This window comes from Bacillus sp. FSL W7-1360, from assembly GCF_038592975.1.
In the GTDB taxonomy this organism is placed as follows: domain Bacteria; phylum Bacillota; class Bacilli; order Bacillales; family Bacillaceae_D; genus Shouchella; species Shouchella lonarensis.
In genome coordinates this window covers 634,045-749,387 of sequence record NZ_CP151950.1, presented here as the reverse complement: position 1 = coordinate 749,387, position 115,343 = coordinate 634,045, and the positions used below count along the sequence as shown (strand labels likewise).

Annotated in this window: 107 protein-coding genes and 1 other annotated feature (2 of these 108 only partly in view); of the genes, 12 read left to right on the top strand and 95 right to left on the bottom strand. The window is 42.9% G+C overall.

The features are described 5' to 3' along the window. The 3 genes in view from NSQ26_RS03710 to NSQ26_RS03700 are tightly spaced (at most 45 nt apart) and all read right to left on the bottom strand, a layout consistent with a single transcriptional unit that may run on beyond the window. Positions 1-577 carry the 5' portion of a DegV family protein gene (locus tag NSQ26_RS03710; protein WP_499719193.1) on the bottom strand. Its footprint begins 281 nt before the window's first position, so the window shows 577 of its 858 coding nt (coding positions 1-577); it begins with the start codon at positions 575-577; its stop codon lies off the left edge, out of view. A 45-nt stretch (positions 578-622) separates the two neighbouring features. Next, positions 623-2,311, bottom strand: a complete 1,689-nt coding sequence (locus NSQ26_RS03705; protein WP_437182638.1) for a DAK2 domain-containing protein — start codon at positions 2,309-2,311, stop codon at positions 623-625. Between the two features lie 16 nt (positions 2,312-2,327). Further along, a complete protein-coding gene (locus tag NSQ26_RS03700; protein WP_090776063.1) occupies positions 2,328-2,690 on the bottom strand; it encodes an Asp23/Gls24 family envelope stress response protein in 363 nt (120 codons plus the stop codon). 249 nt (positions 2,691-2,939) lie between these two features. On the opposite strand from NSQ26_RS03700, the gene rpmB reads away from it, so the two are divergent. Beyond that, the gene (rpmB, locus tag NSQ26_RS03695; protein ID WP_090776062.1) at positions 2,940-3,134 is read left to right on the top strand and encodes a 50S ribosomal protein L28; all 195 of its coding nucleotides are present in this window, start codon (positions 2,940-2,942) and stop codon (positions 3,132-3,134) included. 45 nt (positions 3,135-3,179) lie between these two features. On the opposite strand, the gene spoVM is transcribed toward rpmB, so the two are convergent. The 27 genes from spoVM to NSQ26_RS03560 form a co-directional block, all read right to left on the bottom strand. Further along, on the bottom strand, positions 3,180-3,260 hold the full coding sequence (spoVM, locus tag NSQ26_RS03690) for a stage V sporulation protein SpoVM (protein WP_090776061.1): 81 nt from the start codon (positions 3,258-3,260) through the stop codon (positions 3,180-3,182). Positions 3,261-3,463: 203 nt separating this feature from the next. Then, positions 3,464-4,108, bottom strand: coding sequence for a ribulose-phosphate 3-epimerase (rpe, locus tag NSQ26_RS03685; RefSeq protein ID WP_499719191.1), 645 nt, complete (start codon positions 4,106-4,108; stop codon positions 3,464-3,466). Next, positions 4,105-4,992, bottom strand: coding sequence for a ribosome small subunit-dependent GTPase A (rsgA, locus tag NSQ26_RS03680; RefSeq protein ID WP_499719189.1), 888 nt, complete (start codon positions 4,990-4,992; stop codon positions 4,105-4,107). The genes rpe and rsgA overlap by 4 nt, the downstream gene beginning before the upstream one ends. Before the next feature lie 20 nt (positions 4,993-5,012). Continuing rightward, positions 5,013-7,052: a Stk1 family PASTA domain-containing Ser/Thr kinase gene (gene pknB / locus NSQ26_RS03675; protein WP_499719188.1), complete on the bottom strand. Its 2,040-nt coding sequence runs from the start codon at positions 7,050-7,052 to the stop codon at positions 5,013-5,015. Continuing rightward, positions 7,049-7,816 (bottom strand): Stp1/IreP family PP2C-type Ser/Thr phosphatase, encoded by a 768-nt coding sequence (locus tag NSQ26_RS03670; RefSeq protein ID WP_499719186.1) that lies wholly within the window; start codon positions 7,814-7,816, stop codon positions 7,049-7,051. Before NSQ26_RS03670 ends, pknB begins: the two co-directional genes overlap by 4 nt. A gap of 11 nt (positions 7,817-7,827) precedes the next feature. After that, on the bottom strand, positions 7,828-8,901 hold the full coding sequence (gene rlmN, locus NSQ26_RS03665) for a dual-specificity RNA methyltransferase RlmN (protein WP_141769881.1): 1,074 nt from the start codon (positions 8,899-8,901) through the stop codon (positions 7,828-7,830). Continuing rightward, positions 8,898-10,238 carry a 16S rRNA (cytosine(967)-C(5))-methyltransferase RsmB gene (rsmB, locus tag NSQ26_RS03660; RefSeq protein WP_499719185.1) on the bottom strand — a complete coding sequence of 447 codons (1,341 nt, stop codon included), beginning with the start codon at positions 10,236-10,238 and terminating at the stop codon, positions 8,898-8,900. The genes rlmN and rsmB overlap by 4 nt, the downstream gene beginning before the upstream one ends. Further along, positions 10,231-11,172 (bottom strand): methionyl-tRNA formyltransferase, encoded by a 942-nt coding sequence (gene fmt, locus NSQ26_RS03655; RefSeq protein WP_499719183.1) that lies wholly within the window; start codon positions 11,170-11,172, stop codon positions 10,231-10,233. Before fmt ends, rsmB begins: the two co-directional genes overlap by 8 nt. A gap of 13 nt (positions 11,173-11,185) precedes the next feature. After that, the gene (priA, locus tag NSQ26_RS03650; RefSeq protein ID WP_499719182.1) at positions 11,186-13,591 is read right to left on the bottom strand and encodes a primosomal protein N'; all 2,406 of its coding nucleotides are present in this window, start codon (positions 13,589-13,591) and stop codon (positions 11,186-11,188) included. Then, positions 13,588-14,799, bottom strand: a complete 1,212-nt coding sequence (gene coaBC / locus NSQ26_RS03645) for a bifunctional phosphopantothenoylcysteine decarboxylase/phosphopantothenate--cysteine ligase CoaBC (RefSeq protein WP_499719180.1) — start codon at positions 14,797-14,799, stop codon at positions 13,588-13,590. Before coaBC ends, priA begins: the two co-directional genes overlap by 4 nt. Positions 14,800-14,910: 111 nt before the next feature. Next, positions 14,911-15,138: a DNA-directed RNA polymerase subunit omega gene (gene rpoZ, locus NSQ26_RS03640; RefSeq protein WP_499719179.1), complete on the bottom strand. Its 228-nt coding sequence runs from the start codon at positions 15,136-15,138 to the stop codon at positions 14,911-14,913. A gap of 60 nt (positions 15,139-15,198) precedes the next feature. Beyond that, positions 15,199-15,789 (bottom strand): guanylate kinase, encoded by a 591-nt coding sequence (gene gmk, locus NSQ26_RS03635; RefSeq protein WP_499719178.1) that lies wholly within the window; start codon positions 15,787-15,789, stop codon positions 15,199-15,201. A 19-nt stretch (positions 15,790-15,808) separates the two neighbouring features. Beyond that, on the bottom strand, positions 15,809-16,072 hold the full coding sequence (gene remA / locus NSQ26_RS03630) for an extracellular matrix/biofilm regulator RemA (protein WP_090776174.1): 264 nt from the start codon (positions 16,070-16,072) through the stop codon (positions 15,809-15,811). A gap of 232 nt (positions 16,073-16,304) precedes the next feature. After that, complete coding sequence (gene crcB, locus NSQ26_RS03625) at positions 16,305-16,682, bottom strand: fluoride efflux transporter CrcB (protein WP_499719176.1); 378 nt, start codon at positions 16,680-16,682, stop codon at positions 16,305-16,307. Beyond that, positions 16,679-17,068, bottom strand: coding sequence for a fluoride efflux transporter CrcB (gene crcB / locus NSQ26_RS03620; RefSeq protein ID WP_499719174.1), 390 nt, complete (start codon positions 17,066-17,068; stop codon positions 16,679-16,681). The genes crcB (NSQ26_RS03625) and crcB (NSQ26_RS03620) overlap by 4 nt, the downstream gene beginning before the upstream one ends. A gap of 100 nt (positions 17,069-17,168) precedes the next feature. Continuing rightward, positions 17,169-18,311, bottom strand: a complete 1,143-nt coding sequence (locus NSQ26_RS03615; RefSeq protein ID WP_499719172.1) for a DegT/DnrJ/EryC1/StrS family aminotransferase — start codon at positions 18,309-18,311, stop codon at positions 17,169-17,171. Between the two features lie 13 nt (positions 18,312-18,324). Continuing rightward, positions 18,325-18,954, bottom strand: coding sequence for an acetyltransferase (locus NSQ26_RS03610; RefSeq protein WP_499719171.1), 630 nt, complete (start codon positions 18,952-18,954; stop codon positions 18,325-18,327). Between the two features lie 20 nt (positions 18,955-18,974). Then, the gene (locus NSQ26_RS03605) at positions 18,975-20,747 is read right to left on the bottom strand and encodes a polysaccharide biosynthesis protein (RefSeq protein WP_499719170.1); all 1,773 of its coding nucleotides are present in this window, start codon (positions 20,745-20,747) and stop codon (positions 18,975-18,977) included. Positions 20,748-20,797: 50 nt separating this feature from the next. Then, positions 20,798-21,745, bottom strand: coding sequence for a glycosyltransferase family protein (locus tag NSQ26_RS03600; RefSeq protein WP_499719169.1), 948 nt, complete (start codon positions 21,743-21,745; stop codon positions 20,798-20,800). A gap of 38 nt (positions 21,746-21,783) precedes the next feature. Next, positions 21,784-22,815 (bottom strand): glycosyltransferase, encoded by a 1,032-nt coding sequence (locus tag NSQ26_RS03595; protein ID WP_499719168.1) that lies wholly within the window; start codon positions 22,813-22,815, stop codon positions 21,784-21,786. 15 nt (positions 22,816-22,830) lie between these two features. Then, positions 22,831-23,871 carry a glycosyltransferase family protein gene (locus NSQ26_RS03590; protein WP_499719167.1) on the bottom strand — a complete coding sequence of 347 codons (1,041 nt, stop codon included), beginning with the start codon at positions 23,869-23,871 and terminating at the stop codon, positions 22,831-22,833. 72 nt (positions 23,872-23,943) lie between these two features. Beyond that, entirely contained in the window at positions 23,944-24,888 is a 945-nt protein-coding gene (locus tag NSQ26_RS03585; protein WP_499719165.1) for a glycosyltransferase, read from the bottom strand. Between the two features lie 10 nt (positions 24,889-24,898). Further along, positions 24,899-25,993, bottom strand: a complete 1,095-nt coding sequence (locus NSQ26_RS03580; RefSeq protein WP_090776041.1) for a DegT/DnrJ/EryC1/StrS family aminotransferase — start codon at positions 25,991-25,993, stop codon at positions 24,899-24,901. Next, positions 25,990-26,529, bottom strand: coding sequence for an acyltransferase (locus NSQ26_RS03575; protein ID WP_090776040.1), 540 nt, complete (start codon positions 26,527-26,529; stop codon positions 25,990-25,992). The genes NSQ26_RS03580 and NSQ26_RS03575 overlap by 4 nt, the downstream gene beginning before the upstream one ends. Before the next feature lie 19 nt (positions 26,530-26,548). Beyond that, positions 26,549-27,523, bottom strand: coding sequence for an NAD-dependent epimerase/dehydratase family protein (locus tag NSQ26_RS03570; protein ID WP_499719162.1), 975 nt, complete (start codon positions 27,521-27,523; stop codon positions 26,549-26,551). A gap of 31 nt (positions 27,524-27,554) precedes the next feature. Continuing rightward, positions 27,555-28,673 (bottom strand): glycosyltransferase family protein, encoded by a 1,119-nt coding sequence (locus NSQ26_RS03565; RefSeq protein ID WP_499719160.1) that lies wholly within the window; start codon positions 28,671-28,673, stop codon positions 27,555-27,557. 96 nt (positions 28,674-28,769) lie between these two features. Continuing rightward, entirely contained in the window at positions 28,770-31,439 is a 2,670-nt protein-coding gene (locus tag NSQ26_RS03560) for a calcium-translocating P-type ATPase, SERCA-type (protein ID WP_499719159.1), read from the bottom strand. A 136-nt stretch (positions 31,440-31,575) separates the two neighbouring features. Here NSQ26_RS03560 and NSQ26_RS03555 point away from each other — a divergent pair, with 136 nt between their 5' ends. Beyond that, the gene (locus NSQ26_RS03555) at positions 31,576-33,282 is read left to right on the top strand and encodes an Rqc2 family fibronectin-binding protein (RefSeq protein ID WP_499719158.1); all 1,707 of its coding nucleotides are present in this window, start codon (positions 31,576-31,578) and stop codon (positions 33,280-33,282) included. A gap of 113 nt (positions 33,283-33,395) precedes the next feature. Here NSQ26_RS03555 and NSQ26_RS03550 read toward each other — a convergent pair whose 3' ends face one another. The 31 genes from NSQ26_RS03550 to NSQ26_RS03400 all read right to left on the bottom strand — a co-directional run bounded on the left by NSQ26_RS03550 (position 33,396) and on the right by NSQ26_RS03400 (position 67,943). Next, complete coding sequence (locus NSQ26_RS03550) at positions 33,396-35,252, bottom strand: glycosyltransferase family protein (RefSeq protein WP_499719157.1); 1,857 nt, start codon at positions 35,250-35,252, stop codon at positions 33,396-33,398. A 64-nt stretch (positions 35,253-35,316) separates the two neighbouring features. Next, the gene (locus NSQ26_RS03545) at positions 35,317-36,342 is read right to left on the bottom strand and encodes a glycosyltransferase family protein (RefSeq protein ID WP_499719155.1); all 1,026 of its coding nucleotides are present in this window, start codon (positions 36,340-36,342) and stop codon (positions 35,317-35,319) included. 49 nt (positions 36,343-36,391) lie between these two features. Next, a complete protein-coding gene (locus NSQ26_RS03540) occupies positions 36,392-38,245 on the bottom strand; it encodes a glycosyltransferase (RefSeq protein WP_499719154.1) in 1,854 nt (617 codons plus the stop codon). A 93-nt stretch (positions 38,246-38,338) separates the two neighbouring features. Next, on the bottom strand, positions 38,339-38,995 hold the full coding sequence (locus NSQ26_RS03535) for a class I SAM-dependent methyltransferase (protein WP_499719153.1): 657 nt from the start codon (positions 38,993-38,995) through the stop codon (positions 38,339-38,341). A 62-nt stretch (positions 38,996-39,057) separates the two neighbouring features. Continuing rightward, a complete protein-coding gene (gene pyrE / locus NSQ26_RS03530) occupies positions 39,058-39,687 on the bottom strand; it encodes an orotate phosphoribosyltransferase (RefSeq protein ID WP_499719151.1) in 630 nt (209 codons plus the stop codon). Further along, positions 39,680-40,411, bottom strand: coding sequence for an orotidine-5'-phosphate decarboxylase (pyrF, locus tag NSQ26_RS03525; RefSeq protein WP_499719150.1), 732 nt, complete (start codon positions 40,409-40,411; stop codon positions 39,680-39,682). Before pyrF ends, pyrE begins: the two co-directional genes overlap by 8 nt. Further along, a complete protein-coding gene (locus NSQ26_RS03520; protein WP_090776029.1) occupies positions 40,408-41,322 on the bottom strand; it encodes a dihydroorotate dehydrogenase in 915 nt (304 codons plus the stop codon). The genes pyrF and NSQ26_RS03520 overlap by 4 nt, the downstream gene beginning before the upstream one ends. Next, entirely contained in the window at positions 41,319-42,095 is a 777-nt protein-coding gene (locus tag NSQ26_RS03515; RefSeq protein ID WP_499719148.1) for a dihydroorotate dehydrogenase electron transfer subunit, read from the bottom strand. Before NSQ26_RS03515 ends, NSQ26_RS03520 begins: the two co-directional genes overlap by 4 nt. A 29-nt stretch (positions 42,096-42,124) precedes the next feature. After that, positions 42,125-45,331 (bottom strand): carbamoyl-phosphate synthase large subunit, encoded by a 3,207-nt coding sequence (carB, locus tag NSQ26_RS03510; protein WP_499719147.1) that lies wholly within the window; start codon positions 45,329-45,331, stop codon positions 42,125-42,127. Continuing rightward, positions 45,310-46,428 (bottom strand): glutamine-hydrolyzing carbamoyl-phosphate synthase small subunit, encoded by a 1,119-nt coding sequence (carA, locus tag NSQ26_RS03505; RefSeq protein ID WP_499719146.1) that lies wholly within the window; start codon positions 46,426-46,428, stop codon positions 45,310-45,312. The genes carB and carA overlap by 22 nt, the downstream gene beginning before the upstream one ends. Further along, the gene (pyrC, locus tag NSQ26_RS03500) at positions 46,421-47,698 is read right to left on the bottom strand and encodes a dihydroorotase (RefSeq protein WP_499719145.1); all 1,278 of its coding nucleotides are present in this window, start codon (positions 47,696-47,698) and stop codon (positions 46,421-46,423) included. The genes carA and pyrC overlap by 8 nt, the downstream gene beginning before the upstream one ends. Positions 47,699-47,716: 18 nt before the next feature. Continuing rightward, positions 47,717-48,610 carry an aspartate carbamoyltransferase catalytic subunit gene (locus tag NSQ26_RS03495; RefSeq protein WP_090776024.1) on the bottom strand — a complete coding sequence of 298 codons (894 nt, stop codon included), beginning with the start codon at positions 48,608-48,610 and terminating at the stop codon, positions 47,717-47,719. A 9-nt stretch (positions 48,611-48,619) separates the two neighbouring features. Then, on the bottom strand, positions 48,620-49,936 hold the full coding sequence (locus NSQ26_RS03490; protein WP_090776023.1) for a solute carrier family 23 protein: 1,317 nt from the start codon (positions 49,934-49,936) through the stop codon (positions 48,620-48,622). Positions 49,937-50,066: 130 nt separating this feature from the next. Further along, a complete protein-coding gene (gene pyrR / locus NSQ26_RS03485) occupies positions 50,067-50,597 on the bottom strand; it encodes a bifunctional pyr operon transcriptional regulator/uracil phosphoribosyltransferase PyrR (protein ID WP_090776022.1) in 531 nt (176 codons plus the stop codon). A gap of 182 nt (positions 50,598-50,779) precedes the next feature. Then, positions 50,780-51,691 (bottom strand): RluA family pseudouridine synthase, encoded by a 912-nt coding sequence (locus NSQ26_RS03480; RefSeq protein WP_499719144.1) that lies wholly within the window; start codon positions 51,689-51,691, stop codon positions 50,780-50,782. Continuing rightward, on the bottom strand, positions 51,688-52,146 hold the full coding sequence (gene lspA, locus NSQ26_RS03475; RefSeq protein ID WP_090776020.1) for a signal peptidase II: 459 nt from the start codon (positions 52,144-52,146) through the stop codon (positions 51,688-51,690). The genes NSQ26_RS03480 and lspA overlap by 4 nt, the downstream gene beginning before the upstream one ends. 101 nt (positions 52,147-52,247) lie before the next feature. Continuing rightward, positions 52,248-52,808: a TraR/DksA C4-type zinc finger protein gene (locus tag NSQ26_RS03470; protein ID WP_245701198.1), complete on the bottom strand. Its 561-nt coding sequence runs from the start codon at positions 52,806-52,808 to the stop codon at positions 52,248-52,250. Positions 52,809-53,035: 227 nt separating this feature from the next. Next, positions 53,036-54,916 carry a bifunctional 2',3'-cyclic-nucleotide 2'-phosphodiesterase/3'-nucleotidase gene (locus NSQ26_RS03465; protein ID WP_499719143.1) on the bottom strand — a complete coding sequence of 627 codons (1,881 nt, stop codon included), beginning with the start codon at positions 54,914-54,916 and terminating at the stop codon, positions 53,036-53,038. Positions 54,917-55,252: 336 nt separating this feature from the next. Then, positions 55,253-58,021, bottom strand: coding sequence for an isoleucine--tRNA ligase (gene ileS, locus NSQ26_RS03460; RefSeq protein ID WP_499719142.1), 2,769 nt, complete (start codon positions 58,019-58,021; stop codon positions 55,253-55,255). Positions 58,022-58,072: 51 nt separating this feature from the next. Continuing rightward, positions 58,073-58,299 (bottom strand) — a binding site (T-box leader). Positions 58,300-58,349: 50 nt separating this feature from the next. After that, positions 58,350-58,856: a DivIVA domain-containing protein gene (locus tag NSQ26_RS03455; RefSeq protein ID WP_090775993.1), complete on the bottom strand. Its 507-nt coding sequence runs from the start codon at positions 58,854-58,856 to the stop codon at positions 58,350-58,352. 140 nt (positions 58,857-58,996) lie between these two features. Then, positions 58,997-59,731, bottom strand: coding sequence for a YlmH family RNA-binding protein (locus NSQ26_RS03450; RefSeq protein ID WP_245701193.1), 735 nt, complete (start codon positions 59,729-59,731; stop codon positions 58,997-58,999). Positions 59,732-59,776: 45 nt separating this feature from the next. Beyond that, complete coding sequence (locus tag NSQ26_RS03445; protein ID WP_437182635.1) at positions 59,777-60,058, bottom strand: YggT family protein; 282 nt, start codon at positions 60,056-60,058, stop codon at positions 59,777-59,779. A 22-nt stretch (positions 60,059-60,080) separates the two neighbouring features. Further along, positions 60,081-60,515, bottom strand: a complete 435-nt coding sequence (locus NSQ26_RS03440; RefSeq protein WP_499719141.1) for a cell division protein SepF — start codon at positions 60,513-60,515, stop codon at positions 60,081-60,083. Positions 60,516-60,536: 21 nt separating this feature from the next. Continuing rightward, a complete protein-coding gene (locus NSQ26_RS03435; RefSeq protein WP_499719140.1) occupies positions 60,537-61,208 on the bottom strand; it encodes a YggS family pyridoxal phosphate-dependent enzyme in 672 nt (223 codons plus the stop codon). Positions 61,209-61,242: 34 nt separating this feature from the next. Continuing rightward, on the bottom strand, positions 61,243-62,058 hold the full coding sequence (pgeF, locus tag NSQ26_RS03430; RefSeq protein WP_090775990.1) for a peptidoglycan editing factor PgeF: 816 nt from the start codon (positions 62,056-62,058) through the stop codon (positions 61,243-61,245). Positions 62,059-62,309: 251 nt separating this feature from the next. Then, positions 62,310-63,095 (bottom strand): RNA polymerase sporulation sigma factor SigG, encoded by a 786-nt coding sequence (sigG, locus tag NSQ26_RS03425; protein ID WP_090775989.1) that lies wholly within the window; start codon positions 63,093-63,095, stop codon positions 62,310-62,312. 148 nt (positions 63,096-63,243) lie between these two features. Continuing rightward, positions 63,244-63,957 (bottom strand): RNA polymerase sporulation sigma factor SigE, encoded by a 714-nt coding sequence (sigE, locus tag NSQ26_RS03420; RefSeq protein ID WP_090775988.1) that lies wholly within the window; start codon positions 63,955-63,957, stop codon positions 63,244-63,246. Positions 63,958-63,977: 20 nt separating this feature from the next. Further along, entirely contained in the window at positions 63,978-64,880 is a 903-nt protein-coding gene (spoIIGA, locus tag NSQ26_RS03415; RefSeq protein WP_090775987.1) for a sigma-E processing peptidase SpoIIGA, read from the bottom strand. A 232-nt stretch (positions 64,881-65,112) separates the two neighbouring features. Further along, positions 65,113-65,814, bottom strand: a complete 702-nt coding sequence (locus tag NSQ26_RS03410) for a DapH/DapD/GlmU-related protein (protein ID WP_499719139.1) — start codon at positions 65,812-65,814, stop codon at positions 65,113-65,115. After that, positions 65,807-66,895, bottom strand: coding sequence for a Gfo/Idh/MocA family protein (locus tag NSQ26_RS03405; RefSeq protein WP_499719138.1), 1,089 nt, complete (start codon positions 66,893-66,895; stop codon positions 65,807-65,809). Before NSQ26_RS03405 ends, NSQ26_RS03410 begins: the two co-directional genes overlap by 8 nt. A gap of 46 nt (positions 66,896-66,941) precedes the next feature. Then, on the bottom strand, positions 66,942-67,943 hold the full coding sequence (locus NSQ26_RS03400) for a glycosyltransferase family 2 protein (RefSeq protein ID WP_499719137.1): 1,002 nt from the start codon (positions 67,941-67,943) through the stop codon (positions 66,942-66,944). A 167-nt stretch (positions 67,944-68,110) separates the two neighbouring features. Between NSQ26_RS03400 and NSQ26_RS03395 the strand changes: the two genes are divergently transcribed. After that, positions 68,111-69,211 (top strand): DegT/DnrJ/EryC1/StrS family aminotransferase, encoded by a 1,101-nt coding sequence (locus tag NSQ26_RS03395; protein ID WP_499719136.1) that lies wholly within the window; start codon positions 68,111-68,113, stop codon positions 69,209-69,211. Positions 69,212-69,283: 72 nt separating this feature from the next. On the opposite strand, the gene ftsZ is transcribed toward NSQ26_RS03395, so the two are convergent. The 16 genes from ftsZ to NSQ26_RS03315 form a co-directional block, all read right to left on the bottom strand. Then, a complete protein-coding gene (gene ftsZ / locus NSQ26_RS03390; protein WP_090775982.1) occupies positions 69,284-70,420 on the bottom strand; it encodes a cell division protein FtsZ in 1,137 nt (378 codons plus the stop codon). 38 nt (positions 70,421-70,458) lie between these two features. After that, a complete protein-coding gene (gene ftsA / locus NSQ26_RS03385; RefSeq protein WP_090775981.1) occupies positions 70,459-71,733 on the bottom strand; it encodes a cell division protein FtsA in 1,275 nt (424 codons plus the stop codon). A 218-nt stretch (positions 71,734-71,951) separates the two neighbouring features. Beyond that, positions 71,952-72,824, bottom strand: coding sequence for a cell division protein FtsQ/DivIB (locus NSQ26_RS03380; RefSeq protein WP_499719135.1), 873 nt, complete (start codon positions 72,822-72,824; stop codon positions 71,952-71,954). 44 nt (positions 72,825-72,868) lie between these two features. Beyond that, entirely contained in the window at positions 72,869-73,966 is a 1,098-nt protein-coding gene (gene spoVE / locus NSQ26_RS03375; RefSeq protein ID WP_090775979.1) for a stage V sporulation protein E, read from the bottom strand. A gap of 88 nt (positions 73,967-74,054) precedes the next feature. Then, on the bottom strand, positions 74,055-75,437 hold the full coding sequence (gene murD / locus NSQ26_RS03370) for a UDP-N-acetylmuramoyl-L-alanine--D-glutamate ligase (protein ID WP_499719134.1): 1,383 nt from the start codon (positions 75,435-75,437) through the stop codon (positions 74,055-74,057). Next, on the bottom strand, positions 75,434-76,408 hold the full coding sequence (mraY, locus tag NSQ26_RS03365) for a phospho-N-acetylmuramoyl-pentapeptide-transferase (protein WP_090775977.1): 975 nt from the start codon (positions 76,406-76,408) through the stop codon (positions 75,434-75,436). The genes murD and mraY overlap by 4 nt, the downstream gene beginning before the upstream one ends. Position 76,409: 1 nt before the next feature. Further along, a complete protein-coding gene (locus tag NSQ26_RS03360) occupies positions 76,410-77,771 on the bottom strand; it encodes a UDP-N-acetylmuramoyl-tripeptide--D-alanyl-D-alanine ligase (RefSeq protein ID WP_499719133.1) in 1,362 nt (453 codons plus the stop codon). Further along, positions 77,768-79,237: a UDP-N-acetylmuramoyl-L-alanyl-D-glutamate--2,6-diaminopimelate ligase gene (locus tag NSQ26_RS03355; RefSeq protein WP_499719132.1), complete on the bottom strand. Its 1,470-nt coding sequence runs from the start codon at positions 79,235-79,237 to the stop codon at positions 77,768-77,770. Before NSQ26_RS03355 ends, NSQ26_RS03360 begins: the two co-directional genes overlap by 4 nt. 143 nt (positions 79,238-79,380) lie before the next feature. Continuing rightward, positions 79,381-81,315 carry a stage V sporulation protein D gene (locus NSQ26_RS03350; protein WP_499719131.1) on the bottom strand — a complete coding sequence of 645 codons (1,935 nt, stop codon included), beginning with the start codon at positions 81,313-81,315 and terminating at the stop codon, positions 79,381-79,383. A gap of 172 nt (positions 81,316-81,487) precedes the next feature. Then, positions 81,488-82,621 (bottom strand): glycosyltransferase, encoded by a 1,134-nt coding sequence (locus NSQ26_RS03345; protein WP_499719130.1) that lies wholly within the window; start codon positions 82,619-82,621, stop codon positions 81,488-81,490. A 228-nt stretch (positions 82,622-82,849) separates the two neighbouring features. Next, positions 82,850-84,979, bottom strand: coding sequence for a penicillin-binding transpeptidase domain-containing protein (locus tag NSQ26_RS03340; protein WP_499719129.1), 2,130 nt, complete (start codon positions 84,977-84,979; stop codon positions 82,850-82,852). Between the two features lie 25 nt (positions 84,980-85,004). After that, entirely contained in the window at positions 85,005-85,340 is a 336-nt protein-coding gene (ftsL2, locus tag NSQ26_RS03335; RefSeq protein WP_090775972.1) for a cell division protein FtsL, read from the bottom strand. 16 nt (positions 85,341-85,356) lie between these two features. Then, positions 85,357-86,289, bottom strand: coding sequence for a 16S rRNA (cytosine(1402)-N(4))-methyltransferase RsmH (rsmH, locus tag NSQ26_RS03330; RefSeq protein ID WP_499719128.1), 933 nt, complete (start codon positions 86,287-86,289; stop codon positions 85,357-85,359). A 41-nt stretch (positions 86,290-86,330) separates the two neighbouring features. Next, a complete protein-coding gene (gene mraZ, locus NSQ26_RS03325) occupies positions 86,331-86,762 on the bottom strand; it encodes a division/cell wall cluster transcriptional repressor MraZ (protein WP_090775970.1) in 432 nt (143 codons plus the stop codon). 130 nt (positions 86,763-86,892) lie between these two features. Continuing rightward, positions 86,893-88,515 (bottom strand): bacillithiol biosynthesis cysteine-adding enzyme BshC, encoded by a 1,623-nt coding sequence (gene bshC / locus NSQ26_RS03320; RefSeq protein ID WP_499719127.1) that lies wholly within the window; start codon positions 88,513-88,515, stop codon positions 86,893-86,895. Positions 88,516-88,605: 90 nt separating this feature from the next. Further along, the gene (locus NSQ26_RS03315; RefSeq protein WP_141769877.1) at positions 88,606-89,532 is read right to left on the bottom strand and encodes a 2-dehydropantoate 2-reductase; all 927 of its coding nucleotides are present in this window, start codon (positions 89,530-89,532) and stop codon (positions 88,606-88,608) included. An 80-nt stretch (positions 89,533-89,612) separates the two neighbouring features. Between NSQ26_RS03315 and NSQ26_RS03310 the strand changes: the two genes are divergently transcribed. Further along, entirely contained in the window at positions 89,613-90,098 is a 486-nt protein-coding gene (locus tag NSQ26_RS03310; protein WP_090775967.1) for an N-acetyltransferase, read from the top strand. 74 nt (positions 90,099-90,172) lie between these two features. Here NSQ26_RS03310 and NSQ26_RS03305 read toward each other — a convergent pair whose 3' ends face one another. The 3 genes from NSQ26_RS03305 to NSQ26_RS03295 form a co-directional block, all read right to left on the bottom strand. Further along, positions 90,173-90,733: an RsfA family transcriptional regulator gene (locus NSQ26_RS03305; RefSeq protein WP_090775966.1), complete on the bottom strand. Its 561-nt coding sequence runs from the start codon at positions 90,731-90,733 to the stop codon at positions 90,173-90,175. A 180-nt stretch (positions 90,734-90,913) separates the two neighbouring features. After that, the gene (gene rpmF / locus NSQ26_RS03300) at positions 90,914-91,087 is read right to left on the bottom strand and encodes a 50S ribosomal protein L32 (protein WP_090775965.1); all 174 of its coding nucleotides are present in this window, start codon (positions 91,085-91,087) and stop codon (positions 90,914-90,916) included. 39 nt (positions 91,088-91,126) lie between these two features. Then, positions 91,127-91,645 (bottom strand): YceD family protein, encoded by a 519-nt coding sequence (locus tag NSQ26_RS03295; protein WP_499719126.1) that lies wholly within the window; start codon positions 91,643-91,645, stop codon positions 91,127-91,129. Between the two features lie 175 nt (positions 91,646-91,820). Between NSQ26_RS03295 and NSQ26_RS03290 the strand changes: the two genes are divergently transcribed. Continuing rightward, complete coding sequence (locus NSQ26_RS03290; protein ID WP_499719125.1) at positions 91,821-93,044, top strand: nucleotidyltransferase; 1,224 nt, start codon at positions 91,821-91,823, stop codon at positions 93,042-93,044. A 26-nt stretch (positions 93,045-93,070) separates the two neighbouring features. On the opposite strand, the gene NSQ26_RS03285 is transcribed toward NSQ26_RS03290, so the two are convergent. Both NSQ26_RS03285 and NSQ26_RS03280 read right to left on the bottom strand, forming a co-directional pair. After that, a complete protein-coding gene (locus tag NSQ26_RS03285; RefSeq protein WP_499719124.1) occupies positions 93,071-94,135 on the bottom strand; it encodes a SepM family pheromone-processing serine protease in 1,065 nt (354 codons plus the stop codon). 2 nt (positions 94,136-94,137) lie between these two features. Then, complete coding sequence (locus tag NSQ26_RS03280; protein ID WP_090775961.1) at positions 94,138-94,917, bottom strand: patatin-like phospholipase family protein; 780 nt, start codon at positions 94,915-94,917, stop codon at positions 94,138-94,140. Positions 94,918-95,128: 211 nt separating this feature from the next. On the opposite strand from NSQ26_RS03280, the gene spoVV reads away from it, so the two are divergent. Further along, positions 95,129-96,343, top strand: coding sequence for a dipicolinic acid transporter SpoVV (gene spoVV / locus NSQ26_RS03275; protein WP_499719123.1), 1,215 nt, complete (start codon positions 95,129-95,131; stop codon positions 96,341-96,343). Here the strand turns inward: spoVV and coaD are convergent. From coaD to NSQ26_RS03245, 6 genes are all read right to left on the bottom strand, one after another. Continuing rightward, on the bottom strand, positions 96,340-96,819 hold the full coding sequence (coaD, locus tag NSQ26_RS03270) for a pantetheine-phosphate adenylyltransferase (RefSeq protein WP_499719122.1): 480 nt from the start codon (positions 96,817-96,819) through the stop codon (positions 96,340-96,342). The genes spoVV and coaD overlap by 4 nt on opposite strands. Then, positions 96,788-97,375, bottom strand: a complete 588-nt coding sequence (gene rsmD / locus NSQ26_RS03265) for a 16S rRNA (guanine(966)-N(2))-methyltransferase RsmD (RefSeq protein ID WP_499719121.1) — start codon at positions 97,373-97,375, stop codon at positions 96,788-96,790. Before rsmD ends, coaD begins: the two co-directional genes overlap by 32 nt. 262 nt (positions 97,376-97,637) lie before the next feature. After that, positions 97,638-97,916 (bottom strand): YlbG family protein, encoded by a 279-nt coding sequence (locus NSQ26_RS03260; RefSeq protein WP_176763873.1) that lies wholly within the window; start codon positions 97,914-97,916, stop codon positions 97,638-97,640. Between the two features lie 111 nt (positions 97,917-98,027). Next, positions 98,028-98,468, bottom strand: a complete 441-nt coding sequence (locus NSQ26_RS03255) for a YlbF/YmcA family competence regulator (RefSeq protein ID WP_090775958.1) — start codon at positions 98,466-98,468, stop codon at positions 98,028-98,030. Between the two features lie 75 nt (positions 98,469-98,543). Beyond that, complete coding sequence (locus NSQ26_RS03250; RefSeq protein ID WP_090775957.1) at positions 98,544-98,810, bottom strand: YlbE-like family protein; 267 nt, start codon at positions 98,808-98,810, stop codon at positions 98,544-98,546. A 12-nt stretch (positions 98,811-98,822) separates the two neighbouring features. After that, entirely contained in the window at positions 98,823-99,272 is a 450-nt protein-coding gene (locus tag NSQ26_RS03245) for a YlbD family protein (RefSeq protein WP_090775956.1), read from the bottom strand. Between the two features lie 162 nt (positions 99,273-99,434). Between NSQ26_RS03245 and NSQ26_RS03240 the strand changes: the two genes are divergently transcribed. Further along, on the top strand, positions 99,435-99,995 hold the full coding sequence (locus tag NSQ26_RS03240; RefSeq protein ID WP_499719120.1) for a PaaI family thioesterase: 561 nt from the start codon (positions 99,435-99,437) through the stop codon (positions 99,993-99,995). Between the two features lie 187 nt (positions 99,996-100,182). Then, positions 100,183-100,545: a YugN family protein gene (locus NSQ26_RS03235; RefSeq protein ID WP_090775955.1), complete on the top strand. Its 363-nt coding sequence runs from the start codon at positions 100,183-100,185 to the stop codon at positions 100,543-100,545. A gap of 42 nt (positions 100,546-100,587) precedes the next feature. Here the strand turns inward: NSQ26_RS03235 and NSQ26_RS03230 are convergent, their stop codons facing one another. Further along, positions 100,588-101,064: a TcaA NTF2-like domain-containing protein gene (locus tag NSQ26_RS03230; protein ID WP_090775954.1), complete on the bottom strand. Its 477-nt coding sequence runs from the start codon at positions 101,062-101,064 to the stop codon at positions 100,588-100,590. Positions 101,065-101,114: 50 nt separating this feature from the next. Next, complete coding sequence (locus NSQ26_RS03225) at positions 101,115-101,660, bottom strand: DUF420 domain-containing protein (RefSeq protein ID WP_499719119.1); 546 nt, start codon at positions 101,658-101,660, stop codon at positions 101,115-101,117. 197 nt (positions 101,661-101,857) lie between these two features. On the opposite strand from NSQ26_RS03225, the gene NSQ26_RS03220 reads away from it, so the two are divergent. Genes NSQ26_RS03220 through NSQ26_RS03210 form a run of 3 tightly spaced genes read left to right on the top strand, consistent with a single transcriptional unit; the run spans position 101,858 to position 106,695 of the window. Then, positions 101,858-104,197 carry a glycosyltransferase gene (locus NSQ26_RS03220; RefSeq protein WP_499719118.1) on the top strand — a complete coding sequence of 780 codons (2,340 nt, stop codon included), beginning with the start codon at positions 101,858-101,860 and terminating at the stop codon, positions 104,195-104,197. A gap of 27 nt (positions 104,198-104,224) precedes the next feature. Continuing rightward, positions 104,225-105,433, top strand: coding sequence for a class I SAM-dependent methyltransferase (locus NSQ26_RS03215; protein ID WP_499719117.1), 1,209 nt, complete (start codon positions 104,225-104,227; stop codon positions 105,431-105,433). Between the two features lie 59 nt (positions 105,434-105,492). Continuing rightward, the gene (locus NSQ26_RS03210; RefSeq protein ID WP_499719116.1) at positions 105,493-106,695 is read left to right on the top strand and encodes a class I SAM-dependent methyltransferase; all 1,203 of its coding nucleotides are present in this window, start codon (positions 105,493-105,495) and stop codon (positions 106,693-106,695) included. Positions 106,696-106,768: 73 nt separating this feature from the next. On the opposite strand, the gene NSQ26_RS03205 is transcribed toward NSQ26_RS03210, so the two are convergent. The 4 genes from NSQ26_RS03205 to coxB are packed head-to-tail and all read right to left on the bottom strand — an operon-like array spanning position 106,769 to position 110,678. Beyond that, positions 106,769-107,116 carry a cytochrome C oxidase subunit IV family protein gene (locus NSQ26_RS03205; protein WP_090775949.1) on the bottom strand — a complete coding sequence of 116 codons (348 nt, stop codon included), beginning with the start codon at positions 107,114-107,116 and terminating at the stop codon, positions 106,769-106,771. Between the two features lies 1 nt (position 107,117). Next, positions 107,118-107,741: a cytochrome (ubi)quinol oxidase subunit III gene (locus NSQ26_RS03200; protein ID WP_499719115.1), complete on the bottom strand. Its 624-nt coding sequence runs from the start codon at positions 107,739-107,741 to the stop codon at positions 107,118-107,120. Further along, the gene (ctaD, locus tag NSQ26_RS03195; RefSeq protein WP_090776010.1) at positions 107,741-109,582 is read right to left on the bottom strand and encodes a cytochrome c oxidase subunit I; all 1,842 of its coding nucleotides are present in this window, start codon (positions 109,580-109,582) and stop codon (positions 107,741-107,743) included. The genes NSQ26_RS03200 and ctaD overlap by 1 nt, the downstream gene beginning before the upstream one ends. A 52-nt stretch (positions 109,583-109,634) precedes the next feature. Continuing rightward, positions 109,635-110,678, bottom strand: a complete 1,044-nt coding sequence (gene coxB, locus NSQ26_RS03190; protein WP_499719114.1) for a cytochrome c oxidase subunit II — start codon at positions 110,676-110,678, stop codon at positions 109,635-109,637. Between the two features lie 293 nt (positions 110,679-110,971). Here coxB and NSQ26_RS03185 point away from each other — a divergent pair, with 293 nt between their 5' ends. After that, positions 110,972-111,883, top strand: coding sequence for a COX15/CtaA family protein (locus NSQ26_RS03185; RefSeq protein ID WP_499719971.1), 912 nt, complete (start codon positions 110,972-110,974; stop codon positions 111,881-111,883). A 247-nt stretch (positions 111,884-112,130) separates the two neighbouring features. On the opposite strand, the gene pyc is transcribed toward NSQ26_RS03185, so the two are convergent. Beyond that, positions 112,131-115,343, bottom strand: partial view of a pyruvate carboxylase gene (gene pyc / locus NSQ26_RS03180; RefSeq protein ID WP_499719113.1) — the 3' portion only. It continues 240 nt past the right edge of the window; the window shows 3,213 of its 3,453 coding nt (coding positions 241-3,453); the start codon falls outside the window, past its right edge; it ends in the stop codon at positions 112,131-112,133.

Genomic DNA, 115,343 nt, shown 5'->3' with positions numbered 1-115,343 from the left:
ATAAAATCGGTTTCATTTTTAATAAAGAACCTAGAAGTGCTGCTGCTTTACCGATTCGACCATTTTTTTGCAGAAATTCCAACGTATCAACCATAAAGTATACCGTTGCATCGTGAAGCATTTCATCTAGCCGCGCGAGACACGCCTCATTGCTTTCTCCTGCTGCCGCTCGCTTCGCTACTTCTACCACAATCAAACCAATTGCATACGATGCCCGCTTCGTATCGCATACATGCACATCGATCTCGCCAGCAACCTCTTTTTTTGCAATCGTCGCTGCCTGCACTGTGCCGCTCATCTTTGAAGACAGATGTAGTGAAATAATATGATCCGCCCCATCTTCTTTTAAAGAACGATATAAATCCTCAAATTGCTGTGGCGAAGGTTGCGATGTCCGTGGCATCACGTCACTGTCCGTTAGTTTTGCGTAAAAATCATTTGCGAGCAACGTTACGCCATCTTCGTATTGTTCCTCACCAAAATGAACATTCAACGGAATGACCGTAATCCCGTATTGATCAATCAATTCCTTTGGAATGTCAGCTGTACTATCTGTCACAATTTTTATTGTTCCCATTGGATTCCCCTCCTTTACCAAACACAGGTCACAAATGCCATTTTGTTATTCCACAGAAAAGATATACGAGTAAAGTGGTTGTCCACCTTCAACAACATCCATTTCCACTTCAGGGAATGTCTCTTCAACAAATGCGACAATTGCTTCTGTGTCTTCTGTCTTCGCGTCAGCACCGGAAATCACTGTTAACATCTCGCTATCGTCATCAATCATTGCCAGCAACAACGATTTGGTGCTCGTCATTAACGCTTTGCTTGATGAGACGATCTTTTTATTAAAAATCCCCATGAAATCGCCTTTTTCGATCTTTTGCTCGTCAATATAAGTGTCACGAACTGCATACGTTAATTCTCCTGTTTTGACTTCTGCAAGTGCTGCTTTCATCCCTTCAGCATTTTCTGCAAGGGTTTTCGCAGGATTAAAAGCGAGCAACGCTGCCAAGCCTTGTGGGACCGTTTTCGTGGGCACCACAGCAACGTCTACATCGGACATTTCAGCAGCTTGCTCAGCAGCCATGACGATATTCCCATTGTTCGGTAACACGAGTACGTGATGGGCATGGGCACGCTTGATCGCTTCGACAATATCCTCCGTACTTGGATTCATCGTTTGTCCACCGGCGATCACCTCACTTGCACCCAAACCTTTAAACAACTTTTCAATCCCTTCTCCCATGGAGACAGTCACAATGGCAAGCTCTGCCAATGGTTTTTGTTCTGGTTGATGCGTTGGCGCCGCATGATCCTCTGTCCCACGCGAGACAAGGTTCTCGTGTTGGGCACGCATGTTTTCAATTTTCACCTGCACTAACGGTCCGTACGATTGTGCTGCAGTGATCACTTCACCTGGATACTCCGCGTGAATATGCACTTTCAATAGATCATCATCGGAAACAACGAGCAAAGAATCACCGATTTTGCTCAACTCGGTCCGAAAAGCTTCTTCGTCATATGGAGAACTAGTGAGCTTTTCTTCATCAAACTTCACCATCACTTCTGTGCAATAACCAAATTCAATCTCTTCTGTGGCAATATGACTATGCGCATTTTGCATATGATGATGCTCGATTTTAATTAAATCACTCATATCTGGCTCACTCACTGTCATTTCTGTCCGTTCGCCTGTGAGCGCTTGTAAAAAACCACCGTAAATATAGACAAGTCCTTGTCCACCAGAATCAACAACACCTACTTCTTTCAAAACAGGTAGCAGTTCCGGTGTTCTCTTTAAGGACTTCTCTGCTGCTTGAATGAGCGACTTCATAAATGGGACAAACGCGGTCTCTTTTTTAGCGACTTGCTGTGCATGTTTTGCGGTATCTTTTGCAACGGTCAAAATCGTTCCTTCAACTGGTTTCATGACCGCTTGATATGCTGTTTGGACACCTGCATCAATCGCCTCGGCAAACTGCTTTGTTGTCAATTCTTCGCTACCCTTTACGGACTGTGAAAATCCACGAAATAACTGTGACAAAATGACACCAGAATTGCCACGTGCGCCCATAAGCAACCCTTTAGCAAACGCACCTGCAACACTTCCGACATCTGCTTTCATATGCATTTGCACTTCTTTGACACCTGATGTCATCGTTAAGTTCATATTTGTTCCGGTATCTCCATCAGGCACTGGAAAAACATTTAATGAATCAACCACATCTACACGATCCGCTAGAGACTTCCCCCCTTCAACAAACATCAATGCAAGCGCCTTGCCATCTAACTTCCTAGTCACAATACTGCCCCCTTCATTCCTATAGGTTCGTTACCCGAACCCCTTGTACGAAAATGTTGACCGAATCAACAGTAAGACCAATCATTTTTTCAAGGTTATACTTCACCTTTGTCTGCACATTATGTGCCACCTCGGAAATTTTCGTACCATAACTAACAATGATGTACATATCGATGTGGAGTTCATCTCCTTCTTCTCGTATAATCACCCCACGTCGAAAATTCTCTTTTCCAAGCAAATCACTTAAACCATCTTTAATTTGCTTTTGCGAAGCCATTCCTACGATACCGTAACAATCGGTTGCTGCACCTCCAGCAATCGTCGCAATCACATCGTGTGCAACATCTACGTTACCAAGCGCTGTTTTTAATTCAATCGTCATGGTTTGTCCTCCTTAAGGTATCATAAAATGCACATACGTATTGTCATTTTACTATACTGTCATTTATTTTACAAAGGCATTTTTCTATCCTTTCCATATCGAGCACTACAAAACATGGCAGATAGTCACAAAAATCGGGATAAAACCAGATGAGACGCATCTTTTTTTATCATTGCTTTCTTACGGCGCATGTGCTAAGATGTTTGAGTGACTGAAGTCTGGAAACAGATGATGAAGGAGGTGGCTCACATGGCCCGTGAATGTTATCTTACAGGACGTACATCACGTTCAGGCAACAAGCGCTCACATGCGATGAATAAAACAAAGCGTCGTTGGGGTGTGAACGTACAAAAAGTCCGTATTTTAGTTGATGGTAAGCCTAAACGTGTATACGTTTCTGCTCGTGCATTAAAAAAACTTGGTAAAAATATTGAGCGCGTATAAATTGCGCAAAAATCACCGTGAAAATCGCTCACGGTGATTTTTGTCTCATCCTTTTTTAAATGAGCCGAGCATGACCCGCACGAACCCCCCTAAAAATTTAGGCAACTTGATCGTGTAGAATTTCATAGCTCCTCCTCCTCAAGCAAAACTGACACGCCTAAAGCTTTTTGATGCGAGTACACGCTTATAAAAACGAACACCACGCCTTTATGATCAAAGGTGCAGTCCCTCGACGTGTCCACCCATTATTACTAACTAGCGTATGCGCAAGAAAAGAAAAAGAGACCTGTTTTCCGTAACATTTGGTCTCTCCATATTATTGTCCACTTTTAACCCCGAATGTGCCGAATCGCTTTTGCCCAATCGCTCGTTTTTAGGATCGCTGACCCTGCCACAAGTACATCTGCACCTGCCTCACGACAAAGACGACCTGTGTCTACATCGACACCACCATCAACTTGAATCTCAACTTTTAATTGATGCTCATCAATGAATTGACGTAATCTCGCAATATTTTTTAATGTAGATGAAATAAACGTTTGCCCACCGTATCCAGGATTCACCGTCATTTGTAGCACGAGGTCTACTTCTGATAATACTGGCTCCACAAGCGCCGCTGGTGTCGCTGGGTTTAACACAACCCCTGCCTTCATTCCTGCATCCTTAATCGCCGTAATTGTTCGATGTAAGTGCACTTCCGCTTCTACATGTACACTCAGTAAGTCAGCACCCGCTTGCTGAAATGCAGCAATTTGATTGCTTGGTTTCTCGACCATTAAATGCACATCAATCGGCAACGACGTCAATGGACGGATCGCTTCAACCATTTGTGCACCGAATGTAATCGGCGGCACAAAATGCCCATCCATGACATCCACATGAATCCAATCCGCACCCGCCTTCTCTAAAGATGTCACACACTCGCCCATACGTGAAAAGTCTGCTGCTAAAATTGAAGGTGCAATTTTTGTCATCGTGAATATCTCCTTTTCTGCTTACGAATCTCTTCTAAAAATTGTAGATAGTGCTTATAACGCGTCTCGGCAATCTCATCATTCGCCACTGCTTGTTTCACCGCACAAGCCGGTTCTTTGTCATGTAAACAACCATGATATTTACAGCCATCCATACGGGATACAAATTCTGGAAAGTAAAACCGCACATCCTCAACTGCAACCGCTGTAAAGTCAAGAGAGCTAAATCCTGGTGTATCAGCAATCCATCCAGAAAATAGCGGCAACAATTCCACATGCCTTGTCGTATGGCGACCGCGTCCTAAGTGGGTAGAGATTTTGTTCGTTTCTAATTGTAACGACGGTGAGAGGACGTTTAGTAACGACGATTTGCCTACCCCAGATTGCCCTGCCAACACGGAAATACGGTTCGCTAAATAAGGACATAAATCATTGACTGCAACACGATCTTTTGCCGATGTGAACAATACTTGATAGCCGATTTCTCGATACACTTCCATCTGCTCTGCAATATGTTTACGCGCGGATGGTTCCAACAAGTCTATCTTCGTCACAACAATGAGTGTATCAATCTCCTGTATCGCTATGTGAATGAGCAATTTATCTAACAAAAATAACTGCAAATCTGGTTCACGCGCCGAAAAAACGAGTATCGCTTGGTCAATGTTGGCAATCGGGGGACGGCTCAACTCGTTTTTACGTGCTTCAAGCGCCATAATATAACCTTCTGTTTCATTTTCGGCTTCGTATATCACTTGATCCCCAACAAGTGGGGTTTGCTTCTTTTCTCGAAACAAACCGCGCGCCCGACATTGGACATACCTCTCGCCATCTTGAACATAATAGAACCCGGCTAATGCTTTTACAATGACACCGCTAGCCATATTGTTTCCCCCATATTTCTCTATTCTTTGTACTCTCGTACGACCGATTGTCTCGCCAACTCACCATCAATATATACAGCAAACGAGCCTTTGTAGCTTGGGCTCACACGTAGCGGAATTTCAAACGTTTTTGTCTCATCTATCGTTTCTTCCACAACCACTTTCTCATCCCCTTGTGACGTTGCATCTTGACTGACAATACGAACGTCAAATGTGCGCCCTTCTGACCGATGTGCTTCAGACACTTCAACGGTTTGCTTCACTAAATAAACCATGCTTGGTTCAGCATCATCGCCCGCCTCACCAGGATTTTCACGCTCAGGCGCCTCTGCCTCGTCTTTCGGCAAATTCGGTTGGTCACTGTTGCTTGATTCCTTTCCAGTTGAAAAAACAACATTGACATTATCACCTTTTTGTAACGTACTTCTTGGATCAGGTGATTGTCTAATCACCCCTCCTGCCGCCACACGATCATCTGGTTCATGCGTGAAACGCCCCCGTAACCCAACATCATCCAAATACTTTTGTACATCTTCTTCTGACCAACCTGTTAAGTCATCTAAACGAACAGCGGTTGGGACGCTATATGTGAGAACAATCGTTGTTTCTGCTGGGATTACTTTTGTTCCCGGCGCTGGATTTTGTGATAGCACTGTATTCTCTTTTTGGTCGTCATACTCTTGTGCAATTGTCTCGACCTTCATCCCTAACTGTTCAATTAAGCGGGTTGCTTGAGACACGCTCAAATCTTTATAGTCATCAAGAGACAGCTCATCTTGTGGGGCACTAACAAACAATGTGACTGTCGATCCTTCTTTTACTAACCGATCAGCAACTGGATTTTGTTTCACCACATGGTTAGGCTCGACCTCATCACTTGCCATATACTCACTTTCTACTTTCAACTTTAACGACTCAAGCTTCTCAGTTGCTTCTTCTAACGGCATATTGGTAACGTCTGCTACCCGAACTTCTCCTACTGCTAACAACGATGGGAGGACAGTCAGTGCCAAAATGAATGCCGTGAATACTAAAGCAAGTAATCCAGCAACAATCCACGGCCACTTGCGGCGCTTCTTTTTTGTTTTTTTGCCGGATGACGTTTTTTCTGATTCACCACCTGACGTTACTTCTCTTGCTGCTTCATCTTTTTGATCCTCTGTCACAACCGGTAACACACGCGTAGCCTGATCATCTTTGTCAGTTGACGGCTCATTAGCATAGCTCATGATTGGCGCAACGTCAGGCGATAATGCCACGTCACAAGCAGCAATCATTTCTGTCGCTGAATGATAGCGTTGATCAGGATCTTTACTTGTTGCTTTTTGAATCATTTTCTCAACGCTTTGTGGAATTGTTGGCACAAGCTCTCGCACAGAAGGTAACTCGTTTTGCAAATGTTTAATGGCAATCGACACGGCCGTGTCACCCGAAAAAGGAATTTCCCCTGTCACCATTTCAAATAAAACAATACCAAGAGAATACAAATCCGATCGGCATGTAATATGGCCCCCACGTGCTTGTTCCGGTGATAAATAATGGACCGAGCCCATCACAGCATTTGTATGCGTAATTGTCGCAGAATCAATCGCCCGCGCAATCCCGAAGTCTGTCACTTTTGCAATCCCATCTTCACTGATCAAAATATTTTGCGGCTTCACGTCTCGATGAACAATTTGCATCGTATGAGCGTGGTGGATTCCTTGCAACATTTGTTTAAAGTAATCAAGGGCAACGGGAATTGGCAGCGGTCCCTCCTCCGCAATGACTTGCTTGAGTGTCCGGCCTTTCACATATTCCATCACGATATAATATAAATGGTCTTCTTCACCAACGTCATACACATTGACAACATTAGGATGGGCCAAGCTTGTCGCCGCTTCCGCTTCACGTCGAAAACGACGGATGAATTGCTCATCCTCAGAAAATTGGGGCTGTAACACTTTCACCGCGACGTGACGATCTAAAATGACGTCCAGCGCCATATACACATTCGCCATGCCACCGCCGCCAATATTTTCTAAAACAACATAACGTCCACCAATTCGTTCACCAATCATGACGAATCACCTGTATTTTCCCGCTCTTCATAACGAACGAGGGCAAGAGAAATATTGTCCTCACCACCACGTTCATTTGCGCGTGCAATCAGTGCAGCTGCAATATCAGATAAATGACTTGTGCGGGCACGCTCAAGCGCCTCTTGTAGTTCTAATTGGGTCACTTTATTGGATAGCCCATCTGAGCACAACAGTAATAGCAATACACCATCGGTTGTTAATGTAAAACAATCCACATCGACATCTGTATCCGTTCCTAATGCTCGGAGAATCACATGCCTGCGAGGGTGGTGATCTGCCTCTTCAACTGAAATTTGCCCACTTCGAACGAGTTCAGCTACAAGTGAATGGTCATTCGTTTGTTGCATAAGCCCTTCTGTTCGATAAACATAGGCACGGCTATCACCGACATGAGCAATCGTAATATAATCATTGGTGCAGACAGCTGCAATCGCCGTTGTTCCCATCCCTTCACAGTCAGGGTGTGCTTTTGCATAATCTAAAATTGTTTGGTTTGCTGCAGAAAACTGGGCTGTTAACCATGCTTCTACTTCAGCTGCAGGTAAAGGCGCTTCTATTTGCTGCCATGCTTCATCTAATGTTTCAATCATCAATCGACTGGCTACATCACCAGCAGCATGCCCCCCCATCCCATCAGCCACAACCGCAAGTACACCTGCATCCGTTGTAAAAATACCGCCGTTATCTTCATTATGTGTCCGCACTTGACCAACATCTGTCAAAAACGCTGTACCCTCAATCACAATCGCTCACCTCATTTACTCGTTTCTTCCTTACGTTCCTTCGCCCGTAACTGCCCGCAAGCAGCATCAATATCATGACCTTGCTCACGACGAATGGTCACATTCACCCCCCGTGCCTTTAGCGCCTTTTCAAAAGCAAAAATTTGCTCTCGTGGCGTTCGTACATAATCACGCTCAACAACATCATTTACCGGGATTAAGTTGACATGGCATTTGATGCCTTCAATTAATGTTGCCAATTCTTCTGCATGTTCTTTTTGGTCATTTACACCACCAAATAGCCCGTATTCGAACGAAACCCGTCGACCCGTCTTTTCAACATAATAACGAATGGCTTCCATCAACTTTTCTACTGGCCATGCCCTATTAATCGGCATGAGTTTGCCGCGAATGTCATTATTAGGCGCGTGTAAAGAAACCGCAAAATTAATTTGTAAACCCTCATCAGCAAATTTATAAATTTTAGGGACAACACCGCTCGTTGACACTGTAATATGGCGCGCGCCGATGTTTAAACCTTTTTCATGGTTCACTGTCCGTAAAAAAGGCATGAGCGCGTCGTAATTGTCAAACGGTTCACCAATGCCCATGATGACAATGGAAGAGACGCGTTTCTCGTCTTCATCTAATGCCCGTTGCGCTTCAACTACTTGGGCAGTGATTTCACCTGCTTGTAAATGACGCTTTAATCCCCCGAGCGTTGACGCACAAAACGTACAACCTAACCGACAACCAACTTGCGTCGTCACACAGACACTATAACCGTAGTCATGCTTCATCAATACAGTTTCAATTGAATAGCCATCATGTAACTCAAATAAAAATTTGATCGTTCCATCTTGTGATACTTGCTTCATAATCGTTTTTAACGTAACAAACATAAAGGTATTCGACAACTTTTCTCGTAATCCTTTAGAAAGATTGGTCATCTCGGCAAAAGATTGCACGCGCTTCACGTATAGCCAATCAAAAATTTGACCCGCACGAAAAGCAGGCTCGTTTTGCGCTTGTAACCAGTCCTTTAACTGTGCAAATTCTAGTGACTGAATTGCCACCTCTTCTTGTTGCTTCGCTTTACTCATCATATACTCCTCGTTAAGCATGTCATAAAAAATCCATCAGTACCAAAGTCTTGCGGCAAAATCGTCAGCCCGAGTGGCGTACAACGTCCCTTTTCCTGCAATACTGCCGGCAATCGCTCCTTCATCGTCTCATCGACTTTAAACCCCGGGTGGTCAGATAAAAATTTGGCCACGACTGCTTCATTTTCTTCTTGTTCAATCGTGCATGTACTGTATACAAGCTTTCCCCCAGGGGCTAACGCCAGCGCAGCAGCACGGAGTATTTCTTGCTGTACAGTGGCAATCGCTTTTACATCCGCTTCTTGCTTCCGGAAACGAATGTCGGGTTTCCGTCTAATGACGCCAAAACCAGTACACGGGGCATCTATTAAAATCCGGTCATACAATGGCTCGCTCTTCATCTCTCGCGCATCTTGCGCCACTGGATATACGTTTTTAAGCCCGAGTCGTGCTGCTTGTTCAGCAATCAACTTGACTTTATGAGGATGCAAATCGTATGCATCGACCGTGCCTGTCCCATTTAACTGCTCAGCAATATGTGTCGTTTTCCCGCCGGGAGCTGCACATGTATCAAGCACACGCATATTCGGACCGATATCTAACAAATGGGTCACAAGCATGGCACTCTCATCTTGCGCTGTAAATAACCCTTTCTGATATGACTGCGTAGAAAATGGCTGCCCTGAAGTCATTTCAAGCGCTTCAGGCAATAAGCGCCCGTGCACAGCCGTCACCCCTTCTGACGCAAGAGATGCGATTACTTCGTCTGCATTTGTCTTACATACATTGACACGCACCGTCACACGCGGCGGTTTGTTGTTTGCCTCTGCCATGTTTACCGCTGTATCAAATCCATATTGCGCCACCCACCTAGCGAGCAGCCACTTCGGATGACTCGTTTCAATCGCTGCTTTTTCAAGTGGATCAGCAATTGTTTGCACGGACGGTACACCTTGACGCTGAACAGAACGAAGCACACCATTGACAAACCCACGAATGCCCTTATGCCCACGTTTCCCAGCAATCGTCACCGCTTCATGGATAATGGCGCGGTCCGGCACGCGGTCTAAATACACCATTTGATAAACCGACAAGTGCAGAAGCAACCGCACCCATTCCTCCAGCTTCTTACTCTTCTTTAAAAAAGGGGCCAAATAATAGTCAAGCGTCATACGTCTCGCCATCGTTCCATAAACAATTTCCGTCAACAAACGGCTATCTCGTCCACTCAACCGTTGTTTTTTCAACATATCGTTTAATGACAAGTGGCTAAACGCTTCGTCCTGTGCTACTTTTAATAAAACGTCTAGTGCTGCTTCCCTTACAGTCAGTTTACCCATCTTCTCCACCTAAGTACGCACCTTTCGTTAAACCGTGGTTGCTTTGTAAAAATTGCTGCACTGCCATCGCCTTTTTCCCTTCAGGCTGAACCATCGTCAATCGCAGTGTTGTGTGCTCTCCGCAAGCAACGTCAATGCCTGTTGCATCGATCTGCACGATCTCTCCTGGACGACTTCCTTCAGGCGGCGCTTCTCCTACTTGTGACGCCCAAATTTTCATGCGCTTCCCAGCCACTGTTGTATATGCAACCGGCCACGGTCTCATCCCACGCACTTGATTGGCTAAAGCGGTCGCATCCTTCGACCAATTGATTCTTTCTTGCTCGCGCCGAATATTTGGCGCAAATGTCGCTTGCGCGTGATCTTGTGGCTGGCGATTGACCGTGCCTGCTTCAATCTTACCCATCGTCTCCAGCAATAGATCTGCGCCAAGTACGCTTAGTTTATTGTGCATACTTTCCACATCATCATCCATCTCAATTGGTATCGCTCGCTGTGACAACATATCACCTGCATCAAGCGTTTCTGTCATATACATAATCGTAATGCCGGTTTCCTGTTCTCCATCAATAATGGCTTGGTGAATTGGCGCACCACCACGGTATTTCGGTAGTAATGACGCATGTACGTTAATACAGCCATAACGAGGCGCGTCCAATACCGCCTTAGGGACAATTTGACCATACGCAGCGGTCACAATTAAATCCGGTTCCAGTTGTAAAATCGCCTCATAGTCCGTGCGAATGCGCGCTGGTTGTAGAACAGGAATTTCATGCGCCCGTGCAGCCAACTTCACCGGAGGCGGGGTTAATTGCCGCTTCCGACCAACTGGTCGATCCGGCTGTGTCACGACCGCACATACATCAAACTGATCCACTAACCTTTCTAAAATAGGCACCGAAAAGGCCGGTGTTCCCATAAATATGATCTTCATACGATCCAACCCCTTACATAAAAAAGTACGGACACACATCCATACTTACTTGCAATTTTTTATTCGTTCGCTGCTGTCCGTAATGACGCATTAGTTCAAAGAGCGTCTTTTGTAGCTTCGGTTCTCGTTTATATTTTAGCACGCATTGATAACGATATCTATCTTTGATCCGGGCGATCGGTGAAACAACAGGACCGAGTACAACCGTTTCTCGTGCCAGTTTATCTGTTAAGTGCCGTTTAATGTTTTGCGCTGTTTGAATGACAGATGGTAGCGTCGTATCTGAGATCGTGATCAGTGCCATATGATAGTAAGGTGGGTATCCGCCTTGTTTCCGTGCACGCATCTCTGTTGCAAAGAATGCCTCATAATCATGCTGCTGTACAAGCGTAATACTATAGTGTGCTGGTGTATACGTTTGAACCACCACTTCTCCTGGACGTACATCTCGTCCCGCCCGTCCAGCCACTTGCGCAAGTAATTGGAATGTACGCTCACTACTACGAAAATCAGGTAAATGCAGCATTGTATCTGCAGACAACACACCAACAAGTGTAATATGAGGAAAATCAAGCCCTTTGGCTATCATTTGTGTCCCAAGCAAAATATCCGCTTCTCCCGCTCCGAAAGCGTCAAGCAACCGTTTATGTGACCCTTTTTTGCGCGTCGTGTCTACATCCATCCGCATCACCCGTGCCTCTGGTAACACACGCGCAAGCTCTTCTTCTACTTTCTGTGTGCCAGAACCGAAAAAACGAATGTGCGTACTGTTACATTCGCAACATACTGTTGGCGCTTTTGTTTGGTCACCACAGTAATGACATTTTAGCGCATGACCAAGACGATGATACGTATAAGAAATATCGCAATGTGTGCAACTAGCGACATAACCACAATCTCTACACATGACAAAAGTCGCATACCCTCGTCGGTTTAAAAACAACACACTTTGCTCACCTTTTGCTAATCGGTCTTTTAACGCGTCCATCAATGCTTGTGAAAACATCGAACGATTGCCCATCCGTAACTCTTCACGCATATCCACAATATGCACATCCGGCAACGGACGACCACCAACCCGTTCTTGCAGAGAGAGCAACGTATAGACACCTTTTTTTGCACGCGCATACGACTCCAATGAGGGCGTCGCACTTCCTAAAATGACAGGCGCATTATGATGCACCCCTCGCCAGATTGCAACATCTCGTGTATGATAACGCGGATTCTCTTCTTGCTTATAGCTCATCTCATGCTCCTCATCAATGATGATGAGCCCGAGGCGTGAGAATGGCGCAAATACCGCCGAGCGTGCACCAACAACGACTCTCACTTCACCTTGATGAATTTTACGCCATTCATCATATTTCTCTCCCGTTGACAAGCCAGAATGTAAAATCGCGACCAAATCGCCAAAACGCGCCTTAAAACGCTCGACCATTTGCGGGGTCAAGACGATTTCTGGTACAAGCATGATCGCTTCTTCTCCCTTATCCAATACGAGCGCAATGGCTTGCAAATAAATCTCTGTCTTACCACTACCGGTCACACCATGTAGCAGCATCACTTCATGACAGTCAGATACGATCGCTGTTTGTACAGTGTCCATCACTTGTTGTTGCGCAGCGGTCAATGGCAGTGGTTCACTCCGCTCAACGACCGTTGATCCAAGCGGATCACGATACACTTCCATTTCTTCTTCATATAAAATTCCTTGTTTTAAAAGTGGTGTCAACACAGATCGCGTCGTCCCCACTTGCTCGAGCACCACTGTTGTTGGCATCGTTTTTTCCGCGGTAGCGACATACGTAAGAAGTGCTCGCTGCTTCTTTGCCTTCGCTGAAAGCAATGACAGTTGCTCATCAAGATTGCCTGCCACACGCTGCAGCTGGCGAACGGTTCGCTTCTTTCCTTTCTCTTGCACATCGTAATCAATAGAAACGATTCCTGATACCAGCGCTGCTTGCACCGTAGCAGCATCGCGCTTCAATACAGGTTGTACATCTTTCCACGGCACAGCGCACTGCTTGACAAATAACGGCTGTAATGATGGTGGAAGCTCATGTCGTTCTACATGACACGTCAATAATTGCGTCACTTTCGCCTTTAATGCTGCCGGTAACATCGCCGCAAGTGCTGTCGCGGTAAAACAAATCGTTTCTGCAGCCAACCATTGACTGAGCGCTAATAACTCTTCTGTCAGCACCGGCACTGGGTCGCGCACTTCAATGAGTGCGCGCAAATTCGATTGCTCACTTTCCTGTACTACAGCCATTAAAAATCCTTGCACAGCACGGCGCCCAAAAGGGACAATGACACGGACACCCGGTTTCGCAACGACTTTCCATTCTAATGGAATCGTGTAATCATATAACTGATCTGTTTGAGCTGTTGGCACGTCCACAATGACTTTTGCGATCACGAGCGGGCACACCTTTTTTCGTAAGCTTCAACCTCGTCAAACACATGGCGAGCGACTTCGGCTTTCGTTTGTTTTTCATAGTGGTGGCAATGATCATCTTTCGTATAAATTGACACGATGTTTGTATCGACATCAAATCCAGCACCTTCAGCCGTAATGTCGTTTGCCACGATGATATCTAAATTTTTGCGCGCAAGCTTCTCCCTTGCATGACGTTCCACCTGTTCCGACTCTGCGGCAAAACCGACCAATAATTGTCCGTGTTTCTTTTCCCCGAGCGTTCGCAAAATGTCTGCTGTTGGTGCAAGCGCCAACGTCCAATCTTCGTCCGCCTTCTTTTTTCGCTTTTGTTCGTATACATGCATCGGGCGATAATCTGAAACCGCTGCTGATTTCACGACGACATCCGCATCATCATAACGAGCGAGCACTGCCTCATACATATCTGCTGAAGTCTTCACTGAGACAACCTCCACACCGACAGGGATAGCCTCTACTGTCGGTCCAGAAATTAACGTCACGTGAGCACCACGATTACGCGCTTCGCGTGCAAGTGCATACCCCATCTTCCCTGACGAATCATTGCTTAAATAACGTACCGGGTCAATCGCCTCGCGTGTTGGACCAGCAGTCACAACGACGCGCTTATTAGCAAGGGCTGTATTCGGTGTCGCATGCATCTGAATATATTCTAGCAACTGCGGCACTTCAGGCATCCGTCCTTTTCCTGTCCAGCCGCACGCCAAAAAGCCCGCATCTGGTTCAATCACCTCGTACCCATAAGTAACCAAACGTGCAAGGTTTGCTTGCACACTCGGATGATCAAACATGTTAACATTCATTGCTGGTGCCAACACAACAGGTGCTTTTGTCGCTAACACTGTCGTTGTCAACATGTTATCTGCCATACCGTGAGCAAGTTTGGCGATCGTATTTGCGCTCGCCGGTGCCAAAAAAATAAGATCGGCGCGATCTGCCAAATCAATGTGCGTAATTTTTTCTACGTTTGGTTCGTCAAATGTGTCAATGTGCACATGGTTATGTGAGATTGCTTGGAATGTGAGCGGCGTCACAAATTTTGTTGCCGATGCTGTCATCATGACATGTACATCCGCACCAGCTTGCGTCAATTGGCTGACGAGCGCCGCCGATTTAAAAGCAGCAATGCCCCCACATACCCCAACAACAATGACCTTATTCTCTACCATCCTGTTCCCCCCCTACACACGCCAAAAAATGAAAAAAGCGCCTCCACCGACTCGCTCGCGCATGATTCCTCATAGCAAAAGCGCGCACCGGCGAAGACAGCTCCTAAAACATTATTTGCTCTTTTCTAACACGGCAGCTGGCGGCGTTTTTTTTGTTAATTGATCATGTACAACTTCTTCTAACGCCATGCCAACGAACTTACTAGACCGCGCGACTTTCACAAGCGGCGCGCGTGACGTATCTTCTTTCATTTCTCGCGCACGACGCGCTGATACCGTCACCAATGAATATTTCGAATCCAACTTTTCAAGTAAATTATCAATAGATGGGTATAACATTCTTTTCCTTCACCCTCTCATTTTTCTTATCTATGTTCATCCTGCCCGTTTATCATCTTGTTAATCAGTCAACCGCTCACGGCGACAATGTTCTGCCGTAACAATTGCCTGAATCCGACTGACCGCCCGATCGACTTCATCATTTTCAACAACGTAATCATACATACTCATAAGCTCTAATTCATCTTCAGCTACATTCATCCGCTCATTAATCACATCTTCTGTTTCCGTTCCCCGGTTAACGATGCGATTCCGCAACTCTTGTAAGCTAGGCGGTGCCAAGAAAATAAAAACACCTTCTGGAAACGCCTCTCGCACTTTACGTGCACCTTGCACTTCAATTTCTAAAATAATATCTTGTCCTGAATCAAGCGTCTGTTCCACATAACTACGTGGCGTACCATAGTAATTGCCAACATACTCAGCCCATTCTAACAACTCACCTGCTGAAATCATGTGCTCAAATGCCTCACGGGACTTAAAAAAATAATTGACACCGTCAACTTCACCCTCACGTGGTGCACGCGTGGTCGCCGAAACAGAATACTCAATCTCAGTTGTTTGCGCACGGAGCGCCGCACAAACCGTCCCTTTACCAACCCCAGCCGGTCCTGATAATACAAGTAGTAAACCTCTTCTCTTTGTGAACACCGCCCTCACCTCCAAACAGCTATCCTTCCAACATTTCCTCTTCTTTTATATGTAATCGCTGTGCAACCGTTTCTGGCTGAACTGCACTTAACACAACATGATCGCTATCTGTGACAATGACTGCACGGGTACGCCGACCGTATGTTGCGTCAATTAACATATTGCGATCACGTGCTTCCTGCATAATTCGTTTAATAGGTGCCGATTCTGGACTCACAATCGACACAATCCGATTCGCCGAGACAATGTTTCCAAACCCAATGTTAATTAACTTTATCGTCACAACAACATCCCCCATTCAAGGTGCGCCTTTCTTCTCTATCGCCTTCCTTGTAACATCTGTACACCATTTCCTCCCTCAGCTAACACCTAAGTGCAACATACATTGATCTTTCCTTTTAGTCTACCATTTTACACGCTTGTACGCCAGTCTTTTCCGAGGAATACGAAAGGAAACGACCGAAAGCCCCCCTTCAAGTAACTTCCAAAGACTGTCTTCTTGTGCACAACGCCATTTACTTTAAAATATACATTGTGCAACGCCACGAAAAGAACGTAACCAATATACTAAGCACAACAGACGCGCTCACATACACAATCGCTTTTTTCCATTCATTTTTCTCGATCATTGTCACTGTCTCATAACCGAACGTTGAAAATGTCGTGTACGCACTGAAAAACCCAACTGAAACAAGCAACCAAATTTCTTCATTCACTTGCTCCATAAAATGTAAGTAAGCAACTACCCCAAGCAATGCAGAGCCAGATACATTCACAAGCAACGTCGCAAATGGAAACCCTTTTCTTTGGTCAATATATCTCCCGATAAATGAGCCAATCAAATAGCGTGCTGCCGCCCCGAATGCCCCACCCACACCAATGAGCCAAATCATTTTGCTTCCCCTTTCTGTGCGGCATATGTTCGGATCAGCTTCCAACCGCCTCCTGCTGCAAGCACACCTAATATCACACTTAAAAGTATGTAGACGATCGCTAACCCTACCATCCCTCTTTCACATAATAAAACAACTTCTGTAGAGAACGTAGAAAACGTTGTGAACGACCCGAAAAAGCCTGTCCCTACAAATAATACGAGTAAATCGCGACGAGGCACTTTGGTGGCTTCATATGTTAAAAACATTCCTAAAAGGAAACAACCGCTCATGTTTACTAAAAATGTGCCAATAGGAAAACCTTCTCCGATGTGGAGCCATTCACCTAACATATACCGGCAAATAGCTCCAAAGAATCCTCCTAGCATGACTGCGATGATATTCATGTGTTCACCTTCTTTACTGACACCCCATATATCATTTTTATCCTAACTACACATTTATTTTAACATGAAGTACATCATGCCACATTTTTTTGACCAATACTCACACGGCCAGTACACTCCTCATTATTTGGATGACTTTATTTTGTTGTTCCGCTGTCAAATTAGACCCAGACGGTAAACATAACCCATGACAAAACAACTGCGTTGAAACATACTCATCTCCGTGCGCAAAACTCAAATTTTCTTGAAACAATGGTTGCAAATGCAACGGCTTCCACAACGGTCGTGCTTCGATTTGATGCGCTTCAAGCGCTTGAATCACTTCCGGGTATGTCTTGCCTACTTGTTGTGGGTCTATCGTTAAGGTCGTCAGCCAGCGATTATGACGACCAAATTGCGCCTCAGGCATAAATGTCATCCCTTTTATCCCGCTGAAAGCATCTCGATAACGGTTAAAAACATCTCTCCTTGCACGCACCCTTTCTTCAATCTTTTCTAATTGTCCTCTACCTATTCCCGCTAATACATTACTTAAACGATAATTATAACCAAGTTGCTCATGTTCATAGTGTAACACCGGTTCTTTTGCTTGCGTCGCTAAAAATTTCGCTTTCTCAATAAAATCCCGATTATTTGAAACAAGCATGCCTCCACCAGACGTCGTAATGATTTTATTTCCGTTAAATGAAAACACCCCAAAGTCTCCAAGCGTCCCACTTTTCTTTCCTTTATATGTTGATCCAAGTGATTCCGCTGCATCTTCAATTACTGGGACACTGTGTTCACGGCAAATGCGCAAAATTGGTTCATAATCGGCACTTTGTCCATAGAGATTTACGACAATGACTGCCTTAGGAAGCAATCCTTTCGCCACGTAATACGTCATTGCTTTTTGTAAAGCAACAGGAGACATATTCCAAGAATCAGGCTCAGAATCAATGAACACCGGTTTGGCACCTAAATAAAGAATTGGATTGGCGCTCGCTACAAATGTAAAGGTGGAGCAAAAGACAATGTCTCCTTTCCCCACACCGACAAGCGATAATGCTAAATGAATGGCCGCTGTCCCAGAGCTCGTCGCTGTCGCAAACCGGCTCCCAACATAGTCAGCTATTTCAGCTTCAAAAGCATCCACATTTGGACCGAGTGGCGCAATCCAGTTGCTTTCAAAAGCATCCGCTACATACTTTTTCTCTGCCGCACCTATATGAGGAGGAGATAAAAAGATACGTTCACGATCCATCTTATACACCTCACTAATCTACACTTTTTATTGAACGAGCTGGGACACCAACCGCTGTGCATCTCTGCGGAATATGCTTCGTTGCAACTGCACCAGCACCTACTGTTGTCCAAGCACCGACATGAACTTTAGGAATTAAAACACTCCCTGTTCCCAAATGTGTGCCTTCATCTACTTTTGCTGCGCCAGCCATTGCTGCTTGTGGGGACAAATGGGCGAAGTCACCCACGCAGCAGTCATGCTCAACGATGGCACCTGTATTCACAATCACGTGCCTCCCAATTGTTGCACGCGCATTCAGCACTGCATTTGCCATTACAACTGTGCCAACACCAATGGTGACATTCGTGCCAATAACAGCACTAGGGTGAATGAGCGTCCCGTATCTTTCTTCTCCTATCTCAATACCGTCTACAATGCGCTTCCTTATTTGGTTATCACCGATTGCAACCACTATGACACTATTTGGATAAGAAACAAGCATCTCTTCTAGCATGATGAATGGTGCCCTCACAATTGCACCATGCCGCAGCTTGTCATAAAGATCATCTACTATTGCCACCACTGTCAACTCATTTGCTTTTGCAATGTCTTGAATCACTTGACTATGACCACCATCCCCGACAATGATTAGCTGTTTCACTCTCCCCCCTCCCCTTATTTCTAAATGTTATTTGCTACTCGAAGTAATTCTTCTTTCCCTACTTCCCTTTTTTCAAATTGAGAAAGGAATTTTTCAACATCATGATGTTTAAGTTTCTTTCTCTTTCCGCGATAAATTTTTGGATAAACTTGCTCTTCATGTACTTCATCTTCCCCAAGCAGCTCCTCCATTAATTTTTCCCCTGGGCGCACACCCGTAAAAGTAATATGAATCTCATCTTCTGTGTATCCGGATAAACAAATTAAGTTACGTGCCAGGTCTACAATTTTCACTGGTTCACCCATATCAAGCACAAAAATTTCTCCCCCTTGCGCGAAGACACCTGCTTGTAAAACGAGCCGTGATGCTTCTGGTATGGTCATAAAATAACGCGCCATATCCGGATGAGTAACCGTCACTGGTCCCCCTGCTTTAATTTGTTCTTTAAAAAACGGAATGACACTCCCGCGACTACCTAGCACATTCCCGAACCGAACAGCGACAAAACGTGTATCGCTTACCGTATCTAAATGTTGAATGACAGCTTCTGCGAGTCGTTTCGTTGCCCCCATCACACTCGTTGGGTGTACAGCTTTATCAGTTGAGATCATCACAAAGGTATTGACCCCAACTTCGTGCGCAGCTTCTGCCACATTTCGGGTGCCAACGACATTGTTTTTCACCGCTTCTTCAAAATGATGTTCCATCAATACAACGTGTTTATGCGCAGCAGCATGAAAAATGACATGTGGGCGGTGCTTTGTCATCATGGACAACATTGCTTCCTTATCTTTTATATCTGATATTTCTGTCTCAATTAATAAAGATGGCACCTCTTCTCGGAGTTCCCTTTCAATCAGGTAAATACTATTTTCACCGTGTCCTTGCAAAACGAGTTTCTCTGGTGAAAAACGGCTTAGTTGACGACAAACTTCAGAGCCAATTGACCCACCGGCACCCGTCACCAAAATGACTTTCCCCGTAATGTATTCTGTCACACCTTCCGCATCGAGTTTGACAGGTTCCCGTCCTAATAAATCTTCTACATTCACATCTGTAAACTCACTAACTTGAACGCGTCCCAACATCAAATCCTCCAAACTAGGTAAGATTTGCGTCTGCACTTTCGTTTCTGCACAAAGTGTAATAATCCGATTTAATACTGATTTACTAAGAGAAGGGATCGCAATAATAATACAATCGACTTGAAACTCACTGACGATATTCTTCACTTGTTTAATACTACCTAGTACAGGCAAACCAACAATTTCTAAGCCGTGTTTTGTAAAATTATCATCTAAATAACCGATGGGTTCTATTTCTTGCACTCTCTGTCGTAACCGTTGTGCCAGCAAGGTTCCAGCAGAGCCTGCGCCGATAATAAGCGTTCTCCTTCCTTTTTTCTTGCTTGCTGCATGACCACGATACAAATTGTTCATCAACCGTAGTCCTCCTATGAACAGCATATGCATCATCCAGGTGACGACTAGGACACGGATATCAAACTGCAACAAAAAAAAATGGACCATGATAACACAAAGTATTGGGATCGTTACAACAGACACAATTACTTTTATCTCACCAACACCTGCATATTCCCACGCTCGTTTGTAAAAATTGAACATGTACGCACATAAATGGTGTAGACACAACAACAAGAATGAACTGATGGTTAGATTCATCGTCAAAGAAAATGGTGCCAAAAAAAGCAAGAAGTAGCTCACGAAAATAGCGAAAAAAACAATGACGGAGTCCATCATAACAAGAGGCATCCATCGTCTCTTTCCGTTCACACTGACAGCTCCCTTCATCTTTCTTATTGTTAAATCATATGTCCACCCCTTTACATCTCAGAACGTTCTTTTGCAATAATTTCTTCTACCTTCTTTATAAACTGCGTGGCTCTGACGGTCGTCGCGTGCTTTCGATGCACCATTTCCATACCATTCAGTGCTATCCTCTTCCGCTCTTCTTCATTGTTTAAATAATAATATGCCTTCTCTTCAAAATCATTTTCATCTACTTCCACAAAGTGTTCTCCCGGTATAAAGCCAAGGTCACGTATTTCTTTTGAACATGGTGCGAGCAACAACGTATTACATGCACAAATTTCATAATACTTTAATACAGGATATTGATAGATGCTATCACATGTAAAAGCCATTTTTGCGCGATTGATTTCCATCGCATACCGCTCCCCGAGTACACATTGATGAGGTGCTGCATACATTCTTTCATACGTCGGATGCGGACGTTCAAAAAAACCATCCCTCCCTTTAAATGTTTCGAGCATCTTCGCACGGAGCGGATAAAATTTCGGATGCGTGTTTCCGGTCATCAAGAAGTCAATATCTTTTTCTGCACCGTAGTCTTTAAAAATGTCTGTATTCACTTCTGGCGGCATCCAAATCATTTGATCTGTCAACTCTGGATACCATTGTAAAAATTTGTCCCGGTAATATGTGAATACATATTTGATTTCTTCTTCTTGCACTGCCTTTTTCCGCTCTTCTTTACATAGATGAATATCACTAAATAGCGCTGCGCACGGGATACTTATTTTTTTTACGCCTGTAACGGACGGGTCATATCTACGTTTAGCCATATACTCATGCAAATAGATAAAATCTGGCTTAAAATCAATCTGAGCAAGAATATTTTCAATAGATCCTGAAGAATATGATGCGTGGAAATCAGTCATCTTTTTTATTTCGTTAAAAAAATACCCGAGTCCCAAAACCATTGGCCTTTCTAAGTTTCTGCCTATATAAAGGAACTTGATTTTTTCCATTGAATATCCTCCTTCATGACCAATAAGTGGACCGTATGTTAAGATAACATTTGTTCATAAATCCGCTTTACTTCTAAACTATTTTTCAACATATCATGACGTTCCTCCACGTACTTTCTTGATTTTTTTCCAATATCAGGTAATGCATCTTTATTTCTTAAAACGCTTTTCATTACATCACGTAACGTATCTGCATTCGCGTTGATCACGGGTACATCATCAGGATAGTGGTCCAGCATAAAATCACTCATATAACAAACAACCGGCTTTCCCATTGCCATTGCTTCAATTGAGACCATGCCATAAATACCAAGATGTAGTTGGTCAATGACTAAATCTGCTTGTTTATATAATTTTTTTGCTTCAGTATGTGAATAACCTTTGATTAACTTAAAGTCAAACGCGAACTCATCTTTTAATTGCGCCATCACTTCTACAATAGCTTGTGTTCCTTTTATTTTTGTGTCTGTAGGTGCATGCACAATGAGCATACGGTCGTTATCACTTTCTCTTGCATCCATCTCATAATCTCCTAAGTCAATCATCACGGGTACAACAAATATATTCTCATAGTAATCTTTCACATACTGGTATATCTCCATGTCTTGAACAACACAATAGCGAATGTTTTTGGAAAGCAGCTTTAACATATTGTCTATATGACCCGCACTAAAGCTTCCTTTTACAACCGCATACGGGTTTGTTTGTAATGCTGTTTCCAATACCCGCACTTCACTTCCCCAATGGTGAATGATCAGCGGCTTTTCTTCGCTTTTTAACAACTGCACATCTGCATATCCATGTGTAAATGTGCGATAACCACTATGGTAGTTAAAAATATCAAATTGATCCATACACTCATTTTTTAAAAACGCTAAAATTTCTTGTTGCGTTGCTCCAGGCCTCCATAACTTCTCCAATCGATAAGGGTCTTCATAATTGAGATAACTTTTAATCAAATTCACACTTCTCCCATGTACACCATGACAGTTTAACCCTTTCACAAGTGTCCCCATCTGATTCGCTGTTTCTAACGGGCCATGGAGAACGCGGATCGCATTCTTTTTCACGTCGTACACCCCCCATTAGACCAAAGACATGATCTCTTGATAGATCCGTTTTACTTCTAAACTATTCTTTAACATGTCGTGACGCGCTTCCACAAATGTTCTTGCTTTTTTACCCAGCTCAGGTAACACGTCTTTATTTTTTAACACCGACTTCATGACGGTAGGAAATGTGTCTGGATTCGCATTCATCACAGGCAAATCTTTAGGATAATGGTCTAGCATAAAATCACTCACATAACAAATGACCGGTTTCCCCATTGCCATTGCTTCAATTGACACCATGCCATAAATGCCGAGGTGTAGCTGATCAATGACTAAATCAGCCTGGGCATAAAGTTTTTTTGCTTCGGCATGTGAATAACCTTTAATGAGTTTAAAATCAAAGTCAAATTCCTGCTGCAAGTCGCTCATCACTTTTACGATCGTTTCCGTCCCTTTGATGCCCGTATGGGTAGGTGCATGGACAATTAACATCTTCTCTTGTTCTGACACAGGTACATACTCGTATTCAGACATGTCTATCATGACCGGCACAATGTGAACATGCTCATAATAATCTGTTACGTGAAATTTCATTTCTTCATCTTGAACGATGCAATGTTTAATATACCTTGCAATGTACCTTAAATATGTGTCAATAATTTTCTTCTCAGCACCTGGCTTCACTTTTGCATAAGGATTAATCTTTAACGCACTCTCTAGAGAACGCGCATCACTTCCCCAATGATGCATCACAATTGGTTTCTTTTTACTAGAAAGCAGATGTAAGTCTGAATAGTTCCTAGTGAAACTACGCCCAAAATGGAAATTAAACATATCAAAATTCGGCAAACAGTTTTCCTCTAGAAAACGTAAAACCTCGGCTGGAGCGATGTTGCGTTCCCACACATTTTCTAGTGGGTATTTAGCAGGATATCGCAAATAATCATTGATAAGGGATACTGTACGGCAATAAACACCATTCTCATTTAATCCCCTTGATAATGCCTCCATTTGATTGGCGATATTCATAGGTCCATGAAGCACTCGTATCGTTTTTTCGTCACTATTTTCCATACAATCAAACCTTTCCGCACACATTTAAAATGATTGTGTTATCACAAATCCACCTTCTTTTATCCTTTGTTGTTATTCATTTATGACCTTTGTAATCATTTCGACAAATTCTTCTGCCCGTTTGCTAGTAGCGTGACGTTTGTGAACCATGTCCATTCCTTTGCCCGTCACATACTTTCTTTTTTCTTCATCCCTCAAGTAATCGTATGCTTTCTTTTCAAAATTATTTTCATTAATCGCGACAAAATTCTCGTCAGGTCTAAACCCGAGATCGTATAACTCTTGTGAAAAAGATGCCAGTAATAGCGTATGACATGCCGGCGTTTCAAAATACTTTTTAACAGGGTATTGATAAAGGGTGTCGCACGTAAAACAGATTTTTGCTCGATTTAACTCTCGTGCATACGCCTCACCAATGAAAAGCCCCTCTTTATCATATTTTCTTTGTCTATAATGCGGATGGGGGAGTAAAACGAATTCTGGTCGGTCTTTCAACCTTTCTACAATGGTCGCCCGCAACGGATAATAAGGTTGAATCGCCACACCAGGCATCATGAAATCTATATCTTTTTCCAATTCATAGTTCCGATAAATATTCGTATTGGCATGATGGGGCAGCCACCTCATATAGTTTGAAAACTCCGGATACCAACGTAAAAATGCATCGCGGCAATAAACAAAAATGTGTTCTACTCCCTCTTTCCTTAATATCTCTTTTTTCTGTTTTATACTGAGTAAAGAATCCCTCGTCTCATGTAAATCATGCATATTGACAGCGTATGGACACTTTAATGTAGTTAAACCAGTAACCGCAGGTCCCCTCCTGCCCAAATAATCGTCAATGTACACGAAATCAGGATCAAAAGCACTGCTGTCTATGATATCTTGAACCAACCCTGATTGATAAGACACTTGGATATTTAAGTGCGCTCGTAACGCTTGGATAAAATAATCGACCGTTCTTGAGAGATAGTAATTGGGGTTAGAAGTAATAAATAACAAGTTGATGTTTTTCAAAGGATCCCCCCTACAACCTTTCTCGTTTCGTATAAAACCGGATCTCTTTCACAACTTTCTCCACGTCCACATCCTCATGGCAAGGGAGCGAGATCGTATGTTGCTCAAGAAATAGCGCATTTTTTCGCTCCGAATGGTACTTTCGTTTGTAATAAGTCGTATGACTTAAACTATACGTCCCAATCGTTGACTCGATTCCTTGCATAAATAAATGGTGCATCAATTGGTCTCTATTCATTGTTACAGGAACTTTGAATGTAAGCGACTGTACATTATGGGTAACATCACCGCCCTTTTGCTGTATTTGAAAACCTAATGGTGCCAATTGGTTTATATATTCTGTGCGCATCTCATTCCTGTGGAAAATAATTTCGTTTAACTTTTCCAGTTGCTTTAAGCCTAAGAGACAAGGAATATCGGCTAGACGGTAATTATATCCTGTGTCAACAAAATCCAACTTGTTTTGGTTGAAAATCGCACCATGATTGAGACGTACATCAAGCCACGCTGCCCAGTCCTCATTTTCGGTAGTAATCGCACCTCCCTCTCCAGTTGTCAACAACTTTCTCGGGTGAAAACTAAAACAAGTTAAATCTGCCAGACTACCTGTACGTCTACCCTTCTCCGCACTGCCTAGCGCACATGCTGCGTCATCAATTAAAGGAATGCGGTAATGACGACAAATGTCATGAATCTCCTTTATACCTGTTGGATTCCCTAATGCATCAACAAAAATAACGGCTTTTGTTTTTGGAGAAATGAATGCCTCTAACTGCTCAGGAGACATATTAAATGTATTGACATCTACATCCGCAAATACTGGTCGCGCACCTACATTTTCAACAACATTGGCTGTGGCCGGGAAAGAGAAATCTGAAACAATTACCTCATCGCCTTCTTTTATGCCTAATAACTTTAGGCATACAGAAAGCGCTGTGGTTGCCGAAGTCGTTAAAAAAGTATGCGACGCACCAACGTAATGAGCCAAATTCTCTCTAAAACGTGTCACATATGGTCCTTTTGTGAACATGCCACTCTTGAAAATGGCTTCTATTTCTTCTTTCACATCGTCATAAGTAATATATGGCTTTATTAACTTGATCATGAAGAAGTTCCTTCGCTTTTACGACTTTTTATCACTTTAGCCGGTACCCCTACTGCGATGCTGTAGGCTGGGATGGACCGATTGACAAGTGCATTTGCGCCAATTTTTGAATGCGAACCAACAGATACCTCTCCAATAATTGTAGCACCCAATCCAATATTACAATTTTCCCCAATTGTAATTGATGGAAAATGCAATGGAGAAAATAATATCGCTTCCTCCGGGTCGTCTGGCTCTATGTGAGAAGAAGCAAGAATACGAACAGAGGGACCAATGCCAGCTAACGAACCGATCTGTACCCCTCCCGCGCCATGAATAAAAGCATTTTGCCCAATCCAACTATTCGAGTCGATAACAAGGGCGTGTTTATAGTACCCTTTTAAAATCGTATTATGACCAATATATACATTGTCGCCAATAAAGATTTGTTCTGGATGAAATATACGAACACCATCTTCTATGACCACATTTTGACCACAAGCACCAAGCTGTTCCTTTGTTACGTGACCACTTCCCTCACTTTTCCATCGTTTCATTTTTAATACCCCACTTTTTTCACTTCATTGTTCTCAAAAAAACAGCGGTACGGCGAATCCCTTCTTCCAAATCTATTTTTGCCTCAAATTGTAAAACATCCTTTGCTTTATCCGTATTAGGCATACGCAATTCAATATCGGCGTAATTTTTTGTGCCGTAGTGAATCACTGATTGAGACGATAGCACACGAATAATGGTGTTGGCTAAATGATATGTCGTCAATGTTGTATTTTTATTGCCGATGTTAAAAGATTCTCCTACAGCATTTGGATGTGTTAATGTAAGAAAAAGCGCTTCAATCATATCATCCACATAACACCACGAACGAATTTGCGCGCCATCCCCATAGATTGTAATTGGTTCATTCATAAGTGCACGTTCGATCATTGATTTAACCGCTCCCTCACCAATTTGTCCCGGACCATAAATATTGAATGGACGGATGGTGACAGTTGGCAATTTTAATTGTTGGTAATAAGATTGCGCCAAATGCTCTCCAGCTAACTTACTTACTGCATACGACCAGCGCCGTTCCTCAGCCGTACCAATGATCGCTTCATCCCTTTCACCTGATCGAAAGGCCATTTGACCATACACTTCACTTGTACTAAAACAAACGACCCGATCACATCTCTCCATTGTCGCAGCCGCCTCTAATACGTTTGCTGTTCCTATCATGTTGACACGCATCGTTTTAATTGGATCATTTGTCACCGTATCAATACCAGCAATGGCTGCCATATGAATCACGTGTGTTGCACCTTGCATAGATGTCTTTAAAAGTTCCTTATCAAGAATATCACCCTCAATGACATGAACACGCGGGTGATTTGCATACTTCTTATATTTAAGAGAATCTCGAGATAAGTTATCGTATACAATGACGTCATTATGGCTAATGAGTCTCTCAATAAAAGATGAGCCAATAAATCCTGCTCCTCCTGTAATGAAAACACGATTGTTTGTAAACAAATTCTTTTCTGAACTACTCAAGACATTGTTCCCCTCTCTTAACAACGCATCATCACGTTAATGAATTGAGGATACGTTCATAGAATTGTTTCATTTTCTCGCTATTTTCTGCGTAATCATGGACCCTTTCCACATATTTCCTTGATCGTTTCCCTATTTCTGGTAGTGCGTCTTGATTGCTCAGCAGTGACTTCATTACAGCTAACAATGTGTCAGGATTCGCGTTAATAATAGGAAGGTCAGATGGATAATCCTCTCGCATGAAATCACTAATATAGCATACAACCGGCTTTCCTAATGCCATTGTTTCTATTGCTAATGCGCCGTAACACCCGACATGTAATTGATCAATAATGAGATCGGCTTGCTCGTAAATCGCCTTTGCCTTGTTATGAGAACAATTTTGAATAAGTTGAAAATCAAATTTGAAATCTTCTTTTAGCTCCTCCATCACTTTTAAAATCGTGTCTCTTCCTTTTATATGGGCATGTGTAGGCGCGTGTACAATTAAAGGCACACCGCTATTTAATTTTGGTTGTGTCTCCTGATACTGAGACAAATCAATGACAATGGGAAATCGGAATACTTCCTCATAGTAGTCTTTCACATAATATTCAAGCTCCGCATCCGCGACGACACAATACTTGATTTGATCTGCGCATGCTTTTATTTTCCGGTGAAAAACAGACGGAAGAATATTCCGTTTCACCCTTGCGTAGGGGTTAATTTCTAATGCAGCTTTTAAAGAGCGAATATCACTTCCATAATATTGCATAACAAGAGGTTTTCCTTCATCCCGCAAGATAGAAATGTCTTTTTGACTCGGAATAAAAGTAAGTCCAAAGTGGAGATGAAATAAATCGAATTGATGAGCAAGGTTATTCTTTACAAACTTTTCTAGTTGGTCATCGGTTGCATCCTTTGATGGCCAAATACCTTTGAAAGTGTATTGCTTTTCATAAGCCAAAAAACTATTGTAAGTGTCCACCGTTCTACAAAAGACGCCTTTTTCACTTAACCCCTTTGCTAACGTCTCCATTTGGTTCACAATATTTGTTGGCCCATGAAGCACACGTATCTTTTTACTATTCGCTCCCCCCATAACACCGTTCCTTTCCTCATGTCTTGTGACAAACAGCCATTGTGCCATACCATGTTTATTCATTTTCATGATAGAATATACATCCCTTCCCCCACATGAAGAAAGACACTGATTCACGCTTGAAACGTTTATCAGTGTCTTTCGCTTGTTTTAACTAACTTTGCATCATTTCTTACCAAATCCTCCAAAAACGACAGTCGGAATCGACGCCATACCTAATACCAACAGCCATTCTTTCACTCCCAGTGATACGGTATGGAAAATTGGTTGCAACGTTGGCATATAAATGACGGCGACCATGAGTACGACCGATAAAGCAACTGCGCCAACAAGATAGCGATTTTCAAATGGGTTGCGATGATAAACGGAGTATTCGCTCCGACAATCAAACACATGAATAAGCTGGCTCATCACTAATGTTAAAAACGCAACCGTTTGGGCAAGAATCAAATTGTCAGGCTGATGATCATACGTGAGTGTAAATGCAATCAATGTAACCATCCCAATCATGAAACCACGACTCACAATTTTCCAACCTAGTCCTCTTGCAAACACGCCTTCATCCGGTGCCCGTGGCTTTCGGCGCATCACGTCTCCTTCTGCTTGATCCATCCCAAGTGCAACCGCGGGTAAACCGTCTGTAACCAAATTGATCCATAAAATTTGGATGGCCACAAGTGGGAGCGGCATACCGAGCATCATTGCAAACAACATGACCAAAATCTCGCCTACGTTAGACGCAAGCATATAGCGGATAAATTTGCGGATGTTTTCGTAAATATTGCGACCTTCTTTAATGGCCTCTTTAATCGTTAAGAAATTATCGTCGGCCAACACGAGTGCTGATGATTCTTTTGCGACATCGGTGCCCGTCACGCCCATTGCCACACCAATATTCGCTGCTTTTAAAGCCGGTGCATCATTTACGCCATCGCCTGTCATCGCCACAATATGTCCTCTCTTTTGCAATGCCTGGACAATTTTTAACTTATGAGCAGGCGACACACGTGCATATACGTACACAGATTCCACTTCACGCTCTAACTCATTTACAGACAACCGGTCTAAATCCCCACCATTTAACACCCTTCCTCCTTCAGGTAAAATCGCAAGCTCTTTTGCAATGGCTGCGGCTGTTACTTGGTGGTCACCTGTAATCATTAACGTTTTAATCCCTGCCGCACGACATTCTTCAACCGCTTCTTTTGCTTCCACACGCGGCGGGTCCATCATTCCTTGAAGACCAACAAACGTTAAATGCTTTTCTGCCTGTTCTGCCGATTGACACAGTTCCCCTTCAATTAAAGGACGATAAGCAATCGCAAGCGTGCGCAACGCGTTGCTCGCCATTTTTTCGACCGCTTTGTTGATTTGATTGCAATGATGATCACTTAATGCTTCTGATCGGCTCATTGAAAAAATGGAGCGGCAATGATGCAGCACAACGTCGGGGGCACCTTTTGTAACGACATATTTTTTTCCTTTAGGATCAGACACAATCACACTCATCATCTTCCGCGTAGAGTCAAATGGAAACTCCTCTACCCGTTGGTATGTTCGTGCTAAACTCTCCTGATCATACCCTGATTTTGCTGCGACAATTAACAGCGCGCCCTCCGTCGGGTCCCCATCTAACGTATGATTTTCCTCTTTTTTGACGAAATGCGCATTTGTGCAAAGCGCACCGTAGCTTAATAATCGTTGCAAGCCTACTTCTTGTTGCAGGTCAATGCGCTGGTCGTCTTGATTTAAAATCTCTCCATCTAGATCATAGCCAGCTCCTGTCACAGAAAACCATTGATCCTTTGTCCAAAGCTGTTTCACCGTCATCTTATTTTGTGTTAATGTCCCCGTTTTATCTGAACAAATGACAGAAGCACAGCCAAGTGTTTCTACTGCTGGAAGCTTCCTCACAATGCCTTTTCTCTTAATCATCCGTTGTACGCCGAGGGCGAGCGCGACGGTGACAATGGCTGGCAAACCTTCTGGTATCGCTGCAACTGCAAGTGACACACCCGAGATAAACATCGTATGCAAGTCATGCCCCTGCAACAAGCCAAACAGGACGACGAGTGTTGTAAGCAATAATGCGACGACAATTAACGTTCGTCCTAACTGTTCTAGCCGACGTTGCAATGGCGTTGCAAGCACTTCTGCTTCTTGCAGTAAGTGCGCTATTTTTCCCATCTCAGTTCGCATTCCTGTGCCAACAACCACACCGACACCACTACCTTGTGTAACCATCGTTCCCATAAATGCCATATTGGCACGATCCCCAAGGGGCACATCTTCTTGTGCAATTTCATCACTTTGCTTTTGTGAAGGGTGTGACTCGCCTGTTAAAGACGCTTCATCAATGCGCAATCCCGACGTTTCTAATAAACGAATGTCTGCGCCCACACGATCGCCTGCCGACATCTTCACAATGTCACCTGGCACAACGAGTACAGAAGCAATTCGCTGCCACTCACCATTCCGTTTCACATACATTTGTGGCGCCGACAATTCTTTCAACGCATCAAGCGACTTCTCTGCTTTGCGCTCCTGAAAAAAACCTAAAATCCCATTCAATAAAACAATGCACATAATCGTTAACGCATCGAGCATCTCACCAATTAAACCAGAAATGAGTGTAGCCGCTAATAGTACAAGCACCATAAAGTCTTTAAATTGCGCCAGAAATGTCACAAATACGGATGGGCGTGGCGCTTCCTTTAATTTGTTTTGTCCATACGTACCAATCCTTTTCCTCACATTTTTATCATTTAATCCTTGCTTAACATTTGCATTTGTCCTATAGACCACTTCTTCTTGCTTCATCATATACCATTTCATCTTGCCACCTCGCATTCAATCATTACAACCGATATCTTTACCTGCACACCTTTTATACAAGCTATCTTATTCAGCTAGAAGGACAATCATGCTATACTAGAAAGAGATTTTCAATTGTAAAGTTGAGGTGAACCACATGTCATTTGATGGCTTTGTGACAAGAGCGGTGACACACGAACTACAGTCTCTTCTTGGTGGACGTATGAATAAAGTCTTTCAACCGTCTAAAACGGAGCTCGTCTGCGCTATTCGAGCACACGGAAAAAATCACTTTTTATTACTATCTGCAAATGCCACGTTTGCCCGTGTGCATATGACAAAAGAGAAATATGAAAACCCGAACGAACCACCGATGTTTTGTATGCTATTGCGTAAACATTTAGAAGGCGGCATCATTCGTGCCATTACGCAATATCAAACAGATCGGATCATTACTTTTACGATTGAAAAGCGGGACGAACTAGGAGATACAAAAACAAAACAACTTATTGTTGAGATCATGGGTCGTCACAGTAATATCATCTTAGTTGACCCCACAACAAATATCGTAATTGACAGCATTAAACACGTGCGTTTTGATCAAAGCCGTTATCGTACAGTTGGACCTGGACAGTTATATAAACACCCACCTGCTCAAGAGAAACAAGACGTACTCACTGTGACTGAAAAAGACGTTTTAAAGTCACTTGACTTTAATGCAGGGAAACTCAGTGCACAACTTGTACATTCTTTTCATGGCTTGTCTCCGCTCGTTGCGAACGAAATTGTTCATAGAGCTGGTCTGGCAAACCAAACGACATTGCCCAAAGCCTTTTTCGATGTGATCGAACCGCTAAAAACACATTGTTACACCCCTGAGATCGTGGGCGGCAAGAAAGCTTTTTTCTCTGTCGTTCATTTGGCTCACAAAAATGGAGATCGCACGCATTTTTCAACGACGAATGATATGCTTGACCGTTACTATTACAAAAAAGCAGAACGAGATCGTGTCAAACAACAAGCTTTTGACGTAGAACGTCTGCTAAAGCAAACATATGAGAAAAACAAACGAAAACAAGCAAAATTAACAGAAACATTAACACGTACAAATGAAGCAAACTTACACCAACATTATGGAGAACTATTAACCGCTCACTTACACTTAGTCAAAAAAGGGGCGTCATCTATTGACGTCGTTGACTATTACGATCCTGAAGGACGCTGTGTAACCATTGCCTTAGATCCAACAAAGACAGCGGCTGAAAATGCACAAGCCTACTTCAAGCGTTATCAAAAAGCGAAGACCGCTCGTCTTGAAGTCACAGACCAAATACAAAAGACGCGCATCGAGCTTGATTACCTCGCTAATTTATTGCAACAACTTGACGTTGCCTCACCGAAAGATATTGAGGAAATCCGAGAAGAATTACGAGATGGCGGGTACATGCGCTCACGTTCCTCCCATAAAAAAAAGAAAAAGAGCCAGTCGAGTCACCCTCAACTAGAATCTTACGTTTCTTCTACAGGGGTCCCGTTTTTTGTTGGAAAAAATAACCGACAAAATGATTATTTGACACGCCATTTCTCGCGCCAAGATGAAATTTGGCTTCATACAAAAGACATCCCAGGCGCACACGTCTTAATTCGTTCTACAGCACCTGATGAAGCAACATTGAAGGAAGCGGCGATCGTTGCTGCCTATTTCTCAAAAGCAAGACACTCTGCTTCTGTACCAGTTGACTATACAAAAATTCGCTATGTAAAAAAGCCGAGTGGTGCAAAACCCGGCTACGTGACGTACGAAAAGCAAACAACATTATTTGTCACACCTGAAGAAGAAAAGGTATTACAATTGAGGCGTTAAAAAGGGCGTTGACATAAGGAACGAGTCACTTCAATAAGGATCTCACGTGAGACCCTTATTGAAGTGTGTTAAATAAAGATACTTCTGTGTATCTCGATAAACCGAAAGTACATTCAATAAATATCTCTTAAGTGTTTTCTTGTAGCTATATCTGCGATATTCTTGAATCGGTTCTTCATATGCTTCTCTAAAGCATGAGACGTCCAGCATAACGCCGCAAATGGTGTTTTCCGATGATACAACCGCCAATTTTCAAGCTTCAGACCAACGCAAAAACTTCTATTGTTTACATCTGGATAGTCCAACTTATGCGGCTTATTTGGATTTCTGAACGGATCAAAATTCCATGCCATCTCTTTATAGACTTCATTTAGATACCTCGATTGTGTTCTGTAACGCCTAACAAAATCATCTAAAATGTGTCCATCATCCACGTTCTCTTTTACTTTTAATGTGCGATAGATATCATCTAATTCAAATACATATTTTTGGGGTAAGGAGTACAAACTCTTCATGCAATTGTGTGCTTGTTTTACCCGAAAATCTCTTCCATATCCATAACCTATGACATTGATTTTTTTTGGATCCAGCTTATCTGTCAAACTTGTATAAATTAACACATCTGAATCTATCCAACAAACATGAGAAGCGTTTTTTGCAGCATGATTTAGAAGGAATATTTTTAATCGGAGGTGAGATTGATGTGCAGGGCTTTGAAAAATGTTATTCAGCGACAGACTGTGATCGACGTCACATCCGTCAACTTTCAATCTCTTGTCGTCTGTGTATACGATTAATTTGCCTCGTGGATTATATTTTCTAAATGTGGATACTAACCCTTTTATGTTTTGACGATATTTCAACCCATATGCAGCCGTGACAAATGTAATCTCTCCTCCGTTTACATGTATATTTTCTTTTGCAACATGACCACCCACCTCTTTCTTCTTTGGAGATACATACGTCCTATATGCATGATCTTTTTCTTTACCGCCAGATAAAAGAAGGGTTTTTTCCTTCCCTCGATTCGCCAAAATTCCTTGTACGATTTCCACAAACTCAACTGCTCTTTTCTTGACTGAATGTTTTTGATGAACCATCTTCATACCATTTAACGCGATACGTCTTCTTTTTTCTTCGTGTTTCAAGTAATAATACGCTTTTTTCTCAAAGTTATTTTTATTAATCTCAATAAAGTTCTCTCCCGGTCTAAAACCCAAGTCATACAACTCTTTTGAAAAAGAAGCTAGTAACAAAGTATTACATGCGGGTATTTCAAAATATTTTTTTACTGGATATTGATAAATTGAGTCACATGCAAAGCTTATTTTCGCGGTGTTAAGTGTCTGTGCATATCCTTCACTGATGATACGATGCGCATTTTCATCTATATCTCCTTCTTCTTGAGTAATCCATTTGTAACCAGAATGCTGTCCCCTCACAAATTCCGGACGTTTAAGAAACCTTCTCACAATTGCTGTACGTAATGGATATGTTTTCTCAGACGTCGAACCTGTCATTAACAGACCAATCGTTTTTTCTTTACCATAATCACGATAAATGTCTGTATTTACGCTATGAGGCAACCAAATCATTCGATCTGCGAAATTTGGGTACCATTTCAAAAAAGCATCCCGACAAAAAACAAAAACATGCTTAATATTTTCTTTCGTAATTAATTCTTTCTTATGCGATACTTCATAATGTAAATCATGTATATTAACCGAACATGGGAACTTCGAGACGTTTATACCCGAAATTTTAGGCCCTCGTCTTCCAAAAAAATCTTCTATGTGAACAAAGTCTGGCTCAAAACCGCTTTGAGCTACCAAATCTTCTATACACCCATCATCAGCGTATAATACTTTTGAACTCGTAATACCACAAATTTCATTCATTAAATCATGTATTGCGCTAGAGACATATTTATGGGATGGGGATGCTATAAACAATATCTTTAAATTTTTCATCACTTACTCCTTCCAAGCATCAACCGATTTATACACAAAAACAACGTAATGCTTATATCGGTCGTCAGCTTAATATTTCTTCATAAATTTTTTTCACTTCCAAACTATTTTTCATCATATCATGACGCTTTTCAACGAACTCTCTTGATTTCTTTCCAATCTCGGGCAGCGAATCTCGATTTTTTAACACTAATCTCATTACAGAAAGCAATGTATGTTGGTTGGCATTAATTACTGGTAAATCGTTAGGATAGTGTTTTAACATAAAATCACTTACATAACAGACCGAGGGCTTCCCCATAGCCATTGCTTCAATCGACACCATTCCATAGACACCCAAATGAAGTTGATCAATGACTAAATCTGCTTCCGCATACAATTTTTTTGCTTCAGCATGAGCATATCCTTTTATCAATCTAAAATCAAAATCAAATTCCCTGCTCAATATGTCTATTACTTTTAATATTTCATCGGTTCCTTTTATCCCCTTATGAGTTGGTGCATGCACAATCAAAGGTCGATCGCTATGTTTCTTTATATTGACCTTATAGTTATCGAGATCAATCATCACTGGAACAACATACGTTTTCTCGTAGTAGTCTTTTACATAGTGATGAATTTCTGAGTCTTGTGTAATACAATACTTAATCTTACTCGATAAAAATCGTAACATTCTATCAATTTTTTCTGGGGGAAAACCTTCTTTCACTTTAGCGTATGGATTAATCTTTAATGCTTTATTTAATGAACGCACTTCACTTCCCCAATGATGGATAACCATTGGTTTTTTTTCGTTATGCAACAATTGTATATCTGCATAATCCTGGGTAAAACTTCTATATCCAGCATGGAAATCGAAAATATCAAATATAGGGATACATCTTTTTTTTAAAAAAGTAAGCACTTCTCTTTTTGTCGCTCCCCTATGCCAAATAGGAGATAATTGATATTCTTGTTCATAAGATAAATAACTCTTGATCATATTAATGGTTCTACAATACACACCGTTTTTATTTAGTCCTTTCGCTAGTGTCCCCATTTGATTGGCTGTTTCTAACGGTCCGTGAAGGACCCTCATTTTATCTACCAAAGTGTATTCCCTCCCGTCAAACAAATAGAAAATTGCATCACACATTCATTCATAAATAGAGCTTTCTCAAATAACCACGGGTTCTTATATCTGAAATATTACGAAAGTTGTTCTTTATATGTTGTTCCAATGCGTGAGATGTCCAGCATAGTGTAGCAAATGGCACATGGCGATGGTATAAATGATCGTTTTTCACCATAAGTCCCGTACAAAAACTTCGATTGTTTAGGCTTGGATCATTCGGCTTATGTGGACGATTAAGATTTTGGAAAGGAGTATAGTTCCATACTGATCCTGGGTATGTTTCGTTTAAATAGGTTGTTTTACTTTCATGACGTGAAACAAATTGATTGAGGATTGACACATTACCTATATCATTTTTGGTTGTCTTTGGATCTTTGCATAATGTATACCAAAGGTCTTCTAATTCTAATAAAAATTGTCTCGGTAAAGAATAACATCCATTCATACAATTATATCGTTGTTGCGCTTGCAAATTCCGTCTACACTCGTAACCAATGACATTCATTTTTTTTACATCTAATTTGCTTTTTAAGTTCGTATAGACCAACATGTCTGCATCTATCCAACAAACGTGGGAGGCATTTTTTGCTGCATGTGCAAGTAAAAACATTCGTATAGACCAGCTTGAGATATCCCCATACTTTTTGTAGATATCGTTTAAAGACACATTTTGATTGACTTGGCATCCTGGTAAGCTATAATGATTTGTATCTGTGTATACAATGAGTTTTTCCTGATTATTTTTGGTCATTGTAGCTGCTAATCCTTTTACATAACGGCGATATTTTTCTCCATAAGCAGCCGTCACAAATATCACATCATTTTCTTTCTTCTCTGTCGCTAAACGTGTGTCTGGTATTTTTACTTCTTTCACAATAATTTTTTCTCTCTTAGAAAGGAAATCTTCTACCATGTTCACAAATTGTTTTGCTCGAACATCATTCGTATGTTTTTCATGTATAAATTGATATCCAGCTTCAGTTAGTAATTCACGTTCTTTTCGATTTTTCATGTAATAAAGTGCTTTTTGAACAACGTTCGTTCTATCGCAAGCAACATAGTTCACACCGTCAATAAATCCTAATTCTCTAATATCTGGATTCGGTTTCGCTAACAATAATGTTTTACATGCTGGAGCTTCAAAAAATTTTAACACAGGATAAGGTCCTAGATTCGGGACATTACCTCCACACGTGAAAAAAATATGCGCTTTATTCATTTGAATTGCATACTTTTCATTAACACATGCATTTTTATCTGAGGTAAAGTGTCCAGGATGTGGGATATATACAAACCCTGGCTTATTTCGCATCTTATCTAACACAATTTCCCTAAATAAGTATTTCCCTTTAGGTACACGCGCAGGTGTTAATCCTTTATATTGATGAGGTCCATGAACTAAACCCATCAACAAAAATGTCATCTCTTTTTTTTTCTTACGATCATAAAATACCTTAGGGTTGATTGACCACGGTAGCCAGCGAAATTTTTCTTTTAGTAAAGGAAAACCTTTTAAAAAAGCACTTTTCCCTGCGGAAAAAATTAAATCCATACCACTCTCACGAAAATACTTTTCTCTTAATTTTTTTTCCGTGTGGACATCAATCACGAAACACCCTTTTGCAATTGTTGTTTGAGATAAACCAGTAACAGCTGGTGCCAATAACTTTGCCTCATATCCTCCCAAATCGTAGTGAAAAATAAAATCAGGTTGAAACGGTACTTTTTTTAAGATACTTGGTAGGTGCCCGTCTTGACCCCAGTAACATACATCGGCATACCTCTCAATGGCTGTGATCATATCCATCTTTGGCTTATGTTTAGGAAACTTTTTGTCAAATTCCTTGATTAATATTAATATCTTTAACTTGGTACTCATTCAGCTCCCTGCCCCCTGTAATTTCCACCTGTTTTAACAGTACATTTTATTCTTATGCTATGTGAAATATCAGAGAAAGTACCAATAAAAACCTTAAGTTGTCTCTTTCTTTGCTTTACTAACATAAGCTAGACCATCTAACACTGGTATATGTCCATTTGTTATCAATCCAGCTTCAGAAAATGTCTTGTCCAGTTCCTTGCAGCTTAAACGATGGCGGTGTTCTGCAGCTTTCGCCCATTTTAGTAAAAATGCTTTTTCTGTCTCACTAAAATGATGGTCGTCTGCATAGTCGCTTGCCGCTATTTGACTCATTTTTTCACTAGGATTGAGCAATACAGCGGTTCCACCCTGTCTCAAAACGCGCGCCATTTCAACCAACCCTTGTTTTGGATCAGGCAACAAGAACAGCACACATGTCGATAAAGCAATGTCGTATGCATCATTTGGCAGTGGCAAATTTGTTGCGTCACCAACAAGGGCGCGCGCATGCTTTGTTTCTGACAACAATTCATTCGCACGGGCGACCATTCCTGCTGATAAATCAACGCCTGTCAGTGTTGCCGCAATAGATGCCCCGCGTAACAATAACCTTCCTGTGCCACAACCAATGTCAACCACATCACGCGCTGTCCAGTCGCCAGATAAGAGGAAAAGCTCATGATGGATCTGTTTCAACCACATCGTTTGCGCCATCTCATCAAAAAAATCAACCAATGGATCAAATTCATTGCCGTCCATTTTTCTCATCCTTATTCATCCTCCATTCCAACATTCAGAAGCCCGAGGTCAGATGAGCATTCTTCCGACTTCTAGGTTAGCCATGACTCGTCTGCTGGGTTCTTTCGCCAAGTGGCCAATTTCTCTTGCTCACTTGTCGTAATCATACCACGACTTTTTGCCACTTGCACAAGCGTCGGGTAATTTGTTAACACTTGAAACGGGACATTGGTCACTTGAAACGCTTCTGCTGCTTTAGGTAATTCATATGAAAAGATTGCCGCAACAAGAAGTGGATTGCCACCGGCAGAGCGAATCGCTTCCACTGCGGCAAGTGCACTACCGCCTGTTGAAATTAAATCTTCAATGACAACAACGTTCTCATTCTCATGTAGTTCGCCTTCGATCAAGTTTTTCTTCCCATGCCCTTTTGCACTGCCACGTACGTAAATCATTGGTAGCCCTAAAAGATCACTAACAAGTGCGGCATGCGGAATACCTGCAGTTGCTGTCCCGGCAATGACATCGGCATCCGGTGCATGCGTACGGACAAGATTTGCTAATCCATGGGCAATTTCCGTACGAACATGCGGGTAAGATAATGTGAGGCGATTATCACAATAAATGGGAGACTTTAGTCCCGAGCTCCATGTAAATGGTGCTGACGGGGACAAGCTCACTGCGCCAATATCTAATAAATGTTGTGCAATTTGTTCACTCATTTTCTCTACTTCCTTCCCAATCCCGTTTCATTTCTTGATAAACAACCAGTGGATCAACGGCCTTTGTGACACTGCGTCCAACAACAATCGCCCAACTTCCAAGTGACCGCGCTCGCTCTGGGGTAACAACACGCCTTTGGTCGCCTTTTTCATCAACAAGTCTTCTAATCCCTGGGGTGACAGTTAAAAATGATTGTCCGCATGCTTCATGAATAAGTGGCACTTCTTCTGCTGAACATACGACACCGTCTAATCCGCTTTCTTGTGCAAGCTGTGCATACGATTGTACGACGGATGGAAGCGGATCGCGTAGCAACAGTTCCTTTTCTAACATGATTTCATCGGTACTCGTTAACTGTGTTACAGCAATAATTTTGGGACGTAATTGCCCCGCTGGCGTTCCTGCCTCTAGTCCCTCTCGCGCCGCTTCCATCATCTTCTTGCCACCAGCCGCATGAACGTTGACGACGTCAACACCTAACGACGCTAACACTTTCATCGTCTGTCCAACCGTATTTGGGATATCATGTAACTTTAAATCAAGAAAAATACGATGTCCAGATGTTTTCAATTCAGAAATTATTGTTGGCCCTACTTGATAAAAAAGCGCCATCCCAACCTTCACGTCTAATGGCATATCAGCAAATCTTGCCAGGCATTGTTGCCTCTCTTCTCGTGTGGCAAAGTCTAAGGCGAGAAAAAACGGTCGATCTAGCTGATTCATTGCAAGCTCCCCCCTATTAGTTCAGTGACGTGACGCACACCGATCTCATCTAATGCTGCCGGGAGTGTTTCAATGAGTTTTGGACAAATGTACGGATCCACAAAATTTACCGTTCCAACTGCCACGGCGCTGGCACCTGCTAATAAAAACTCAATCACATCGTCCACCGTTTGAATGCCACCCATACCAATAATTGGAATCGATACGACTTGACTCACTTGGTGGATCATCCGAATCGCCACCGGTTTGATGGCTGGTCCTGACAAGCCCCCATATTGATTCGCTAAAATTGGCTTTCGTGTGCGCGTGTCAATGCGCATTCCTTGTAGCGTGTTAATCATGGCCAAACCATCTGCCCCTGCTTGTTCTACTGCTTGTGCCATTGACACAATGTCCGTCACGTTTGGGGACAATTTGACATATACCGGAACCGCAGAAACAGCTTTCACTTCTTTTGTGAGCTCAGCCGCGACGAGCGGATCTGTTCCAAATGCAATCCCACCTTGCTTCACATTTGGGCAAGAAATGTTTAGTTCTAGTGCAGAAATCTTTTCTTGCTTTGATAATTGAGCTGCTACTTCGATATACTCGTCCACTGTTGCCCCAGCAATATTGGCGACCAAGGGCACCGTTTTATCTTCAAACCGAGGGAGTTCCTTATAGATTACACCTTCTATTCCAGGATTTTGTAGTCCAATGGCGTTTAACATTCCTGCTTTCGTCTCTGCCACTCGCGGTGTTTCATTTCCAAACCGTGGTTCGGGCGTCGTTGCTTTTAACGCAATGGCACCAAGAACGTTGAGGTCATAAAATTCCCCGTATTCTTTCCCGAATCCGAAGCAACCTGATGCAGGCATTATCGGATTTTTCATTTCCAATCCTGGTAACGTGACACGCAACCGCTCGCTCATAACAACACCTCCCCAACTGGAAACACCGGGCCGTCGGTGCAAATTTTCCGATACTCGTGCGCTTCTCCACTTACGAGTGGACAAACACAGGCAAAACATGCACCAATCCCGCAGCCCATACGCTCTTCTAATGAAATAAACGCACGTCTACCAACATAACGTTCTGTCAATGTTTGTAGCATCGGAGTCGGTCCACATGAGTAGAGTACATCGAAGTCAAGACCCGTCTCATCAATGGCTGCAGTCACAAACCCTTTCATTCCATAGCTGCCATCGACCGTTGTCACCCACGTTTCCCCGAGCACACGAAACTTTTCTTCATAAAAAACATCCTCCTCGCTTGCAAATCCTAACACCGCATGTACACGCACGCCTTGGGCAACAAGCTGTTGTGCTAAGTAATAAAGGGGAGGCACCCCAATCCCGCCGCCAACAAGGAGCGCCGTCTCTCCTCGCTTCGCTTCTTCTACAGGGAAACCACGTCCGAGTGGACCGAGTACATCTACACGCGTACCAATGAACTTTCCTGATAAACGCCTCGTCCCATCACCACTGGCACGATAAATGAGGGTTACTTCTTGACATGATTGATCGACATGGGCAATGCTGAGCGGGCGACGGAGCAACAAGTCGTTCGCACCGTCTATCCGCACATGTAAAAATTGCCCTGGTGTCGTCATTTGCCTAACAAGCTCACCTGATAGAATAAGCTCATAGCTATCTTTTGCGATCTTCTGTTGCGACACAATGGTTAGTTCACATTGCTTCCTCATATCATTGCCCTCCCCATTTTCCTGATCGATTATTGGCTTCCATGTGCATTTGAGAGTAAAGGCATGCTCTCTGAAGAAAATGTGATTGATTCAAGTACACTTAACAATGCCGCCGCTGTATCAATGGACGTCATGCAAACGACACCGTTTTCGACAGACTCACGACGAATACGGAAACCATCGCGGGCAGGTTGTTTTCCGCGTGTTAGTGTATTAATGACAAAATGCGCCTCGCCACTCCGGATCGTGTCTAATAAGTGGGGTTTCCCTTCGTTAATTTTGTTCACGGTTTGCACAGAAATACCGGCTGCTTCAAGCGTCCGTGCCGTACCAGCTGTCGCCATTAAGTGATAACCAATTGTATGAAAACGACGCGCAAGATCGAGGGCTTCTTCTTTGTCTTTGTCCGCAACTGTAAACAGCACCGACCCGTGAGTAGGAATCTTCATTCCTGCCGCAATTAACCCTTTGTACAATGCTTTTTCGAGCGTTTGATCACGCCCCATCACTTCCCCAGTTGACTTCATTTCAGGACCGAGAGAAATATCAACACGGCGTAATTTGGCAAACGAAAACACTGGCACTTTTACCGATACTTCTTTGGCTTCTGGATGATAACCAGAATCGTAACCAAGGCTTTGCAAACTCGCTCCTAACATGACATGTGTCGCTAACCCAGCCATTGGCACACCGGTAATCTTGCTTAAAAACGGCACCGTTCGGCTTGAACGTGGATTCACTTCAAGCACATAAATTTCATCTTGATGCCATACAAATTGGATGTTGAGTAAGCCAATAATGTTGAGTCCTTGTGCTATCCGGGTCGTTCGTTCAATGATGCGTTCTTTCAAATGAGCTGGCACAGTTTGTGGAGGATAAACGGCAATCGAATCACCGGAATGGACACCAGCACGTTCAATATGTTCCATCATCCCAGGGATGTATACATCTTTTCCGTCACTAATAGCATCCACTTCTAACTCTTTTCCTGTCAAATAGCGGTCAACGAGCACAGGATGCTTCGGGTTTACTTTCACCGCTGTTTGCATGTAACGCAACAACTCTTCCTCATGGTAAACAATTTCCATTGCACGCCCACCAAGGACATACGAAGGGCGAACGAGCACAGGATAACCAATTTCCCGGGCAATCGCGACAGCGCCATCAACAGATGTCACTGTCTTCCCAGGAGGTTGGGGAATATCAAGCGCAAGCAATGTTTGTTCAAACTTGTCACGGTCTTCTGCGCGATCCATGTCTTCAAGGGCTGTCCCGATAATCTTGACCCCGCGACGCGCTAATTCATCCGCTAAATTAATCGCAGTTTGACCACCGAACTGAACCATCACCCCTTTTGGCCGTTCACAATCGACAACATTCATCACATCTTCTACTGTTAACGGTTCAAAATACAACTTGTCTGATGTTGAGAAGTCTGTTGAAACTGTCTCTGGATTGTTGTTCATAATAATGGCTTCATAGCCCGCTTCTTTAATCGCCCATACCGTATGCACAGTCGCGTAGTCAAACTCAATTCCTTGCCCAATCCGGATCGGTCCAGAACCAAGGACGAGGATGCTCTCTTTTTCCGTCCGGATAGACTCATTCTCCTGCTCATACGTACTATAAAAATACGCTGTCGGCGAAGCGAACTCAGCTGCACATGTATCCACCATTTTATAAACAGACACGATCCCTGCTTTTTTTCTCGTTTCATATACCATCTGCTCTTCTATTTGCCATACACGACTTATATGCGCATCTGAAAAACCCATCCGCTTTAAGCGATATAACAAGCTTAAATCTTCCTTTGCTTCCACCACATAAGGCTCAAGGGCAACGATACGCGCTAGTTTTTGTAAAAAGAAGCGATCAATTTTTGTTGCTTGCCAAATTTCATCTATCGACACTTCTTTCCTTAGTAAAGAAGCAATTGCAAACAAACGTTCATCATCAGCATGAGAAATTTTTTCTAACAATGCTTTGCGACTTTGTTCTTCGAGCGCTTCATCCAATACATGATCATAACCACCTTCTAGGGAACGAACTGCTTTTAAAAGTGACTCCTCAAGTGAACGACCAATTGCCATCACCTCACCTGTCGCTTTCATTTGCGTACCTAACTTTCGGTTGGCGGACTCAAATTTATCAAAAGGCCAACGTGGAATTTTGGTCACGACATAGTCTAAAGCAGGTTCAAAACACGCATATGTCGTCTCCGTGACAGGATTTTTCAGCTCATCTAGATGATAACCGACAGCAATTTTCGCTGCCATTTTTGCAATTGGATAGCCGGTTGCTTTGGACGCTAGCGCTGACGAGCGGCTAACACGCGGATTTACTTCGATGATATAGTACGCATCACTATCAGGATCAAGCGCAAATTGGACATTACAGCCACCTTCGATGCCAAGTGCACGAATAATATTTAATGAAGCATCTCGTAACATTTGATAATCTTTATCTGATAACGTTTGGCTTGGCGCAAACACAATTGAATCGCCCGTGTGGACACCGACTGGATCAAAGTTTTCCATATTACATACAACAATCGCTTCATTTTGCGCATCACGCATGACTTCATATTCAATTTCTTTAAACCCAGCGATGCTACGCTCAATTAAACATTGCGTGACAGGGCTATATTTCAGGCCGCTCGTGACGATTTCTTCCAGTGACTCCTCGTCATATGCAATACCACCGCCTGTACCCCCGAGTGTATATGCTGGGCGAATAATGACCGGATAACCAATCTGTTTAGCAAAATGTGTTGCCTCTGTCAATGTATGAACGATCTCACTCTCCGGAACAGGTTCTCCGAGTTCATGCATCAATGCCCGAAACTGCTCGCGGTCTTCAGCTTGTTCAATCGCACTTAGTTTTGTGCCAAGTAATTCTACCTCGTAGGCATCAAGCACTCCTTCTCTGTGAAGCTCAAGCGCCAAATTTAAACCTGTTTGCCCACCTAATGTTGGTAATAACCCATCAGGTCGTTCTTTCCGAATGATGCGACTGACAAATTCAAGCGTCAATGGTTCAATATACACACGGTCGGCCATTGTCGTATCTGTCATAATTGTTGCAGGGTTTGAATTCATTAAGATCACTTCATATCCTTCTTCTTTTAACGCTTGGCATGCTTGTGTACCGGCATAATCAAATTCCGCTGCTTGTCCAATGACAATCGGACCAGACCCAATGACTAAAATCTTTTTTACATCTGTGCGCTTTGGCATATACGTTCCACTTCCTCTCGTCTTGTCTCAACATGTTGCACCATAAGTTGGAGAAACTCATCAAACAAATAGCCCGCATCATGTGGTCCAGGTGCTGCTTCTGGATGATACTGTATGCTAAATGCTAAAACAGACTTATGGGTAAGCCCCTCAATCGTGCCATCATTTACGTCTACATGGGTTACTTCCAAGTCTGTTTCCATTAAAGAATGAACATCAACGGTATAGCCATGGTTTTGTGAAGTAATCTCAATTTGTCCCGAAGCTAACTGCCGGACCGGATGATTCGATCCACGATGTCCAAATGACAGTTTACTTGTCGTTGCGCCACATGCAAGAGCAAGCAATTGATGCCCTAGACAAATCCCAAACAGAGGAAGTTTTCCAAGCAATGCCTTGATCGTCTCAATTGTTTCCGGTATATCCGTCGGATCCCCCGGTCCATTAGAAACTAAAACACCATCGGCACGTAGGCGTAAAATCTCTTCTGCTGGCGTGGTGTATGGCACGACAATGACATCGCAGTGACGTTCAATGAGTGATTGTAAAATACCATGCTTCATGCCACAATCAATGAGCGCAACCCGCTTGCCTTTTCCAGGAACATGATAAGGCGTCTTTGCAGAAGCACGCGCAACTTGATCTCGGCGTGGCGTCTCTTCTCGTAACATGCGTGCCACTTCTGTCGTGTCTACTGTCAGATCGCATATGCGGCCGCGCACTGTCCCGTGCATACGAATTTTTCGTGTCAACATACGAGTGTCAATGCCAGCGAGACCGGGGATGTTTTTTGCAACGAGTAAGTCATGCAGTGATTCTTTCTTTCTCCAATGACTAGGCTCATGCTCTACTTCTCTGACAATCACACCTGAAATCATCGGTGCAAGCGACTCAAAGTCATCACGGTTTATGCCGTAATTACCAATGAGTGGGTACGTTAACGTCACAATCTGATCACAGTAAGATGGATCAGATAAAATCTCTTGATAACCGGTCATTCCTGTATTAAAGACGACTTCTCCACTTAAGCTTACATCTGCCCCGAAACCTTCTCCTTTGAAGACGGTGCCGTCTTCCAGCACAAGTTGTTTATTCATTGGTTGTTCGCTCCCTTTGGAAAACCTTTTTACCACCCACGAAGGTAGCAGTTGGAACACCTGTACAATGCCATCCATGAAACGGTGTGTTTTTTCCCTTTGAAAAAAATGTCTCTCGGTTAATCGTTTCCTGTGCGTTCGTATCTAAAATAACAATATCCGCAGGTGCCCCCTCATTCAGCGTGCCGTATGGCAATCCAAACGTTTTGGATGGTTTCACTGTGAACCAATCAATGAGTTGTTTCAAGGTCCACTTGCCCGTCTGAACAAAATGCGTATGCAACAGTGGAAAAGCTGTCTCCAAGCCAACAATTCCAAACGGCGCGCGCGCAATTGTCGTCGCTTTTTCCTCTGCTGTATGCGGAGCGTGGTCTGTCGCAATAAAGTCAATCGTCCCGTCCAAAAGCCCCTCAATTAATGCTTCACGATCCTTAGCACTGCGTAAAGGAGGGTTCATTTTATAGTTTGTATCCACCCCAACAATATCCTCTTCACATAAAAGCAAATGGTGTGGCGTCACTTCAGCAGTCACATGAATGCCTGCTCGCTTCGCATCGCGAATCACACGCACGGATTCTTTCGTTGACACATGACATACATGGTAATGCACGCCTGCCGCCTCTGCCAACAACACATCTCGGGCAATATGCACCGCTTCACAAACAGACGGAATACCAGGTAAGCCATGAGATGCGGCATAGCGTCCTTCGTGCACAGCCCCTCCTTGAATGAGTGTATTGTCTTCACAATGAGCGACAACAGCCATGTTTAAAGCTGCTGCTTGTTTCATGGCTTTTAACATCACCCCGGCCGATTGCACCCCAACACCGTCATCCGTGAAAGCAAATGCCCCAGCCTCTTTTAAACCAGCAAAGTCGGTTAACTCCTCTCCTAATTGCCGTGTTGTAATCGCTGCATATGGCAATACGCGTACATGCGCAGCGCGCTTGATTCTTTCTTGTAAATCGATCATGTGAGAAACTGAATCTGGCACCGGGCGCGTATTAGGCATTGACGCCAACGTCGTGAACCCACCACGAGCAGCCGCTTTTGTTCCTGTTTCAATCGTCTCTTTCTTTTCCCCACCTGGCTCCCGTAAATGAACGTGCACATCCACAAATCCGGGACTTACGATCATCCCTATAGCATCAAATGTTTCATCTGCCTCGTTCAATTTGTACGTGATTTCACCGTCTTTCACGTAAACATCCTTTACTTGTTTCTGTCCATTCTCATCTAACGTAAAACCGCCTGATATTTTTATGACCACCTTGAACCGCTCCTCTCTTTATTCAGCTGCTTCATTACACAGTGCGCGCTTTAACGCGGCCATTCTTACAAATACACCATTCTCACTTTGTTTGAATATACGGGAACGTTCACACTCGACAAGTGTTCCTGCGATTTCCACATCGCGATTGACAGGTGCAGGATGCATAATAATGCTATCGTGCTTCATTTGCTTTTCTCGCGCCACGGTTAACCCGTGTAACATATGATAAGTTTCTTTTGAAAACGCTTCTTGCCCGTCATGCCGTTCGTGCTGCACCCGTAAAAGCATGAGCACATCCGCTTCCTTCACTGCTTCATCCATTGTCACATATGGAAAATCATGTACAAAAGTGCCCATCCATGATTGCGGACCGCTCACATACACATCTGCACCAAGCCTTTTCAACACATCCGCATTAGAACGTGCTACCCGACTATGAAGCAAGTCCCCAACGATGACCACACGCAGCCGACGGAATGAACCAAATTGTTGCTTGATTGTCAGTAAATCAAGTAATGACTGGGTCGGATGATTACCACAGCCATCACCGGCATTTAAAATGGGGATCTCAATCCCTTTTAACTGCTCATAAAAGCGGTCCTTTGGGTGACGAATGACAAGTGCTGCCACCCCGAGTGATGCTAACGTTCGAGCAGTGTCATAAAGAGACTCGCCCTTTTGCACACTTGAATGCGCGACAGAAATATTTAATGTATCTACCCCTACTTTTTTCTCCGCGATTTCAAAACTGCATGATGTGCGCGTACTCGGTTCAAAAAACAAATTGGCGACAAACGTTTGCTTTGCGACGTGCCACGACTCTCCGTTAGCAAATGCCTCTGCTTCGTTTAAAAGGGATTCAATCTCATGGCGTGTTAATTCGCTAAGTGCTAACAGGTCTTTTTTCATCGCTGCCTCCTATATTCGTTTTGTGTTCATTTGAGAATCAAACATCGTTTCTTTCCCATAGCTCGCCTTGCGATTTGGCAATACTGCATGCAAACATAAACCAACGACAGCCGCAAGCGACATGCCAGAGAGCTCAAAATGTGTGGTGAAGCGAACCGTTGCACCGCCAATGCCAATGACAAGAATGACAGCAGCAATAATCATATTTCGCTTCTCCCCGAAATCAACCCGGTTATCAATGAGCATCCGTAAGCCTGCCGTAGCAATAACACCAAATAGTAAGATTGACATGCCACCAATCACCGCCGGTGGAATCGAAGAAATGACTGCGGCAACTTTTCCGCTAAAAGAGAAGCCAATGGCGAACAACGCCGCTCCTGCGATGATAAACACGCTAAACACCCGTGTGATTGCTACAACCGCAACATTTTCACCATATGTTGTATTCGGTGGTCCTCCAATCATTGCCGCAATCATCGTTGCTAGTCCATCACCGAATACAGTGCGATGCATCCCTGGCTTTTCTAAAAAGTTGCGCCCTGCCACTTTGCTCAACACCATTAACTGACCCATATGTTCGGCCAATGTCACAAGTGCCACCGGTGCAATTAGGACGATAATGGTCCAGTTAAAACTCGGTAAATAGGTGATGTAAGGAATCATTAAATCGGGTACGGCAAACCAGCTTGCTTCTCGAACTGGTTGTAAATCAATCAAACCTTGCCATAGCGCAACGAAGTAACCCGCCACTAGTCCAAGTAAAACAGGAATTAAGTTTAAAAAACCTTTGAAGTACGCAGCGGCAATGATCGCCACCCCTAATGTGACCGCAGCCACCATCACATGCGTTAAGCTGTATTGGTCGGTTCCCGGCATATACATTGCATTTCCTACGGCTGTTGTTGCAAGTCCTAATCCAATGACAATAATAATCGGTCCAACAACGACTGGCGGCAACACTTTTAACAACCAGCGTGCGCCAAAGAACTTGATCGCAATTGCCACACCGCCATAAACGACACCGGCAAAAAAGCTCCCGATCATCGCCCCTTCTGGTCCGCCAATCTCTTGCGCTGCAATGATTGGATAAATAAATGCAAACGAAGAACCTAAGTAAGCAGGAACACGCCCTTGTGTCACAAGTAAAAAAGCAAGTGTTCCAAGTCCACTCGATAACAGCGCTGTTGCAGGGCTCATGCCAATGAGTATCGGAACAAGGACTGTCGCGCCAACCATGGCACATAAATGTTGTAAACTGAAAAATAACCATTGTTGCAGATTAGGAATTTCACGAATTCCTAATCGCATTGAACGTGATTGTCTCATTGGTATACTCCTTTATATTTGCCATATAAAATACCCCCTGTAAGTACAGGAGGCACGTGAGAACAAGGGCAGCCAAAATGAGCCACACCGTTCCTCTTGTTAGCCTCACTGGACTCGATTTAAAGAGGAGTTATTCAATTATTACTGCGTCAAGTGCGTCAACCTCATTGACGTTCGCTGCGATTCTCTCTTGACGAGCGGTCGGCACATTTTTTCCGACATAATCTGGACGAATCGGTAGTTCTCTATGACCACGATCCACCAATACAGCTAGTTGAATGGCTGCTGGTCTGCCAATATCCATTAATGCATCTAAAGCGGCACGTACCGTTCGACCTGTATACAACACATCATCGACCAAAATAATCGTTTTTCCATCAATTTTACCAGGAATATGACTTCCTTGTAATATTGGCTCATGTGTTGCTGTTTTCATCGTTAAATCATCACGGTAAAGTGTAATATCAATTTCCCCAACTGGCACCGCAGCCCCTTCAATTTCTTCAATCCGCTGCGCAATGCGTCTTGCTAAATAAATGCCACGTGTTTTTATCCCAACCAATACAATGTTTTCTGTCCCTTTGTTTCGTTCAATCACCTCATGAGACATCCGCGTCACTGCGCGTCGAATCGCATCTGCATCTAATATTACTCTCGACATTTGCTAAACCTCCTGTTCCGGATACACGTAGAAAATAAAAATTCCCTTGTCCGTCATGAGGACAAGGAAATTTTAGGCAGCACAATGACACAGCTACCTAGCCGTTACCTTCCCAGCCTCACAGGACTGTATTTAAAGGATCCTATTCATTTCATCTAGTATCGCAAACTTCACATTGCTTGTCAAGCTTTTTCGCGCAACTGCTGCAACAGCGTATGCATATCCTCTGGGATAGGCGCAAAGAAACGTAGCGCTTCTCCAGTTCGAGGATGAGAAAAACCGAGAATCTCTGCATGAAGTGCTTGTCCGTCAATCGGTAACGTTTTTTTACGACCATACTTCGCATCTCCCGCGACTGGATGACCAATATACGCAAAGTGAACCCGAATTTGATGGGTGCGACCTGTCTCTAATTGACATGATACATAGCTATAATGCGCAAACGTCTCGTCGAGCGTAAAATGCGTCACTGCATTTTTACTATTCACATGCGTCACCGTCATTTTTTGTCGGTCACGTTGGTCACGACCGATTGGCGCATCAATTGTTCCTTTTGCATGAGGAATGACGCCGTGAACTATGGTCTTGTACAATCGTTCCGTCGTTTTGTCTTTCAACTGCGCTGATAAATGCGCGTGCGCAAACTCATTTTTCGCAACCATTAACAAGCCCGATGTGTCTTTATCAATCCGATGTACCAATCCAGGACGCACATGCTCATCCATACTCGGTAAATGCCGACAATGGTAAAGCAACGCATTGACAAGTGTGCCACTTCGGTGTCCAGGCGCAGGATGCACAACCATGCCGCGAGGTTTGTTCACAACCATGACATCTTCATCTTCATAAACAATATCAAGCGGGATGTCCTCAGATTCAATCACTGTTTCTGATGCTTTTGGAAAAGCAAAATCAATGTGATCATCTATTTGTACTTTATAATTTGGTTTGATCATCTGACCGTTCACTTTCACTGCCCCATCGTGAATCAAACGTTGCACAGATGTTCGTGAAACATCTTCAACCAAGGTCACCAACAAGCGATCAATTCGTTCCTCATGTTGTTCTTCTGTTACTGTCCACGAAAACGTCATTGACTTGTTCCCCTTTTTTCTTTCCATGTATCCATTAAGATCTGAAGTAAAAATAAACCTACACCGACAGATAGTGAAGCATCAGCAATATTAAAGATCGGAAAGTTGCCGAATGTGTCAATAAAATCCACCACTTCCCCTGCTAATAGACGATCAATAAAATTACCAATTGCGCCTCCTAGTACGAGACCTAGCGCAATTTTTAGCAATCGCTTTGATTTTGCTTCCGTTTGAATTAAATAAATAATGACACCAATTACGCCCACTGTCACAATATAAAAAAACCACATTTGTCCCGATAAAATTCCAAACGCCGCCCCATCATTTCGATGAGAATACAAAGAAAGCACATGACCGAGAACTGGAACTCTCTCACCAATCTCCATGTGCGTGACAACAAGCCATTTTGTCCACTGATCCAGTGCGATGATTACCAATGCGATGACGTAAGCCAAGCACGCCCGCCCCCTTACACAATTAAGATGTATCCATAGTGTAACACATATTTCTCCGAAAGTCGCTCTGCAAAATGCGTAGGGAAACAAGCTGGTTATCTTTAATCTGGTTCTGGATAAGTCCGTGCGTTGTCGCGAGACTCATCAACAACCCTTTCTGATCCATGAAAACCAGTCATCCCTGTTGCTAAGCGCTCACCAATTTCTGCGCCTTCTTCCTCAGTCTCTCTTCGATCATTAAAATGACTCACACGCTCATATGCGTCGAATTCACGGTCTTCAGCAAAATAGTTGTTCGTCAATGTACCGACTTGTGGGACAACATGATTCGCTTTACTACGGTAAGCAGCGACTGTTCTTGCGGTAGGATACGCTTCAAGACGTTCATACGGAATCATTTCCCCCGTTTTCTCACATATACCGTATGTGCCGTCTGCAAACTTTGCTAACGCACGTCTCACTTCATGGAGCTCATCCTCCACTTGCTTGTGTAACACCGCGTCTCTGTCATATTCAAAGGATGCTGTTGCTGTATCAGCAGGGTGATTATCATAATGCGAAAGTTCTCCAGTATCATGCGAATTTGGCTCAGCCAAACGTGCTGTTAACGTCTCCGCTCGTGCCAACAATGTTTCCTTTAAATGTAAAAAATGCTCGTCCATCAACACCATCTCCTTTTCGATAGCATCACCGGATTTTAACAGATATTACCCACCAATATTAGCCAAACGAAACAAATGCCATCGACAAAATGTATATAGAACTCGAGAGTCTTTTCATCAGTCTCATGTGATCCAAAAGCAAAGAGAAAGCGAACGTTTATATTCTAAACTGTTCGCCCTCTCACGCCACTTCTTTTATTCAACTTACAAAAACAAAAAGAACTCTGCTATTGTACAAGCGGATGAAACTGGAAGCGACCTGTCGTGTCCTCAAGCAATTCGACAAAAGCAACGTTTGCTGTTTGATCTGCCAAACTTTCTCCAGCGATATCCGTTTCAAATACAATTTTTGCGTCCGTCTCAAAAGGAACGATTGACCAATTGTTTGATGCTTCCACATTTAATACGCCATCGTAATTTCGGATATAGTCAATAATTACTTCGCGGTTCTCATCTGTGGAAGCGAGCACCGTTTCTACATCCTCCAGGTGGTCTCCCCCTCCACCTGCGCGGTAATTATTTGTTGCCACGAGGAATTCATCCTCTGCTGTTACTTCTTTTCCTTCATATGTCAGATCAACGATACGTTCTCCAACAGGCTTTGTCACGTCAATTTTGTATGCTACGCCCTCAATGGTATCAAAATTAAAGCTGGCAAAATCAGTATCGATCAAAGGTTGCTCTTCAGAAGAAGCTGGATCGATTTGTAAGAAGTTTTCTGCAGAACGCTCTAGCCATTTTTGAAGCGCCATACCATTTACCTTGACGACATGCAGCGTGTTAGGATAGACATAAATATCGTTGACATCACGAATCGCGATTTCACCAGCCCCAACGTCTGTATAATCCCCACCACGTCCGGCTCGGAAAGGCGCAGCAGCTGATAGCATTGGCATCTCTTCATATTCTGTTCCAGCAAAATTGCGCTTCATGTAATCTAATTGTGCTTCATTCACTAATTGAACGACCTCGTTATCCATGATGCGAGAGAAAAACGTGTTCAAATCTTTCTCTACTTCCCCGACAGGACGATTGACATACGCTACCGCCGCCTCATGCGTTTCCTTAACAAGTGCCACCATATCAGGATGTGGATCATACTTCGCCGTTTCTTTCACTTTGCTATCAAACGAAACGACTTCCCATGCGCCGTCTTTATGACGAAGGTCGAGTTCAATCACACCTAAGTGGTTACCCCAAGACCCGGGCATGACCGCCGGTACACCGTTAACGGTTCCCTTCTCTACATCAACCCCATCAATGTCAGTGAAGTCATCTGATCCGGGGAACACATAATGCTGATGACCAAGAATCATCGCATCAATGCCTTCTACTTGAGATAGCTGATATGCAGCATTTTCACTTGCCTCATCATTTGGATCAATGCCCGAATGAGAGAGCGCAACAACAAGATCAGCGCCTTCTTTCTTCATTTTGGGAATGTATTTTTCAGCTGAATCAATAATTTCCTCAACATAAATGTTCCCTTCTAAATGCACAGCATCCCACGTCATAATTTGTGGTGGCACAAATCCGATCACACCGATACGCAAAGTTTCCCCACCGATTTCTTTTTCAATGATCGTATAAGGGTCATAACGCAATTCATCTGTCCCTTCATTGTAAACGTTTGCACTTAACCACGGGAATTTCGTTTTCGCAATCGTATCATCTAAGTACGTCAGCCCAAAATTAAACTCATGATTTCCTAGTGCTGCCGTATCGTATTTCATGAGGTTCATCGCATCCATAATGTCATGCGGCTCGTCCGCTTTGACCGGATTAACACTAGAGAGAACCTCTCCTAATACACTCCCTTGGATCATATCCCCGTTATCTAATAAAAGTGTATGCTCATGTTCATTACGAATTTCTTCCACTAGCGTATGTGCTTTCGCCAAACCAAAAGAGTCATCCACTTCATCCACCATATAATCGTAGGGCATCATATGGGCATGAACATCTGTTGTGCCCATGATCACGAGTTTCTCAGTGTCTTCTGCATTTTCACCGCTCGATTCTTTGCTCACTTTGTCACTCTCACCACCACATGCAACAACTACGAGTGAAGTGCTAAGCATGATCGCCGATAACAGCCATTTTTTCATAAAAAATCCCTCCTAAATGTTAAACCAGTAGATCAATAACAAAATGCATACATCAACAAAAAATCATACAGCTCGTAGATTTCATCTGCAAAACCTCCATTCATTATGGTACACCTTTATTGTATATGAAACGGCTTACAACTGGGGAAAGTATCAAAAAATGTCGATTTTATGTAAAAAAATTAGTAAAACATCAGCCCAATGCAAGATGAGACCCACCATATTTGAGTCACAAATCTTGGTGGGTCAATGATTGCATACACGCTGTACACTCTAAAACGTGCTCTTCCGGTCGAAACCCGAGGTGCGATTTAACTTCCCGACACGCATCATTTATCAAGCATCAAGCGCCAATTTTTCTACTGTTTCCGCACACGGTGCACATAGCGATTCGTGTGCCGCCACCGTACCTACAGTCTGATTTACTTGCCAACAACGCGCGCAAGTCTCTCCAGCTGCTTTCTTCACGAGGACAGCGAGTTGCTCAAACTGATGGGCTGCTTCTGGTACGGTTTGTTCTGGTGCAGCCACCTCAACCTCCGATACAATAAACAGCTTTTGTAAATCAGCCGTGCGCCCAAGTAATTCACGTACTTCTCCTGTTGGATACAACGTCAACGATGCTTGCAACGACTTGCCAATCACTTTCTCATTTCGCGCTTCTTCCAATGCTTTTAATACGTCATCACGCACGTTCATGAGCCTATGCCATTCAGCTTTCAAGCCTGCGACATTTTGTTGTTGTTCCGCCGTTGGCATATCGGTTAATTGCACACTTGCTTCAGCGACGCCAGGAATGTTTTCCCATACTTCTTCTGCTGTATGCGGCAAAATCGGCGCAATTAATTTCGATAAGGTTACCACTGCTTCATACATGACCGTTTGGAATGCCCGTCTTTCCGGGTCATTTGCTGGCGCAATATAAAGTGTATCTTTGGCAATATCCATATAAAACGCACTAAGTGTGACCGTGCAGAAATTGCGGAACTCATTGTACACTGTCACAAATTGATATTCGTCATAACCTTGGCGTACTTTTTCAATCAACTCTTGCAATGAAACATACATGAACTGATGAACACCGCTCAGTTCACTCGGTGCAATTCGATCTACCTCAGGGTTAAAATCATGCAAGTTCCCAAGCAAAAAGCGGAATGTGTTGCGGATTTTCCGGTACGCTTCTGCGACTTGTTGTAAAATGTCTTTTGAAACGCGCACGTCCGCTCGGTAATCAGATGATGCGACCCATAAACGCACAATATCTGCACCTAACTGCTTCGTTGCATCTGCCAAAGAAATCACATTTCCTAGCGACTTGCTCATCTTCCGCCCTTCGCCATCCATCGTAAACCCATGACTTAATACAGTTTTATAAGGCGCAACCCCATTGATTGCCACTGACGTTGACAGTGAGGAGTTAAACCAACCTCGGTATTGGTCACTTCCTTCAAAATAAACATCTGCCGGAAACGTCAAATCTTCGCGTTCTTTTAAGACCGCTTCATGAGAAGAACCAGAATCAAACCAGACATCCATGATATCTGTTTCTTTCGTAAAGTGACCATTTGGACTATGTGGTGATGTAAAATCAGGTGGAAGAAGGTCTTTTGCTTCTCGCTCAAACCACACGCCCGATCCGTGTTCGCGGAATAACTGGGCGACATGCGCAATGGTTTCTTCCGTGATGATTTCCTGCCCATCTTCTCCATAAAAAACAGGAATTGGCACGCCCCACACACGCTGACGAGAAATACACCAATCACCACGATCACGCATCATGTTAGCAAGTCGTGTTTCACCCCACTCAGGAAACCAGTTTGTATCCTTGATCGCCTGTAACAATTGCCCACGAATTTTTTCAATCGAGGCAAACCACTGTGCTGTTGCTCGGAAAATGACTGGTTTTTTCGTCCGCCAGTCATGTGGATAAGAATGGGTCATAAACGACAACTTCAAAAGTGAACCGTTTTCCGTCAATTTTTCTGCCACTTGCTTATTAATGTTGTCATAAAATTCACCCGTAAAACCAGGTGCTTCTTCCGTCATAACGCCTTTTTCATCCACTGGACATAACACATCTAATCCATACTTCTGACCAACAACAAAGTCGTCTTCCCCATGACCTGGCGCGGTATGCACACATCCTGTTCCGGCATCGAGCGTCACGTGTTCCCCGTTCATGACAAGCGCTGTTCGCTCATAGAACGGATGCTTCGCAGTAATATATTCAAGTGCGCTTCCTTTCACTGTTTTCGTAACAGTCGCATCTTCCCAAGATAGTTCTTTCTTTAACGTATCAAGTAAACCACTTGCAACAACATACGAGCGTCCATCTACTGCAACAACGCTATAATCTAAATCCGCATGTACTGTAATCCCGAGGTTGGCTGGGAGCGTCCACGGTGTCGTCGTCCAAATCACGAAGGCATCATCTTCAGACAAGACACCTTTCCCGTCCATAACTTGAAAAGAAACATAGATAGATGGCGAACGCTTATCATGATACTCAATTTCTGCCTCTGCCAATGCAGATTCAGACGACGGCGACCAATACACCGGTTTTTTTCCTTTGTAAATATAACCTTTACATGCCATCTCGCCAAATACTTGAATTTGCCGCGCCTCAAACGACTTATCGAGGGTCACATACGGATTGAACCAATCACCAAGCGCGCCCAGACGCATAAATTGTTCCCGTTGCCGCTCAATTTGCGTCCAAGCATATGCCTCACACCGTTCACGAAACGCTTTTGTGCTCATTTTTTTGCGATCCACTTTTTTATTCTTCGTCAATGCTGTTTCAATTGGTAATCCATGCGTATCCCAGCCGGGCACAAATGGTGCTTGAAAACCAGTCATTGATTTATAACGCACAATAAAATCTTTTAGCGTCTGTGTGAGTGCATGCCCCATATGCAAGTCACCATTGGCATAAGGTGGACCGCCATGTAGGATAAATAAAGGTCGCCCTTCCGTTCGTGTCTGCACTTGCTTATACATATCGGTCTCACGCCATTTTTCTTGTCGTTTCGGCTCACTATTTGGTAAGTTCCCTCTCATCGGAAACGCCGTCTTTGGCATTAATAATGTATGCTTATAATCCATCTCGTCGCCCCTTTTCCATATCTCATTAAAAACAAAAAAGCCCTCATCCCGAAAAGGGACGAGAAGCTTTTCCCGTGGTACCACCCTCATGAGAGCAACAACTCCCACTCATACACTGGTAACGCGGATGACGCGCCATGCATTACAAACCTGTCCCGGCATTCATGCATAGAACTAAAGGGTGATTTTCAGTAAACGAACAAATGACCAGGCTCACACCATCCCCGATTCGCTTTAGCTTGTTCCTGTTTACATACTGTCCCTCTCACTGCTTTTAACGTTCATTCAGTTGAATAGCATTATATAATACTTGCAAGCTAAATGCAAGTTACTTTGCTGGCACTTCTTGTGTTGATCCAGATTCCTCTACTTCTTCATCAACAACACGGTCCCAGTCTTCACTCCGTAACATTTCTAGTTGCGCTTCAATCAACATCTTAAAGCGCATTTTATACACAGACGCTTGTTTTTTCATTTCTTCTGTTTCCATCATCACTTTTCGAGACTTCATTAATGCCTCATTTACAATGCGATTCGCATTCTTTTCAGACTCTTTCACGATAAGCTGCGCTTCCTTTTCTGCATTACGACGCAAATCGTCGGCAGTTTCCTGTGCGACCAAAACAGCTTTGTTTAATGTTTCTTCGATGTTGTTAAAATGAGCGAGTTTTTCCTCCAGTGATGTCACTTGTTCAAACAATGTCTTCTTTTCTCGTAACACTGCTTCATAATCCTTAATTAACTGATCCAAAAACTCATTCACTTCATCCTCATCATAACCACGAAATGAACGCGTAAATTCTTTTTTGTGAATGTCTAATGGTGTTAAAGGCAATGCAGCCACCTCCTCTTTAAAATAGGCCAAGTATGTATTTGTTACTCAACCAAAATCGTCCTTGCGAAAACTTCACTACCGTTACTTATTCGACAGCGCCTTGCCAATTCCTGCTTTCATTTTTTCTTTTTCATGTGTCCTCATGTAAGACGGCGTCCAATGACAACCCGAACACGGTCTTTTTTTGTCAGTCCATGCGCTTGTAAAAACTTTGCACGCCCAAGACCTCGGACAGATATTTCGTCACCTACATATAAGTGGACATTTGCTTTCTCAATAGGACAATCGTTTACTTTTACAAGTCCTTTTCCAATGGCCGTTACTGCTTTGGCTCGTGATAGGCTATAAATCACCGCAACCATCGTATCTATCCGTAACGAAGATACCGTCACATGGCGTTCATCCCACTGCACAGGAGGGCCGATAAATGCTGAAAGCGGCAACGGCGAGAGCTCAACATTCACTTGCGCAATTCGCGTAAGGACGCTGCGAACATAGCCCTCAACCTCACTTACACAAGCAAACATACACTGATTGTCTGCAACAAAAATGTCACCAAACTTCCTTCGCTCTAAACCAACCTGCATAAGCGCCCCAAGTACATCACGATGAGCGATGTTGACAAATTTACTTGAGAATGAAGCGCCTAAAATACTGATTGACCATGTACACTGCTCATCCTTTAAATAGCTGGGACGGAGCACCGCTCGCTTTCGTTCACACTGCGCAGAACCGCCGAAAAAACAAAGGTCTACCGCTTCATCTTTTCCAATGATAGTTTTCATTATTTCTTGTTCTCGCCTATTAAGAAAATCTGTCATCTTCTCTTGATGATACTGTACCACCTGATCATATAACGTACGGACGTCATCCACAAAGGGACGTTCTGTTTCCCGAAAATGCTCGTACATCATGCGTCTTTAAAAAAGCGACAAAATCATATTTTGTAGTGCAATAAGCCCGTTACTTGCTAAACGCAACGCGAGAATACCAACAAGCGGTGACAAATCGATCATCCCGAGTGGTGGAATAAAGCTCCGAAAAATTGCCAAATACGGCTCACAGATTTGACCTAGTATTTGACCAAACGCCGTTTCCCGAGCATTTGGAAACCACGACATTAAAATATATGCAAGCAACGCAAATGTGTACAACCAAAATGCATTGTGTAAAAAAGAGAAAATAAATATCACAACTGACATGATGATACGCCACCTTTCATTTTTACTCTATCTTATTATCTATAAAAGCCGAAATCGATCCTGTCACTTCTACATTATCTGGCGTGCACACAAACACACCGGGACCAATCTTTTGAATATCACCATCGATCGCATACACAGTACCACTTAAAAAATCAACCATACGTCGCGCTTCGTCCTCTTCAATTTGTCCTACATTGAGAACGACTGCCTTGCGACGCTTTAAATGATCGGCCACTTGTTGGACTTCGTCATATGTAAGTGGTTCTATAAGCATCATTTTTGCCGTTTTTTGTGCACTTTGTAAGCTGACTACATTTGGAGACGTTGCTTTTTCTTTTGTCACTGCCGATGCTCTCTTAGGCTGCTGTGGAGATAATCGTTCCTCAGGCAAATCCGCTGTGTCACTTGTGTCTTCTATATGAAAATAACGTTTAAACTTAGACTTAAAGCTCACAGAACCCCTCCTCTACAAAAGTTATCTCAACGTTTCGTTACCAACAAGAGATGTGCCTAGACGGATAAAGGTTGCCCCTTCTTCAATCGCAACTTGATAATCATTGGACATGCCCATCGACAACGCTTTGCACGGGGCATGACTCAGTTGCAGCGATTGGATGTCATCTCTCAATAACCGTAGCGCTCGAAATACAGGACGTACTTCCTCAGCATTACGAACAAACGGTGCCATTGTCATTAGCCCCACAATTTGTAACGATGGAAAGTCCGCTAATGCAGCAATAAAATCTTTCACTTCATGAGGGCGCAACCCAGCTTTCGTCTTTTCTCCCGACACATTTACTTGGACAAAGCATTTTAGGGGACAATGTTGATCTAATCTTTTATCAAGTGCTTGTGCTAGACGCAGCCGGTCCAATGAGTGAATATACGTAAACGCACTCGCAACATGCTTCGCTTTTTTTGATTGTAGTGACCCAATAAAATGCCAGACCGCTTTATTATGAGTAACCGCCGACATCTTTTCCAGCGCCGTATCTACACGATTCTCACCAATATCATATATCCCTGCTGCCAATACACGGTGAATCGTCGGCACACCAACATTTTTTGTAACCGCAACGACACGAACACTTGACGCTGCCCGTCCACTCTTCTCGCAAGCCGTCATAATTCTATGGCGAATATCCATGAAATTCTCTTCTACATTCACAGAAGGATACAAGTTATTTCCCACTCCTCATCCCTATGACACTCATCATTCTACCTGTCTGGCCTTTCTCTCGACGATAAGAAAAAAAGCGTGGATCAATGTATGTACACTCGGGTGCAGTATAAATTTGCGTCATACAAAGACCTGCTGCTTGAAACAGTTGCTGATGGAGCATACGCAAGTCAAGGGTATAATGTCCCTCACGTACTTGCTGATACGGTGGCACGGCCCCTACTGGAACAATGGCGGTTACACGATCAATCACAGCCTGATCGACTTCATACTTGTGTCCAGAAATACAGGGTCCGATGAAGACATGAATATCCTCTATCGGCACATGATGTTTCGTTTGCCATAGCGACACAAGCTTTTGTCCGATTTGCTGTACCGTTCCACGCCATCCAGCGTGACAAAGACCAATCAAACGTGCACGTGGTGCGACAAAATAAAGCGGGGTACAATCTGCATACAAACTCGTGAGTAAAATCCCAGACTCATTTGTATATAATCCATCTGTTGCTGGCAGGGCATCGCTGAGCGAATACGCACCCCTCCCCTTATCTTTATTCGTGACATAACGAATCGTTGTCTCATGCACTTGTTCACTCCCTACCCAACAATCGAGCGGGAACGCCAGGTCAGAAGCAAGTCGCTCTCTGTTGCGAATCACAGCAGCGGCATCATCATGAACATGGAATCCCAAATTACATGTGGCATAAGGAAGCTCACTTACGCCACCTTCCCTTGTTGTAAACCCCGCAACCAAATGTGGCATCAATGTTGTGAGTGTAGAGGCTTCTAAAAAACGGGTCGATATTTCTTTCCACATCACGTGATGTACCTCACTTTCCAGAACACAGAAGTCAGCCGCCTGAGATTAAAAACTGACCGTATTAACCCTTTAAATGCTTCACTCTATTCCCGGATCTGACTTCTAACCTCCGGAAACCTTATCTCCCTTACATTTTACCACAGGAAACAGTAAACGAGAAACGATACTTTCTTAACAAAAGCAAAAAAGGTACTTTTCATCCTTGTCTACGATGAAAAGTACCTTTTAACATATAGGGTTCAGCCTTTTTACGATTCAATATGCTTGTTCATTTGCCGAATTGCACCTTTCTCCAAGCGAGACACTTGTGCTTGCGAAATGCCGATTTCATCGGCGACTTCCATCTGTGTTTTCCCTTGAAAAAAGCGCATATTGACAATGGTTTTCTCTCGGTCATTTAAACGCAGCATCGCTTCTTTCAACGCCATTGCCTCGACCCAGTCTGTGTCTTTCTCACGGTCATCACTAATTTGATCCATCACAAAAATCGGATCACCGCCGTCATTATAAATTGGCTCAAACAGTGACACTGGATCTTGAATGGCATCGAGCGCAAAAACGATATCTTCTTTTGGCACATCTAACGCTTTTGCAATTTCTTGCACTGTTGGCTCTTTTTCACGCTTTTTCTCCGCCATCATTTGATCACGTGTTTGTAGTGCCTTATAAGCAATGTCTCGTAACGACCGTGACACACGAATGGGGTTATTGTCACGTAAATAACGGCGAATCTCACCGATAATCATCGGGACTGCATAAGTAGAAAACTTCACATTTTGACTTAAATCAAAGTTGTCAATTGATTTCATTAAACCAATACAGCCAACTTGAAATAAGTCATCGACATGCTCACCACGATTATGAAACCTTTGAATGACACTTAATACTAGGCGCAAGTTTCCATTCACAAGGGTCTCACGCGCGGGCTCATATCCGTCTTGAAGGCGGGTGAATAACTCCCTCATTTCAGTGTTCTTTAGTACAGGTAACTTCGATGTATCTACACCACAAATCTCTACTTTGTTTCGAGTCAAATTCTTTCCCCCCTGAACGGAAAATGATGTCAGGAGAAGTATGTCCGACAGGAGGAAAAATATGCATATCTCGACATTTAGCGACATGTTTAAATAAGCGCGACGCCTTCTCTAAACGCATTTGAACGATCAAAAAATATTTCCGAGACTACACCATTTTTTTAAACTCTTTTTGCAATCGTTTAATGATCCGCTTTTCTAGCCGGGAAATATAAGATTGCGATATACCAAGCAAATCTGCCACATCTTTTTGTGTTTTTTCTTCCTGACCTGACAGACCAAAACGGAGCTCCATAATTTGTTTCTCACGATCACTCAACGTATGCAGCGCCTTCACAAGCAATTTACGATCAACTTGTTCTTCAATTCCTTTTGTAATAATATCATCATCTGTCCCAAGCACATCTGATAATAGCAATTCGTTGCCATCCCAATCAATGTTTAATGGTTCATCAAAAGAAACTTCTGAGCGTGTTTTATTGTTGCGTCGTAAATACATTAAAATCTCATTTTCGATACACCGAGAAGCATACGTTGCAAGCTTAATTTTTTTCTCAGGATTAAACGTATTCACTGCTTTAATTAAACCAATCGTACCAATGCTAATTAAATCTTCAATGTTGATGCCTGTGTTCTCAAACTTCCTCGCAATGTATACAACGAGCCGCAAGTTGCGTTCAATTAAAACCGCTCGAACCGCCTCATCTCCAAGCGGCAATTTCTCTAAAAGGGTTGCTTCTTCTTCTTTTGACAACGGTGGTGGCAACGCCTCACTTCCACCTATGTAATAAATCTCATCCGCTTTTAATCCGAGCTTGTAAAGCAATCGATACCAAAATAACCGTAGTTTTAATTTGATCATGACAAATTCCCCCTTATTGTCTATGAGACTGCTTGTTTTTGAATAAGTTGTGGGTGAACAATACATTGAAAAGTAGCTTCTGGAGAAAGGGTTCGCTCGTACAATCCTATTAACACGTTTCTCGTCTCATACACGTCTCCACCATGAGTGAGGCGAACACGGTCAGGTTTTAACGCTGCTAAAAAAGGTTTTGCTTGCCCCACTGCGCGAAAAGGGACAATTCTCATCCGTGCCAACAATGGATAATCGTGATGATCCACGTCAGTTCGTAAAGATGTGATGACATCAAGCTGTTCTTTCGTAAAATGCTCATACAATAAATGCGTCTCAATGATCATGACCGGTGTACGTGTCATTGGATCTCGCAACTGATTGCCAGTATCTATGAAACCTGTTACAACAACACACACGCCGTCTATCCAACATTCCACATCGACCAGTTGCTCACTATTTACTTTTTTCACTTCAAAACTAGCCACTTGTTGTTTGGCAAAATACAACACAAGCGGTACACAAATGAGCACAAATATCCAACTTATCATTGGCCCACCTAGGCCGTAACCAGGTAAATATGCCAACACATCCGCATCTGTTTGGAAAAAGTAATGTAAAGCAAACAACCCACCACCGGTGATAAATGCAACAAAATAAAATGTTGCTAACCCTTGTAAGAAATAGGTCATTCGTCGATAACCAAAAGAAACTACAACGATCATCGCTGAATAGACGAGCTTCACGAGTGGATGGAGAAACCATGATGCCAGTGGTGTAAACATGAGAAACACAATGGCAGAGGCAATCAATGCACCGAGTAACATCCTGACATGTTGAAAACGACGTTTTAATAACAATGCTGTGCAGGCGAGCAATAAATAATCAATGCCGACATTTAACAACCAAATTAAGTCCAGATAAACAATCATGCTTGCCCTCCTCGGCAGCATTGTTTTAAAAGCGGCGCTTCTCTTTTTTATCTATTTTCAGTATAAAAGATACGAAAGTGAAATTCTGTCACTTCCTGATCCAAGCACCATTGTTATTTTGAAAAGTTTTGGCAAAGATTGTCCTCTTCTCTCGATCGTTTGTGGCATGTCAAAAATATAAAAAAAGCGATGCAAGCAATACGCTCACATCGCTCTCACAGCGTCATTCACGCTATTTTTTTGTAATCAATGGTTTAGCCGGGTTTCCTACAACCGTTGTGTCAGGTAAAACATCTTTAGTCACGACTGCACCTGCACCTACAACTGCACCTTTTCCGATCTCTACACGAGGCAACAAACTTGCATGATGACCAATTTTTGCACCTTCACGAATGACCGGACCTTTATGGTGCCCACGTCCAGAAGCCATATACTTGTCATTGGACATCGCACAACACGGTCCAAGAAACGCGTTGTCTTCAATCGTTGTACCGCCTGTCACATACGTGCCCGTTTGAATAGTTACACGTTCACCAATAAACGTATCTGGCTCCACCATCGCATGCCGACCTATAATTGACTGTTTGCCTATTTTTGTTTGCTCTCTGACGCTGACATGATCAGCAATTAAAGCACCTTCACAAATTGTTGTTCCTTTGTACAAAGTAACATGGCTGCCAATCACCACATCACGTTCAATGATCAACGGCTGCAAATCTTCACTCGGCTTTCGGGCCATTTTTTTATTTTTCACTGGGCTATTTCCAAGCAAACTAAAAGATTTAATTTTCACTCCGTCTTCAATGATGGTTCCTTCTTTAATGACACAATGATGATCAATTTCTACATCACTTCCAATGTATACATCAGCCTCAATCACAACAAACTGTCCAATCTGCACATTTTCGCCTAACTGCGCCCGCTCATCAATCAACGAAATGACCCCCCTTCTCAAAATGGTCCTTCATTTTTTCCGTAGAAAAAGATGTTAAGGGCAATTGCACAGGGCACTTAGATACTGTAGATTGATATAAAGCAAAGATTGTTTCTAATGCGCGCTCAGCATCCTCCCCACTCACATAATGAGCGTCTTCTTTTTCCCCTAATATACGATTGACATAAGCTTCGTACATGCGAACACGCTCTAATCCGTCTGCATGTAACATTTTTTCGTCTACTTTAACACCCACCACCTCAAAAGACTCCATTTTATCTAACAAACTACCCCGAATCGTCACAACACCTTTTTCAGCAAATATTTTAAGTGAACAATCATTATGATTCGGTAAAGAAATCGTGTTGGCCTCAATGAGTCCACGCGCACCATTTTTAAAGTGAAGTAAACCAAAGGCAACATCTTCTGTTTCTTTGTACGGTTTTACTCTCATCATGTTCCCATACACTTGTGACACGTCTCCAAGCAACCATACAAGCAAGTCAACAATATGGATGCCTTGGTTCACAAGCATGCCGCCATCTTGAGCCCACGTCCCCCTCCACGGCACTTGCTCGTAATATTCTTCTGAACGATTCACAGTAATTGTACCAACACCGTAATAAATCTCTCCAAGCAATCCTTCATTGATCATTCCCTTTAGCTTCATCATGGCATTCATATACCTTCTCTGATAACAAACAAGTAGTAAACGACGTTTATCTTTTGCTAGTTGTGATAATAATCTAGATTCTGATAGCGAAAGCGCAAGGGGCTTCTCAACAATCACATGCTTGCCTGCCTCGAGTGCGTTCTGAGCCATCTCAGCGTGCACCCCAGAACTTGTTGCCACCAAAATGATGTCCAGTTCTTCATTTGCAAGCATCTGTCGATAGTCATCATACAAAGAAATAAATGTATGACGCGTCTGTTCATTCGCGACCTTATAAGCAATATGATGCATTCTTTCTCGTGACAGATCACTTAATGCCTTTACAGCAATTTGATCGATAGATGCAAGCGCCTGACAATGTTTCTCTGTAATTTGTCCACAGCCAATAATTCCGAGTTTTAGTTTCACGATTCGCTCCCCCACATCTAGAATGATGCTGCCTCCTCCACCCAAACTATTTCCTTAATGACTTCAAACACTTTGCTTTTAACTCTTTTGCTCGAAAACTACCCGCCCCATTCAAAATTAAATACCGATGGTCATCTTCTTTTAATTTCATGCATTGGTCACATGTTTCTGCAGCCTCTGTATAATGACCTAATTCAAACAAAAATTGTGCTTTCATGAAATGTAAATCTACATAGTCTGGATATAATTTGATAGCTTGCGCAATACTTGGCCAGCCCCCCTCATAGTGACCAGACTCAAAGATCACTGCATATTTTAATCGATATAATACTGATGGCGGCAATGAATCTCGCTTTACAAATTCCATAATTGCAATATTAACGAGTTGAAAAGCTGATTCATAGTCTTTCACTCTGTAATACTCCGACGCCATATGATACATCACCCACGGATGATCATTGCCTTCTTGATATTCAAGCTGTAAAAGTTCCACATTTCGTCCATGTTTATCTTTTTCGTCTACGCTTTCTTTTAAATAACCATAGTGATTCAATTTTAAAGGAAACGTTCCTGCCGATATGTCTTCTGAAATATCTAATGTTTCATGAATACGATTTTTAAACGCCAAACCTTTCTCATTACAGAAAAGTCGCGGTTGATATGCTTGATACACTTCTCTTTCATCTTTTTCCTCTCCTACATAATTAAGAACAGGTATATACAACACCGTTTCTTCACGGCTTTTTAACTTCTTCCTTAACTTTTTTGCGTTTTTAATGTCTATCTCTTCATCGGCGTCCATATATAATATCCATTCCCCCGTCGCTCGACTAATGCTGTCATTACGTGCCGCTGCAAAGTGATTCGACCATGTAAATGAAAAAATATTGTCCGTAAATTTTTTGCATATATCCATTGTCATATCTGTGCTACCCGTATCAACAATAATGATTTCGTCTACAAAATCTTTCACACTATTTAAGCCACGCGCAATCGATTTTTCTTCATCTTTTACAATCATACACAATGAAACCAACGGTTTTGTCATTCCTATCACTCCTCAAGCAAAGTTATTCTCCTCGTTTTTCCACCACTCCTACCTTACAAATACGAAGCCATATGATAATTTATTCAAGCACAATTGTATTAATTCTTGTTAGTTTTCATATACGTAGTACAGATGTATACGCCCATCCTTCTGAAGAGGTGATAAAAGTGATTTCGCTCGCTCAAGTCAATCATCAGTTCCAGTTTTTAAAAGATGATATCTTACAAGCTGTCGCCCGTGTGATTGATCGTGGACAATTTATTTTAGGCACAGAAGTTTCCTCGTTTGAAGAAGAAGTTTGTCACTATTTAAAGAGTAAACATGCTGTTTCTGTTGCAAACGGGACTGATGCACTCATCTTAGCTTTGCGGGCTTTGGATATTGGCTACGGGGATGAAGTGATTACGACACCGTTAACTTTTTTTGCCACGGCAGAAGCGATTTCTTCTGTTGGCGCCACACCTGTTTTCGTTGACATCGATCCATATACTTACAACCTCGATCCACATAAAATTGAGGAAAAAATCACAAATAAAACCCGTGCAATCCTTCCTGTACACTTGTATGGACAAATGTGTGATGTACCCTTCATAAATGAGATTGCCAAAGCGCATCGGCTTTTTGTCATTGAAGATGCTTGCCAAGCTTTTGGCGCCGCATGGAAAGGAAAAAAATCAGGAACAATTGGCGACATCGGCTGCTTCTCATTTTTCCCGACCAAAAATCTGTCAACCATTGGTGATGGCGGTTTAATTGTCACACAATCAGAAGATATTGCCCGCAGAGTGAAACAGCTACGTCATCACGGTACGAAAGTAAAGAACTACCATGATGAAATTGGATACAATAGTAGGTTAGACGAAATTCATGCAGCAATCTTGAGAGTATGTCTGCCATACATCGACGAGTGGACAAACAAACGAGTTGCTCACGCTCATCGTTACAGTGTGCTGGAGGGTACAAATAACATTCGGACACCCTATGTTACAAGCGAGGAAAGTCATTGTTTTCATCTTTACTGTATCGAGCACCCACACCGCGATCACATTCATACGCACTTAAAAACACAAGAAATTGCTAGCGGTGTCTATTATCCATTACCTCTACACCTTCAAAAAGTGTACCAACATCTCGGTTATACGCAAGGTGACTTCCCCGTATGCGAAGAAAAGATTTTACGTTTGTTGGCTTTACCGATGCACCCTTACTTGAGCATAGAAGATCAGAAACGAGTCATTGAAACATTGAAATCATACGATCCTATCTAAAATTCAAGCACACGTAAAAAGCCAAAAAGAGCACGATTGCTCTTTTTGGCTTTTTCATCGTATGGATCGTTTCTATGAACGTTTACGGCGATTACGCAAAAATGTTGGCACATCAAGCGTATCTGCTGATGCATTCGCCTGCTCTTTAGTAAGTGTCTTAAAACGATCCTCTGATCGTTTCTGCTCTCCCTTTGCCCCGGAGACAACATGTGATTTCCCTTGCCCTGAGACTGAAGCACCCGACTTTTGCTCACCGGAATCTTCAAATCCAGTTGCAATAACTGTGACAATGATTTCATCTTTTAAATTCTCGTTGATGACAGAACCAAAGATCATGTTTACTTCTGCATCACAAGCTTCCGACACAATCTCAGCTGCTTCATGTACTTCATATAAACTTAAGTTCGTACCACCAGTAATATTCATGAGCACACCTTGCGCCCCATCAACAGATGTTTCCAAGAGTGGACTAGATATCGCTTTTTTCGCAGCTTCTGACGCCCGCATTTCACCATTGGCCACGCCAATACCCATGAGCGCGGAACCTTTTTCACTCATCACCGTCTTAACATCTGCAAAGTCAAGGTTAATTAACCCCGGTGTCGCGATCAAATCAGAAATGCCTTGTACCCCTTGGCGTAATACATTATCTGCTTCTCTAAATGCTTCAAGCATCGGTGTATTTTTATCAACAATTTCTAGTAAGCGATCATTCGGAATAACAATCAATGTGTCCACCTTTTCTTTCAATGCTGCAATCCCTGCAAACGCTTGTGTTTGACGTCTGCGTCCTTCAAAAGTAAACGGGCGTGTCACAACACCTACTGTAAGCGCACCAATTTCTTTTGCAACTTCAGCAATGACAGGTGCGGCCCCTGTGCCTGTGCCTCCACCCATGCCAGCAGTGATGAACACCATATCTGAATCTTGCAGAACTTCTTCTAATTGCTCCCGACTTTCTTCGGCTGCCTTTTTTCCGATCTCCGGGTTGGCACCAGCACCTAAACCTCGTGTTAATTTGCCACCAAGTTGTAGCTTCTTCTCCGCTTTAGAAAGGTGTAACGCTTGGGCATCTGTATTGACTGCAATGAATTCAACACCTTGCAGTCCATTTTCAATCATACGGTTGACAGCGTTAGAGCCACCACCTCCAACACCAATCACTTTTATTTGCGCCAATTGATCCATATCCATTTCAAAATCAAACATCTCAAAATCCCCCTAACCAGACTGTATGACGGCTTGTCTTATTCAAATAATGACTTAAACATCTTTTTTACCTTGGATTCATTCTTCTGCTGCGCTTGTTTCCCAGATGGTTGTTTAGAAGCCGTCGTACCTCGCGGTGTATCTTCTGTCACTTGCGCAAAAGCAGCGGCAACTTCTCTTCCCTTCATGTGCATATATTTATGAGAAAACTGGATCAGACCAATGCTGACCGTATACGTCGGCTCCCGTACACCAATATAATTCGGGATTGCTGTTCGCACCGTGCCATTTAACATATCCTTTGCCAATTCTAGTACCCCAGGCAAGCTTACTGTGCCACCTGTTAATACAAATCCACTTGGAAAGTGCTTAAAACCAAGACGAACAAGTTCTTTTGCAACAAGCTCAAATAACTCCTCCAGCCGTGGTTCAATGACACGAGCCAGTTCTAGTTGCGTGACTGTCTGCTTTTCATCGTCGCCTACTTGTTCAATTGTGACGATTTCTTCACGGGCAGCCTCATCAATAAACGCATGTCCATGTTGACATTTCACTCGTTCTGCCTCTTCTGTTGTCATTCTCAATCCAATTGCGAGGTCATTTGTAATATGGTCGCCACCGACCGGTAAAACCATTGTAGCTTGTAATGTTCCTTGTTCAAAAACAGATATCGTTGTCGATCCACCACCAATATCTAATACACAAACGCCGAGGCGTTTTTCATCTTTCGATACCGCCACCGCACCAGTAGCAAGCGACTGCAAACAAATATCAGCCACTTCAAGTCCCGCCCGCTCAACACAGCGTAACAAATTATGCAACACGGTTTTTGATCCAGTGACCATTGTACCTTCGACCTCTAGGCGAACGCCAATCATGCCACGTGGATCAGTAATCTCGTCTAAACCGTCTACAATAAATTGCTTCGGCAATACGTCGATAATTTCTCTCTCTGGAGGGATCGATAACACTTGCGCTGCCTCAAGTACACGCTGTACATCTTCGTGCCCAATTTCACGATCACTGCTCGATACAGCGACTACCCCATGGCAAGGTGTCAACTCAACATGACTGCCATTGACGCCAACGACGACTTGTTGTATTTTTACGCCAACCATTCTCTCAGCTTCATCTATTGCACACCTAATGGACTGCACAGTCTCATCTATATCAACGATGACGCCTTTGCGCACACCTTTTGAAGGTGCATTTCCTACACCCAAAATATTCATTGAGCCGTTTGTGAGCTCTGCAATGATGACTCGAACAGAAGATGTACCAATATCTAAACTTACATACGTTTCGCTACTCACCCGCCGAACCTCCTTGTCTACACAGTCTTGATGTCGACCTTACTTTTAGACTTCGCTTCTTCTGAATATGTAATGTATTCAACAGCGAACACGCAAATCCTTTAATCTCACTATTTCTCCTCTATAAGTCTACACTAAGATCAGCGCAGAGAAAAGGAAAAACCTCAACAAATTATAAGGAAGATTGTGCAACATGATAGATAAGTGTCCACCTATTTTTAATCATTTGCCTCCACACCGCCACGATCCTCATTTAATCCTTGGTTAGCTGCTTGAAAATAAGGACTTAATTTCATATGCAACACGCCAGGTTGTGATGCATCTATTTGAGAAGACACCTTCAAATATGGACGCATATATTCCGCAAATCCCTCAAGTGATGTACGTACTTCGATCCCATCTGTCATATAGACGGCCAATGCTACTTGATCATCTTCCACGTGCATCGGCATTATTTCAGAAATACATTTCATCACGGCTGGATCCGTTTTGGCCAATTCTTTGCTTAAAGTCTTTAACCAACGCTGCTCTGAGAAACCGATCAAGATTGGCGCATCACCAAGTACTTTCGCAAAAGAAACAGGTGCGAGCTTCTCCCCAGAAGCGAGGATAGGTGCATATGTGTCGTCGACAAGAACATAGCCAACGCGTTCATGTTCTTCAATGGTCATGACGACGGTTGTTGGCCACTTCTTTTCAATCGACACCGATTTTATCCCTCTTAACGTTGTCATTTGTGCCTCTTTCTCATCTAAAGACAATTGCCACATACTATCTCCTTCACGTATCCCACTTTCTCTCATCAGTTCGTTTTCTTCAATCAACTCGTTGCCAGTCACAATCAGTTTATCGACTTTGCTAAACGGACTTTGAAAATAAACAAGCACAAGCAAAAAGAAGAAAAATAATAGTACGAACATCAGTAAACGACGATTGGATTTTCTTTTTCTTTGCTCCTTGATTGGTGGCATTGTGACAACTTTATCATTTTTCATCACAAAATCGTTTTTCAACTCCTTAATAAATGAACATAGCAATGTTTGCCCAATGAGAAAAAGTTTCTTGGCTACAATCCATTCGCTATCGTGCACAAAAAATCCTCTATTTTCTAAAAATATTTTGGCAATCGCACGCTTTAACGTGCATGTTGACTAATATTCAGTAATATACCAATGGAGAGCAACATTAAAGTTAACGATGAGCCACCATAGCTCAGCAACGGAAGCGTGATGCCCGTTACTGGGATAAGTCCGGTCACAACGCCGATATTAATCATGACTTGAATGACAATCATGGTTGTAATTCCAATTGCTAGAAAACTCCCGAATAAATCTGGTGCACCTAATGCGATACGAATCCCTCTCCAAAAAAGCAACAAAAAACAAAGCAACACGGCCAACCCACCTAAAAAACCCATTTCCTCTGCCAAAATAGAGAAAATAAAATCGGTTTGTGGCTCTGGTAAATAAAAATACTTCTGCCGGCTTTCACCTAGTCCCATTCCGAACAATCCACCTGGACCAATCGCAAATAGTGACTGGATAATTTGAAATCCACTTCCTAATGGGTCACTCCATGGGTCTAAGAAAGATTGAATCCGTTCAATACGGTAAGGGGCACTGGCAATCAAACCGACAAAACCCGCGAGACCTAATAAACCAAGCAAAGCAAAATGCATGATGCGCGCACCAGACACAAAAATCATGACCACACACGTCGCCACCATCACCGCACCTGTTCCTAGGTCAGGCTGTAACATAATTAAACCAAATGCAATCAATACAAGCCCTAAAGAAGGCACGAGTCCTTTTTTAAACGAGACAATTCGTTTTTGGTATTTTGCCAAGTACCATGCTAAGAAGATAATCATCGCGATTTTCATAAACTCTGAAGGCTGGATAGAAAAAGCCCCTACACCAAGCCAACTGCGCGCTCCTCCACGCACTAAGCCAACCCCAGGAATTAAGACCACGATTAATAATAAAAAACAAATGAGAAGCAGCACTTTACTGTAAGTGCGCCATGTCCAATAATCAATCCGCATCATTCCAAGCATGAGCACAACCCCTGTACCACCAAAAAAAAGTTGCCGTTTTGCAAAGAAGTACGGGTCTTCAAAACGGTAAGACGCCCATGCTGCACTCGCACTATAAACCATCACTAAACCAATTGTTAATAGGGCGAGTGTAAGACAAAGCAGCATATAATCTGGTGCAGACTTTTGCTTGTACATGTATGTGAACACCTCTCACTCCTACGACGTATACTTGTACAATATGAACAAGCACGTTCATTTAGAAGTGTAAGAACGAGAACAATGTTTACACATCGGCGTTTGGAGGTTTAAAGTGAGGCATCGTCTCCATCGCGACCGCTTGTAAAAAAGCGTCCCCGCGCTCTTCAAATGTGCGATATTGATCCCAACTTGCACACGCTGGAGAAAGCAAAATAACGTCTCCTTCATTTGAATACTTTAGTGCTTCACGCACCGCTTCTCCAATATTGTTTACAACAACAGCGGTACTGCCTGCCTTTTCTGCAAAAGACGCCAAACGCTTGCGTGTCTCCCCAAAAGCGATCACTGCTTTTACGTGCGCCATACTTGAACGAAGCTCCTCAAAAGAGTGACCGCGATCAAGACCACCCGCGAGCAAAATCGTTGGCTTTGTGAACGAAGAAAGGGCTGCTTGCGTCGCCAACACGTTTGTCGCTTTTGCATCGTTATAAAACGAACGCCCTTCCCATGTCCCCACGAATTGTAAGCGATGCTTCACCCCAGAAAAAGACGTGAGCACCCGGTAAATTTGTGCCGATGTCGCACCAGCTAATTTTGCTGCGGCAACTGCTGCTAACATATTTTCTGTATTATGTTCACCAGGAAGCACCACTTCTGCTAGTGGCATGACTTGTTCTCCACGAAACATAATCATCCCTTCGTGTAAATAGGCACCCGCTTCTTGCTGTTCTTTACGCGAAAAGGGGACTTTTGTTCCACCTAACCTGCTCACTTCTTTTACTACTTGCGTATCATCAGCATTATAAACAAGGTAATCTTCTGCCGTTAAATTTGCAGCGATCTTTGCCTTTGCTGCAATGTAAGCATCTCGGCTCCCATGGTAATCAAGATGGGCATCAAACAAATTAAGCCAAACGGCAATTTTCGGCTTGAAAGCGTCTGTCCCCATTAATTGGAAACTAGACAACTCTAGTACAAGAATATCTTGCTTCGTTGCATTGGCCGCTACTGTAGATGCAACAATACCAATGTTTCCAGCCATACGCGGTGTTCTTCCGCTATCTTTTAACATGTCATTTACAAGTGTTGTCGTCGTCGTTTTCCCATTTGAACCCGTGATTGCAATGACATCCGCTTCAGAAAGCATCGTCGTCAATTCAATCTCTGTCCAAACAGGAAGCCCTTTCTCCAACGCGGCTTTCACAAGCACGTTGTCATATCGGATCCCTGGATTTTTAATGACGACGTCTATATCATCTAACAACGATAACGGATGACCCCCGCAAACAACCTTCACCCCTAGCGCTTCGAGGTCACTCGCTTCAGGGTGATCCATTCGTTCTTTGGCGTCGTTTATCGTGACAATTGCACCCAATTGCACCAGCAATGTTGCACAAGCCGCCCCACTTTTCGCCATACCTAAAACAAGGATTTTCTTTTCTTTCAATTTATCTTGATTTTTTCTCATAAAGACACACCCATATATACACCTATAATTGCAAACACCATACCAATACTCCAAAATGTGACGACCACACGCCACTCTGACCAGCCACATAGCTCATAATGATGGTGAAGCGGACTCATTTTAAACACACGTCTACCTGTCGTTTTAAATGAGATGACTTGAATAATGACAGAAAGTGTTTCAATAACAAATACGCCACCAATAACAATTAACATTAATTCCATCTTTGTTAAAATCGCTATTGCCGCAATGGCACCACCAAGCGCGAGAGAACCCGTATCACCCATAAAAACTTTTGCGGGATGTGCATTAAACACAAGGAACCCTAGAACTGACCCAACAATTGCCGCAGCAAATAAAGCCGTGTCAAATAACTCAACACTCCATGCCAAGATTGCAAACGCACCAAATGCAATCGCACCTGTTCCTGCAAGTAAACCATCTAAGCCATCTGTCAAATTGACAGCATTACTTCCAGCAATGAGCATGACAACAACAAGTACAGCATAAAACCATCCTAATTCAATCATGACAGTTGTCCCGGGGATTGAAATTGTGGTATCAAGCCCAATATAAAGTAATCCAGCATAAAATAAGGCGGCAATCACCAATTGTCCGACGAGTTTTTGCTTCGAGGTAAGTCCTAAATTATGTTTTCGTATGACTTTTAAATAATCATCTAAAAACCCAACTATACCATAACCGAGCGTAACCAATAACAATAACCATAACTCCTCACTAAAAGAGGAGAAAACAAACCCAATGAACAATGTTGTGATGAATACAGCTAAGACAATGACAATCCCACCCATTGTCGGTGTTCCGGTTTTTTTGTGGTGCGATTTTGGTCCTTCTTCGCGAATGCTTTGCCCAAACTTTAATCTCCGTAAAAAAGGGATGAATAGCGGTAACAACAAAACCGCAGCCGCAAACGAGAGAAGGAGAACGAATAAAAGTGTTCGTTCTTCCATTTTAAAAACCTCCTTTGACAGCCGGTAATACTTTTTCAAGCGCAACTGCACGTGAAGCTTTAAGTAATACAACCGTATTTTCTTTTAAATAAGGGGATAAATGCTTTTTGGCTTCGTCTACACTATATACATGGATGCATGTAATGTGCGGTAATGCGCGTAGCGTAAGCGCCTCATGAATCCAGTAACCTTTGTCTCCAACGGTGATTACCGTTGTAATAGGTGCTTCGATGACTTCAGCCACACTTTTATGCAAAGCTTCTTCCGCTTCCCCAAGTTCATAAATTCCACCAAGTACAAGCACACGTTCCTTATACCCCGGTAATGATTTCACTGTCTCGATTGCCGCCTTCATTGATGTTGGGTTCGCATTGTATGCGTCATTAACAATGGTCACACCATTTGGTCCTTGCAATGGTTCTAGTCGCATCCCACTCACTTCTATTATATTCATTTGTTTCTGGATCCTCTCTGTTTCTAATCCTAGTCGTTGCGCTAATGAAATTGCATACGTTACATTTTTAATGTTGTGTTCACCAAGCATGGGAAGGGAGAAGCTCACATTTGAATTGATTTTAAATGTATAACCCGTTTTCAGTGGCGTTATCGCATTGATATACACATCTGCCTGCGAGGCATACCCAACAGTGGTTGCCTCATCTGCATACGCTGTTAACAGCGATTCATCACCATCAATCCATAACCATTTTTCATTTGTAAGACCTGACCGGATGGACATCTTTTCATCCGCAATTCCTGTCCGAGATCCAAAAGCAGCAATATGCGCCTCACCAATATTTGTCACAATCGCCGCATTTGGTGCCGCTAAGCGCGACAAAAACGCAATCTCTCCTGGATGGTTCATCCCTAGCTCAATGACAGCATAATCACAATGACTAGGCATTGAAAGTAACGAGAGCGGAACACCAATGTGGTTATTGAAGTTACCTTTTGTCTTATGAACGACACCCAACGGCTCAAGTAGTGTTGCCACCATATCTTTTGTCGTTGTTTTGCCGTTCGAACCTGTGATACCAATGATAAATGGATTCACATGTTCTCTATACAGTCGGGCAAGGTTTTGTAATGCCTCCGTTGTATCTGTTACATAGTAAACTTGGAAAGTATCGGGAACCTCTCGTGGCAACGCCTCATCTTCCTGCCATAAAGTCGCCGTCGCACCAGCTTCAATCGCGGCATCTAAAAAGGTATGCCCATTAAATCGTTCTCCGCGTAATGGTACGAATAATGACTGCAGTGAGTGATGACGTGTATCGGTGGAAACAGATGCAAACGTACGTGTATCATTTGCTAGACGCTGACGCAGCGCAACTTTTTGAACCAATGTCGCATCTATACTCATTTTAAATACTCCTTTATCGCTTCTCTCGCTTCTAGCCGATCATCAAAATACATACGTTCGTGTCCAATTTCTTGATACGTTTCATGTCCTTTTCCAGCAATGACGATCACATCACCTTTTTTCGCTTGAGAAATGGCATGACGAATGGCCATTCGTCGATCAATCACCACTTCGTATGTGTCATCGCTGTCCGATGCACCTTGCACAATTTGATCCAAAATCTTTTCCGGTGCTTCTGTACGGGGGTTATCTGAAGTAAAAATTGCTCGTGTTGCATAACCTGTCGCAATTTTTCCCATGATAGGGCGCTTCGTTACATCACGATCGCCACCACAACCAATAACAACCGTCACTGCTTGTTTTGTTAACTGTTGTACAGTCATTAATACATTTTTTAAACTGTCGGGTGTATGAGCATAATCGACAATGACCGTAAAGTCTTGACCTTCATCAATCCGCTCAAATCGACCGGCTACCCCACTCACACGAGGCAAACTTTGTTTTATTTGTACAAGTGACAAACCAGAAGCAAGCGCTGCTGCCGTGGTTGCCAATGCATTGTATACATTAAAGCGCCCAATTAATGGTAGCGTGATCGCGACTTTTTCACCGAATGCACAAAGTAAAAATGTCGTCCCACTTGCGGTCACCTGAATCTCTTCCGCTGTGACATGTGCAGGCGCGTCTATACCATACGTAACCACATCTACCGCTGTCATTTTCATTAGTTGATGTGCTGCGGGGTCATCTATGTTTATTACTGCCACCTTCCCATTGTATGTATTGCCTAACTGTGAAAATAACAACCCTTTCGCAAACAAATATTGCTCCATAGTCTCATGATAATCTAAATGATCTCTCGTTAAATTTGTAAACACAGCGACATCAAAATCACATCCATGAACCCGACCTAGGTCAAGGGCATGGGATGATACTTCCATCACAGCTGTTTCAATATTTCTTTCAAGCATTGTTGAAAAACGTTTTTGTAAAATCAGTGACTCTGGTGTTGTATTAGCTGTTTCAAGTGTCTCCTTGCCTATCTTTGTATACAACGTCCCAATTAAGCCTGATGGTTTCCCTGCGTCCTCAAATAATTGCGCAAGCATATGTGATACCGATGTTTTCCCATTCGTACCTGTCACACCAATTAAATGCAAATGCTTCGTAGGCTCATTGTAAAAATGACTTGCTAGACGAGCCATCGCCCGCTTTGTATCGCGAACAACCACGACGGGCACAGACAAAGATAACGGACGCTCTGACACAATTGCCACAGCGCCATTTGCGACTGCTTGTGCTGCATAGTCATGTCCATCAACGGTATACCCCTTTATACAGAAAAACAACGTCCCCTCTCTCACTGAACGTGAATCCATATCCAATCGCGTCACATGTATGTTTTGAGCTTCGGGATCGAGATCATAGGCTTCCCTCAATACCCGAAGCAATTGTTGTAATGTCATAATGATGCCTCCAATGCCAGAATACGGAAGTTTGTTGCCAGAAGTCAGGTTTAAGCCTATCAACGAGATCGTTCCCATTCAAATCTGCTTCCTACCTGAATTCTGGTCCCTAACTCCTGATTTCTATAACAACTACATCTATTTTAGTCGTTTCCGGCGATTTTGTCACCCATATAAACACGAATTGTTGCACCTTTTTCAACACGTGTACCTGATTTAGGCGATTGTTGTACAACTGTCTCCCCATCTCCGGACATGTTTAATTGCAACTCATAGTAAGCCTCATTAATTTCTCTCCGCGTAAGTCCTACCAAATCAGGCACTTCAACTAACGGTTCATCAAGCCACGTTAATTCTTTTTCAATTTGGTCTGTCCGCTTTTCAACCCCCATGGCTTCTAAACTATCTCCAATAATCGTGCCACCAATGGGTGCAGCCACTACGCCACCAAACTGTACGGTCCCTTTTGGGTTATCAACTGCCACATACACCACAATTTGTGGATCATCTGCCGGTGCCATCCCAATGAAAGACACGATATGATTGTTCTCTAAGTAGCGCCCATCTTTTGCTTTCTGTGCTGTACCTGTCTTGCCACCAACACGATAACCATCCACAAATGCGCCCTTTCCAGAACCTTTTGCGACAACGTTTTCCATCGCATACCGAATTTGTTCTGACGTCTCAGCAGAAATGACTTGACGCTTCTGCACGGGTGCCATTCGTTCAATCACTTCCCCTGTTTCTCCATTCATCCATGCCCGTGCGAGCTGCGGTTGATACACATAGCCCCCGTTAATCGCCGCAGACACTGCGACGACTTGTTGCAACGGCGTTACTGCGACCCCTTGCCCAAATGACGTTGTTGCTTGCTCTAAAGGCCCGATATTGTCAGGGTGAAACAATATGCCCGTCCCTTCCCCTTGCAAATCAATCCCTGTCTTCTCTCCGAAACCAAAACTTTTGATGTAAGAAAATAACCGCTCTTTCCCTAAACGTTGTCCTAATTCTACAAACCCAGGGTTACAAGAATTTTGTACCACTTCAAGGAATGTTTGCGAACCGTGCCCACCTTTTTTCCAGCACCTTAATTTGCGGCCACCTACTTTCACATGACCAGGGTCATAAAAAGTATCGTGGTCTAAATTAACTAAACCTTCTTCCAATGCCGCCGCAAGTGTAATGAGCTTGAATGTAGAGCCAGGCTCATATTGCATCCAAACTGGTTTATTTTGATTATAAATTTCCGCTGGTACATCCCGATAGTGCTCAGGATTAAAATGAGGGCGGCTGCTCATCGCTAAAATTTCCCCTGTTTTTGGGTTCATTGCAAGTGCGATAACACCATCTGGATCATATTTCGCTTCAGCCAAATCGAGTTCCCGCTCCATAATAGTCTGCACCCGGCTATCAATTGTCAACATTAAATCTAGCCCATTCATCGGTGCCTCATATTCATCCGCCAAGTTTGGCATCTTTGTCCCTTTTGCAGTCGAAAAAAAGGACACAAACCCTTTTTCGCCCTTTAACCTTTCATCATAATAATGCTCAAGTCCAGTTAATCCCTGATTATCAATACCGGCGAAACCAAGCACGTGAGACAAATAACTGCCAAACGGATAATGACGTTTGGCGTCTTCAGCAATGTAGACCCCCGATAAACCGAGACGCCGCACTTCTTGTGCTTTCTCTTGTGGTAATTTTTGTCCCTCAGGACGTAACCACACGCTAGACGCCTGCTTTGTCAACGCCTCGTATACTTTTTCACGGTCCATTTCTAGTACAGATGCCAACTTCTCCACTGATTCAGCCACATCTGTTACTTGACGCGGAAATACAATGACAGACGGCGCACTAACGTTTGTCGCTAATGCGATCCCATTTCGGTCTATGATTTCCCCTCTTTTCGGTTCAAAAGGAATATTCCTTCCCCAAGAGTCTTCCGCTTTTTCTGTCAACCACGCCCCTTGTCCAAATTGAACAAACGCTAAACGTCCAATGATAATACTAAAAACGATCATTCCTACAAAAAGGGCAAGAATGAGCCGCTTCCGTACGGTAATATTTGATACGCGCATAGAGATTCCCTCACTTTCAAACACTAAACGTAGTTTAACGTATGACAAAAATGCTTACGTTAGAACAAGCTTACTCACGTGAAAACATGATAGAACACCTGTCTTTAAAACAAAAAAGAAGGTGCCATGCACCCTCTTTTCTTTATCGTCCTCTTCATAATTTACTTCTTCGTCATTCTTTCTCCACTTTATCTTCTTTTTCTTGCTCTTTTTTCTCTTTCTCTTCTTTTAGCTTCTCCATCTTTTTTTCCAAGTAATGTTTATTATGAAGGACAGCTGGGTCTTGTGGTCGGTATTCTCGTGCCTTTTCATTATTCTCATAAGACTTTTCTATCTCGCCAAGCTTATCGTAACAAACACATAGTTGGAGGTGCGGATACCAAGTTGAAAATGCTGGATAACTAAAACTCCACTGGTTTTCATCCGGTTTCATTAATACAGCCATTTCATACCAAAAAGATGCGTCCTTGAATTGGTTTGCTACTTTAAACTTATCTCCTATCCTACTACACGCCTCTGGACGCGGCGTTCTTGAAAAAACAAATGACTGAAACAAAGATTCCAATGCTTTTTGGTTCTCTTTTAATCGTGTATAGCAGTCAGCCTTATTAATACAAGCATAAAATTTGTCTTCAACCCATCCTTCCTTTAACGCAATACATTTATCATAGGACTCGATCGCTTCTTCAGGATGGCCATTTTCTCGTAACTCATTCCCATAGTAAAAATAATCTCGTGGTGAGAAGCTATCGCCACGCTCAATTTTGTCTTTGTAAATAGATAAATTTCTTCCCGTTGCATGTCTAACACTTTTATGCGTAATACCAATATCAGAGTTAATAATATGTCCGAAGACGTTTAAATAGTTGTGTGCGTCTCCACCCCATTGAAAGTTTTTTTCTCTTTTCACTAAACGATTTCTTCGGTACCTTAACGTCACATTCCCAAATTGATCCATGCCGGCATTGTAAAACATCGATACAGAATCTACGGCTGGGTCTAAGGTCTCTTTTAATTTCTTAAACTTTTCTCTATCCTCTTCCAAGACGACATCGTCTGCATCCAAATATAAAATGTAATCTTTTGTCGCGTACTTAAATGACTCATTTCGTGCGTCAGCAAATCTTCCCGTCCATTCAAAGAAAAAGACGCGGTCTGTGTATTGCTTTGCAATTTCTACCGTCCGATCAGTCGATCCTGTATCAACAATATTGATTTCATCTACACAGTCTTTAATTGTGTCCAAACACCGTGCTAAAACATCTTCCTCATTTTTTACAATCATACATAAACTTACTGTAATCATAGTAAACCTCCCATCCAATTATATTGTCAGTAGACATTTTATTCTCCTGACAATGGGCACAAACTGCCTCCTTTATGCCGTTATTTTAAATGTTATGGTCTTTAAACAATGGTTATGATTTTTATTTCTCGCGTTCTTTCAATGTGAATGTATGATAACGAAACACACACAAAGGCAAAAAAATGCCTTGCGCACATCTATCACGCAAGGCATCTTAACTGTTTTTATTTAATTGTTGTCATCTTGCTGCTCCACACGCGGTGCAAATGTCGCATACAATACACCATCCTTGAGATGCTGCTTGACTAAATAGCCATGTCCTTCAAAAGACGGTTCAAGCGATAATACTGTGGTCACTTTTAACACATCACGCACAGACCATCCCGTCATATCCGGCATACTCGTTTCTTCTCCATCTGTACGTAGTATCATTCGCTCATGCCGAGCGACATGTTCCCCTACTTGTGGAGACTGCGACACGACCTTGCTGCCCTCTCCAATTACGACTGGCGTCAACCCATCTTCCTTTAACATCGATACTGCTTCATCGATCGGCTTTCCCTTCACATCACGTAAGGAAAGAAGTGATTCGGAAGACACTTCTTCTTGTTTATTTTCTTCAGCTGTTGTATGCGCGACAGCACTCTTAATCACTTCATTAAAAATATATGAAACAGGTGCAACACCACCGCCTCCTGCTTCCAAATTTGGCTTTGTCACAGACACATAAACAACGACTTGTGGATCATCATATGGCGCCATTCCAAGGAATGAATACAAATATTGTCCACTTCCTTGCAAGTACTTCCCGTCCTCTACAATTTGTGCTGTTCCGGTTTTCCCCGCTACTTGCAACCCCTCAACATCATACACTTGCCCTGTACCTACTGGCTCAGAAACCACCCCACGCAACAACTTACGAACATGGGCAGCCGTCTCAGCGGAAATGACTTCTCTAACCACTTCTGGTTTTCTTTCATATGTTGTTTTTCCAGACTCATCAACCACTTTTTGAACAACGTATGGCTTCATCATCTTGCCCTCATTTGCAATCGCTGTAAACGCTTGGACAATTTGAATCGGTGTCATAGCAGAGCTTTGACCAAATGACGTCCGTGCCGCGTCCGCCCGGCTTTCAAGTGTTAATCGGCTTGTTCCTTCTTGCGCCATATCAATACCCGTTTGCTCATTAAAACCAAAACGCTGCCAATAAGAAGAAAATGTATCTAGTCCTAATCGTTCCAATACTAACTTCGTCATCAATACATTTGACGAGCGATACACACCTTCCGCAAAGGAAATGTCCCCCCATCCGCCTCGATTGACATCACGAATTGGTGCAGTATGCGCATCAATTTCATATTGCCCTGATCTAAACATTTCTTCGTCGTGAAACACACCTTCTTCTATTGCAGCAGCGACGGTGAATGCCTTCATCGTTGAACCAGGTTCAACTGTGTCATGTACAGCGTAATTCGAAAAGTTTTCAATATCATGGTACGCGTTCGGATCGAAGCTTGGACGATTGCTCATCGCAAGGATCTCCCCAGTATGTGGGTTAGCGACAATGGCCGTCATCTTTTCAGGCGTGTATACTTCTTCCACATGTGTCATCGCTTGCTCTAATGTCACTTGAATACCTGTATCAATGGTCGTATACAAATCAGATCCATTTTCGGGTAGTTCTATTCTTTCTTTTGCATCAGGTATACCCCGTCCACCACGTGCAAGTTGGTGGTCAATTTTACCATCTTTCGCTTGTAAGACGTCATCAAATTTCGCTTCTAGCCCTAAGCTTGGTATCTCTTCTTGACGACTCTCGTGACCAATAACATGAGAAGCAAACACACCTTTCGCATAGTAGCGCCGTGTCTCTTCTTCAATGACGATCCCAGGTAAACGGAGCGATTCAATTTCTTCTTTTTGTTCATATGTTAATCCTCTTGCTTCTTTTCCTAGCTCGATTTGATATTTGCTGCGGCGCACCCCGTCTTCTAGCCGTTCACGCAAAAACGCCTCTTCCATCTCGGTCACTTCAGACAATTTTTTTGCTGTTTCTGCAACGTCTTTCACATAATGATTCGGCCCTTGTGCTTGAGACAAAATGGCTGTAATCGCATACGACGGCACTTCCTCTGCAATCACTCCACCATCTCGCGTATGAATCGTTCCACGCTTCCCAGGCAGTATGCGCGCTTCTTGATATTTCGCTTCCGCTAATGCCCTCAAATCTTCGCCATGTACTTCTTTAAAGAATTGGATGTAAAGAATCCTAATAGTAAATACAGAAAAAATGAACCAAAAAACGAGCATTAATATTACCGCTCGTTTATTCGTTACTGCTTGTTTAATTTCCAAGCTCCTCACACTCCCTCGAGTCGCATCATTCTCCCCCTGCGCGTTCCATTCCAAGTCCTTTGGCATGTTCAATAATTCTCTCTGGTGCGCTGAGTTCATCAATTTTCATTTTCAAGCCCGCATTTACCTTCTCTTGCGCATTCATTTCTTGTTGTGTTTCATGAATGGAGACATCCAAGCCATAGATGGTTGCATAGTTATGGACGACCCAACCAAGCAATAAGCAAAGTACGACCGCCATCAAACTTGCGATCATTTTTTCTCCGGGGGTCACTCCTTTACGGTAACGAACAACGTGTTGCTGCTCCCTTACATCATGGTGCTCATGTTGATACTCATACGACTGTTTCGGTGCAATCATTGTGTAATCCCCCCGTTTATCTTTTTTCAATAATCCTTAATTTTGCTGATCTGGCTCGGTTGTTACCAACCAATTCATCCGAACTGGCGACAATGGGTTTCCGTGTCACTAATTTGAATGGCGCTGTCATCTCCTCTGGTATGATCGGGAGACCTCTTGGTACATCAGGTTGCTTTGTTTTTTCTTTAAATACTTGTTTACATAGGCGGTCTTCTAATGAATGGAAAGTAATGACCGCCATACGTCCACCACTTCGTAGCAATGATAAACCATCTGTGAGCGCTTCTTCAAAAGCACCGAGTTCATCATTCACAGCAATGCGAATCGCTTGAAACGTTCTTTTTGCTGGGTGTCCTCCCGTTCTTCTAGCAGGTGCAGGAATTGCGTCCTTAATGACCTCCACAAGCTGTCCAGTTGTTTCGAGTGGTTGCTTGGTGCGAAAAGCTTCAATCTTACGCGCAATTTGCTTAGCAAACTTTTCTTCTCCATACCGAGAGATGATGGATACAAGTTTAGCAAACGGCCACTCATTTACAATCTGTTGCGCGGTAAGTGGTGCCGTCTGATCCATGCGCATATCTAGTGGCGCATCTTGGTGATAACTAAATCCACGGTCAGCCTCATCTAACTGCGGTGAAGACACGCCTAAGTCGAATAAAATGCCATCAACAGCGTGCACATCGTACTTAGCAAGTGACGCTTGTATCCAACGGAAATTGCTGCGAATGAGCGTCACTTTATTCTCATAAGGGGAAAGTCTTTCTTTGGCATGTGCTAACGCCACATCATCTTGGTCAAATGCATATAAATGCCCCCCCTCACCAAGCTGTGCTGCAATCCTTTCACTATGACCTGCACCACCTAACGTACAGTCTACGTAAAGGCCACTTGGTTTCATATGGAGCCCTTTTACGGCCTCCTCCTTTAATACCGTTGTATGCAAAAACATTCAAACACCTTTTTCACATTAATATTTGAGATTGCGTCACATTACAGGTCAAGGTCAACGAGGTTTTCAGCAATCTCTGCCAGTGCATCCTCTGACTGTACGACATAGTCTTTCCAAAGTGATTTGCTCCACACTTCTAAACGCGTCGATACACCGATGACAACACAATCTTTTTCCAGCTTAGCATATTCTCTTAATGGCGATGGGACATTCAGTCTGCCTTGTTTATCCAATTCGCACTCTGCTGCACCCGAGAAGAAAAACCGCGTAAAAGCTCGGGCATCTTTTTTTGTGAAAGGTAGAGCTTTCAATTGTCCTTCAAGCTTGTCCCATTCCACTTTTGGGTAAATAAATAAGCAGTGATCAAGTCCACGGGTGACAACAAATGAAGGACCAAGGCTGTCTCTAAACTTGGCAGGTACAATCATACGGCCTTTTTCGTCGATCGTATGATGATATTCTCCCAAAAACATCGATCAGCCACCTCCCCCACTTTCTCCCTCTAACTTACCACAAATCACCACTTTGCACCACCCAGCCTCATAAGTTTTCCACAAAAAAGAAAAAAGTCCTGCCCGAAGACAAAACTTTTTAAAGAATACTTTACAAATAATAAATGAACGGCTGGTCAAACCGAGGTGGCGTCTCTGCAATCATTCTAGAAAATAGATTGAATCCGTACAAGTTGACGAAAATAATCATACTAAGCAAACGTTCTTGCGGCTTCGATTGAGGATAGAGCCAATCTATTGCTTCATCAAATTTCCTTAAATGTACAGCGTGCTTTCCTCGTACCTCTTGTAGCATCTTTTCTTTAAGAAATTGAAGTTGTTGCTGTAACTTTAAATGATTTTCTTCACTGAGTTCTCGTAACGTTGGACTCATTTGCCTCGCTAATTGTCTCAGTGGCCTGTGTGCCTGCTCAATTTCCTTTTGTGCTTCATGAACAACATCCTCAATGGACAGTGATTGTTTTTTTTCTAACCATGACTCTCGCTTACGTATTCCTTCTCCTGCAATATACGCAGCAGCTGATTCGCTCTGTTCTAAGAGCCACTTTTCAATATGGCGTGGCACAATGGTTGCAGATAGACGGGGAACAATGGGCGGTATCTTCAATCCATATAATGTAAACACTTCTTTTAGCGTTGCCCAATAGGATAATTCTCCCGGTCCCGCACTAAATGCAAGCGTCGGGAGCAGCCATTCCTGCATGAGTGGACGTGTAACAACGTTGTTGCTAAACCGTTCCGGTGTTTCCTCCACCATGGCTAACAACGTTTCTCGCGTATAAGAAAGGTTGGTTCCTTTAATAAAAAAATGACCGTCAGCATAGTCTAGCCGCCGTCTCGTTCCATCAATTGTTAAAAAAAGATGCGCATTTTCACGCGCTGTCACAAGCGTAGATGGATAACCTAGTTTGGTCAAAGCTTCATTCCCCGCCTGCTGCATGTTTTGCAATTCTTCTGTTTGCTGGATAAGCGCACGAAAAAACGGACGCTCTAGTTGACGTATCGCCTGATCACCACTATCCAAGTAAAGCAAGCCCTCTTCTGCAAATAACTTGTGCATCATTACCTGGAAAAAATCACTGTATGTTTGCGACGTCTGCGCTGCCTCTAATAAAAACGCTTGTAAATGTTGCGTATGCATTGTTTCTGGCAAGGAAGAAAACAATTTCTGACTCAGTACTGAAAATGCTGCTTTTGGAAAAGCCTTATCAGTAGCAGATTCACCTGTTCGTTCATCTTCTAATACATGCTTCTGCCAACCACGAGTTGCTTTCATATACACAAAACGTATTTCATCTAAATCATGGTCTTCACCCGCTACCCAAAAAACGGGTACAACAGGACGTTGCAATGTCTGCTCATAGTGGCGTGCCATTATAATAAGTGACATCGCTTTATAAACTGTATACAATGGACCTGTCAATATTCCTGTTTGCTGACCACCAACGACGACAAGAGACTCGTCTTTCCTTAATTTGTGAATATGATTTAAGCAGGGTTCAGCATGTGGTAATCCAGCATGTTTCTTTTCAAGCTCATCACATAACGCTTGCCGATGAGGAAAAGAGCGTGCTGAAATATCAGCCCCGCGTTCCCGTAGCCAGTTTGCGTCATGAATATCGTAAGAAAAGCGTTTTTGACATCGCGCCGGTTGTTCCAGATAGTCATATAAAAGCCCTTGTAAATGCATCTTATTTAGCCGCTCAATCCTCATTTAATGCTCCCCTTCGCTTTCCTATGTATATCTCTACGCCTTCATCATAGCAAAAAAAACGAGTGAACCCAAACAAGATGCTTGCAACACTCAATGATCGTTTCTATTCACGAGCAAGTGAGATAAAAATGCTATGCACGGGGCGGCTTTCTTCTTTCTGTCTGCTTCCTTCAGTAAATAGCCCATAATGGCTTCCGTTTCTAAACGCCTTCCCACCTCGTAATCAGCACGCATGGATGACGTATTATCACTTGTCTTTTGACAAACTGATACAACGCGCCGCCATAACATGAGCCAATCTGCATCTCTATTTAGCACCGAGATTGCTTCACGAAAAATGGTACGCATCGCTTGTTTATAACTCGGCTCGGTGAGCAACGCCCCATTTTTCACACCTAATAGTGCTGTCAGCGGATTAATACACACATTGACAATCAACTTATCTTCCAGCATTTCTTTATAGTGACATGCTCTTTCAATCTGCAGAAAAGATGTTTCCACAAAAGATTCCGTTGTGAATAGGCGAAAAGGTGCCACACGTATACGTCCAAGTCCGGTCACTTCCACGCAAGTGTCCGTGCTTTTTTTGACGCCATATTCAACACCCGCAACATAGATGTCTCCCTGAAGTGATGAAATGATATCAAGGTGGGACATCCCATTTTGGATAAACAGCCATTGCCGGACAGCCATATTCTTTTGGAAAAATGACTGCAATGCGGTTGCCACATCATATGATTTTACGGCTACGATCAATAAGTCGAAAGACATAGGGATGGCTTCATTGGTCGTATTAGCTTTTACCTCAGCCGTGTATGACAATAAACCGTCTACACGAATCCCTTCCTTGTTTAGTCGACACGCTTGCGCAGGTCGTCTTGTGAATACCATCACGTCTGCACCCTCTTGCTCGTATGCACTCGCTAACAATAACCCAATCGCTCCAGCGCCAATGACCCCCACTCGCACTTCCTCACCTCTTTTCATCCGTATTGTACCAAATATTCTTGTCGACACAAAGCGATTTCTCGTGCGTACTGACACTATTTTGTAGTAAACTAAAATAGGAATGTTATTTCATATAGGAGGAAAGCACCATGGCACACATTCAAGTAAAACGGCTACTTGTCAATTATAAGACACTGGAAGAGTTTCGCGCATTTCGTGAGTACGGCGCCGCGGAATTGTCAATGAAAGATGACTTAAATGAGAGCATCATTGAAAACGATAGTGAATCACCCTTTTATGGCATTTACTATGGAAAAAAATTGGTGGCGAGAATGAGTCTTTATCGCATCAATGCACAATTTGACCGCTATTTTGAACCACCACAAGATTTCTTAGAACTTTGGAAACTTGAAGTACTACCTCCTTATCAAGGAAAAGGTTACGGGCGCGCACTGGTTGACTTTGCAAAACAATTCAATTTGCCGATTAAAACGAATGCTCGTCAAAGTACTGGCGAATTTTGGGAAAAGCTTGGCTTTGAATCTGTGACGTATAACGAAACACGTGACCGGGGCGAAAGCCCTTATGTATGGTTTCCAAATGGTGTACAAGAACAAACCGCACAAACAAACTAAAAACAGGCGGGCAATATGAGAAGTGCACCACATTATGGCTTCACTTCTCATATTGATGCCCGCCTTACCTTTTATCACATCGACTTTTGGGTCTCTCCCGCACGATCTACCGTTAAATGACGTGCACGCTCCATAATGTCAATTAATGCCCGATAATCCTTCGCAATCGTTTCTTTCTCTTTTTCAAGTGCTTCTAAACGTGCCCGCAACTGCCTATTTTCGTCTGTCAATGCATGAACATGTTGGTGATCTGCTTGTTTATCGCCTAACTCCTGCAAATAAGCAATGATCATATCCATGTTAATGTTAGGCGGTGTGGCCCTCTGCATAGACGACTCATTCTTTTTGTAAAAAGATATCTCTTTCTTTTGTAAATCTTGTTCGTGTTGCTCTTTTCGATATCTTTGTCTACTCGAAACCCGTTTCCTTTTTGCCATCTTAATTTCTGCTTCATATTTTCTGCGAATGGTTGAGTTCCATCGAAACCCGCAAGCAGCACTCGTTCTAGACAATTTTTCTGCCACCTCTTCAAAGCCAGCTAACTGTGTTCCACCTTCACGAATGTGCCTTAACACTGTTTCTGCTAACAACAAATCTTCTTCTTCCGTCCACGCATCTTGGCGATTAGCGACCATTTAAAAAACCTCCTCTTATCACATGGAAATAGTAAAGTGTATGCACAAACCCATTCAAATAGACTTTATTCTATTACTATAAGATTCCCTTTATCCTAGGAAAATATGCGATAGACTACATATTTACGCATGAAAAAAACTTAGTACCTAGGTACTAAGTTCTTTTCATGCGTTCCGTATTTATTTTGCTGAGACATTCTCACCCTTGTAAGATCCACACTCTCCACAAACACGGTGTGAAAGCTTATACTCTCCACAATCTGGGCATTTTACCATACCTGGCACTTCTAACTTATAGTGCGTACGGCGCTTATTTTTTCTTGTTTTAGATGTTCGTCTAAATGGTACCGCCATTTGTAACACCTCCTTATCGTTCTCAAAACTAAAACAATCTCAATCCTTTTCCTCAAACAAGGTCGCTAACTGTGCCAAACGCGGATCAACTGTTGCCTGCTTAGATGCCTCAGTGATGAGCGCCCATCCCTGACCTTCCGACGGAGCCAGCGCCTCTGAAGGGTGATCGGCATAAACTTGAATAGGAATTTCAAGAAAAATCCGCTCACAAATGGCTGGTAGCAAATGAATGTCTTCATTTGTATACGTATAAACATCTGCTTCATCAAGGGTAGGCGGTGGTTGCTCTCCTTCTGGTACAAAATGTGCTGTCCCATCTATTGAGAATGGAAAAGAAACATCTGCTAACGTCCTCGCACAAACCAATGTTAATGTCCCTTTCACCGTGAACGAACAAGTGTACACATGCCGCCTCGCATGAAACGTCACAGCAAACGCTACTGGTGTCGCCGCACGTATCTCTTTATGTTGACAGAGCTGTGTAGCGATATCCTCTGTTCCTTCAAAGGAAAGGGGCTGAACACGAGCGTTTTGTAATTGTTGCATTGTCCATTTCATATGCTATTCACCTCATAAGGCAACAAAAATTATTATAAGACTACACAGCTAGAATGTCAATCTTTTTTCTTTACACAAGGCTGTTGTTTTACAAGATCGATACGTTATAATGAACAGTATAAAGACTTATTGTACTATACATACGGTTGATTTGCAAAGAAGGGGACGAGGTTACATGAAAGCTGTTGGTGTTGTTGTCGAGTATAACCCTTTTCATAACGGTCACTTACATCATTTACGTGCCGCAAAAACTGACACAGGTGCACACATATGTATCGCAGTTATGAGTGGTTCTTTTTTACAGCGAGGGGAACCAGCCATTGTGTGCAAATGGACAAGAACAAAGATGGCACTTGCCTGCGGCGTCGATGTGGTCGTCGAACTCCCATATGCCTATTCCGTGCAAAGCGCCGCTCGTTTTGCTGAAGGAGCGACCAACATTTTAGCCGCCCTTGGCTGTACACATCTTCACTTTGGCAGCGAAGCCGGTGACATCACCTTATTTCATCAACTTGTCCAATTTATGAATGAAAACAAAGAAGCTTATGACTTCGCTATAAAAGAACACATGCAAAAGGGCGTAAGCTATCCAAACGCAAGCGCAGCGGCATTTCGCACCTTGGCAAATGGCAATGAAACATTATTAAGGCTCGATCAACCAAACAATATCCTTGGGTATCATTACGTTTCGTCCATTACACAGCAACATCTCCCTTTAATTCCCGCCACCACCGTGCGCAAACAAGCAGGCTTTCATGAAAAAAATATTCATGATGAGCATACCATTGCAAGTGCAACAAGTATTCGTCATGCACTATCATCTGGCCAAGAACTATCTAACCTTTCGCGTGTGATGCCTAAAACAACAATTTCAGCGCTGGAAAAATATATGCTACAAGTTGGGCACTTGCACACGTGGGAGCGCTACTTTCCATACTTACAACACCGATTATTGACCACACCTCTTTCACACATTCGTACGATTGCAGAATGTGAAGAGGGGATTGAGTTTCGCCTAAACGAGGCCGTCTACGAAGCTACCTCTTTTGTTGACTGGTTACAGCATGTGAAAACAAAGCGCTATACACAAACCCGGATACAACGTCTGGCAACACACTTATTAACGGGTACCACCAAAGAGATGCTTTCTTACATTCATGAGCAACCTGTTCCATATATTCGCTTGCTTGGCATGTCTACAATAGGACAGACCTACTTAAACAAAAAAAAGAAGCAGCTTTCATGTCCCATTGTGACACGTGCAGCCGAACTCAAACACGCCTCTACGCTAGGCGCGCTCGATTTACAAGTTGATCAGGCATATGCGCTAGCACACCCACCAGCTATCACACAACGCATATTAAAGCAAACGTATAAACAAGCACCTATTCGTATATAAAAAACACGCTGTTCTAAAAGGTCCTTTTATGACCTTTTAGAACAGCCCTCCGTTTTCTCTGGTAATGTCTTTAAAAAAGTAAGCGCATCTTGCAATGTATCTACAGGAACTATGTCCATTTCCGTCCCGATCGCCTCAGCCGCTTTTTTTGCTTCAACATAGTTCGAGTTAGGTGCGCCATATTGATGAGGAACAAAGAAATATGCTGCACCCTCGTCATCTGCAGCAACCACTTTTTGATTCGCTCCACCAATGGGGCCTACTCTCCCCATCTCATCGATAGTACCTGTACCCGCAATACAATGTCCTTTTGTCAAGTTTTCAGATGACAACTGTTGATAAACTTCTAGCGAAAACATCAGTCCAGCAGACGGACCACCAATTGCCCCTGCGGTAATCTCAACATCGGGAACAAATGTCACCGTTCGATCCGTCAGTGGTCCTTGGATCCCGATCCCAGCTCGCTTAGAGATCTCACCCTCACGCGCTGGCAATTTGGCAAATGTTAACGATTCCGTCTTTGCAACACCTGCACGCCGAAAGGTGACAGAGACCGTGTCACCTTCTTCGTATGAAGATAACACCTCTAACAACTCCTCTGCCGTCTTTACATCTTGGCCATTAATTTGCTTAATGACATCCCCAGATTTTAAATAACCTTCAGCCGCCATCCCTTTCACAATACTAGACACATACACCCCATTATTCGTAATATTGACGCGACCATGAGAAGAAGCCGTGTAAGCAGCAATTTTAGCGTTATCTTGAGAAATCTCCATCATCACACGTTGACGTTCATCATACTCTTCATCTGTTAACTCTTCTGGTGCAGGATGTAAAGAGCGGAACGGACTTAAGTAAGACCATGCGGCTAACAAAGGAGTCGCGTGCGCTGTCTGAATCGTTGTTAACATAAACGTACCTGAATGTTCCTTCTTAGAACCATCCACATGAACCATTTCCGTTAAAGGTTCAGCCATACCTGGTTGGCTGTAATAGTAAGGAATTTTTATCCAGCCAAGCAAAAGTAAAATTATAAATAAAACGACCCAACGCTTCCAAGAAAACTTTTTTATGATTGTTTTCTCCATGATTACCTCCACTCTTTCAACAAAGCTTTTATCATTGGTAATTCCGCCCGACATGCCTCTGCACCTTGTTCAATTAGCTGGCTTGTCTGCGAAAAGTCTAGTGGTGCTGAGTGCTTTAAAATTGGACGAATATGTATGTCTCCTAAATGAATCTGACCGCGAGCCAATTCTCTACCCATAATATCCATTGTTTGCATTAAAATCTCGTACACAGATGGTGATGAAAGCGTTGATCGGAAAAAAGAGACGTCAACAGCAATGACCACATCTGCACCCATGTCACGCACAACGGAAACTGGTACACGCTCAACTACCCCGCCGTCAACAAGCAATCGGCCGTTCATCATGACAGGTACGAAAATGCCTGGAATAGACATGCTTGCCCGTACCGCGCGTGCAACATCACCGGACTTCAATATGACACGTTCACCAGCATTTAAATCTGTTGCAACAACACACACTGGGGGATCCAATGCTTCTAAGTAACCATTTTTAGCAAGCATACGTATGAGCGTCTCGATTTTTTTCCCCGCAATGAGTCCTTGTTTAGATACTGTAAAGTCTATATAATCCTTTCGCTTAAAAAGTTTCGCAAACGTCTCCATCGTCTCCACAGTATGACCTGTCCCATACATCGTAGCAACAAGTGCCCCCATGCTGCTTCCGGCAATAAAATCAATCGGGATTTGTTCCTCAACCAATGTTTTTAAAACACCAATATGAGCAAACCCCCTTGCACCACCAGATCCAAGAGCAAGGCCAATTTTAGGTCTACGCTGCACTACTTATGCGCCTCCTTTATATTACCTGTTCCACTTTCCTGTTTCAATCTTATGGCTTTCAATCAAAAGTTAGAAGTAAGAAAGGCCATGTGGAAAGTCAAGAACAGTTGCGCTTCTAAATTGGACAGCAAAAGCGTACTTTTTATGAAGTAGGAAAAGCCTTCTCAACTTCTCACTTCCTACCTCCAACCTCAAAACTGGTGGTGCTTTTATGCGGGCAGTCCCAATGAGATTCTTTTCAAAAACAAGATTGTTAGCAGCTTTTTCTATCATCTGCACAGGCGCCTTGATTGCAAATCCTCAAGTAGCAATAGATGCATCCATTCGAGGTCTTTCTATGTGGTGGTATGTTGTTTTCCCCTCACTTTTACCGTTTTTCATCATGTCTGAATTGCTCATCGGTTTTGGCGTCGTCTCTTTTCTCGGTGTTCTCCTAGAGCCCTTCATGCGACCAATTTTCCGTGTTCCTGGCCATGGTGGCTTCGTCTGGGCGATGGGACTAGCAAGCGGGAATCCCGCTGGGGCAAAATTAGCTGTACGCATGAGGCAAGCGAACGTTGTCACGCGCATTGAAGGGGAGCGGCTCACCTCATTCACAAGTTCTGCGAATCCATTGTTTATTTTTGGCGCCATCGCCGTTGGTTTTTTTCATCATCCAAATCTTGGGCTTCTTCTAGCTATTGCCCACTATGGTGGGAACATCCTTGTCGGTCTTTGTTTTCGATTTTATGGCACAAATAACGCACAACGAACGACCATTCAAAATCACAATGATAGAGAAGGATTTACCCGCCTCTACAAAAATCGTATACAAACGGAACAAACATTAGGGATATTACTTGGTGATGCTGTGCGCACGTCTATACAAACGTTATTACTTATTGGCGGTTTTATCATTTTATTCTCGGTATTAAGTGAGTTATTGACAACCATTGGTCTGTTAAGTATCGCCGCAACAGCCATGTCTGGAATCTTTGCCATCATCGGTCTGCATACTGATCTTTCTAAACCATTTATCGCGGGTATATTTGAGATCACGATTGGCATTGAACAGATTAGCACGCTTCCTTCCACACCATTAGCAGCACAAATCATCGTCACATCTTTCATTCTTGCTTTTGGCGGCTTATCCATTCAAGCACAAGTGGCAAGTATTCTCGCTGAATCAGACTTACGTTTTCGTCCATTTTTTTATGCCCGGTTATTACATGGCTTGTTTGCGGCAGTTCTAACAGCGATTCTTTTTCAGCCTTTGTATGTACGGCATGCTGTCGAAACAACCACGTTCGCACCATTTAATGACGCTATTTTTGGTACGACCATTTGGGCGCTATTACAACAATATGGTGGAGACATGACGCTCATTGCCCTCATTGTGTTCATCTTTTTAAATGCACGAAAACAGACGAGGCCGGTTTTTCACTAAACATTAAACTTTTTTCCGAGTGCATCTGCAACTGGTACTGGCACAAGCGCGGATATATTTGACTGATAAGTTGCCGCTTCTTTGACGATACTAGAGCTAATAAACGCTGTCTTTGGATCCGTCATTAAACAAACCGTGTCAATCTCGGGTGCTAAGTGACGGTTCAACGCGGCAATCGACATTTCATAATCAAAATCAGTCGCGGAACGTAACCCTCTTACAATGACCGTAGCCTGTTTTGATCGGGCATAATCGATGAGTAACCCATCAAATGATTCAACGATGACGTTCGGTCTACTTTTTAACACTTGTGCTAGCATGTCTATTCTTTCTTCTATAGTAAATAACGGTTTCTTTTGTTGATTGATGAGCACCGCTACAACGACTTCATCAAACATCGCTGCGGCACGGGTAATCAAATCAACGTGTCCATTTGTGACGGGATCAAAACTCCCTGCGCAAATCGCACGTGTCATCTTTTTTCTCCTTTCGATATAACGATATGACTGTTTGTCCATACAACGCTTCACGATGGCACACAAGCGTACCAACACATTTTCGTAGAGAAACAGCGCGATCATGCTCACACACGACAATACCTTCATCAGCTAACAAATTGTACTCCGCTATTGACGACAACAACTTTTCAAGCGATTGTTTCGCATAAGGAGGATCAAGGAACACAATTGAAAATTGTATATCACGCTTCGCTAACGCTTGTAATGCCCTCGAAGCATCATTTCGATACACTTCGGCTTGTTCAATCAGCTTAGTATGTGATAAATTCGTGTGAATCGTTTCAATCGCTTGTTTTGCGCTATCAATAAAGACACACGTTTCCATTCCTCGACTTAACGCTTCAATACCAAGCCCGCCGCTACCAGCGTAAAGATCAAGCGCTTTTCCACCAGAAAAAAAAGGCCCAATCATACTAAAGAGCGCTTCTTTCACTTTGTCCGTCGTCGGACGGGTGCCACTCCCGGGAACAGCCTTTAAACGCAATCCCTTGTGCACACCTGCAATAATTCTCATACGATCACCCATCTACTGTCATTTTTAACCCCAGCACTCTTACATGTATAAAAATAAATACATGCGTCTATACTGACGAGTAGCAGCACAGAATGTGTTGCGACAACCGCAGAGAAGACTTACGTTTCCCCATAAGTTCTTCCTCCGGTTTCTCCTCTCCCATAGCCATGTAACATCATGGCAAGGCGCCTCTCCTTATAAGAGGCGCCTTTTTTTCGTAAAGAGCAAGCAGCTTACACCACATGGTCTTGAGCTACTTCAACTAAATACCCAATTTGTAGTCATATTCTTTCGCTTTATCTGGTTTCGCATTTTGAAAATCTGTCGCAAGGAATGGGCGCATCGACACTTGCACATCTTTCACAAAATGGAGTGGGGCAATCTTATCCATCGTTGCCGCTACTTTTTCTTGGTCACAATAAAAAAGAACATATTTCATCTTTTTGGACACATATTGAACATGACCAAAACGGCGAAGTTGTCGCGCATACTTTAACGATGTTAACCATACAACAATCCCTTGACGATCCCGACTTATCATACTCGCCTGTGCCCCCTACCTATGCTATATCACACAGTCTATCATAGCTATTTATCACTTACAAACAATCTTGCTGCCCTTTGCATATGAAATAAAAAATCGTCTGCGTACTCATCCACAACCACACGCTTTACCAGTACTACAGCCACCACTACAGGAACGTTGATCAAAAAACGGGTTGCCCGTCGGGACCTTAATCGATGGTGAAATCGCTTGCGCCAAAATGGCACTTACTTCATTTAGACATGCTTCTAAATCAGCTTCAGCCTGTTTGAAATCTATGACGATTGGATCTTTATCTAATTCACGTTTCACCGTTCGGATTTCTTGTGAAACTTTCGCATAATCAGGATGATACTTTCCAAAACGCTGTACTTCTTCATGCGCTTCTTTCACCACCGCAAAACGGTTCATTTTTTCTTGAGCCGTTGCACACTCATTTAAACGCTGACGTGCTATTTTATACCGCTCGAATACATCAGACATTAACATCACTTGTGAAAAGTCCTCTGACGCTGCCATCATTCTCACTGTATCCATTGTCCCAACCACGCAAATCCCTCCTTACAACATCATTGTACACTTTTTTATTGTTTTCCTCTAGAGGGATTTGCCATTCCACTTTAACTATTGAACAAGTGATTGCACCGTCTCTTCAAGCGTGCCTTTTCCCATTTTCATCATTTCCATGAGCATCATCATGACATTCACATTATTTTGCATCTTCTCTACCCGTTGAGGCAATGTTTTTCCATAATAACGTTTGGCTTCTTGTTCCATTTCTCCAAGACGCGCTGGCTGTCGCGCTAACAAACGATACCAAACCGGATGATGTCTCATAAATGTGCGTAACTCCTCATCCTCTAGTAAACGCCTGCGAATGTCTCCTCTCATGATAAATCACCTCTAGTCTTTCCGAAAAGAAAATGGTGAGTCATTCTCTTTTCGAGCTGTTGGCGCCGTGGGTTTTTGAAATGTCTGCACTAAATTTTGAATATTACCGAGGACTGCACTGAATTGTGCTAAATGACTTTGTAAGTCTTGCACATTCATTTTCTTCATCATCCCAAGCAGCTGTCCCATCATTTCACCGTTGTCAGCACCTTCCTCGTCTTCTTCTGCACCCTCAGCTTCAGGCTGTTCGGGTTCTTCTGGCGCGTCAGTTTGCGCATATTCTCCCTCTGTTTGTCTATACGACTGCCAATATTCATGACCTTCACCAAGTATCGTCCATTCCTCAAACACATTTTGCATTGTCTTTTTTCCTGATTGGATATCACGCATCACACCTGGATGAGCTTTAATAAAACTTTTAAACGCTTGCACGGAAGGATGGAGGTTGTCTTGTGCATCCATCAATATTCACCCTCTCTAAAATAAAATATACAGTGTATTATATCTTCACAGCTAGGCAAACGTGCAGAGGTTTTTGCTTCTTTTTTCCTCTTTTGTTACACTGAATAAAGCACATCTCTCCAACCTACATCAAAATCGACACCGATGAAAGAGGTGATCATGATGACTTGTAATAACAAAACTTCTACCGCAACGTGGATTGAAAAAGGTGAACACATCGTGGATCTTGAAAGTAAAATACAAACGTTTATGTCAAAAGCAAGTAAAGAAGATTTGACCATCCTTTCAAATATTGTCGATGGATTACTGGAAAAACAAGCGGATCAACACCAAACGTACCTCTCTGCTATTACCCATGTTACCCATGACCAACGAAATGAAGATGAATTTGAGTTGCAAGCCCCCATCACGCCACTGCTTTATAACCCATTAAAAATGGTACACGGCGGCATTACCGCAACATTGCTAGACTCAGCCATGGGTTTACGTGCGGTTCAATCATTGCCCAACCATCTGGCTGCGGTCACGTCTCAACTAAACATTCATTATATTCGTCCAGGATTTGGCTCTCGGTTACGTTGTGTTGCACGAACTGTCCATACAGGGAGACAACTTGTCGTCGTTGAAGGAGAGACTTATGACGATAAAAACCGGCTTGTTGCAAAGGCAACTGGCACTTTTTATGTCATTCCAAGAAAACCACATGAAGAAGCAAGAATGTAGCATACCAAAATACAGCGGTCAATCGGCGGAAGTCAGATGCAAGTTCACTCGACGATGCATGGCTTCCTTGAAATCCTCCAATCTGAATATTGGATTCTGATTTCTGACTTCTGGAAGGTTGCATCCAAAGCCCATTCGTACTATGATAGGAATGAGACATTTTCGTCTAATAAGAGGGGGAACGACTGTGAAATTTACTGAAACGAATTTAGAAAACAAAGAGCTGCCATTCTCTATTGTCCATTACGCTGCTGAAACATTAGGGTTTGTCCATGCAGAACAGTGGGACTATGAACGTGTCATGTTTGACTACAAAATTGTCCACCACGACGGAACGTTTTATTTGCGCATTCCTGCTTATGCAGTAAAAGGAGATATGCCACACCCTTCAACTACCGTAAAACTTATGACGCCTATCCTTGGAAAATACTATTACCCTCACGGTGTAGAGTATGGTGAAGAGACATTTCCACAAGCAGTGCTTGACAAATGCCGCACTAAGCTAACCTCACTTACAAAAACCATTGAGCAAGAACTGCAAGAACTTTAAAAGAGGGCTGTCCGCTGACAGCCCCTTTTCCTTTTGCACCATTTAATTTGAACGATCAATAATTGTATACAGACGGTACTCACTTTCTGACCCTTCTACAATCCAATAACGGACAGAACGATTCACATCCTCCAGCTCACCATTCGGTCTTTCAATCACTACATGTTCGTCTACGTCTACCAACAAATCTCCTGCTTCTTGATCGCGGTAAACACCGCCCACTTCAAATGAGACAAGTGATTTTGTTGCTGCTTGTTTCGACAAGTCTTCTACATAACGGTGAAACGCCTGCGAGAAAGATGTATTTGGAAGAAAATACGTTTCTTCTAGTTCGTCCACATCTCGCTTATTCACCGCATCAATCATTTCCTTCTTATATTGCGTCACAAAATCGACCACTTTTTGTCCATCTTCTTTAGAAAGAGGGGTCAAATCCGTTGGCTCCTTCATCCCACACCCCGCCAGGAAAACAACAAATAATAACCCAACTACCGTATACATCACATCTTTAGCATTCACACAAAAACCCTTTCCTGTTAAGTTGATCACCTTTAGCTAAAGGCACAAGATTAGTAATAAGGCGCGATTAGAAGATAAACGAGCACGCCTGTGAAACTAACATAAAGCCAAATAGGCATTGTCCAGCGTGCAATTTTTTTATGGCGTTCGTGTTCCATGTTCCACGCACGTGCGACACTCGTCAATGCAAGCGGGACGATGACAGCTGCCAACACAATGTGCGTCACAAGCACAAAATAGTATAATGCAGCCATCAAGCCACTTCCACCATATGGTGTTGATTCCGCCAATAAATGGTGGGCAACATACGTCACTAAAAACAATGTTGTGGTCACAAATGCGGCATAAATAAATCGCCGATGTAACTGTGTTTTCCCTTTTATTATCGACACAAGTGCCGCTAATAAGAACAAAAACGTAAATGAATTTAAAATCGCGTTTGTCCGTGGCAAAATGGTTACATCAAAGGCATCAAAGTCTTTTACACCAGGCAGCCCTGATAATATACCAATAATACCAATGAGCACAACTGAAATCACAATAATTGCCGGACGATAATTTCGCTTTTTTATTGGTTTTTGTAAATCCTTTTCCACCTATCTCACTCCTCTACGCATGACCTCCTTCAGTATACTACAAAACAAGCCATTCCTTGAACAACTATGCGGCAAATTTTCCACACTTCTAGACAAAATTATTCGCTAAAATAGCCGCTTCATAATTCATGCAGCCTCCACATATGATATTGAGATGATAATTGCGTGTTTGAATGGGGACAGAAAGGAGTTGCCTAATGATTACAATTAGCTTATGTCTCATCGTAAAAAACGAGGAACATACACTGGATCAATGCCTTTCTTCAGTTGAGGGCGTTCCTGATGAAATTATCATTGTAGATACTGGCTCTACAGACCGAACAAAGGAAATCGCTCATAAATGGACCTCACACGTATATGATTTTGAATGGATTGACGACTTTGCTGCTGCACGTAATGCTTCCTTTAGTTACGCCACAAAAGAATACATTTTTTGGCTTGATGCAGATGACGTGCTGACGCCTGGTGAAAAGAAGAAACTAATTGAGTTAAAATCATCTTTACCGTCACACGTTGATGCAGTCGCAATGAAATACCAAATGCTACACGGCTTTGATTCAAATGCGACTTCTCATACGACCCGTTTACGGTTAGTGAAGCGAGAAAAAGGATTCACGTGGAAAGGCATTGTCCATGAAGACTTATCCATTGACGAACAGTACCAGTATTTTAATTCAGACATCATTGTTACCCATACAAAAGAAATGAGCAATCCTAATGGGGCACCTTCACGAAGAAACATTGACATTTATGAACGCCACCTAGCAAAAGGTTACGACTTAAACGTTTCTGATATGTTTCATTACGCTAGAGAGTGTGTCGTGAACAAAGAGTATGATAAGGCGATCACTTATTTTGAGAAATGTCAGGACAGCTCGGAGATCTCATTGGAAAACAAAATCTTCCTACTCCACAAACTCGCTACTTGTTATGTCATGAACGGACACCCGGAAAAAGAGTTACCCTTAACGCTAAAAGCATTATCGCTTGATACCCCTTATCCCGCCTTCAGCTGTCGAATGGGCGAACATTTCTTAAAACAAGGACATGTAGAAGCAGCCATCTTTTGGTATACAACTGCTTATAAACAACCATTACCTGCCCGTTACTCTTGGTCTGTTGCTGATAATATCTACCATACATGGCTTCCTCATCACCAACTTGCACATTGTTACGAAGGAATTGGCGACTTAAAACAAGCGCAATTTCATAGAGAACAAGCAGCATATTATAAAAAACAAGGCGGACCGGCGCATCCAGCTTCCAAACTGACCACCGAGCCTCCTCATCTCACATCACCACAGGAAAGCTTTGAACAGCAACAAGCGGGAGAGGATCGCCTGCATATTCATCGTGGACTTCACGCAGACACATTCTCATTTTTGAAATCGGGCACCCCTTTCATTCAAAAACAATTCCGAGATACGCCAGAGGCAAAAGCATGCTTTGAAAACGAAAAAAGGGCACAAGAAGTTTTCTCCAAGTTTTCATGGTTACCAAAATGGCACACAAGCGACGAGCGTTCTTTTACAACAGACATGTATGCAATGGATAACCGACTAGACACATTGTCCCATGTCCTATCTGAATCGGCTAAAGACGAAGTGCTAGGGCAAATTATGTCAGTTATTTTAGACCTTTATGTTAAAGGATACGCCCACCGTGACATACACGCACGAAACATCTTTTGCCACAATGGTGTCCAACTAATCGATTATGAATACTTAATAAAATATCCAGACGATCATCTTCCGCTTTTTCTTGAAAGCTATGACATTACAGGTCAAGGGTTACCTAGTCCTTATAATACACAAAATATGGGCTTCTTAAATACCCATCCTTTATCTATTAGCCGTGTCTTTCATGCAACATTAGACAAAGCTATACGTACATTAGGCACAACACTTATTCATGAACTCACACAAGTCTCTCAAGACTTTCAAAAGAAAGAAGGCAGACACCGACATAGTTTCTCACGACCTTACTGTTCATTTTCATTACCAAAGCTCACCGTCACACCGCAAATGGCACAACGAGATGGCTCCCGTCGCTTAAAGAAATTTGAGATTAAACAAACAGATTTACGCGAAAAAACATTACTCGATCTAGGTTGCCATTATGGCGGAATGCTTTTTGAGTCTCAAAAATTACAACCGAAAATGAGTCTAGGAATTGAATTTGATCACAACAAAGTGCACATGGGGAGAAAGGTTGCAGCACTAAATCATTTGACCAACGTACATTTTAAGCAAGGGGACATCGATCATTTAACAGCACAAATGATTGATGGACCGTATGATATTGTATACAGCCTTGCTATGGAAGCACATGTAAAAGACCCTCACCGTATGTACCAGTTACTCGGGGATGTTACGAAAGAACTTTTACTTTTTGAAGGAAATGCCACGACCCATGTTGAGGAAGTGAAAGAAAAACTGCAAGCAGTAGGCTTCCAAAAAATTGACTTTATCGGCTTTTGTGATGATGATTTCATGGACGTTCATAATAACCGCCCACTTTTTAAAGCATGGAAATAATCACTATTGTATGAGGAGCATTGTCTTATGACACAGCAAAACTTGATTCACCATGGATTTCACTCTATAACATTCCCTTTTTCTCGTTCTGATGAACGCTATATGCTCAAACACTTTCTTAATACAACAGAAGGAAACACCTTTTTTGAAACAGAAAAACTGGCACAATCATTATTTCATATGTTTCCTTGGTGCCCTTCATGGAAATGGCATACAACCCGTATATTTGTTACAAAAATGTACCCTCCAGCACATCGTTTAGATAAAATCGCTCTCCATATGACAGAAGCAGACCGTGAAAATGTACTCGGACAATTGATGTCTGCCGTACTTGACATGTACACCACAGGATATGCTCATCGTGACTTGCATGCAGAAAACATTTTCTTTCATGAAAACAAAGTAAGGCTCATTGATTACTCATTTATGGAAAGATACACTGGTGCGCCGCCTCCCTTTTGGGAAAGCTACGATATTACTGGCGCAGGACTGCCTAGTCCTTATAACACCCAGCATGTTTGTTTTTTAAAACAAACTTTCGCCGCTTCCGTCAGCAAAACATTACAAGCTTCATTAGAAGACGCGAAAATTGCACTACAAAAAGAACTTATAAAAGCACTTACACTTGCTTCTGTCACATTTCATTCTCAAGGGAAAAGACACTTACCAAGTGTCTTTCGCCCCTACAGTTCTTTCATACTTCCTGATCTACATATCCTACCAGAAAAAGCCCAACGAAACAGCACACGTCGTTTACAACAGTTTGGCATCACGGTCGATGATCTTGAAAACAAAACATTGCTTGACTTAGGCAGCCACTGTGGCGGCATGATCTTTGAATCGCAAAAATTGAAACCACAACATAGCTTAGGTGTCGAATTTGATGATGACAAAGTTCATATCGCAAAGAAAATCGCTGCCTTTTCGCATCTAAAAAATGTCCACTTTATGCAAGCTGATATTGATCACATCACGATTGCTGACATAAATAAAGCGGACGTTGTCTATTGTTTATCCATTGTTTCACATCTAAAAGACCCTGATCGGTTGTATTCGTTGCTAGGAAGCGTAACAAAACAATTATTGCTTTTCGAAGGAAACGCACGCACAAATTCAAGCGACGTGAAAATGAAGCTAAAGGCAGCAGGATTTAAAAAAGTGACCTTTCTTGGTTACTGTGATGATGATGCCCACCCTGCTTATCATTGTCGCCCACTCTTTAAAGCGTGGAAGTAATCATAGATGAAAGTGAAAAAGGCACATGCAGTAGAAAAAGAAAGACAGGGGGATTTCGTATGTCAGATGAAACCATCATACATCGGGGCTATCAGTCTGAAACCTTTTCTTTTGAAAAGTCTGGACAGTCCTTTATTCGAAAAGTATTTTTACAAAACAACGTCGGAAAAGACTGTTTTAATCAAGAAAAAATTGCTCAAAAAACATTTAAACAATTCGATTGGATGTTACCGTGGGAAGAAGAAGGCAACAGCATGTTTGTTACAAAGATGTTCCCTTCTGAACATCGTTTAGATCTCATTGCTCCGCAGTTATCCAAAGAGCAACAACAAGATGCAACAGAACAAATTATGTCTATCATATTAGATTTATATGTGCATGGTTTTGCACATTGCGATCTACATGCAAAAAATCTTTTTTATCATAACTCACGCGTTACCCTCATTGATTATGAAACGTTACGAAAATACCCAAACGGTCACCCACCTCCGTTCTTTGAAAGCTACGACCTAACTGGCAAAGGATTAAAAAGCCCTTACGAAACTGGAAATATGTTTTTCTTTAAAGAACACCCCGTGTCAATTTGTAATATTTTACATGTTGCAACATTAGATGAAGCAACCGAGGCACTGAAGAAGAAAATCATCTCGGAATTAACATCCGCATCTACAAGTTTTCGGAAAAAGCAAGGAAGACTTGTTCCGAAAAAAACCATGCCTTATGCTACTTTTTCATTGCCTACTATCGAAGTAAAAACAGCACATAGAAATAGCACAAGACGATTACAGCAGTTCGAAATGAACGAGCGCGATTTACGTAATAAAACTTTACTCGATTTAGGGAGTCATTGCGGCTCAATGATTTTTGAATCGCAAAAATTAAAGCCTAAAATGTGTCTTGGAATTGAATATGACGAAGATAAAGTACACGTTGCCAAAAAAATCGCCGCATTTGCAGGTTTAAATCATGTTCAATTTAAACAAGGTGATCTGGAAAAACTTTCGTTAAAGGACTTAAACCACTCCTTTGATGTTGTGTATTGTTTGTCTATTGATGCCCACGTACAAAACAAAGAACATTTATATCGTTTACTAGAAAGCGTCACAAAAGAGCTGTTATTGTTTGAAATGAACACGCTCACCCCTCCAAAGGAGACGATAAAAGATTTCCAGCGTTTAGGCTTCAACACAGTTTCTTTTTTAGGATACTGTGATGATGAAAGAGGCAATACCACTCGTGCACTCTTTAAAGCATGGAAATAATATGTTCTGGCTACGGAACATAAAAAACAAGCGCACTGAACGATGCATCATCGCTCAGTGCGCTTGTTCAAATTTAATATTTCACAGTACCAATCAGCAACATTAAAGATGCAATTGTCGGCACAGTGACAAAAATGCCTGTTACCATGAATACGGTTGCCCATGTATGATCTTTGTCTTTCATATGCATGAAAAACAATAGCTGCAGAAGCAACTGTACAAAGGCAAGAATCAAGATAAACGGTACGGCAAAAGAGTGCGGTACAACGTCTGCTGCAACTGCAGCAAAAGCGAGTACCGTTAAGAAAAGCATGAGCACAAACATAATCATTTGGTGCTTAATTTCTTTTTTCATTGCCCGCTTTTCTGCTGCTGTCATTGCACTCTTCTCAAATGGGGTACTTAAATGTTCATCGGCCATGTTAATAACCTCCTGCTCCCATTAAATAAACGACGGTGAAAATGAAAATCCATACAACATCAATGAAGTGCCAATACAAGCTGGCGACATAGAACTTTGGTGCATTCGTCAACGTAATGCCTGAGCGCATGTAGCGGAAAATCAAAATGGTAATCCAACATAAGCCAAACAATACGTGCGCCCCGTGCAGTCCAACGAGCGTGTAGAATGCAGAAGAGAAAGCACTTGTCGTGAACCCAAACTCATAGTCATGGACGTAATGTTGGAACTCGTAAATTTCCATTCCTAAAAACGCAATCCCAAGCACTACAGTAATGATCATCCAAGCCATCATTTGCTTAAATTTGTTTTTCTTCATCGCAAACATGGCGAACACACTTGTCATGGAACTCGTCAAAAGAATCATCGTCATAATGAAAACAAGCGGTAATGCGAATAAATCTGTTGACGTAGGACCATCTCCAACCCCGTTACGCAAACCTAAATACGTTCCGAAAAAAGTTGCAAACATAATGGTTTCGCCACCAAGAAAGAACCAGAAACCAAGAAACTTATTTTTTCCTTCTAACGTTGCCCGCTCTGGATGAGAAGGCAAACCTTTGCTTGTATCAACTATACCCGCCATTATTTGCCTCCTCCCAGTTTCTTCAGGTCAGCTTCAACTTGCTGTTTCGGTACATGATAGCCATGATCTTCTTTAATGGACCGAATCGCCATGCTACCGAATGTCAATAGCCCACCTAAACCAATCACAATCCAAGGGCTCACAATGGTTGACTCCATCTCCAACATGATGAATCCTAATCCTCCGAAATATAAACCGACCGAAATGATGAGCGGTAAAATCGAGCCATTTGGCATATGGATATCAGCCACTGGTTCTGCCGGTTTCATCGTGCCATCTCCATGTACCTTCTCATAGAACAACGGATCGAGTGAACGGACTTGCGGTGTTTGAGCAAAGTTGTACTCAGGTACTGGCGTTGGTGTTGCCCACTCTAATGTCCGTGCATCCCACGGATCATTGACACCAATGACACGCTCACCTTTAAACGCAGAATAAATGATGTTTACAACGAGCAAGATGACCGCAATCGACATGAAAAATGTCCCGACCGTGCTGATCATATTGAATTCATCTAATCCTTGGTTCCCTAAGTATGTGAACACACGACGCGGCATGCCCATCAGTCCGAGGAAATGCTGAATGAAAAAGGTTAAATGGAAACCAACGGTGAATAAAACGAAGAACCATTTTCCGAGCTTCTCATTTAATTTGTGATTAAACATTTTCGGGTACCAATAAAATAATCCCGCAAATAAGGCAAGCACGATTCCACCCACAATGATGTAATGGAAGTGCGCCACAACAAAGTACGTATCGTGATACAAGTAATCAACTGGTGCCATCGCTAACATGACCCCGGTCACACCACCTAGGACGAATGTCGGCACAAATGATGAAGCGAACAACATCGCTGTATTAAACGTGATCTTTCCGCCCCACATCGTAAAGAGCCAGTTAAATATTTTGATCCCGGTTGGTACCGCAATCGTCATCGTCGCAATCGCAAAAATCGAGTTTGCGACTGGACCCACACCAACGGTAAACATATGGTGCGCCCACACCATGAATCCTAAGAAAGCAATAATCATCGTCGCAAACACCATTGCGGTGTAACCAAATAAGCGTTTACGCGAGAAAGCTGGGATGACTTCAGAAATAATCCCAAACGCTGGTAATACAAGGATATACACTTCTGGGTGACCAAAAATCCAGAAAATATGTTGCCATATGACGACATTCCCGCCCATCCCTGGCGCAAAGAAGTTGGCATCAAATATTCGCTCTAGCATTAACAATGCAAGCCCTGCTGCAAGCGGCGTAAAGGCAAACAAAATTAACGTTGACGTCACAAAAGATGTCCATACAAACAACGGCAAACGCATCATCGTCATGCCTGGTGCTCGCATGTTAATAATCGTTACAAGGAAGTTAATTGCTGAGATTAATGTTCCAATCCCAGATATTTGTAAACCTAATACGTAAAAATCAATACCTAGTGCACCTTCCGTTGTAGATAGCGGTACGTACGCTGTCCAACCCGCATCAGGTCCGCCACCGAAGAACCAACTTGTTGAAAGCAACAATCCTCCGGCTAAGAAAATCCAAAATCCTAATGCATTGACAAATGGGAAAGCAACATCACGCGCACCAATTTGCAAAGGAATGACATAGTTCATAAAGGCAAACAACAATGGCGTTGCTGCCAAAAACAGCATAATCGTTCCGTGCATGGTAATAAATTCATTAAACGTCTGTCCACTTAAAAATTCATTATTCGGGACCATGAGCTGTATTCTCATGAATAGCGCCATGACACCCGCTTTTACAAAGAAGAGCGCCCCAGCGATTAAATACATAATCCCTAGCTTTTTATGGTCGACTGTTGTTAACCAGTCCATCACGACGCTTTTTTCTTTTTTACTAGCCAATAGAAGACCCTCCTTTACTTAATTAATACGGTTTATCTGCCCCACGCACTTGGAGTGAACGCAAATACTCGATTAAGGCATCCATCTCTTCATCATTAATCTTTCCGTCAAACGCAGGCATTTTATTGCCTTGTTTTAATGACTGTGGATCTTTAATCCAATTTGCCAGTTCTTCGTCACTCTCAATATCAAGCACTCCAGCAAGCGTCTTTCGGTCACCAAAGTTTGATAATGCTGGTCCTGTTCCCAGCCCTTCGCCACCGACTGCGTGACAGCTAATACAGCCTTTATCCTGAAATACGTCATATCCCGCCTCTGCGTTCACCGCTGTTTGCTCTGCTTCAACCCCTTGCATATCTGCTACCCATGCATCGTATTCATCACGTTCAAGCGCAATGACTTTAAAGTCCATCAACGCATGCGATGGTCCGCATAGCTCCGCACATTTTCCTTGATATACACCGGGTTTCTCTGCTTGAAGCCATAAAGCGTTCGTCACACCTGGGATTGTGTCAATTTTCCCACCAAGCGCCGGTACCCAAAACGAATGAATGACATCTTCCGCGTTCAATTCGAAAACGACCTTTTCACCGACAGGGATATACACTTCTTGTCCTGCCGTAAACCCTTCTCCTACATAATCGAACTGCCACCAATATTGATGCCCAGTTACATCTATGTATACCGAACCTTCATGTTCCTCTGGAACTGCATTCACGTGAAATTTAAACGTTCCGCTCACTGTTGGAATGAATAAAATGATGAGCAAAATGACCGGAATGACTGTCCATGTAATTTCCATTGCCATATTCCCATGTACTTGTTTCGGTAAAGCATCATCACCGTCTTTTCGACGAAATTTCACAAGAATCATAAAGAAAATCACAAATACAACAACAGAAACAAAGGTCATGATAACAAGTGATAAAATCATATTATCATAAATCCATTTTGTTGCTGGTCCTTTTGGATCAAGCGCAGTTAAATTCTCTTTTCCTAGACACCCTGTCAACACGAACAATAAGAGTGTCATCGGCAGAAAACGCCACATGTGTTTCCTAAACATGTCTGTCCCTCACTTTCTTTTTTCCTTTTGATTATAACGCAAAATGTCGACGGTTTCATCAGATTTCACATGTTCACACGATCTTCACATTTCTCACCGTCAAAAAAAATTCGCACACAAAAAATTGACTTTTGCCCCTTGTTTTCCTTAAGATTAGGGAGAGTCGGTGGACGTCCTTTTTACTTTACCACATTTTCCGGCAACTTTACAGACATTCATACACGATTGTGTATGATGATTGAAATACTCGTATCATTATCCACGTAGCTTCTTAGAAGGAAAGGTGAATGAAATTGCATAAAGGTTTAAAACGCTTAGGCGTGATCACCTCTTTAGGTGTTTTACTTGTCCTTATACAAGGTGCACTTGTCACAAAAACTGGTTCTGGTGAAGGGTGCGGTAACACGTGGCCCCTTTGTTTCGGCGAAGTCATTCCCATGGATCCTCCGCCAGAAACGGTGATTGAGTTTTCTCATCGGCTCGTCGCAGGAATTGTCGGTATGCTCGTCATTTTAATGGCGATTTGGTCTTGGCGGCGTTTAAATCACTTGGCTGAGACAAAATTTTTTGCACTGATCTCTGTCTTTATGATTATTTTTCAAGGACTGCTTGGTGCGGGCGCCGTCGTGTTCGGTCAATCAAACCTTATCATGGCCTTACATTTCGGCTTTTCTGCCCTTTCGTTTGCTTCCGTCGTTCTTTTAACGCGACTTGCCTTTGAAGACGGCCATTTAACTAAACAGTATGTCCCGACGGTCACAAAAGCATACAAGTGGTTTGTCATTCTCACCACCGTGTATACGTATGTCGTCATTTATACAGGCGCATATGTCAAACATACCGGCGCAACCCTTGCTTGTAGCGGTTTCCCGCTTTGTAACGGTGAATTATTGCCTTCACTTACAGGCGGGGCAGGGGCACAAATTGGTGCACAAGTCTTTCACCGTGCCGCAGCGATCACGTTATTCCTACTCTTGGTCATCTTATTCATTTGGACGATGAAGACATTCCGTCACATGCGCGTCCTTTCTGTTTGCGCGTGGCTTGCACTCATTCTTGTCATTGGACAGGCTGCTTCTGGTATTTCTGTCGTCTTTACACTGAATGAGTCGTTGACACTCGGCATTTTCCATGCATTGCTTATTTCATTGCTGTTCACTGTGCTTTGTTATATGGTGATGCTTGTGACGCGGAAATCACGATGAAACAACAATACCCCGCCTCCACTTTAGATGCGTTGAAGTGGGGAGCGGGGTTTTTGTTTGATATTTTTCTAAAATAGTAATAATTTCTTTGCGACTGCAGCAGCTTCTTTGCTACGTTGTAACTGCAACCATTACGATTTGGACTGTGCATCATAAAAAAAGACCGCCCCACAAAGTCATCAAAAATGACCTTGTGGACAGCCTTCTTTCTAAAAGAATAGCTTTCAATGCGAATACCCCTCACACCCTACTCCACCTCAAGCTCAATCAACAAATCACCTGTCGCAATCGCTTCACCATCGGCAACATGGACTTTTTTAATCTTGCCGTTCACCGCCGCTTGGACGGTTGTTTCCATTTTCATCGCTTCCGTAATCATTAAGTGCGCACCTTTTTCGACGACATCGCCTTCTTTGACAAGTGCTTTAATGACCGTTCCTGGCATCGACGCGCCAATGTGAGATGGATTGTTCTTTTCAGCCTTTGGACGCACCGTCACTGCCGTTTTGACGTCTGCATCGCGGATCACGACTTCACGCAGTTGACCGTTCAGCTCGAAGTAGATGATGCGTGTGCCGTCCTCTTGTGGTGCAGAAATAGACACCAGTTTTACGATCAACGTTTTCCCTTTTTCAATTTCGACCTCAATTTGTTCGCCTTCGCGCATCCCGTAAAAGAAGGTTGGTGTATCGAGCACAGATACATCACCGAACTGCGCTTTAAATTGCTCGTAAGCCATATATACTTTCGGATAAAGTGCGTAAGAGAGCAAGTCTTCACGCGTCACACTGTGCGAGAGCTTCTCTTCTAATTCCTGTTTCATCGCCTCAAAATCAACCGGGGGCAACGCTGCGCCAGGTCGTCCTTCTATCGGCTTTTTCCCTTTTAAGATAATGTCTTGTAGTCGTTTCGGGAAGCCACCATAAGGCTGACCGAGGTGACCTTGGAAAAATTCGACGACAGAGTCAGGAAAGTCTAAGCTGTCTCCACGTTCGTACACATCTTCCTCGGATAAATCGTTTTGCACCATGTATAACGCCATGTCGCCCACAACTTTTGATGATGGGGTTACTTTCACAATATCGCCGAACATGTTATTCACCGTGCGATACATATGCTTCACTTCATGCCACCGCTCAAATAAGCCGACTGCTTTTGCTTGTTGCTGTAAATTGCTGTATTGACCGCCCGGCATTTCATGTTCATACACTTGGGTGTGTGGGGCGTTCATGCCGCTTTCAAAGCCATGATAAAATTGGCGTGTTTCAAACCAAAATTCATCTAGTTGCTCGTATGCAGCAATATCGACTTTCGGCTTACGCGCCGTATCATTTAACGCATAATACAACGTGTTCGCGCTCGGTTGCGACGTGAAGCCGGCCATAGAACTCACCGCCACATCAACAATATCAACGCCAGCATCAATTGCACGCGCATACGCGAGCACACCGTTTCCACTCGTATCGTGCATATGCAAATGGATTGGGATGGATACCGTCTCTTTTAATGATGCGACCAGTTGATATGCGGCTTCAGGTTTCAAGAGACCGGCCATATCTTTAATCCCTAAAATGTGCGCACCAGCTGCCTCAAGCTCGCGTGCCATTTTTTTATAATAGGAGAGATCATATTTCGTCCGATTTTTATCTAAAATGTCTCCTGTATAACAAACAGCTGCCTCGGCTACTTTGCCACTTTCGCGCACAGAGAAAATCGCTGGTTTCATCGCTTCCACCCAGTTTAAGCTGTCAAAAATACGGAATACGTCCATACCAGCTTCCGCTGAAGCTTGTACAAACTCATGAATGACGTGATCCGGATAGCTTGTATATCCAACACCATTTGATGCGCGCAGCAACATCTGGAATAAAACATTCGGCACTTCTTTCCGCAGCGTCTTTAAGCGCGCCCATGGATCTTCGTGCAAGAAACGCATCGCCACATCAAATGTCGCCCCGCCCCACATCTCCATTGAAAACAAGTTCGGAAGTAAGTGCGCTGTCGGTGCGGCAATTTTTTTCAAATCATGTGTCCGCACACGGGTCGCTAAAAGTGATTGGTGAGCGTCACGGAATGTCGTATCCGTCAATAACACTTCTTTTTGCGCCCGCACCCAATCGACCAGCCCTTCCACACCATGTGTGTCAAGCACTTGTTTCGTCCCCGCTTGTGCGCGCTCAGAAGAAGGAACTTTTGGCACCGCCGTCTGGTGGAAACGTGGCTTAGCCATTTTTTCTAAACCAGGATAACCGTTTACGACGGTCTCGCCGATAAAAGTCAACATTTTCGTGCCACGGTCTTGGCTTTTTGGAAACACGAATAGCTCAGGTGTTTCGTCAATGAAGCGCGTATTGTAATTGCCATTTAAAAAATCGGGGTGTGTGACGACGTTTTTTAAGAAAGCAATATTCGTTTTAATGCCGCGTATCCGGAACTCTTGTAAATTCCGCACCATTTTCTTCGCTGACTCAGCAAACGTCAATCCCCACGTCGATACTTTTACTAACAATGAATCGTAATGAGGGCTAATAACCGCCCCTTGAAAACCGTTCCCTGCATCTAGGCGGACCCCAAAACCACCACTCGAACGATAGGCATTGATCCGGCCTGTATCAGGCATAAAGTCATTAGCAGGATCCTCCGTTGTAATGCGCGACTGAATTGCATAACCGAAACAAGCAATGTCTTCTTGTTTTGGCACGCCAACTGATGTACTATGCAAGGCTTGTCCATCGGCAATTTTTAATTGCGTTTGAACGATGTCAACGCCCGTAATCATCTCTGTAATTGTATGTTCCACTTGCACACGCGGGTTTACTTCAATAAAGTAAAATGATCCATCATCCGTCACGAGAAATTCGACTGTTCCCGCATTCATATAATCCACATTTTTCATCAACTTTACTGCCGCATCACAAATGTCTTGCCGCACCGTTTCGCTCAACGACACACTTGGTGCAATTTCCACCACTTTTTGGTGACGTCGTTGCACAGAACAATCGCGCTCATATAGGTGTACTAAATTGCCTTCTGCATCACCGATAATTTGCACTTCAATATGTTTCGGGCGAGACACAAATTTTTCGACATACACTTCATCATTGCCAAATGCCGATTTTGCTTCTGACTTTGCGCGTTCGTAACTTTCTTGTAACTCTTCAGCTGCCCATACAATTCGCATGCCGCGTCCACCGCCACCGAGCGACGCCTTGATCATAAGTGGGTATCCATGCATAGCGGCAAATTGTTCGACTTCATCTAATCCGCTTACAGGGCCGTCGCTACCTGGAATGACTGGCAATCCTGCTTTGATCGCTTGCGTACGTGCTTCAATTTTATCACCAAACATATGCAGGTGGATGAGTGCTGGACCAACAAAAATGATACCTTCTTCCTGACACCTTCTGGCAAATTCGATATTCTCTGACAAAAATCCATATCCTGGATGGATGGCATCCAC

Excerpts from the sequence above, each read along its gene's own strand:
- carB (WP_499719147.1), bottom strand. The coding sequence starts at position 45,331 with ATGCCAAAGCGCACAGATGTAAAAAAGATTTTAGTCATTGGGTCTGGT.
- fmt (WP_499719183.1), bottom strand. The coding sequence starts at position 11,172 with ATGAAGATCATATTTATGGGAACACCGGCCTTTTCGGTGCCTATTTTA.
- NSQ26_RS03615 (WP_499719172.1), bottom strand. The coding sequence starts at position 18,311 with ATGGATCGTGAACGTATCTTTTTATCTCCTCCTCATATAGGTGCGGCA.
- pyrR (WP_090776022.1), bottom strand. The coding sequence starts at position 50,597 with ATGTCGAGAGTAATATTAGATGCAGATGCGATTCGACGCGCAGTGACG.
- ftsZ (WP_090775982.1), bottom strand. The coding sequence starts at position 70,420 with ATGTTTGATTTTGAAATGGATATGGATCAATTGGCGCAAATAAAAGTG.
- NSQ26_RS03350 (WP_499719131.1), bottom strand. The coding sequence starts at position 81,315 with ATGCGCGTATCAAATATTACCGTACGGAAGCGGCTCATTCTTGCCCTT.
- rsgA (WP_499719189.1), bottom strand. The coding sequence starts at position 4,992 with ATGGCTAGCGGTGTCATTGTAAAAGCATTAGCCGGGTTCTATTATGTT.
- NSQ26_RS03435 (WP_499719140.1), bottom strand. The coding sequence starts at position 61,208 with ATGGATATTCGCCATAGAATTATGACGGCTTGCGAGAAGAGTGGACGG.
- NSQ26_RS03220 (WP_499719118.1), top strand. The coding sequence starts at position 101,858 with ATGATTACAATTAGCTTATGTCTCATCGTAAAAAACGAGGAACATACA.
- NSQ26_RS03360 (WP_499719133.1), bottom strand. The coding sequence starts at position 77,771 with ATGAGTATAGATGCGACATTGGTTCAAAAAGTTGCGCTGCGTCAGCGT.
- NSQ26_RS03700 (WP_090776063.1), bottom strand. The coding sequence starts at position 2,690 with ATGACGATTGAATTAAAAACAGCGCTTGGTAACGTAGATGTTGCACAC.
- NSQ26_RS03535 (WP_499719153.1), bottom strand. The coding sequence starts at position 38,995 with ATGAGAAAAATGGACGGCAATGAATTTGATCCATTGGTTGATTTTTTT.
- rpe (WP_499719191.1), bottom strand. The coding sequence starts at position 4,108 with ATGACAAAAATTGCACCTTCAATTTTAGCAGCAGACTTTTCACGTATG.
- NSQ26_RS03550 (WP_499719157.1), bottom strand. The coding sequence starts at position 35,252 with ATGAAAAATTTAAAGATATTGTTTATAGCATCCCCATCCCATAAATAT.
- spoVM (WP_090776061.1), bottom strand. The coding sequence starts at position 3,260 with ATGAAATTCTACACGATCAAGTTGCCTAAATTTTTAGGGGGGTTCGTG.
- NSQ26_RS03400 (WP_499719137.1), bottom strand. The coding sequence starts at position 67,943 with ATGACAAAACCGTTGGTTTCATTGTGTATGATTGTAAAAGATGAAGAA.
- NSQ26_RS03215 (WP_499719117.1), top strand. The coding sequence starts at position 104,225 with ATGACACAGCAAAACTTGATTCACCATGGATTTCACTCTATAACATTC.
- NSQ26_RS03310 (WP_090775967.1), top strand. The coding sequence starts at position 89,613 with ATGGCACACATTCAAGTAAAACGGCTACTTGTCAATTATAAGACACTG.
- rsmD (WP_499719121.1), bottom strand. The coding sequence starts at position 97,375 with ATGAGAATTATTGCAGGTGTGCACAAGGGATTGCGTTTAAAGGCTGTT.
- NSQ26_RS03560 (WP_499719159.1), bottom strand. The coding sequence starts at position 31,439 with ATGAAATGGTATATGATGAAGCAAGAAGAAGTGGTCTATAGGACAAAT.
- NSQ26_RS03260 (WP_176763873.1), bottom strand. The coding sequence starts at position 97,916 with ATGATAAGTCGGGATCGTCAAGGGATTGTTGTATGGTTAACATCGTTA.
- crcB (WP_499719176.1), bottom strand. The coding sequence starts at position 16,682 with ATGATTTGGCTCATTGGTGTGGGTGGGGCATTCGGGGCGGCAGCACGC.
- NSQ26_RS03495 (WP_090776024.1), bottom strand. The coding sequence starts at position 48,610 with ATGAAAAAAGACCTGTTAGCACTTAGCGAATTAACACGCCATGAGATT.
- pknB (WP_499719188.1), bottom strand. The coding sequence starts at position 7,052 with ATGATTGGTGAACGAATTGGTGGACGTTATGTTGTTTTAGAAAATATT.
- rpmB (WP_090776062.1), top strand. The coding sequence starts at position 2,940 with ATGGCCCGTGAATGTTATCTTACAGGACGTACATCACGTTCAGGCAAC.
- NSQ26_RS03480 (WP_499719144.1), bottom strand. The coding sequence starts at position 51,691 with ATGACGTTTTCGTGGACAGTAACAGAAGAACAACATGAGGAACGAATT.
- pyrE (WP_499719151.1), bottom strand. The coding sequence starts at position 39,687 with ATGAGTGAACAAATTGCACAACATTTATTAGATATTGGCGCAGTGAGC.
- NSQ26_RS03200 (WP_499719115.1), bottom strand. The coding sequence starts at position 107,741 with ATGGCGGGTATAGTTGATACAAGCAAAGGTTTGCCTTCTCATCCAGAG.
- NSQ26_RS03240 (WP_499719120.1), top strand. The coding sequence starts at position 99,435 with ATGACTTGTAATAACAAAACTTCTACCGCAACGTGGATTGAAAAAGGT.
- sigE (WP_090775988.1), bottom strand. The coding sequence starts at position 63,957 with ATGATCAAATTAAAACTACGGTTATTTTGGTATCGATTGCTTTACAAG.
- NSQ26_RS03245 (WP_090775956.1), bottom strand. The coding sequence starts at position 99,272 with ATGGATGCACAAGACAACCTCCATCCTTCCGTGCAAGCGTTTAAAAGT.
- spoIIGA (WP_090775987.1), bottom strand. The coding sequence starts at position 64,880 with ATGATTGTTTATCTGGACTTAATTTGGTTGTTAAATGTCGGCATTGAT.
- rlmN (WP_141769881.1), bottom strand. The coding sequence starts at position 8,901 with ATGATGAGTAAAGCGAAGCAACAAGAAGAGGTGGCAATTCAGTCACTA.
- ileS (WP_499719142.1), bottom strand. The coding sequence starts at position 58,021 with ATGGATTATAAGCATACATTATTAATGCCAAAGACGGCGTTTCCGATG.
- rsmB (WP_499719185.1), bottom strand. The coding sequence starts at position 10,238 with ATGGGTAAACTGACTGTAAGGGAAGCAGCACTAGACGTTTTATTAAAA.
- carA (WP_499719146.1), bottom strand. The coding sequence starts at position 46,428 with ATGAATAAACAACTTGTGCTGGAAGACGGCACCGTCTTCAAAGGAGAA.
- NSQ26_RS03250 (WP_090775957.1), bottom strand. The coding sequence starts at position 98,810 with ATGAGAGGAGACATTCGCAGGCGTTTACTAGAGGATGAGGAGTTACGC.
- NSQ26_RS03590 (WP_499719167.1), bottom strand. The coding sequence starts at position 23,871 with ATGGAAAATAGTGACGAAAAAACGATACGAGTGCTTCATGGACCTATG.
- NSQ26_RS03490 (WP_090776023.1), bottom strand. The coding sequence starts at position 49,936 with ATGAGACAATCACGTTCAATGCGATTAGGAATTCGTGAAATTCCTAAT.
- spoVV (WP_499719123.1), top strand. The coding sequence starts at position 95,129 with ATGCGGGCAGTCCCAATGAGATTCTTTTCAAAAACAAGATTGTTAGCA.
- coxB (WP_499719114.1), bottom strand. The coding sequence starts at position 110,678 with ATGTTTAGGAAACACATGTGGCGTTTTCTGCCGATGACACTCTTATTG.
- NSQ26_RS03515 (WP_499719148.1), bottom strand. The coding sequence starts at position 42,095 with ATGAGGAAGCAATGTGAACTAACCATTGTGTCGCAACAGAAGATCGCA.
- NSQ26_RS03305 (WP_090775966.1), bottom strand. The coding sequence starts at position 90,733 with ATGGTCGCTAATCGCCAAGATGCGTGGACGGAAGAAGAAGATTTGTTG.
- NSQ26_RS03355 (WP_499719132.1), bottom strand. The coding sequence starts at position 79,237 with ATGACATTACAACAATTGCTTCGGGTATTGAGGGAAGCCTATGATCTC.
- pyrF (WP_499719150.1), bottom strand. The coding sequence starts at position 40,411 with ATGAATCAGCTAGATCGACCGTTTTTTCTCGCCTTAGACTTTGCCACA.
- rsmH (WP_499719128.1), bottom strand. The coding sequence starts at position 86,289 with ATGTTTTTGCATACAACGGTATTAAAGGAGGAGGCCGTAAAAGGGCTC.
- NSQ26_RS03540 (WP_499719154.1), bottom strand. The coding sequence starts at position 38,245 with ATGAGTACCAAGTTAAAGATATTAATATTAATCAAGGAATTTGACAAA.
- coaBC (WP_499719180.1), bottom strand. The coding sequence starts at position 14,799 with ATGGTAGAGAATAAGGTCATTGTTGTTGGGGTATGTGGGGGCATTGCT.
- NSQ26_RS03295 (WP_499719126.1), bottom strand. The coding sequence starts at position 91,645 with ATGAAATGGACAATGCAACAATTACAAAACGCTCGTGTTCAGCCCCTT.
- spoVE (WP_090775979.1), bottom strand. The coding sequence starts at position 73,966 with ATGTACAAGCAAAAGTCTGCACCAGATTATATGCTGCTTTGTCTTACA.
- bshC (WP_499719127.1), bottom strand. The coding sequence starts at position 88,515 with ATGAGGATTGAGCGGCTAAATAAGATGCATTTACAAGGGCTTTTATAT.
- NSQ26_RS03290 (WP_499719125.1), top strand. The coding sequence starts at position 91,821 with ATGAAAGCTGTTGGTGTTGTTGTCGAGTATAACCCTTTTCATAACGGT.
- NSQ26_RS03580 (WP_090776041.1), bottom strand. The coding sequence starts at position 25,993 with ATGATCAAGTTAATAAAGCCATATATTACTTATGACGATGTGAAAGAA.
- NSQ26_RS03565 (WP_499719160.1), bottom strand. The coding sequence starts at position 28,673 with ATGAAAATGAATAAACATGGTATGGCACAATGGCTGTTTGTCACAAGA.
- NSQ26_RS03285 (WP_499719124.1), bottom strand. The coding sequence starts at position 94,135 with ATGGAGAAAACAATCATAAAAAAGTTTTCTTGGAAGCGTTGGGTCGTT.
- NSQ26_RS03520 (WP_090776029.1), bottom strand. The coding sequence starts at position 41,322 with ATGAGCGAGCGGTTGCGTGTCACGTTACCAGGATTGGAAATGAAAAAT.
- NSQ26_RS03210 (WP_499719116.1), top strand. The coding sequence starts at position 105,493 with ATGTCAGATGAAACCATCATACATCGGGGCTATCAGTCTGAAACCTTT.
- NSQ26_RS03345 (WP_499719130.1), bottom strand. The coding sequence starts at position 82,621 with ATGATTACAGTAAGTTTATGTATGATTGTAAAAAATGAGGAAGATGTT.
- pgeF (WP_090775990.1), bottom strand. The coding sequence starts at position 62,058 with ATGTGGAAAGAAATATCGACCCGTTTTTTAGAAGCCTCTACACTCACA.
- ftsL2 (WP_090775972.1), bottom strand. The coding sequence starts at position 85,340 with ATGATTGCACCGAAACAGTCGTATGAGTATCAACATGAGCACCATGAT.
- NSQ26_RS03575 (WP_090776040.1), bottom strand. The coding sequence starts at position 26,529 with ATGAAACGATGGAAAAGTGAGGGAAGTGGTCACGTAACAAAGGAACAG.
- rpmF (WP_090775965.1), bottom strand. The coding sequence starts at position 91,087 with ATGGCGGTACCATTTAGACGAACATCTAAAACAAGAAAAAATAAGCGC.
- NSQ26_RS03445 (WP_437182635.1), bottom strand. The coding sequence starts at position 60,058 with ATGTCAGTTGTGATATTTATTTTCTCTTTTTTACACAATGCATTTTGG.
- NSQ26_RS03470 (WP_245701198.1), bottom strand. The coding sequence starts at position 52,808 with ATGGACGAGCATTTTTTACATTTAAAGGAAACATTGTTGGCACGAGCG.
- NSQ26_RS03465 (WP_499719143.1), bottom strand. The coding sequence starts at position 54,916 with ATGAAAAAATGGCTGTTATCGGCGATCATGCTTAGCACTTCACTCGTA.
- coaD (WP_499719122.1), bottom strand. The coding sequence starts at position 96,819 with ATGACACGTGCGATTTGCGCAGGGAGTTTTGATCCCGTCACAAATGGA.
- mraZ (WP_090775970.1), bottom strand. The coding sequence starts at position 86,762 with ATGTTTTTGGGAGAATATCATCATACGATCGACGAAAAAGGCCGTATG.
- rpoZ (WP_499719179.1), bottom strand. The coding sequence starts at position 15,138 with ATGTTATACCCATCTATTGATAATTTACTTGAAAAGTTGGATTCGAAA.
- murD (WP_499719134.1), bottom strand. The coding sequence starts at position 75,437 with ATGAGAAAAAATCAAGATAAATTGAAAGAAAAGAAAATCCTTGTTTTA.
- mraY (WP_090775977.1), bottom strand. The coding sequence starts at position 76,408 with ATGGAAGAACGAACACTTTTATTCGTTCTCCTTCTCTCGTTTGCGGCT.
- NSQ26_RS03600 (WP_499719169.1), bottom strand. The coding sequence starts at position 21,745 with ATGGAAAAAATCAAGTTCCTTTATATAGGCAGAAACTTAGAAAGGCCA.
- ctaD (WP_090776010.1), bottom strand. The coding sequence starts at position 109,582 with ATGGACTGGTTAACAACAGTCGACCATAAAAAGCTAGGGATTATGTAT.
- crcB (WP_499719174.1), bottom strand. The coding sequence starts at position 17,068 with ATGAATATCATCGCAGTCATGCTAGGAGGATTCTTTGGAGCTATTTGC.
- NSQ26_RS03205 (WP_090775949.1), bottom strand. The coding sequence starts at position 107,116 with ATGGCCGATGAACATTTAAGTACCCCATTTGAGAAGAGTGCAATGACA.
- NSQ26_RS03555 (WP_499719158.1), top strand. The coding sequence starts at position 31,576 with ATGTCATTTGATGGCTTTGTGACAAGAGCGGTGACACACGAACTACAG.